The 115,343-nt window shown below is 55.8% G+C and carries 100 protein-coding genes and 1 riboswitch (2 of these 101 cut by a window edge); of the genes, 51 read left to right on the top strand and 49 right to left on the bottom strand.

From position 1 onward, the window contains the following. On the bottom strand, nt 1–1,083 hold the 5' portion of the coding sequence (locus GFR01_RS06715) for an autotransporter strand-loop-strand O-heptosyltransferase (RefSeq protein WP_099181809.1). 252 nt of this gene lie to the left of the window's left edge; 1,083 of the gene's 1,335 nt are visible here — the first part of the coding sequence; its start codon is at nt 1,081–1,083; the stop codon falls past the left edge of the window. Nucleotides 1,084–1,384: 301 nt separating this feature from the next. Here GFR01_RS06715 and guaD point away from each other — a divergent pair, with 301 nt between their 5' ends. Further along, nucleotides 1,385–2,695, top strand: coding sequence for a guanine deaminase (gene guaD / locus GFR01_RS06710; RefSeq protein ID WP_174694675.1), 1,311 nt, complete (start codon nt 1,385–1,387; stop codon nt 2,693–2,695). A 16-nt stretch (nt 2,696–2,711) separates the two neighbouring features. Here the strand turns inward: guaD and GFR01_RS06705 are convergent, their stop codons facing one another. The 5 genes from GFR01_RS06705 to GFR01_RS06685 are packed head-to-tail and all read right to left on the bottom strand — an operon-like array spanning nt 2,712 to nt 7,375. Further along, nucleotides 2,712–4,157 (bottom strand): nucleobase:cation symporter-2 family protein, encoded by a 1,446-nt coding sequence (locus GFR01_RS06705; protein ID WP_099181808.1) that lies wholly within the window; start codon nt 4,155–4,157, stop codon nt 2,712–2,714. Between the two features lie 6 nt (nt 4,158–4,163). Next, nucleotides 4,164–4,496 (bottom strand): hydroxyisourate hydrolase, encoded by a 333-nt coding sequence (gene uraH, locus GFR01_RS06700; RefSeq protein ID WP_099181807.1) that lies wholly within the window; start codon nt 4,494–4,496, stop codon nt 4,164–4,166. Continuing rightward, nucleotides 4,493–5,017 (bottom strand): 2-oxo-4-hydroxy-4-carboxy-5-ureidoimidazoline decarboxylase, encoded by a 525-nt coding sequence (gene uraD / locus GFR01_RS06695; protein ID WP_099181806.1) that lies wholly within the window; start codon nt 5,015–5,017, stop codon nt 4,493–4,495. Before uraD ends, uraH begins: the two co-directional genes overlap by 4 nt. Then, nucleotides 5,014–5,913 carry an allantoinase PuuE gene (puuE, locus tag GFR01_RS06690; protein ID WP_099181805.1) on the bottom strand — a complete coding sequence of 300 codons (900 nt, stop codon included), beginning with the start codon at nt 5,911–5,913 and terminating at the stop codon, nt 5,014–5,016. The genes uraD and puuE overlap by 4 nt, the downstream gene beginning before the upstream one ends. A gap of 16 nt (nt 5,914–5,929) precedes the next feature. Beyond that, the gene (locus GFR01_RS06685; protein WP_099181804.1) at nt 5,930–7,375 is read right to left on the bottom strand and encodes a SidA/IucD/PvdA family monooxygenase; all 1,446 of its coding nucleotides are present in this window, start codon (nt 7,373–7,375) and stop codon (nt 5,930–5,932) included. Between the two features lie 178 nt (nt 7,376–7,553). On the opposite strand from GFR01_RS06685, the gene GFR01_RS06680 reads away from it, so the two are divergent. Continuing rightward, complete coding sequence (locus GFR01_RS06680; RefSeq protein ID WP_063905123.1) at nt 7,554–8,462, top strand: LysR family transcriptional regulator; 909 nt, start codon at nt 7,554–7,556, stop codon at nt 8,460–8,462. An 82-nt stretch (nt 8,463–8,544) separates the two neighbouring features. Then, nucleotides 8,545–9,030: a cupin domain-containing protein gene (locus GFR01_RS06675; RefSeq protein WP_099181803.1), complete on the top strand. Its 486-nt coding sequence runs from the start codon at nt 8,545–8,547 to the stop codon at nt 9,028–9,030. A gap of 65 nt (nt 9,031–9,095) precedes the next feature. On the opposite strand, the gene GFR01_RS06670 is transcribed toward GFR01_RS06675, so the two are convergent. Together GFR01_RS06670 and GFR01_RS06665 are read right to left on the bottom strand one after the other, a co-directional pair. After that, nucleotides 9,096–11,213 carry a protein-disulfide reductase DsbD family protein gene (locus GFR01_RS06670; protein WP_244902217.1) on the bottom strand — a complete coding sequence of 706 codons (2,118 nt, stop codon included), beginning with the start codon at nt 11,211–11,213 and terminating at the stop codon, nt 9,096–9,098. A gap of 124 nt (nt 11,214–11,337) precedes the next feature. After that, complete coding sequence (locus GFR01_RS06665; protein WP_099181801.1) at nt 11,338–12,402, bottom strand: SDR family oxidoreductase; 1,065 nt, start codon at nt 12,400–12,402, stop codon at nt 11,338–11,340. Nucleotides 12,403–12,509: 107 nt separating this feature from the next. Here GFR01_RS06665 and GFR01_RS06660 point away from each other — a divergent pair, with 107 nt between their 5' ends. Further along, a complete protein-coding gene (locus tag GFR01_RS06660) occupies nt 12,510–12,926 on the top strand; it encodes a winged helix-turn-helix transcriptional regulator (RefSeq protein ID WP_099181800.1) in 417 nt (138 codons plus the stop codon). Between the two features lie 195 nt (nt 12,927–13,121). Continuing rightward, the gene (locus tag GFR01_RS06655) at nt 13,122–15,470 is read left to right on the top strand and encodes a mechanosensitive ion channel family protein (protein ID WP_244902192.1); all 2,349 of its coding nucleotides are present in this window, start codon (nt 13,122–13,124) and stop codon (nt 15,468–15,470) included. A 53-nt stretch (nt 15,471–15,523) separates the two neighbouring features. Here the strand turns inward: GFR01_RS06655 and GFR01_RS06650 are convergent, their stop codons facing one another. From GFR01_RS06650 to GFR01_RS06640, 3 genes are all read right to left on the bottom strand, one after another. After that, entirely contained in the window at nt 15,524–15,865 is a 342-nt protein-coding gene (locus GFR01_RS06650) for a hypothetical protein (protein ID WP_063905118.1), read from the bottom strand. A 283-nt stretch (nt 15,866–16,148) separates the two neighbouring features. After that, nucleotides 16,149–17,435, bottom strand: coding sequence for a YVTN family beta-propeller repeat protein (locus GFR01_RS06645; RefSeq protein WP_099181799.1), 1,287 nt, complete (start codon nt 17,433–17,435; stop codon nt 16,149–16,151). Continuing rightward, nucleotides 17,432–18,277: a creatininase family protein gene (locus GFR01_RS06640; RefSeq protein ID WP_099181798.1), complete on the bottom strand. Its 846-nt coding sequence runs from the start codon at nt 18,275–18,277 to the stop codon at nt 17,432–17,434. Before GFR01_RS06640 ends, GFR01_RS06645 begins: the two co-directional genes overlap by 4 nt. A 107-nt stretch (nt 18,278–18,384) precedes the next feature. Between GFR01_RS06640 and GFR01_RS06635 the strand changes: the two genes are divergently transcribed. Further along, on the top strand, nt 18,385–18,888 hold the full coding sequence (locus GFR01_RS06635) for a DUF2721 domain-containing protein (protein WP_099181797.1): 504 nt from the start codon (nt 18,385–18,387) through the stop codon (nt 18,886–18,888). Nucleotides 18,889–19,166: 278 nt separating this feature from the next. Further along, a complete protein-coding gene (locus GFR01_RS15705; RefSeq protein ID WP_016737900.1) occupies nt 19,167–19,307 on the top strand; it encodes a hypothetical protein in 141 nt (46 codons plus the stop codon). A 31-nt stretch (nt 19,308–19,338) separates the two neighbouring features. Here GFR01_RS15705 and GFR01_RS06630 read toward each other — a convergent pair whose 3' ends face one another. Next, nucleotides 19,339–20,583, bottom strand: a complete 1,245-nt coding sequence (locus GFR01_RS06630) for a multidrug effflux MFS transporter (RefSeq protein ID WP_167384225.1) — start codon at nt 20,581–20,583, stop codon at nt 19,339–19,341. Between the two features lie 148 nt (nt 20,584–20,731). After that, nucleotides 20,732–21,748 (bottom strand): phosphate ABC transporter substrate-binding protein PstS, encoded by a 1,017-nt coding sequence (gene pstS / locus GFR01_RS06625; protein WP_063905115.1) that lies wholly within the window; start codon nt 21,746–21,748, stop codon nt 20,732–20,734. A gap of 323 nt (nt 21,749–22,071) precedes the next feature. On the opposite strand from pstS, the gene GFR01_RS06620 reads away from it, so the two are divergent. From GFR01_RS06620 to GFR01_RS06605, 4 genes are all read left to right on the top strand, one after another. Further along, nucleotides 22,072–23,763: an OprO/OprP family phosphate-selective porin gene (locus GFR01_RS06620; RefSeq protein WP_099181795.1), complete on the top strand. Its 1,692-nt coding sequence runs from the start codon at nt 22,072–22,074 to the stop codon at nt 23,761–23,763. A 270-nt stretch (nt 23,764–24,033) separates the two neighbouring features. Next, on the top strand, nt 24,034–25,680 hold the full coding sequence (locus tag GFR01_RS06615) for a porin (protein ID WP_099182119.1): 1,647 nt from the start codon (nt 24,034–24,036) through the stop codon (nt 25,678–25,680). Between the two features lie 123 nt (nt 25,681–25,803). Then, on the top strand, nt 25,804–27,684 hold the full coding sequence (locus GFR01_RS06610) for an AsmA family protein (RefSeq protein WP_099181794.1): 1,881 nt from the start codon (nt 25,804–25,806) through the stop codon (nt 27,682–27,684). Nucleotides 27,685–27,778: 94 nt separating this feature from the next. After that, entirely contained in the window at nt 27,779–29,092 is a 1,314-nt protein-coding gene (locus GFR01_RS06605; RefSeq protein ID WP_099181793.1) for a UDP-glucose dehydrogenase family protein, read from the top strand. Between the two features lie 72 nt (nt 29,093–29,164). Here GFR01_RS06605 and GFR01_RS06600 read toward each other — a convergent pair whose 3' ends face one another. Both GFR01_RS06600 and GFR01_RS06595 read right to left on the bottom strand, forming a co-directional pair. Next, complete coding sequence (locus GFR01_RS06600; RefSeq protein WP_063905139.1) at nt 29,165–30,547, bottom strand: sugar porter family MFS transporter; 1,383 nt, start codon at nt 30,545–30,547, stop codon at nt 29,165–29,167. A 252-nt stretch (nt 30,548–30,799) separates the two neighbouring features. Continuing rightward, nucleotides 30,800–31,204, bottom strand: coding sequence for a MerR family transcriptional regulator (locus GFR01_RS06595; protein WP_099181792.1), 405 nt, complete (start codon nt 31,202–31,204; stop codon nt 30,800–30,802). Between the two features lie 77 nt (nt 31,205–31,281). On the opposite strand from GFR01_RS06595, the gene GFR01_RS06590 reads away from it, so the two are divergent. After that, nucleotides 31,282–32,325 (top strand): SDR family oxidoreductase, encoded by a 1,044-nt coding sequence (locus GFR01_RS06590; protein WP_099181791.1) that lies wholly within the window; start codon nt 31,282–31,284, stop codon nt 32,323–32,325. A gap of 56 nt (nt 32,326–32,381) precedes the next feature. Here GFR01_RS06590 and cysC read toward each other — a convergent pair whose 3' ends face one another. From cysC to pspF, 4 genes are all read right to left on the bottom strand, one after another. Beyond that, complete coding sequence (cysC, locus tag GFR01_RS06585) at nt 32,382–34,262, bottom strand: adenylyl-sulfate kinase (RefSeq protein ID WP_099181790.1); 1,881 nt, start codon at nt 34,260–34,262, stop codon at nt 32,382–32,384. A gap of 1 nt (nt 34,263) precedes the next feature. Beyond that, nucleotides 34,264–35,058, bottom strand: a complete 795-nt coding sequence (cysD, locus tag GFR01_RS06580) for a sulfate adenylyltransferase subunit CysD (RefSeq protein ID WP_035729485.1) — start codon at nt 35,056–35,058, stop codon at nt 34,264–34,266. A 50-nt stretch (nt 35,059–35,108) separates the two neighbouring features. Continuing rightward, entirely contained in the window at nt 35,109–35,789 is a 681-nt protein-coding gene (locus tag GFR01_RS06575; protein ID WP_063905108.1) for a phosphoadenylyl-sulfate reductase, read from the bottom strand. Between the two features lie 283 nt (nt 35,790–36,072). After that, complete coding sequence (pspF, locus tag GFR01_RS06570) at nt 36,073–37,125, bottom strand: phage shock protein operon transcriptional activator (protein ID WP_099181789.1); 1,053 nt, start codon at nt 37,123–37,125, stop codon at nt 36,073–36,075. A 112-nt stretch (nt 37,126–37,237) separates the two neighbouring features. Between pspF and pspA the strand changes: the two genes are divergently transcribed. The 10 genes from pspA (at nt 37,238) to GFR01_RS06520 (ending at nt 47,845) form a co-directional block, all read left to right on the top strand. Then, complete coding sequence (pspA, locus tag GFR01_RS06565; protein ID WP_099181788.1) at nt 37,238–37,921, top strand: phage shock protein PspA; 684 nt, start codon at nt 37,238–37,240, stop codon at nt 37,919–37,921. 25 nt (nt 37,922–37,946) lie between these two features. After that, a complete protein-coding gene (locus GFR01_RS06560) occupies nt 37,947–38,198 on the top strand; it encodes an envelope stress response membrane protein PspB (protein WP_063905104.1) in 252 nt (83 codons plus the stop codon). Beyond that, on the top strand, nt 38,195–39,427 hold the full coding sequence (locus GFR01_RS06555; protein WP_099181787.1) for a hypothetical protein: 1,233 nt from the start codon (nt 38,195–38,197) through the stop codon (nt 39,425–39,427). Before GFR01_RS06560 ends, GFR01_RS06555 begins: the two co-directional genes overlap by 4 nt. 2 nt (nt 39,428–39,429) lie before the next feature. Continuing rightward, nucleotides 39,430–40,827 carry a GIN domain-containing protein gene (locus GFR01_RS06550; protein WP_099181786.1) on the top strand — a complete coding sequence of 466 codons (1,398 nt, stop codon included), beginning with the start codon at nt 39,430–39,432 and terminating at the stop codon, nt 40,825–40,827. Between the two features lie 48 nt (nt 40,828–40,875). After that, nucleotides 40,876–41,661, top strand: a complete 786-nt coding sequence (locus GFR01_RS06545) for an MlaE family ABC transporter permease (RefSeq protein WP_010503089.1) — start codon at nt 40,876–40,878, stop codon at nt 41,659–41,661. Next, nucleotides 41,658–42,446, top strand: a complete 789-nt coding sequence (locus GFR01_RS06540) for an ABC transporter ATP-binding protein (protein ID WP_099181785.1) — start codon at nt 41,658–41,660, stop codon at nt 42,444–42,446. Before GFR01_RS06545 ends, GFR01_RS06540 begins: the two co-directional genes overlap by 4 nt. After that, a complete protein-coding gene (locus GFR01_RS06535; protein WP_099181784.1) occupies nt 42,443–42,646 on the top strand; it encodes a hypothetical protein in 204 nt (67 codons plus the stop codon). The genes GFR01_RS06540 and GFR01_RS06535 overlap by 4 nt, the downstream gene beginning before the upstream one ends. 80 nt (nt 42,647–42,726) lie before the next feature. Next, a complete protein-coding gene (gene radA, locus GFR01_RS06530; protein WP_063905099.1) occupies nt 42,727–44,133 on the top strand; it encodes a DNA repair protein RadA in 1,407 nt (468 codons plus the stop codon). 185 nt (nt 44,134–44,318) lie between these two features. Next, nucleotides 44,319–45,869, top strand: a complete 1,551-nt coding sequence (locus GFR01_RS06525; protein WP_099181783.1) for a Hint domain-containing protein — start codon at nt 44,319–44,321, stop codon at nt 45,867–45,869. Nucleotides 45,870–45,892: 23 nt separating this feature from the next. Continuing rightward, the gene (locus tag GFR01_RS06520; RefSeq protein ID WP_099181782.1) at nt 45,893–47,845 is read left to right on the top strand and encodes a glycosyltransferase family 4 protein; all 1,953 of its coding nucleotides are present in this window, start codon (nt 45,893–45,895) and stop codon (nt 47,843–47,845) included. 8 nt (nt 47,846–47,853) lie between these two features. On the opposite strand, the gene GFR01_RS06515 is transcribed toward GFR01_RS06520, so the two are convergent. Then, the gene (locus tag GFR01_RS06515; RefSeq protein WP_099181781.1) at nt 47,854–49,548 is read right to left on the bottom strand and encodes an alginate export family protein; all 1,695 of its coding nucleotides are present in this window, start codon (nt 49,546–49,548) and stop codon (nt 47,854–47,856) included. Nucleotides 49,549–49,651: 103 nt separating this feature from the next. Further along, nucleotides 49,652–50,248 carry an IMPACT family protein gene (locus GFR01_RS06510; protein WP_099181780.1) on the bottom strand — a complete coding sequence of 199 codons (597 nt, stop codon included), beginning with the start codon at nt 50,246–50,248 and terminating at the stop codon, nt 49,652–49,654. A gap of 71 nt (nt 50,249–50,319) precedes the next feature. Here GFR01_RS06510 and GFR01_RS06505 point away from each other — a divergent pair, with 71 nt between their 5' ends. The 3 genes from GFR01_RS06505 (at nt 50,320) to GFR01_RS06495 (ending at nt 54,069) form a co-directional block, all read left to right on the top strand. After that, complete coding sequence (locus GFR01_RS06505; protein WP_099181779.1) at nt 50,320–52,908, top strand: MMPL family transporter; 2,589 nt, start codon at nt 50,320–50,322, stop codon at nt 52,906–52,908. A 90-nt stretch (nt 52,909–52,998) separates the two neighbouring features. Beyond that, the gene (locus tag GFR01_RS06500) at nt 52,999–53,547 is read left to right on the top strand and encodes a VOC family protein (RefSeq protein WP_063905093.1); all 549 of its coding nucleotides are present in this window, start codon (nt 52,999–53,001) and stop codon (nt 53,545–53,547) included. 3 nt (nt 53,548–53,550) lie between these two features. Then, entirely contained in the window at nt 53,551–54,069 is a 519-nt protein-coding gene (locus tag GFR01_RS06495) for a cupin domain-containing protein (protein WP_099181778.1), read from the top strand. Between the two features lie 97 nt (nt 54,070–54,166). Here GFR01_RS06495 and GFR01_RS06490 read toward each other — a convergent pair whose 3' ends face one another. From GFR01_RS06490 to GFR01_RS06480, 3 genes are read right to left on the bottom strand one after another with little or no spacing between them, the layout of a single operon-like run. Then, nucleotides 54,167–55,402 (bottom strand): NAD(P)/FAD-dependent oxidoreductase, encoded by a 1,236-nt coding sequence (locus tag GFR01_RS06490; protein ID WP_099181777.1) that lies wholly within the window; start codon nt 55,400–55,402, stop codon nt 54,167–54,169. A gap of 41 nt (nt 55,403–55,443) precedes the next feature. Then, complete coding sequence (locus tag GFR01_RS06485) at nt 55,444–56,397, bottom strand: nucleoside hydrolase (RefSeq protein WP_099181776.1); 954 nt, start codon at nt 56,395–56,397, stop codon at nt 55,444–55,446. Then, nucleotides 56,394–56,645, bottom strand: coding sequence for a DUF3297 family protein (locus GFR01_RS06480; RefSeq protein WP_063905090.1), 252 nt, complete (start codon nt 56,643–56,645; stop codon nt 56,394–56,396). The genes GFR01_RS06485 and GFR01_RS06480 overlap by 4 nt, the downstream gene beginning before the upstream one ends. 128 nt (nt 56,646–56,773) lie before the next feature. On the opposite strand from GFR01_RS06480, the gene GFR01_RS06475 reads away from it, so the two are divergent. The 3 genes from GFR01_RS06475 to GFR01_RS06465 all read left to right on the top strand — a co-directional run bounded on the left by GFR01_RS06475 (nt 56,774) and on the right by GFR01_RS06465 (nt 62,143). Beyond that, entirely contained in the window at nt 56,774–57,958 is a 1,185-nt protein-coding gene (locus GFR01_RS06475) for a lipase family protein (RefSeq protein ID WP_099181775.1), read from the top strand. Beyond that, nucleotides 57,955–58,758 (top strand): SDR family NAD(P)-dependent oxidoreductase, encoded by an 804-nt coding sequence (locus tag GFR01_RS06470; protein WP_099181774.1) that lies wholly within the window; start codon nt 57,955–57,957, stop codon nt 58,756–58,758. Before GFR01_RS06475 ends, GFR01_RS06470 begins: the two co-directional genes overlap by 4 nt. 79 nt (nt 58,759–58,837) lie before the next feature. Beyond that, on the top strand, nt 58,838–62,143 hold the full coding sequence (locus tag GFR01_RS06465) for an efflux RND transporter permease subunit (protein ID WP_063905087.1): 3,306 nt from the start codon (nt 58,838–58,840) through the stop codon (nt 62,141–62,143). Between the two features lie 4 nt (nt 62,144–62,147). Here the strand turns inward: GFR01_RS06465 and flgA are convergent, their stop codons facing one another. From flgA to GFR01_RS06435, 6 genes are all read right to left on the bottom strand, one after another. Further along, the gene (gene flgA, locus GFR01_RS06460) at nt 62,148–63,131 is read right to left on the bottom strand and encodes a flagellar basal body P-ring formation chaperone FlgA (protein WP_099181773.1); all 984 of its coding nucleotides are present in this window, start codon (nt 63,129–63,131) and stop codon (nt 62,148–62,150) included. 2 nt (nt 63,132–63,133) lie between these two features. Then, a complete protein-coding gene (gene flgG, locus GFR01_RS06455; protein ID WP_063905085.1) occupies nt 63,134–63,925 on the bottom strand; it encodes a flagellar basal-body rod protein FlgG in 792 nt (263 codons plus the stop codon). Between the two features lie 33 nt (nt 63,926–63,958). Next, nucleotides 63,959–64,699 (bottom strand): flagellar basal-body rod protein FlgF, encoded by a 741-nt coding sequence (gene flgF, locus GFR01_RS06450; protein WP_099181772.1) that lies wholly within the window; start codon nt 64,697–64,699, stop codon nt 63,959–63,961. Nucleotides 64,700–64,774: 75 nt separating this feature from the next. Beyond that, the gene (locus GFR01_RS06445) at nt 64,775–65,947 is read right to left on the bottom strand and encodes a GNAT family N-acetyltransferase (protein WP_099181771.1); all 1,173 of its coding nucleotides are present in this window, start codon (nt 65,945–65,947) and stop codon (nt 64,775–64,777) included. Between the two features lie 117 nt (nt 65,948–66,064). Next, on the bottom strand, nt 66,065–66,532 hold the full coding sequence (locus GFR01_RS06440) for a RidA family protein (RefSeq protein ID WP_010503058.1): 468 nt from the start codon (nt 66,530–66,532) through the stop codon (nt 66,065–66,067). Nucleotides 66,533–66,598: 66 nt separating this feature from the next. Continuing rightward, nucleotides 66,599–68,374, bottom strand: a complete 1,776-nt coding sequence (locus GFR01_RS06435; RefSeq protein WP_099181770.1) for a chloride channel protein — start codon at nt 68,372–68,374, stop codon at nt 66,599–66,601. Between the two features lie 131 nt (nt 68,375–68,505). Between GFR01_RS06435 and GFR01_RS06430 the strand changes: the two genes are divergently transcribed. Beyond that, nucleotides 68,506–69,276 carry an alpha/beta fold hydrolase gene (locus GFR01_RS06430; RefSeq protein ID WP_099181769.1) on the top strand — a complete coding sequence of 257 codons (771 nt, stop codon included), beginning with the start codon at nt 68,506–68,508 and terminating at the stop codon, nt 69,274–69,276. On the opposite strand, the gene GFR01_RS06425 is transcribed toward GFR01_RS06430, so the two are convergent. Beyond that, nucleotides 69,273–69,923, bottom strand: a complete 651-nt coding sequence (locus GFR01_RS06425; protein WP_099181768.1) for a DNA-3-methyladenine glycosylase family protein — start codon at nt 69,921–69,923, stop codon at nt 69,273–69,275. The two genes, GFR01_RS06430 and GFR01_RS06425, sit on opposite strands and share 4 nt — an antisense overlap. A gap of 197 nt (nt 69,924–70,120) precedes the next feature. On the opposite strand from GFR01_RS06425, the gene GFR01_RS06420 reads away from it, so the two are divergent. The 3 genes from GFR01_RS06420 to GFR01_RS06410 all read left to right on the top strand — a co-directional run bounded on the left by GFR01_RS06420 (nt 70,121) and on the right by GFR01_RS06410 (nt 73,231). Continuing rightward, on the top strand, nt 70,121–71,233 hold the full coding sequence (locus GFR01_RS06420; protein ID WP_063905078.1) for an energy transducer TonB: 1,113 nt from the start codon (nt 70,121–70,123) through the stop codon (nt 71,231–71,233). A gap of 70 nt (nt 71,234–71,303) precedes the next feature. Beyond that, on the top strand, nt 71,304–72,218 hold the full coding sequence (locus GFR01_RS06415; RefSeq protein WP_063905077.1) for a hypothetical protein: 915 nt from the start codon (nt 71,304–71,306) through the stop codon (nt 72,216–72,218). An 86-nt stretch (nt 72,219–72,304) separates the two neighbouring features. Continuing rightward, the gene (locus GFR01_RS06410; RefSeq protein ID WP_099181767.1) at nt 72,305–73,231 is read left to right on the top strand and encodes a hypothetical protein; all 927 of its coding nucleotides are present in this window, start codon (nt 72,305–72,307) and stop codon (nt 73,229–73,231) included. 47 nt (nt 73,232–73,278) lie between these two features. Here GFR01_RS06410 and GFR01_RS06405 read toward each other — a convergent pair whose 3' ends face one another. Continuing rightward, complete coding sequence (locus tag GFR01_RS06405; protein WP_099181766.1) at nt 73,279–74,382, bottom strand: glycosyltransferase family 61 protein; 1,104 nt, start codon at nt 74,380–74,382, stop codon at nt 73,279–73,281. Nucleotides 74,383–74,495: 113 nt separating this feature from the next. Here GFR01_RS06405 and GFR01_RS06400 point away from each other — a divergent pair, with 113 nt between their 5' ends. The 4 genes from GFR01_RS06400 to GFR01_RS06385 all read left to right on the top strand — a co-directional run bounded on the left by GFR01_RS06400 (nt 74,496) and on the right by GFR01_RS06385 (nt 79,349). Next, nucleotides 74,496–75,428 (top strand): ribose-phosphate pyrophosphokinase, encoded by a 933-nt coding sequence (locus GFR01_RS06400; protein ID WP_007284050.1) that lies wholly within the window; start codon nt 74,496–74,498, stop codon nt 75,426–75,428. A 27-nt stretch (nt 75,429–75,455) separates the two neighbouring features. Then, complete coding sequence (locus GFR01_RS06395) at nt 75,456–76,058, top strand: histidine phosphatase family protein (protein WP_099181765.1); 603 nt, start codon at nt 75,456–75,458, stop codon at nt 76,056–76,058. Between the two features lie 90 nt (nt 76,059–76,148). After that, a complete protein-coding gene (locus GFR01_RS06390) occupies nt 76,149–77,324 on the top strand; it encodes a hypothetical protein (protein ID WP_099181764.1) in 1,176 nt (391 codons plus the stop codon). A gap of 87 nt (nt 77,325–77,411) precedes the next feature. Beyond that, a complete protein-coding gene (locus GFR01_RS06385) occupies nt 77,412–79,349 on the top strand; it encodes a M61 family metallopeptidase (RefSeq protein WP_099181763.1) in 1,938 nt (645 codons plus the stop codon). Nucleotides 79,350–79,399: 50 nt separating this feature from the next. Here the strand turns inward: GFR01_RS06385 and GFR01_RS06380 are convergent, their stop codons facing one another. From GFR01_RS06380 to GFR01_RS06370, 3 genes are all read right to left on the bottom strand, one after another. Continuing rightward, nucleotides 79,400–81,628: a putative bifunctional diguanylate cyclase/phosphodiesterase gene (locus tag GFR01_RS06380; RefSeq protein ID WP_244902191.1), complete on the bottom strand. Its 2,229-nt coding sequence runs from the start codon at nt 81,626–81,628 to the stop codon at nt 79,400–79,402. Nucleotides 81,629–81,699: 71 nt separating this feature from the next. Then, the gene (locus tag GFR01_RS06375) at nt 81,700–82,245 is read right to left on the bottom strand and encodes a methyltransferase family protein (protein WP_244902190.1); all 546 of its coding nucleotides are present in this window, start codon (nt 82,243–82,245) and stop codon (nt 81,700–81,702) included. Further along, nucleotides 82,245–82,991, bottom strand: a complete 747-nt coding sequence (locus tag GFR01_RS06370) for an N-acyl amino acid synthase FeeM domain-containing protein (protein WP_373317594.1) — start codon at nt 82,989–82,991, stop codon at nt 82,245–82,247. Before GFR01_RS06370 ends, GFR01_RS06375 begins: the two co-directional genes overlap by 1 nt. A gap of 95 nt (nt 82,992–83,086) precedes the next feature. Here GFR01_RS06370 and GFR01_RS06365 point away from each other — a divergent pair, with 95 nt between their 5' ends. Continuing rightward, nucleotides 83,087–83,308: a hypothetical protein gene (locus GFR01_RS06365; protein ID WP_063905070.1), complete on the top strand. Its 222-nt coding sequence runs from the start codon at nt 83,087–83,089 to the stop codon at nt 83,306–83,308. 51 nt (nt 83,309–83,359) lie between these two features. Here GFR01_RS06365 and GFR01_RS06360 read toward each other — a convergent pair whose 3' ends face one another. The 4 genes from GFR01_RS06360 to GFR01_RS06345 all read right to left on the bottom strand — a co-directional run bounded on the left by GFR01_RS06360 (nt 83,360) and on the right by GFR01_RS06345 (nt 90,183). Further along, nucleotides 83,360–84,871: an efflux transporter outer membrane subunit gene (locus GFR01_RS06360; protein ID WP_099181761.1), complete on the bottom strand. Its 1,512-nt coding sequence runs from the start codon at nt 84,869–84,871 to the stop codon at nt 83,360–83,362. Next, nucleotides 84,868–87,978, bottom strand: a complete 3,111-nt coding sequence (locus tag GFR01_RS06355) for an efflux RND transporter permease subunit (RefSeq protein ID WP_099181760.1) — start codon at nt 87,976–87,978, stop codon at nt 84,868–84,870. Before GFR01_RS06355 ends, GFR01_RS06360 begins: the two co-directional genes overlap by 4 nt. Before the next feature lie 18 nt (nt 87,979–87,996). Continuing rightward, the gene (locus tag GFR01_RS06350; protein WP_099181759.1) at nt 87,997–89,136 is read right to left on the bottom strand and encodes an efflux RND transporter periplasmic adaptor subunit; all 1,140 of its coding nucleotides are present in this window, start codon (nt 89,134–89,136) and stop codon (nt 87,997–87,999) included. Nucleotides 89,137–89,409: 273 nt separating this feature from the next. Continuing rightward, nucleotides 89,410–90,183: an OmpW/AlkL family protein gene (locus GFR01_RS06345; protein ID WP_099181758.1), complete on the bottom strand. Its 774-nt coding sequence runs from the start codon at nt 90,181–90,183 to the stop codon at nt 89,410–89,412. Between the two features lie 269 nt (nt 90,184–90,452). Between GFR01_RS06345 and GFR01_RS06340 the strand changes: the two genes are divergently transcribed. Together GFR01_RS06340 and GFR01_RS06335 are read left to right on the top strand one after the other, a co-directional pair. Beyond that, the gene (locus tag GFR01_RS06340; protein WP_174694692.1) at nt 90,453–91,055 is read left to right on the top strand and encodes a Crp/Fnr family transcriptional regulator; all 603 of its coding nucleotides are present in this window, start codon (nt 90,453–90,455) and stop codon (nt 91,053–91,055) included. A gap of 76 nt (nt 91,056–91,131) precedes the next feature. Then, the gene (locus GFR01_RS06335) at nt 91,132–91,584 is read left to right on the top strand and encodes a hypothetical protein (RefSeq protein WP_099181756.1); all 453 of its coding nucleotides are present in this window, start codon (nt 91,132–91,134) and stop codon (nt 91,582–91,584) included. A 45-nt stretch (nt 91,585–91,629) separates the two neighbouring features. Here the strand turns inward: GFR01_RS06335 and GFR01_RS06330 are convergent, their stop codons facing one another. Beyond that, nucleotides 91,630–93,081: a cryptochrome/photolyase family protein gene (locus tag GFR01_RS06330; protein WP_174694674.1), complete on the bottom strand. Its 1,452-nt coding sequence runs from the start codon at nt 93,079–93,081 to the stop codon at nt 91,630–91,632. A 191-nt stretch (nt 93,082–93,272) separates the two neighbouring features. Between GFR01_RS06330 and GFR01_RS06325 the strand changes: the two genes are divergently transcribed. The 7 genes from GFR01_RS06325 to GFR01_RS06295 all read left to right on the top strand — a co-directional run bounded on the left by GFR01_RS06325 (nt 93,273) and on the right by GFR01_RS06295 (nt 100,619). Then, nucleotides 93,273–93,464: an entericidin A/B family lipoprotein gene (locus GFR01_RS06325; RefSeq protein ID WP_063905064.1), complete on the top strand. Its 192-nt coding sequence runs from the start codon at nt 93,273–93,275 to the stop codon at nt 93,462–93,464. A 185-nt stretch (nt 93,465–93,649) separates the two neighbouring features. After that, nucleotides 93,650–93,808: riboswitch (FMN riboswitch) on the top strand. 118 nt (nt 93,809–93,926) lie between these two features. Next, complete coding sequence (gene ribD / locus GFR01_RS06320; RefSeq protein WP_174694673.1) at nt 93,927–94,961, top strand: bifunctional diaminohydroxyphosphoribosylaminopyrimidine deaminase/5-amino-6-(5-phosphoribosylamino)uracil reductase RibD; 1,035 nt, start codon at nt 93,927–93,929, stop codon at nt 94,959–94,961. Further along, nucleotides 94,943–95,581, top strand: coding sequence for a riboflavin synthase (locus GFR01_RS06315; RefSeq protein WP_099181753.1), 639 nt, complete (start codon nt 94,943–94,945; stop codon nt 95,579–95,581). Before ribD ends, GFR01_RS06315 begins: the two co-directional genes overlap by 19 nt. Then, nucleotides 95,578–96,831, top strand: coding sequence for a 3,4-dihydroxy-2-butanone-4-phosphate synthase (gene ribB / locus GFR01_RS06310; RefSeq protein ID WP_099181752.1), 1,254 nt, complete (start codon nt 95,578–95,580; stop codon nt 96,829–96,831). Before GFR01_RS06315 ends, ribB begins: the two co-directional genes overlap by 4 nt. Beyond that, the gene (gene ribH, locus GFR01_RS06305; protein WP_099181751.1) at nt 96,828–97,304 is read left to right on the top strand and encodes a 6,7-dimethyl-8-ribityllumazine synthase; all 477 of its coding nucleotides are present in this window, start codon (nt 96,828–96,830) and stop codon (nt 97,302–97,304) included. The genes ribB and ribH overlap by 4 nt, the downstream gene beginning before the upstream one ends. A 223-nt stretch (nt 97,305–97,527) precedes the next feature. Beyond that, nucleotides 97,528–99,024, top strand: a complete 1,497-nt coding sequence (locus GFR01_RS06300; protein WP_099181750.1) for a glycosyltransferase family 2 protein — start codon at nt 97,528–97,530, stop codon at nt 99,022–99,024. Between the two features lie 182 nt (nt 99,025–99,206). Then, nucleotides 99,207–100,619, top strand: coding sequence for a glycosyltransferase family 61 protein (locus GFR01_RS06295; protein WP_167384224.1), 1,413 nt, complete (start codon nt 99,207–99,209; stop codon nt 100,617–100,619). Nucleotides 100,620–100,677: 58 nt separating this feature from the next. Here GFR01_RS06295 and GFR01_RS06290 read toward each other — a convergent pair whose 3' ends face one another. The 6 genes from GFR01_RS06290 to pqqA form a co-directional block, all read right to left on the bottom strand. Continuing rightward, on the bottom strand, nt 100,678–102,696 hold the full coding sequence (locus GFR01_RS06290) for a hypothetical protein (protein ID WP_244902216.1): 2,019 nt from the start codon (nt 102,694–102,696) through the stop codon (nt 100,678–100,680). A gap of 490 nt (nt 102,697–103,186) precedes the next feature. Then, nucleotides 103,187–104,254 carry a pyrroloquinoline quinone biosynthesis protein PqqE gene (gene pqqE, locus GFR01_RS06285; protein ID WP_099181747.1) on the bottom strand — a complete coding sequence of 356 codons (1,068 nt, stop codon included), beginning with the start codon at nt 104,252–104,254 and terminating at the stop codon, nt 103,187–103,189. Further along, nucleotides 104,251–104,526 carry a pyrroloquinoline quinone biosynthesis peptide chaperone PqqD gene (gene pqqD, locus GFR01_RS06280; protein WP_099181746.1) on the bottom strand — a complete coding sequence of 92 codons (276 nt, stop codon included), beginning with the start codon at nt 104,524–104,526 and terminating at the stop codon, nt 104,251–104,253. The genes pqqE and pqqD overlap by 4 nt, the downstream gene beginning before the upstream one ends. Next, the gene (pqqC, locus tag GFR01_RS06275; RefSeq protein ID WP_099181745.1) at nt 104,523–105,242 is read right to left on the bottom strand and encodes a pyrroloquinoline-quinone synthase PqqC; all 720 of its coding nucleotides are present in this window, start codon (nt 105,240–105,242) and stop codon (nt 104,523–104,525) included. The genes pqqD and pqqC overlap by 4 nt, the downstream gene beginning before the upstream one ends. Then, the gene (pqqB, locus tag GFR01_RS06270) at nt 105,239–106,153 is read right to left on the bottom strand and encodes a pyrroloquinoline quinone biosynthesis protein PqqB (protein WP_099181744.1); all 915 of its coding nucleotides are present in this window, start codon (nt 106,151–106,153) and stop codon (nt 105,239–105,241) included. The genes pqqC and pqqB overlap by 4 nt, the downstream gene beginning before the upstream one ends. Nucleotides 106,154–106,243: 90 nt before the next feature. Then, nucleotides 106,244–106,324 (bottom strand): pyrroloquinoline quinone precursor peptide PqqA, encoded by an 81-nt coding sequence (gene pqqA, locus GFR01_RS06265; RefSeq protein WP_010502998.1) that lies wholly within the window; start codon nt 106,322–106,324, stop codon nt 106,244–106,246. 173 nt (nt 106,325–106,497) lie between these two features. Here pqqA and GFR01_RS06260 point away from each other — a divergent pair, with 173 nt between their 5' ends. The 3 genes from GFR01_RS06260 (at nt 106,498) to GFR01_RS06250 (ending at nt 111,303) form a co-directional block, all read left to right on the top strand. Then, nucleotides 106,498–107,763 (top strand): AI-2E family transporter, encoded by a 1,266-nt coding sequence (locus GFR01_RS06260; protein ID WP_099181743.1) that lies wholly within the window; start codon nt 106,498–106,500, stop codon nt 107,761–107,763. A 95-nt stretch (nt 107,764–107,858) separates the two neighbouring features. Further along, nucleotides 107,859–108,491: a guanylate kinase gene (gmk, locus tag GFR01_RS06255; protein WP_099181742.1), complete on the top strand. Its 633-nt coding sequence runs from the start codon at nt 107,859–107,861 to the stop codon at nt 108,489–108,491. Between the two features lie 190 nt (nt 108,492–108,681). Continuing rightward, nucleotides 108,682–111,303, top strand: coding sequence for a TonB-dependent receptor plug domain-containing protein (locus GFR01_RS06250; protein ID WP_099182117.1), 2,622 nt, complete (start codon nt 108,682–108,684; stop codon nt 111,301–111,303). 138 nt (nt 111,304–111,441) lie between these two features. Here GFR01_RS06250 and GFR01_RS06245 read toward each other — a convergent pair whose 3' ends face one another. Both GFR01_RS06245 and GFR01_RS06240 read right to left on the bottom strand, forming a co-directional pair. Next, nucleotides 111,442–112,242 carry an SPFH domain-containing protein gene (locus GFR01_RS06245; RefSeq protein ID WP_244902188.1) on the bottom strand — a complete coding sequence of 267 codons (801 nt, stop codon included), beginning with the start codon at nt 112,240–112,242 and terminating at the stop codon, nt 111,442–111,444. A gap of 119 nt (nt 112,243–112,361) precedes the next feature. Continuing rightward, nucleotides 112,362–112,805, bottom strand: coding sequence for a GntR family transcriptional regulator (locus GFR01_RS06240; RefSeq protein WP_099181741.1), 444 nt, complete (start codon nt 112,803–112,805; stop codon nt 112,362–112,364). A 118-nt stretch (nt 112,806–112,923) separates the two neighbouring features. Between GFR01_RS06240 and hisG the strand changes: the two genes are divergently transcribed. Both hisG and hisD read left to right on the top strand, forming a co-directional pair. Next, the gene (gene hisG, locus GFR01_RS06235) at nt 112,924–113,628 is read left to right on the top strand and encodes an ATP phosphoribosyltransferase (RefSeq protein ID WP_029495740.1); all 705 of its coding nucleotides are present in this window, start codon (nt 112,924–112,926) and stop codon (nt 113,626–113,628) included. Next, nucleotides 113,625–114,923, top strand: a complete 1,299-nt coding sequence (gene hisD / locus GFR01_RS06230) for a histidinol dehydrogenase (protein WP_099181740.1) — start codon at nt 113,625–113,627, stop codon at nt 114,921–114,923. Before hisG ends, hisD begins: the two co-directional genes overlap by 4 nt. Before the next feature lie 14 nt (nt 114,924–114,937). Here hisD and GFR01_RS06225 read toward each other — a convergent pair whose 3' ends face one another. Further along, nucleotides 114,938–115,343 carry the end of a DUF6311 domain-containing protein gene (locus tag GFR01_RS06225; protein WP_099181739.1) on the bottom strand. It continues 1,184 nt past the right edge of the window, so only the last 406 of its 1,590 coding nucleotides appear in the window; its start codon lies beyond the right edge, outside the window — the gene reads right to left on this strand; the stop codon is at nt 114,938–114,940.

Genomic DNA, 115,343 nt, shown 5'->3' with positions numbered 1-115,343 from the left:
CATCACAACCGGGGTGCCTGCGGCATGAGCCAGCCATGCCAGACCACTGGAGAGGCCAATGAAGAAACTCGCATGCTTCAGCCAGCGCGCGCGCTCCGACAGAGGGCGGTTGCCCGTTTCGTCCTCGGCGCCATGAGGAATATGATTGTACACATACCCCGTTCCATGAAACGTCTTCTGATCAATGCAGATCACACGATACCCTGAAGCCTTCAGGAACGCGATGACCTCCTGCCAGCCTGCCGGGTTGTTCCAGTATTTACACTGCGTACTGGCCTGCGTGGCAATGACAACATACGGCCCCTCTATGGGAGGCGTGTCGCCGTCCTGAATCGTGATGGGCGGTGGACTGTCATCCCAGGGATTGACCCCCAGAATATAGGCGGCCGTCCGGTGCAGGCCAACATGCCGGAAGTCCGTCGGCTGACGCGTGAATTCAGCGTCCGTAAAGAACAGTCCAAGATTGTAGCCCGCATAGAATCCGGCCGTGAAATCCTTCTTCGCCTTGGCTTCATCATGGCCGACAAGTGTGATGTCCGGATTGGCCTCCTTGACCAAGGGCAGGATGACATCCGCCACAGAACACGTCACCTTGGCACCACTTTCCCGTGCAAGCCGCAGAACGGCAGGCAGCCAGGCGATCGTGTCTCCCAGTGTTCCAACGGGAAGCTGGACCAGAACGGGCTTCCCTTCCAAGGATAACTCATGATGCAGCACGTCTTCACGTGTCCCGTCCGGCTTTTCGAGCCAGACATCAATCAGGAACGGGACAAAGAATTTCTTGGTTGAAGCCACCATGCCGCCCTTGAGGCGGGCATCAAACAGAATATTTCCCGTGGCATAATCCGAAAGCCGAACATGCCACTGACCAATCTCAGGCGCGATTTCGGGCACCATGACCCGCGCACCATCATTAAAGTCAAACCTTACGCCCTGACCGCCTTCAACGACGGGAGCCGGAGGAACAACAAGATAGGGGCTCTTCTCGGTTGCCTCCGCTTCCGGAGAGGAACTCTGCACAGCAGAAGGAGCCAATGCCGGCGTCTCCGCAGACTGCACAGACACAGAAGTCACATCAGACATCAGTAACGCCGTCTCCAAATCTCACCACACACCCTACAGAAACAAGCTCGTTTCTCTTGTTGCGGCCTTTAAAACCCCTACAGTTTCGATAACTAAGAAAATATTGTCAAATCTAAACGGAAGACGCCTCGATAAGGATTTATTCATTTGAGCTCGAATACGAAAAACTCTTGTGCATATCAGGAAATATCTTTGAAACGACTGGAATATGCGTTCGACACGTCCAGATCATCTAACAAAATCGCTCTGCTTTCGCACAATCGTTTCCTGATCGGAAATGCTGTGCGATAGGTGAAGCACCATGACTGATCATACTGCCATTCGCGGCCCGTTCCTGACCTTCCACGCAGACCCCTTCACAGTTGATCCCATTGAGGCTGTCACACACCAGCCAGATGGTCTGATCCTGTGCAAGGACGGCATTATTACTGCCGTAGGAGCCTGGGATGACCTGAAAGATCAGATCCCGCAGGGCATCACTGTCGATCATTACCCGAACCACCTGATTTCTGCTGGAATGGTGGACACTCACGTCCATTACCCACAGCTTCCCGTGATTGCTTCCTATGGTGAGCAACTTCTCGAATGGCTGGAAACCTATGTTTTTCCGGCGGAAGCCCGCTACGCCGACATCACCTACGCACGACAGATCGCCCGAACCTTCCTAAACGAGCTGCTCCGCGTAGGAACCACTACAGCCGCCGTGTACTGCACGGTTCACCCAGAATCCGTAGAAGCTTTCTTCGAAGAGTCCGACCGCCTCAATACCTGCATGATTGCGGGCAAAGTTCTGATGGACCGGAACGCCCCGGAGAACCTGCGAGATACGGCACAGTCAGGCTATGACCAGTCCGCCGCCCTGATCGACCGCTGGCATGGTCGCGGCCGTCAACTCTACGCTGTTACGCCGCGTTTTGCGCCTACCAGCACACCCGAGCAGCTTGATCTAGCCGGTTCACTTCTCGCGACACGGCCCGACCTGTTCATGCAGACGCACCTGCTTGAAAACCAATCCGAAATCGAGTGGGTCAAGGAGCTCTTTCCAAACCGCGCTTCCTATCTGGACGTGTACGATAAAGCGGGTCTGCTACGTCCGCGTGCCATTTTAGCGCACGGGGTACATGCACAGGAAGAAGACTTCCAGCGCTGCCATAACACTGGTTGTTCGATCGCTCATTGCCCCGGTTCCAATCAGTTTCTCGGAAGCGGCTCTTTCCCGCTATTCAATGCCCTGAAACCAGAACGCCGTGTCAAAATCGGCATCGGAAGTGACGTTGGGGCAGGCCCATCCCTCTCGCTGCTTCAGGTTCTGTCAGACGGCTACAAGGTCGCACAGGGGCTAGGAACAAAACTCCACCCTGCACAGGGCCTTTGGTTGGCCACAGCCGGTGGCGCACACTCTCTCGGGCTGGAACACCAGATTGGGGCCATCAAGCCCGGACTTCATGCCGATCTCTGCGTATTTGACCCCTCAGCCACGCCGTTGGGAAAAATTCGCACCCAGACGGCGGAAAGCCTGTCCGACATCCTGTTTGCCCTAACCATGCTGGGTGACGACCGAAGCGTTCAGGCCACGTATGTCGCGGGGCGGAAGCTGCACAGCCGGGACTGAAATCCCGGCTGACGTTCTAACCAAACCGCCGTTGAGGCTCAGTTTCTTCGCTTTTCCGAGCCTCAACGGGCAATCCCATCAAAATCCGCTCATCCGGCAAGTCTGCCGGCACAATCTCAGCATCCGGATCGACAGCCAAAGTGCGGCGCACATTGAACAGCAGGTGCAGAAAGATCGCGGACAGAGCCCCAAGCGTAATGCCACTCCCAAAGACAATTTGCGCCCAGGCCGGGAACGTATCCGAAATATGAGGCTGTGCCGTCGCCAGCATTCCAAGCCCGATACTGGTTCCCACAATGATGACGTTACTCTGACGGTTGAAATCCACCCGCGTCAGGGTCTGCACCCCCACTACCGCCACCGTCGCAAACATTGCCAGTGCGGCCCCACCCAGAACGGGTGACGGAACAGCCGCTACGATCGCCCCAAGCTTTGGCAGACACCCAAGCAACATCATGATGACAGCCGCAGACGCCACAACCCAGCGGCTCTTCACGCCCGTCATCCGAACCAGGCCCACATTTTCCGCAAAGCAGGTGTAGGGAAAGGAATTGAAAACCCCGCCCAGCAACGTCGCAATGCCATCAGCCCGCAGGGTACGCGCGATATCCTCGCGTGTGATGGTTTTCCCGACGATTTCGCCAGTCGCATAAACATTCCCGATTGTCTCGACCATGGTGATGATCATGACGATCACCATGGAGAGAATCGGCACCGCATGGAAAACCGGCGTCCCGAAGAAAAACGGCTGCGTGACGGACACAAGCGGCGCAGACGCCACCCCCCCGAAGTGGGTATCGCCCATCAGCCATGCAGCTAGTGTGCCAATGCAAAGTCCGATCAACACGGCAATCGTTGAAATGAAGCCACGAAACAGACGCTGCACGACCAGAATACTCGCCAGTGTCCCCAGCCCGTAGCACAGACTCCGCAACGGAACGCGATCCTGCACCAAGCCGGGCCCGTGGCCGGACACGATGTCATTGGCGGCCACGGGCAAAAGCGCCAGACCAATCACGAGAATGATCGACCCCGTCACAACAGGTGGGAAAAACCGAACCAGCTTCGCAAAATATGGTGCAATGAGCAGACTGACGATCCCCGCCACAATCACCGATCCGTAGATCGACAAAAGCCCCGGCGTTCCACCGCCTACCGCAGACCCAATGGCAATCATCGGGCCAACGGCCGTAAACGTCACACCTTGCAGAAGCGGCAGACGAACACCTACCGGCCCCAAACCGACTGACTGCAACAGGGATGCAATCCCGCAGGTGAACAGATCCGCATCAATCAAATGAATCAGCGTTTCCTGCGGCAGGTGCAAAGCCCCCGCCACAAGGATCGGGACAATCACCGCTGCTGAATAGAACGCAAGGATATGCTGGAAGCCATAAGCCCCCAGACGCCAGAGCGGAAGCTTCTCATCAACCGGATGAACCGCAGAAGTATCGGACGCCATCAGGTCTCAGCTTCCACGGTATGTGGAATATCCATACGGCGCAGCGAGCAGCGGAACATGCGCATGCGTGCCCTCACCCAGACCGAACACAATCGGCACAACATCCAGAAAAGGCGGATCAGACAGCACATGTCCGGCCGCCCGGAAATAAGCACCAATCTCGAATTCCAGACGATAGGTTCCGCGTTCCAGCGGGATCTCCCGCAAGGCAGGACAACGCCCATCGTGGTCCGTCACGCCTTCGAAAAGAACAGCATCTTCCTGAAAAAGCCGGAAAGACACCCCGGCCGCCGGACGGCCCGAGATCGTATCCAGAATATGCGTGGATAATGAGCTCATGATGTCACCAGATCTTTCAGTCTCAGCCCTGCAATCGCATCAATCTGCGAGAGGGCTTCCTTCAGCTCCGCCTCGGGCGTCCCGCCCAGACGACGTTCCATTTCATCCATGATGACCGTCTTGGCCACCTGACCCGGCGCTGCAACTTTGCGCACGCAGATCACAAACGGCATGGAAAAAGCTGTCCCATAGGCCGCATTCAGTGTCTTGAACCGCTCGTATTCCGCAGGCGTCAGACGATCCAGCCCGGCAGAGGCCTGCTCGGATGCGGACTCCGCGGTCAGATCCGGATCAATTCCCGCGCGATGCCCAAGCTCAGGATGAGCCCGAACCAATGCCAACTGAGCCTCCTCGCCCGCATTCCGCACAACGTCAGAAAACGTCGCAAGCATGGCGTCCACATCCGCAAATGGCCGCGCTGCCAGAGCCCCCTCAGCCACCCAGGGCGAATGTTCGTAAAGTCCGCCAAACGTCTGGACGAAAACATCCGGCGTCATGGCATTTACATCAGAAATCTTCATGCGGGGTGCACACTCATCCAGTGCCGGGCGATATCAAGCCGGGACGCGACCCAGACATCCTCGTGGGACGCCACATGCTCCAGAAAACGCTGAAGCGCCAGCGCACGCGCAGGCCTGCCGGCCAGACGGCAATGAAGCCCGATAGACATCATACGCCCACCTTCCGCATACAGCATGTCGAACGCATCCCGCAGATACCGGAAGAACTGCTCGCCCTCGGTAAAGCCGTTGAGCGCGGCAAACTTCATGTCATTGGCATCAAGCGTGTAAGGTACGATCAACTGCGGCTTGCCATGGGAGCGATCGTAATACGGAAGATCATCCGCATAAGAATCAGCATCATAAACAAAGCCGCCTTCTTCGACGACCAGACGGGCCGTATTCGGGCTGGTGCGGCCCTGATACCACCCCAGCGGGCGCTCCCCGACTACTTCCGTATGAAGCGCAATTGCCTCGCGGATATGCTCGCGCTCCATGTCTTCCGGGAAGTCCTGATAATCGATCCAGCGCAGACCGTGCGTGGCAATTTCCCAGCCGCTTTCCTTCATGGCAGCCACGGCATCCGGGTTACGCGCCAAAGCCTTGGCCACACCGAACACGGTTGTGGTCATGCCAGCCTTTTCAAACAGGCGCTGCAAACGCCAGAACCCAGCGCGACTGCCGTACTCATAAAGGCTTTCCATCTGCGCACAGCGCGCACCAATGATGGACTTCGTCCCCACCATTTCAGACAGGAAAGCTTCCGATCCCGCATCTCCATGCAGAACCGAATTTTCCGCGCCTTCTTCATAGTTGATGACGAACTGGACTGCGATCCGCGCCCCACCCGGCCATTTCGGATCAGGCGGCGTGCGGCCATAGCCGATCATGTCACGGGGATAAGTGTTCGTGCTCATCTGGGCTGCCTCCCCCTCAAACCGTTGGCGGATCAAGGCTGATCAGTTCTTCCGTGTCGTAGGACAGCAGACTTTCCAGATGCTTCTCACCATCCTCAACAAACAGATCACGCGCAATACCGCGTGTCAGCTTCTCAACGCCAAAGCGCATACCACTGATGGATGCCCCTGAAAGACCCATGCTGGGCATGGATGCAAACGTGAAATTGTAGATTGCAGCCAGCATCGGTGCTTTCGGATCGGCCGGATCTTTCGGCAAAAACTGGAAACGCTGCCCCAGATACGGATGGCTGGACAGAAGCGTGCTTTCCTCGCCCTCCGGTGGCGTGAAATGATCGCTCCACAACATGACGGAGTCCGCAAAATCCTGCGTTTCCGGACGGTGCTTCAGATCAATCGAGAAACCTGTTCCGATAATGAGGAAGTCAAAGCGCATCTCGCCATTAGGCGTCTCGACCACAACTTCATCGCCATCCATACGTGCAGATGTCCAGGGGGTACCGGGATGGAAAGCGAAATTCTCATGCTTGCGACAGCGCCAGAACGTATCCTGCGGCGGCGGCTGGTTCAGATTGTAGATGCAGCGCATAAAGCGCCAGCGAGTCAGATCCGGAAGCTCCGAGAAATGCGCGAGAAAGCCCGCGTTTTCCATCCAGCGATATGGATTGATGGCTGGAATTTTCGTACGGCGCAGACACAGATCCACACGCCCCACACCGGATTCCAACGCCGTCGCAGCATTATCAAAAGCAGACGCGCCCGCTCCCAGAACACCGATCCGCTTACCCTTCAGGGCTGCGAAATCAATATCTTCGTGCGTGTGGGCATAAACCGACTTCGGAAGGTTCTCCGAAATGAATGGGGGAACGAACCACGCTCCGCCACCATCAATTCCCGTAGCCAGAACCATCCGGCGCGCCCAGCGCTTTGTCTCGACACCAGCAGCATTCCGGAATGTCAGACGCAGCAGCCCGTCCGTCCACTCGACATGAACCAACTCCTGATCGTTGACGACCGGTAATTCCAACGTATCACGCACCCAATCCAGATAAGACTGCCAGTCGTGCCGTGAGATTTTATCGAGCGACTGCCAGGCTTCCTTGCCATACCTGGCTTCATACCAGGACTGCGGCGTCAGATTGGGCACCCCCAGATCTGGCCCCGTCACATGCTTTGGCGTCCGCAGCGTGATCATTCGGGCAAATGTCACCCAAGGGCCTTCCCCGCCCTTCGCAGCGCGCTCAAAAATTTGCGTATTCGTTACGCCCTGACGACGCAGCCCGAAGCAGGCCGTCAGACCACCCTGTCCGCCGCCAATAATGGCAACATCCAGAACCTCTTCACCCTCTTTCTGAACCGGAATGTTCCAGTTCCCGGTCGCGTACCTGATCTTCGCAAGATCCTCATGAACCTGCGCCGAAAGGGTGGCCAGGCCGTCAGTCGGGGAGGGGGAAAGGGTCATGAGTCTCTTATCCTAAAGAACAGGCACAGGATCGTGGTCTTTCGTAAGAAATGACCAGAGTTTCTTCCTATGTCAAAATGACAGGGTTCACCTGCCTCTCTGAAGTGTTTCATAGAGGGGTATTCTCGTATATCTCAGAAAAACGTCCCTGCCGTTCTCGAAAAAAGAGCGTATCTCAATGCCGGCTTTCTCACGCTTCCTCCGTTACTTCCTGTCCGTTGCCCAATACGGCTCGATCCGGAAGGCCTCCGAACATCTCCGGATTGCGGCATCAGCCATCGATCGACAGATCCTTCACGGTGAGGAAGCTCTCGGCACCCCGCTCTTCGAGCGCCTGCCCAGCGGCCTGCGTCTGACAGCGGCCGGAGAGCTTCTGTATACAAACGGCAAGCAGTGGATGCGTGAGATGCAGGAAGTCCGCACACAGCTTGAAGACATGCGCGGATTAAGACGTGGCCAGGTCGATATCGCCCTGCCAGATGCCCTGACCACTGGCTTCCTCCCCCGCATCCTGAAAGACCTGCGCAAAAGCCACCCCGGCATCACAATCTGCACGCATGTTCTGGACAACGCTGTCATTCAACAGGCGCTCATCAGTGGAGAAGTGGACTTCGCACTCCTCCTCAACCCCACACAGGCCCGTGGCCTGCTTGTCCGAACCCATATCGATTACCCGCTCGGCTTCATCTGCCTGCCAGATCATCCGGTCGCTCAACAAAAAAGCGCAAGATTTAGCATCTGTGCAGAATATCCGATGGTCATGCCTCAGCAACCACTCGCTCTGCAAAGACAGATCGAAATTCTGGAAATTGACAGCAATGTCAGCGTTCAGCCGGTCGCCTCTTCCGACAATATCCAGATGATCAAGTCTCTGGTTCTGGAAGGCGTGGGATTGGGCATTCTCAGCATGCTGGATGTCATGAAAGAAGTAACGAGCGGAGAACTGGCGTTCGTTCCCATTTCCAATCGGGATGTCTCCCCCCTGACGCTGGCCCTCTGCGTCGATCAGGCTCGCCAGCTTTCCGGCGCCGCGCGACTGGTCATTGCTGAAGTCGAAAAAACCTTCCTGGCCCCCCTGGAAACATAACACCTCATCCAAATGCTGAACGGCAGGTCGGCCTCCGCGTTAGGAGCGGCAGGCACACGCCAGCATACATGAGGAACAGACAATGTTTTCCTTCAGGACACTCTCTGCCGCAGCCTTGATCTGCACTCTGGCAGGAGGCTCCGCCCTCGCTCAGACGGGCAACGACGTTCGCATTATTTCGGGCGCCGACACTGTAGCCTGGCAGCCAGCGCCCCCCATGTTCCCAAGCGGAACACGCATGTCTTTCCTGTATGGCTCCGCTGACAAAGCCGGACCATTCACACTGCGCGTCATGATTCCGGCAGGATCTGTCATCCCGCCCCATACCCACAATATGGACGAAATGCTGACTGTTCTCGGCGGCAGCATCCACCACTATATCGGCCCGGCCATCACAGCCGATCAGGACAAGGTTCTGACGGCAGGCGGCTTCGTCCACCTGCCCCCCAATGTCCCACACGCACTGAAAGCCGGAACCCAAGGGGCCATCGTACAGGTCTCGGGCACAGGTCCATTCACCATGACCTACGTCAACCCGCAGGACGACCCGCGCCACACCAATCGCTGAAACAAAAAAAGCCCTGCTTCCCCAAGGAAGCAGAGCTTTTTCACTATCCGGCCTGAACAGAACAATCAGTGCCCGATAATATCCAGAACCATGCCCGGCGTCAGGATCTGTGGCAGAACCACTTCCGCGCCATGCTTTGGCGGATAATACACATACAGTGGCACGCCATCTCGCCCATGCTCCTTAAGATAAGCTGAAATACCGGCATCCCGGTTTGTCCAGTCTCCCTTGAGATACGCAACATGCCGTTCGGAAAATGCCTGACGAACGGATGCAGTATCCAGCGCGACACGCTCGTTCACCATGCAGGTAATGCACCAGGACGCGGTCATATCCACGAAGACCGGCTTTCCGTCGGCCCTCAGATCAGCTAGGGTCTTGTCCGAAAACGGCTGGATAAGATTATCCGCAGACGTCATTGTCGTCGAAGCAGCAGACACCGGCTCGGCTAGACTGCGCGCCAAAACGCCACCACAGACAACCATGCACAGCACAGCCACAACACGGCAGAACAGAACCGTTCCGCGCCCACCTTCACGCATCGCCCGATGCTGCCCCATTCCGTAAATCCAGGCGGCGAAGCCCAGCAGCACCAATCCACCGCCAGCCACTACAACGAAATTCGTGCCACGCTCGATCGTCGCAACCCACAGAAGCCAAACACAGGTTGCCAGCAGCGGAAACGCTAGTGCCTGCTTCAAGACGCCCATCCAGGCCCCCGGCTTCGGCATCCGGGAAGCCAACCCGGGAACGCTCGCCACCAAAACATAAGGCGCAGCCAAACCAAGCCCCATGGACAGGAACACCAGAAGCCCCATCAATGGAGGTCCACCCAAGGCACCCGCAATGGCAACACCCATGAATGGTGCGGTGCACGGCGTCGCAACAATCACAGCCAGGAGACCCGTCAGCATATCCCCCGCATGACCTGCGCCATGAGGATGCAACTGCGCCAGACGCCCTGCACTGATTTCAAAAACGCCCAGCAGGTTGAGCGCCATGCCAAACAGCAACCAGCAGACGCCTACCACGAACCCAGCCGACTGAAACTGGAAACCCCACCCGGCCGCAGACCCCGCAATGCGCAGCCCGATCATAACGATTCCAAGAGCCGCAAACGCCCCCGTTACGCCCAGCGTGTAAAAGAAAGCGCTCTGAAGATGCACGCTGCGCCCCACTCCGCCCATTCTGGCCAGAGACAGAGCCTTCATAGCCAGGACTGGGAAAACACAAGGCATGAGGTTCAGGATCAGGCCACCAACAAAAGCAAAAGCCAGAACCCGTAACCAGCCAGCCCCTGTCGGAATGGCATCTGCAGAAACATGCGCGGGTAACGTTGTTGAAGTGGCAGCACCTGCGACCATCTGGCTTGCCGAAATTTCGATCGGGCTTTCCTGCCCCGCTTCATCTTTCAGCACCACCAGCCCCTGAAGCGGATGATCGCGATGCGCCGTTTTCAGGAATTTCAACTGCAACGACAGACGTTCGTCCTTCACCTTGAAAGGCTGAGACGCGATCTGATCGATCATCCCTCCCTCGGCAGGTAGGAACCACGCATCGGAAACCGCCGCAGAAGACAGGCCCTTGCCCTCCAGCGTCAGCAGCCCATCCGCAGAGACTTCCGCCTTGAACGGAGACGGAATTGGCATTTTCGCATCGACAGCCTGAAACAGACCGGCCTGTGCCCCAGCAGGGGCTGCCCCTTCCGCCGCGGGAAGGCTCAACGTGAAGTCACCACTTTCGGGAATGCAGACTTCCGCGCAAACAAGCCATTCAGCATGGGCGTGCAGCGTCGTTGGTCCTGTGCCCTGCAAGGCCAGATCGACTGGCAGCAACACATCCCCAACATAAGCATAGGACATGAGGCCGCCCTCGCTCAGACGCACAGGCATGGGCCAGTGAATCGTGGACGTCTTGCCCGTCGCATTGCCCTGCGCCGTCACATCCAGTGTCGGCGTGTCACCTGCGTCGCCGGGGTTCACCCAATATGTGTGCCATCCGGGTTTGAGCTGAAGTCTCAGCCCAACCCGCAGCTTCTGATCCGGGCCAACAGCATCCCGGTCCGTAACCAGCGTTGCCGTATCATTGGCAGAAGCCACCGCAGGGCTTTCTGCCGCAAAAGACGGCTCACTGGTTCCCAGACCACATATCCCTACCGCTAGCAGGGCCAACAGACTTAACACGCGACGCAAGGCAGTCTCATTCCCTCAGGATAAAACAGGACAGCCTGCATAACACTCTGTGTCAGAGAAAACAGCGCCTTTTCGCAAAACAGGACTAATTAAATCCTGTTTTGCGTCGTCTCTGTCAGGGAATCAGTTTTTCAGCCCGCAAACGCGCGAACAAATCGAAGAATGAGTCCGGTGTGTATTGCCATCCGTCGAAGCCAGCCAGACGACTCTTGGACAGATCCGTCACACACTCAACAGGGCGTCCCAAATCCGCATCCGTGTGCCAAGCGGATGCCAGTCTTTCGATCTGGCTTTCAACCAATCTGTATTTGGTACTGATCTGTTTCCAGAGATCTCCATCCTGAGACAGCGTCGCTTCGAGCGGCGTCTCGTGCCCCGGATAAGGAGCCGCTTCCAGCCCGAACCAAGCCGCCAGACGCGGCCAGAGCCATTTCCAGCGGAAGACATCTCCATTGACGATATTGAACGCCTCATTACGGCCGCCCTCAGACGTTGAAGCCCAAAGAAGCTGTCGCGCCAACTGCCGCGCATCTGTCAGATCCGTCAGGCTGTTCCACTGAACATCCGAGCCAGGGAAGACAAACGGGCGCCCTGTTTCACGGCAGATCGTCGCATACACGGCCAGCGTGCTGCCCATGTTCATCGCATTCCCGACCGCATAGCCGATAATGGTGTGGGGACGGTGCACGCTCCAGGAAAAGCCATACTTCTCCGCAGCCGCATACAGCACGTCTTCCTGATCATAATAGAAATTCGCCATCGGAAGACGTGGCATCTCTTCACGGAAAGGCGTCTGAGGTGGCTCACCTGAAGCATAAGCCTCAAAGGGGCCAAGATAGTGCTTCATGCCCGTCGTCAGCGCTGCATGTTCCAGCTTTTCCGGAGCAGGAAGGGCCTCAAATATATTCCGAACCATCGCTGAATTGACCCGGCAATTCTCTTCTTCCGTCTCTTGCCTGAGCCAGGAGCAGAAAAACACATGCGTAGGCGTCAAAGCCTTCAAAGCAGATTTCAGATTTTGCAGATCCAGCAGATCTGCCGCAATTGGCAGAACACCTGCCATATCATGACGCGGGCGACGGGCCAGCCCATAAACCGTCCAGCCTTCTGCAACGAGACGGGCCGCCAGATTTTGACCGACAATACCTGTCGATCCAACAACAAGAGCAATCCGGGACATCAGGGTCTCCTCTCCGGAAAAGTGGTTCGCCCTCCATTTGACCCCTTGGCGAACAGACTTCCAGACGGCACCGTATTGTGCCCTGGATACCAAAAGGTTCCCATAAAATGACCCGTTCGCTGCCCGCACACTACCGACAGGCCCCCTTCGACGAAAACTGCGCTCCACGGAGAATTTTGAGACTTTTCAGCGGAAAATGGACCACCATGATCCTCCACACGCTGCATCTTCTGGGTGGCTATTCCCGCCCCGGGCAGCTTCAACGCAGCATTCCGGGTCTCTCAAAAAAAATGATGACCCAGACACTGCGCGAACTGGAGGGAAAAGGCCTCATCAACCGACACATCCATCAGATCATGCCGCCAAACGTGGAATACAGCCTGACAGCTCTCGGGAAGGTCTTTGTAGAGCCCATCGAGCAGCTTTACTTCTGGGGGATCGATCATGCCGATGCCCTTGAAGCTCTTGCAACAAACGAGCGACTGACTTGCACCGCACAAAATCCGCTGGAAGTAGCAGAATAAGGCATCACTTTTTGGACAGAAGGCCTCATCCTGTGGCACTCCTGCTGAAAATGGTGCGCGCAGCCGCGACACACCCGTCTCCCTTTCCCCGGTCTATTCCGGCTTCACGGTATACAAGGACATTTCAGAGCGATGTGTTCCCTTTCACGGCCTGCCCCGTCACGGACACCCCCTCGAAGGACCTATCATTCCTTCATGGCCTTCCTGATTTTCCTGACGGCCCTGTTCGCAGCACCGTCTGCTCAGGCGGAGACCTCCACAGCCAAGGCTACGCCACAGACAGCAGCCCCGGCCCCTCTATCCGCACAGGAAGCTCAACAGCTTCTGAATGTTCTGAATGATCCCAAACAGCGTGACGCCTTTACTCACACGCTGTCGCTCATGGCCCGAGGCATCAAGGAAACACCTTCGGCCAGCACGCCCGCGCACGATACCAAAGCATTGCCAGAAGTCTCACCGGAAATCGGCAATGGACTGAACAGCGTCCGGACACAGTTTCTGGGGTATGTTCACAACTTCATGAACCTCTTCAAAGACTTGGGTCTCGTTGGGCACTGGTTTCGGGCGCAGCTTGCCTCTGCTGAAACGCGCGCTCCGATCCTGCATGCTTTCGGAATCGCCTTTATCGTCATAGCCTGCGGTCTTGCCCTGGAACGTGCCGTAGCTCTGATGCTCCGAAATCCGCTGCAGGAAACGACCCGGAAAGCCCAGGCACAGGAAGCGCGTAACGCACGCGAGCCTATTGAGACCGACGCCGAAATTGCGGCCTCAACTGCAACCAGCAACTCCAGCCAGACGCGTGCAGAAGATCAACGCCGACAGGTGGAAACCCTGCGCTTTCTGGCTCGCATCCCCTATTCACTTGCGCACCTGCTGCTAAAAGCCGTCCCCGTTCTGGCTTTTCTGCTGCTGACAGTCCCTTCCATCTGGGTTCTTCCCATCAGTGACCGCACAGCAAACGTCATCCTGACGCTGGCCTATTCCTATGCTGGCGCACGCGGCCTTTATCTTCTGGTTGAAACAGCGTTCACACCACGCTCCCCGACCATTCGCCTCCTTCCCGCCAGCAATCCTACTGCTTTCCTGGTCACACGCTGGTGGAATGTGCTGGTTGCAGCCCCTGCCATCGTCATCTGCCTGTCCGAGCTGGGAGCACAGTTCAATCTCGCTCCGCGTGGCACGGATGCCATGATCCGTGGTGTGGTTCTGGTTGAACACGTCCTGATTGCCGCCTTCATCTGGAGGATCCGTCACATTGTCAGCCGGGCGCTTCAGCCCAGCACCCTTGGCAAAAAGACTGGCATGTGGACAGTCATCGCCGCCATTACCCGCCTATGGTGGGTTCCAGCCATGTTCCTGGACATTTCCCTCTGGATTGTCTGGGCGGCCCATCTTCAGGGTGGCTATGCCTGGATACTTAAGACAACAGGCGCCACCATTGCCGTGCTGGTAGCCTCACGCCTCGGCGCGGTCCTCGCCTATGGCCTTCAGGACCGCTTCTTCAGGGTTAATCCGCAACTCGAAGAACGCTTCCCTGAGCTTCAGAAACGGGCGGACCGCTATTATCCAGCGGCTCGCGCCATCCTGACTGGCGCCATCCTGTTCCTGACACTCGTCGCCATCACGGAAGCCTGGGGGCTACCAACCTTTGGCTTCTTCATCAAGAACGCCCTCGGCCGCCGCCTGATAGATACAGTGGTGACGATGCTGATCGCTGTGACTGTGGCGGCGGCTATCTGGGAAGTCGTCAACATTGTCCTGAACCGCCAACTCACGTCCTTCGAGAACTCTGGCCAGCGTTCACGCGCAACACGCCTGCGGACTGTCCTGCCCATTATGCGTACAGTCCTGCTGGCCATCATCATCATCATCGTTGCCGTCACAACACTGTCCCAGATCGGGATCAACGTGACCCCATTGCTGACAGGTGCGGGTATCTTGGGTGCCGCCATTGCTTTCGGTTCGCAAAGCCTTGTGAAGGACTTCATCACCGGCTTCTTCATGCTGGTGGAAGACGCCATTCAGGTGGGGGACTGGGTGACAACAGGCGGCGTCTCGGGAACCGTGGAAAACCTTTCCATCCGGACCGTAAAGGTCCGCGATATTACGGGTGATCTGCATATCATCCCGTTCTCATCCGTATCCTCGATCGCCAACACGGCACGTGGCTACAACCAGATCGTCATCAAGCAGCAGCTCGATCTGTCCGAGGACCTGCCGCGCGTTTCCGCAATCATGTCCAAAGCCGTCAAGGAAATGCGCGCTGATCCAGTCTTCGGTCCGATGATCCTGTCCGACTACACAGATCTCGGTGTCGATCAGAGCGACAGTGGCGGTGCGACTTTGATCGGCAGCATCCGCACGACGCCGATGATGAAATGGAAAGTCAAGCGCGAGTTCAACCGCATCGTGACCAATCGCTTTGCGGAAGAAGGCGTCAAATTCTATACGCCGACTGCGTACACAACAACGCCCCCGGGCAACGCCATGCAGTTTCATGTCGCCAATGACACGACTCCGCAGCCTGCTCCGGAAGCACACTGAATCCTATGAAGCGGAAATGCCCATGCGTTGGCATTTCCGCTTCAAGGACATACCTAGAAATTCGGAAACAGGGTGACAGAAACCAGCGACAGGTAGAACAGAACAGCCAAAAGAATGTGGCACACATAAAGCGGCGCAATCAGGTAGCCCTTTTTGCGTGCCCAGCTCATGAGAACACCAAACGCCACCACGGCCACTGCCAAAGCGACATTCAGCATAAGTCCCTGTTCGCCATTGATCAGGGCAATAATCATAAAGATTGATCCGATCAGCGCAGCCCCAACATGGACTGGCTTCATCACCCGGAGCGGCCGTCGCCCTTGCAGAACATTGATCCCAAGCCAGGCCCCTGCAATCACCGCGACAGTAAAGCACAATGTTGAAATACCCAGCATAATCAATCCACCTTTTCAGTATGCCTTCTTACAATAGCGGATCCGTGATCAAAATGGACGCAAGTGTTCGTGTTTCCAGGTTATTTAGCGACTATCTGGATATCGCTTGGACGGCCCTGACACTCAGAAGACAGAAAAGACAGCAGGAATACAGCTCCCCTAGGAGGAGTACGTCCATTTCTATTTTTAACGAAAAAAGATCTCTGGATGCTGCATAAAGAAACAGACTGACAAACCAGAGAAAAAAGAGGGAGGCCAAAGCCTCCCTGCAAGAACCGTCAGATCAACGCAGAATACCTGTATGACCCACACTGTAACGGCCCGGCTGCGGCCAGACCGTCAAACCGTGAGGCTCAGCACCAACCGGGATCTTCCGGACAGCGCCAGTACCGGTATCAATGGCATAAACCACATCGTCAAAACGGCCAGACAGCCAGAGCAGCTTCCCGTCAGCACTGACATTGCCCATGTCCGGGCTGCCGCCATCGGGGATCATCCAGGTCTTGATCACCTTGTCGGTCGCAAAGTCGATGATGGACACCCCACCCGGGCCACCACGTTTGCCATGAATACGATGGGAACCACGGTTCGCCACGTACATCACCTTGCCATCACGGCTCGGATACAGACCATGCGTGCCAATACCCGTCGGGATGAAGCCGGTTTCCGTGAAGGAATCACCGTCCACGACAAACACACCATCGGCCATCATGTCGGCAACGTAGAACTTGTGCCCGTCCGGAGCGGTGAGAATGTCCTGCGGCATTCCACCCTTGGACAGCTTCAGCATCCCGATCATCTTCAGGTTCACCGTATCGACCTTGGCAACATAACCGCCAAACTCGCAGGTAAAGATCGCGTACTTGCCATCAATGGAGAAGTCAGCGTGATTGACGCCCTTACACTCTGGCGTCTCCACGGAGCCCTTCAACTCCATCGTGTGCGGATCGCGGAAATCAAGGCGCTTGTGAGCTTCAGCGACCGTGATGGCGTATTTACCGTCCGGCGTGAAATACATGTTGTACGGGTCATCAACAGCCACGTTCGGGCCTGGCTTGGTCGTCGCCGGATCAATCGGCGTCAGAGAACCATCCGGACGGCCTTCACTATTGTTCGTCACCCACAACGTCCGCAGATCCCAGGACGGAACGACATGCTGCGGCGAGCGACCAACAGGATAGGTGTCAACAACCTGAAAGGACACCGGATCAATGACGGAAACACTGTTTCCGCGCAGGTTCGGCACATACACACGAGCCGGATCATGAGCGATAGCCGGCGAGATGTGGGACGGCGTGGTCTCGCTGTAGATGTTGTGCGGATCAATGACCGGCGGCATGCCCGGAATGGTCTGCACAGCATCTGAAGACGCCGGTGCTGACACAGGAGCAGATACAGCAGCAGACGCTGGCGCCGAGACAGGCACCATGGCGGGCGGAGCTGCTGGAGCCGCCGGGGCCGGAGGCACAGGAATCGGTGCACTTGCATCGGCAGGAGCCGTGGTCTGGGCGTGAGCCGCAGAGGCGCCTAGCAGCGTCAGCGCCGCCAGAAGGGGGGTCTTGAAATTCATGGATGGCTCCTGTTGAAGGACTGAAGTGCCGTTACAGCGGTGCGTATCTGCATGTCCGTGCCGATACGTCCCAGTCCGGGCGTTGCCTGGCGCGGATCACCGCCATAGACGCCATCGGTGGCACCGGGTTTCGGTGCGGTTCTCAAGGCATCCTGACGCACAAGTGACGGATCAACCGCCAGCATCAGGGATGTGTCGCTCAGTTCCGCATGTAATCCCACCTCTGCCGCATGGCCCTGCGCTTTCAGGGCCTCGGCATACTGGTGGGGTATGACCTCGTAATAATCGCGCAGATCCAGAACGGCCGCCTGACCTTTCCAGCGCTTGTTCAGTTCCTGCGCGACGTGAGCCATGGAGGCCTGATAGCCGCCATGATCTCCAATCAAGACAATTTTCTGAAAACCCTGAACCCGAAAGCTCTCCGCGGCTCCCCTGAGCAGCCCTTCGAACACAGCCGGAGGAACGGAAATCGTTCCTGCAAAGCGCATATGAGACGTACGCGGGTCCGTTGACCCTTCCGGCACATAGGCCACGACCGGAGCCACAAGAGTATGCCCTACCTGTCGAGCAATCTCATCAGCCAGAACCTGCGCGCGAACATTATGCTTGCCGACGGCCATGTAAGGTCCGCTCTGCTCCGTTCCGCCTATCGGGATGATAACAGTATCCGTTCCGGATCGGACGGCGTGATCAATCTCCGTCCAGGTCTGGCATGCAAATTCAACCTGTCGTGCAGTCCCGGAACAGTGAGCAGCCTCCTGTGCTGAAGCAGACGAGAGAGCAATCATTCCAAACCCAAGCATCGTACAGACCGGGCGAAACAGATGGGCAATGACAGGCATGAAGTGAGCATCTCTGAAAATGACTGTCTTTCCCTACTCCATGTCAGGGGATGTTTTCCAGAGCACCACGTCTTTTCGCTGCCGGAAGATACAGTATAAAAGGCGCCATGCCCTTTCCTGTTTCTTATGATCCGGACGCGGTCGATAGCGCCGCGCATCTGATTCAAATCGCTCTGACGCCTGTTTTCATGCTTTCAGGCATCGGCACTCTGATCAACGTGTTCAATACACGTCTCGCACGCGTGGCTGACCATCTTGAAGATGTGCGCAAAAGGCTGTCGACACCCCCTTCTGACACAGACACGCCAGATCCTTTCTACACGCCCGAACGCCTGGCAGCCCATGAGATCAGACTCCACCGGCGAATCTTCGTTCTGGATGCCGCCATCATGCTGAATGCAATCGGCGGGGCCTCGACCTGCGGTGCTGCAATGGCTCTTTTTGTTGGTTCTCTGCGCGATGCAAGCACATCCACATGGCTGCTAGCCTTTTTCGGCATAGCTCTGGCCTGCACTGTCGGAGCGCTTTTCTTCTTTCTGGCAGACACTTTTCTCAGCTGGCACGGTCTCCGCCGAGACCGGCTTTCTCTCCCGCACCCGAACGCAAAATGAGGTCAGACGCAATTTTATTGCGCAGACACGGTCCTTTTCTGGATTTTGGTGACAAAGAAATCCCAAATAAGCGGAATAGAATACTTTCTGGCCGTTAACGAAATAGTCATTCCTTAAGAACAAACAGCCCATTCTCTCCAAATGTGGAAAAGTTCTGGCAAGGGTTCATGCGTCAAACGCAGAGCAGATCCCGCATCTTCATTTGTTGCCTTGAAGGGTACTTCTGGAGTTTCTCCCGTCCCACGCCATCAACGGCAAGTAAAACGGAGATAACTTCCATGACGTCCATGACCCTGATCCACCTGATCGGCCTTCCAACCAGCCTTCTCGCTGAATTTTCGATGATTGCCTTCGTGCCCGTCATCGGCGCCCTGATGATTGCAACGGTTGCTGCTGACCGCGTTTCTTCCAAAGGCTGATTTCCCAGCCTTTGGTTACCCTCTCCTGAAATCAGTGACGAACTGACAGGTAGGAGTCCGGATCCAGCCTGCGACGCCAGATATCACTGACCCAGCAGCCCAGAATTCCGGTCAGCATCCCCACTGACGTGGACCCGATCCAGTGTGACGGCAACAGCGCCATTAAAACGCCTGCGCTTCCTGCGATGGTCCAGTTCAGTGTTCCAATGAGGGCAGATGCTGCCCCCGCCTGATGCCCATGATGCGTCAGGGCCAGCACACCTGCATTTGGTCCGACAAAGCCAAGACATGTCGTCGTGCAAAAGATCAGGACGCAGAGCGGCCATGGATTCTGTGGGCCAACAAGGCCGAGAGAACAGACCAACACGCCCAGCACCGTGAAAGTCAGTACCGCCATCATGCCGCGCTCCATGACCCTGGTGAACAGGAACCTGTGTGCCAGCCGGGCATTGATCTGCGACCCAATCACGAACCCTACCGCGTTAAGGCCAAAGAACATGGCAAAGAGGCGCGGCGAAAAATGCAGTATCCCCTCAAAAAGAGCTGGGGCATTGGAAAGATAAGCGAACATGGTGAACGTGCCAAAGCTCGCCACCATCGCTGCTGAACAAAAGAGTGGTTCAGTCATTAAATCCCGGTAGCGGGCAATCACGCCCGTAAAAGGAAGCGCAAAACGCTTCTCTGGCGGGAAAGTATCCGGCAGCAGGAACCAGGTTCCCAGAAACAGAAAAACGCCAAATCCGGCGCCCACCCAGAAAATCAGCCGCCACTCTCCAAGATCCAGCAGAAAGCTACCGATGGAGGGTGCCAGCAAAGGCCCCAATCCAAAAATCAGCATCAGCTGGGACATCAGTTTGACGCCAGCGGTGCCAGTCGCCACGTCACGTACCATGGCGCGTGGTGCGACAGACGTCGTTGCCCCGCCCATGGCGGCAATAAACCGCAGAGCGCAGAAAAGATGGAAATTCGTGACAACAGCCAGCAGGGCTGAAGCGATCACATAAACCACCAGCCCAAGCAGCAATGGCAATTTACGCCCGTATCGGTCACAAAGCGGACCAAGCGTGAACTGCCCAATGGCGAGACCCGCCAGCCATGCCGTCAGTGTAAGCTGTGCTGAACCAGCCCCCTGCCCCAGATCATGTTCCAGCATGGGAAATGCTGGCAGATACATATCTGTTGAAACAGGCCCGAGAATAAAAATCAGTCCGATCAGAATTCGGACAGCCGGGGAGAGTGTCCCCACAGGGGTATCAGGCTTGGAGGAAGCGGACAAAATCGCACCATATCTGGGCAAGGCAAAAACAGGAAAACGGGCTTCCCTCAGGTTGAGAAGCCCGCCGCCACACTCAACGCCTTTTTGTCTGACCTGCCTATCCCCAAATTAAGAGAAACGGCAGGTCAGGTAAGGAAAACAGGGAAGATTACTTACCCCATCCTGCCAGAACGGCATCCTTCACATTCTGCGGAAGACCCACATAGTCAAGGCGGGTATTGTCCGCATCGCCGTGCTGGAAACCCCAGGCGAAGAAATCACGAACTGCCTTGGCCGTCGTGGCATCCTTCGGATTGGTCGGAACCAGAACGAACGTGGCTGTCACGATCGGCCATGCGCCCGGGCCAGCCGTGTCCAGCAGGTTCACGGCATAATGGTCTGCATGAGCCCAGTCTGCAGCGTTTGCTGCTTCCACGAAGCTCTTCAGCGTCGGAGAAACAAACGCACCCGTATGATTTTTCATCTGGGCAATGTTGAGATGATTCTGTGCGGCGTAGGAGTATTCAACGTAGCCGATCCCCCCTTCGGTCTGCTTGACCATGGCTGCAATACCATCGTTCCCACGGGCACCTGAACCGCCCGGCCATGCAACGGATGTACCTGCACCCAGCTTCTGCTTCCACTCAGGCGAGACCTGGGACAGATAGGACGTGAAAACGAAGCTCGTGCCAGAACCGTCCGCACGATGAACCGGAGCAACGTCCGTTTCCGGCAGTTTTAGACCGGGATTGAGCGCCTTGATACGGTCATCGTCCCACTCCGTGATTTCACCGTCATACAGCGCAGCCAGGGTCGGGCCATCAAGACGGAGGGTGCCAGGCTCGATTCCCGGGACATTCACGACAACAACGATGCCGCTCATGACAGTCGGGAATTGATACAGATGCTCGGAAGCCAGACGCGCAGCAGCCATCGGCTTGTCCGAAGCGCCAAAATCAACCGTGCGAGCCACAACCTGATCCTGACCAGCGCTGGAGCCAACGCTTTGGTAGTTCACGTTGATGCCAGCCTGATGCTTGGCCCCTTCGCCCCATGCTCCATAGATTGGAGCGGCAAAGCTGGAGCCTGCTCCCGTGATGTCCGCAGCGCGGGCGGATGACAGGGAAACGGACCCCAGGGCTGTCATTGCGACAAAGCCGAAAAGCGCAAGCTTGCTCTTAATCATGATGATCCCTCATCGGGCATTGAAAAACCGGATTATCTACTAGACGCACCCTGCCGAGAGAAACAGGGGCCCACGCATGATAGTTTCATGACAGACACAGGGAAGGTTGATGCAGAAATGACACACCCCTTCTGAAGTCGCATTGACGGAAAAGACGCGTTCACAAACGGCTTTCAAGAAAGATACGTCTTTTCAAAGACATGACACTATTTGTCATAAAAGAGTCTTTTAGTCGTCATCAAACCTTCCCACTCTTCGAAAAAGAGAATCAGATACCTCCGCCGTGGACAACCTGCCATTCACGCAAGGGACGCACCGCGGCAATGACTTTCTCTTTCCGAAGAACAACCGCTCTTCTGGCGACTTCAACCCTGATGTCTCTCGGCGCTCTCACTGGGCATGCGCACGCCGCTGACCAGATGGAAATCATGGAACGTCAGATCCGTGCCATGCAGGCGCAGCTGAACATCATGAAGAAAGAGCATAACGAAGATATCAAACGGGCACGCGCCGTTCTTGCCCACCAGCGTGAAGAGGCAGAAAACAACCCGTACGGACAACGCAACAGCTATATCGGCTCCCATCCACAATCCAACGCCCCTCTGATTACCGTACGGAAGGGAACTGGTGGACCAGACGCCGGTCGCCCGGCTTCCGACCGCGCAGACATCACGACATGGTCTGACTTCCAGCGCGCGACGGCGCAGGATGAGGAAGTGACCGTTGGTGGTGTAAAGATCGGCTTCCCGAAAGGTCGCCCAACCATCCAGTCTTCTGATGGAGCCTATGCCCTCTCCATCGGCCTGGCCTTTCATGAAGACTTTGGCGGGTTCTTCAATTCCGGCCCACGCGCGGGTGAGGCTCGTGGCGCTTTCAATAGCTTCACATCCAACATGCGTCGTCTGCGTATTCCATTCATGTTCCGCTACAAGAACTGGGTCGCAGCAGTTACGCCTGATTTCGGCGCCAATCATAACGATGGGTATGTCGGACTGTACGAAGGCAACCTGAACTATACGGGCTTCCGAAACACGATCCTGACTGCCGGTTACTTCCAGCCACGCGTGACGGAAGAAGATTCCGAAAGCTCCAACGACTTCTTCACCCTGGAACGCCCCAGCATCACCGACATGGTCCGCAACATCGCTGCTGGCGATGCCCGCTTCAGCGTCGGTGGTTTGCACTATGAGAAACGGTGGTGGGTTGCTGGCTATTTCACCGGTCAGGAGTGGGGTCATCGTAATGCTTCTGACAACAGTAGCACCTATTACGGTGGCGGCAGCAGCAGTACCGTTGACAGCCAGACAGGCGGGACCCTCCGTGTTGCGGGCCGTCCGGTTGCCACGAAAGACTGGGACGTCCATGTTGGTGTGTCCGGAATTTCAGCGTTCCGCGTAGCCTGTAACACTGGAACAAGCACGACATCCTGCTCGCGCTCCACGTCTTTCGGTCAGCGTCCCGAGTTTGATATCGGTGAAGCGAACCTTGCCGGAACCGGCACCATCACCAACGCCGCACAGGTCTGGGCTGCCGGTCCGGAACTGGGTGTGCGCTGGAAGCGCCTGGTCGTGAAGGGTGAATACTACCATGTGGGCGTCCAGCGCTCCGGCGCAGGCCTGAAATCTGCCGGCTTCCAGGGCTGGTATGGCTCAGCCGCCTACACGATCCTCGGCGATCCTCGCATGTACAACTACAAGGAAGGCGCTTTTGGTGCCCCTGGCGTCAAGTCTTCCGAAGAGTTTAACCCGGCTCTTAACCAGTGGGGTGCGCTTGAAGTCGTTGGCCACTACAGCGTGATCGACCTCAACAGCAATCTCAATGACCCGAACCCGAGCAATGTCATCCGCGGTGGTCAGCAGACCGTCTGGACCGGCGGCCTGAACTGGTACCCCAACCGTCATTTCCGCCTGATGTTGGACTACAGCCACTTCATCGTGTCCCGCAGCATGCAGGCTACCAACCTATATGGACGTACGGGTAACTCTATCGCAGCCCGTATTCAGGCTGGCTTCTAACACCTTACCCTCTCTATCGGGCGGAAACGGCGCAGGCTGTTTCCGCCTTTTTTATGTCTTACAGAGCATCTCGAGGAGGCGAACAGCACACTCTGTCTGAAGCACACCAGTCCCTAAAAACCGTGTCGCACAATGACACGCACACCATAGTCGTTTGTGGTTAGAGAATAGGTCTCGCTCTATACGGAAGCCCCCGCTTTTTTGAGCGTTCCACTTCCTGACATTTCCCTGTCAGAGTGCCTTGACTGTTTCCAGGACGCTTTTCTGCCCATGCCTAATTCCCTTTCCAGACTGACGCTGCTCGCCACCACGACACTCCTTTTCTCCGGACTGCTGGAAACAGACGCATTCGCCGCAGACCGTCTGGAACTCATGGAAAAACAGATCCGGGCCATGCAGGCCGAAGTTCAGGAACTCAAGAAAGAGCGTGCGGCAGAACGTAAACGCATCAGCGCAGCCTTGGCCAAGCAAAGGGAAGAAACGGAAACCAATCCCTACCAGCAGCGAACCGGTTACCTTCCTCCAGCCTCCCTGAGCCCGGCGGCGGCACCGATTTCTGTTCTCCGAAGAAGTGCAGCATCCCAGGACACGCCACCGTCTGACCGGGGCATCGTATCGTCGTGGAAAGACTTTCAGCAGGCTTCGACACAGGACGAAGAAGTTACCATTGGTGGGATGAAGATCGGTTTTCCCAATGGAAGACCGACCTTCAAAACCGCCGATGGCGCCTATGCTCTCTCCATCGGGCTCGCATTCCAGGAAGACTTCGGAGGCTTTCTGGGTGTTTCCCAACGCAATGGAGAAAGTCGCGGCACGTTCAATTCTTTCACATCAAACAGCCGCCGCCTGCGTATTCCTTTCACTTTCCGGTACAAGGACTGGGTCGCGAACGTCACGCCCGACTTTGGGCATGGCAACTTCGATGGGCAGGTGGGGCTGTATGAAGCCAACATCAACTATGCAGGCCTCCACAACACGGTCCTGACAGTCGGCTATTTCCAGCCACGCGTCACGGAAGAAGACGCAGAAAGCTCCAACGATTTCCTTCTGCTGGAACGCCCGGCGATCGTCGACATGGTGCGCACAATTGCCGCCAACGACGCCCGCTTCAGCATCGGCGGCATGCATTATGCGAACCGCTGGTGGATTGGCGGATACTTTACCGGGCAAAGCTGGGGTAATCGCGCCGAAAACCAGTATTACCTGCCAATCGGCAAAAACGTGACGGACAGTCAGACAGGCGGGACATTCCGTGTTGCTGGCCGCCCCATCGCGACTAAAGACGTAGATCTGCATGTAGGCGTCTCGTCCATTGCCTCCTTCAAGGTCGCCCAAACCGCAGACGGACGCAGCTACACCTTTGCCCAGCGCCCTGAAGTCAATATCGGGGAATCCGTCCTGCAAACCACAGGCGCAATCCAGAACGTCGCTCAGGTCTGGGCCGCCGGTCCGGAATTTGCCCTGCGCTGGAAGCGCCTGATGCTCAAAGCCGAGTACTACCGCATCGGGATCGAACGCTCAGGCGGGCTCCCTTCCCTCGCCTTTCAGGGCTGGTACAGCGCTCTCGGATACACGATCTTCGGAAATCCGCGCCGCTATAGCATCCAGGAAGGCGGTTTTCTGGCTCCCGGTGTTCCGGCAGATGGCGAGTTCGATCCGGCCCGCAATCAGTGGGGCGCACTTGAAATCGCTGCCCGCTACAGTGTAGCCGATCTGAACAGCCGCCTTGATAGGGCAGATGGCGTCCGCGGAGGACAGCAGACCGTCTGGGCGACAGGGCTGAACTGGTACCCCAACCGTCATTTCAAATTCATGGTGGACTACAACCACTTCATCGTCAGCCGCAGCACCACAACCTTCAACCAGAATGGCCGAACAGGAAATGCGGTTGTCGGTCGTGTTCAGGCAGCGTTCTGAATACTCACTCTTTTGTAACCCCCTAGAGCCACGGCGAATATTTTTCCTTTCTGAAACACTCCCCTTCACGGACACTTCAAGTTATTAAGACTCCTCTTCTCTGATCTTTGGAAAGACCAAATCTTGCTTCGCTGGGTTCTTGGATCACTACTTGCGCTTCTTGTCCTACTCTGTGCCACTGTCACTGGCGGATGGTTCTGGGTCCAGCACAAGGACTTCGCTACCCTGGCATCCGCGAAGCTTTCCAGGCTCACCCACAGAGACGTCCATATCGGCCATCTCCATATCCATCCGGGGCAGTGGATGACAATCGACGGCGAAGACCTGCGCGTCGCCAATATTCCCGGAGGCAGCCGAACCGACATGATAACTGCCGGGTCCGTACACGCCAGACTGCGGCTAATGTCCCTTCTGCACGGCCCGATCGAGACCAGCGACGTTACCGTCGATCACTTCGCGGGTCTGTTTGAACGCACACCTGACCGCGTCCCGAATTGGCGATTTGTACCTTTTGAAGATCTGAAGCGTCCACGCCCAGCCAAAACCACCGAGGAAAAGCCAGATCTTCACAGTTTCCCAGGCGTGCGGAACCTGACCGTCAAGAACAGTGACGTCACATACCGATCCGCCAAAGGCGCATCCTATCAGGTCACAATGACGCAGGTGACCATCCAGTCCTCAGACGACGCCTCCCCGGTCAAAATGTCTTTCCAGGGTGGCTATAATGGAACCGCCATCAATCTTGATGCAACCATGCAGCCTCTTTCCGTCCTCCGTCGCGCGCCAGAGCCTTACGGCGCCAAAGCTCACATCACATCAGGAGATCTCACCCTCGATTTCGATGGAACATTGACGGACACTCTGAATTTCGATGGCGTCAAAGGCGAGGTCTTCCTCTCAACACCGACATCCGCGCCTGTTTTCGCCCTTGCCGGCCTGTCCGGCACCCACCCTGTTGTCCCACTTTCGCTCAAGGGGACCTTCAGTCACGCCGGAGACAACTGGGATTTCACCCATGCAAGCGGTGCCCTCAAGGACAGTCAAATCAACGACGGTACCTTTGATCTTGAAGAAGGCGGAAACGGGAAACCCGATGTCATCAACACCGATCTGACATTCGGCCGTGTTGACCTCAACAGCCTGACGAAAGCATTCTCATCCGGGAAATCCGCTGGCCCGACCGACATTCCTCTTGTCGCCCCCGCCGATCCGGACCCTGTGCTACACGTCAAACTGGCTGCAGATGAACTACTTTATAACGCACTGACGTTTTCAAAATTCAGGTTCGATGCCTCCCAGACACCAGGACACATCAACGTCTCTACCCTGACCCTAGAATATCTAGGAGCAAACCTGCAGGCCAGTGGCCAAATTGACGGCAATGGCAACCGTTCCCACGTCAATGCCTCCATTTCCCTATCCCACGGTGACATTGACCGTCTGCGTCGCACGGCAGGACTGGCACCGGTGCCCGTCAAGGGATCACTCTCCATCCGTATCATCGCCAAAGCCAACAATGTCAGCACGCTGAACGAAGCCACACGCAAGGCGGATCTGGTGGCGGCAGTCAGCATGGAGAAAGGCGAAATCGCCCGAGAAATCGTCGAAACGGCCTCCATGGATCTGCGACTGCTGGTCCGTCATGCCAAAGGCACCACGCCCATCACCTGTATGCTGGGTGTTCTGGATATGCATCAGGGGATCGGGACAGTCGCGCCGCTCCGCCTTCGAACAGATGCTGGCATCATTGCCGCCAAAGCGGATGTCGATCTCAACCGGAAATGGCTCGACCTTGTTTTCGCAAGCCGCCCGTTTTCAACCAGCTTCTTTGCACTCGATATTCCGGTACGCGTCAGCGGACGGTTCGACAATCCCGATCTCAGCCTTGCCAGATGGTCCAAACGGGGCCGCGGCCTTCTGGCCGATTCAAACGAACTGACCAGTCTGCCGCCCGCTCTTCGCGCTTTTGCAGCCTCCAACCCGTGTGCTCGCCCGACGAAATAACGAGGCCTCTTTGCGCCGGGCAGATTTGCTCCCGCCCGGCGTGCCGGTTATGCAGTCGGCATAGCGCCAGGAGAGTTCTGTTATGCGTATAGCAATGATCGGTGGTGGTTACGTCGGGCTGGTCTCCGGCGCCTGTTTTGCCGAATTCGGGTCAGACGTCGCCATTGTCGAGCGGGACCCAAAGAAGCTGGCGGCCCTTCGGGATGGCCGGATTCCCATCTACGAGCCGGGGCTGGACGCGATTGTCAGCAAAAACGTCGAGACCGGTCGCCTGACCTTCGGAGACGATCTGGCGACTGCCGTTAATGGTGCAGATGCCGTCTTCATTGCGGTCGGCACCCCGACCCGCCGTGGCGACGGACATGCAGATCTCACCTATGTCTATGCCGCGACAAAAGAAATCGCCCTCGCGGCCAAAAATGGCCTCCTGGTCGTCACCAAATCCACGGTACCAGTCGGCACAGGTCGCGAAGTGGCGCGCATCCTGAAAGAAACACGCCCCGACCTGACGTTTGACGTTGCCTCCAATCCGGAATTTCTGCGCGAAGGCAACGCCATCGGGGACTTCATGCGGCCAGATCGTGTCATCATCGGTATTGATACGTCCGGGCCTGATGAAGGCGAACGCGCCACCAGAATCATGCGTGAGGTCTATCGCCCGATCCACCTGATCGAAGCCCCCATCGTCATTACGGATCTGGAAACCGCTGAACTCACCAAATATGCCGCCAATGCCTTTCTGGCCATGAAGGTGACCTTCATCAACGAAATGGCAGATCTCTGTGAAAAAGTCGGCGGCAATATCCATGACGTTGCGCGTGGGATGGGGCTGGATCAGCGCATCGGGCAACGCTTCCTTCATGCTGGCCCCGGTTATGGCGGCTCCTGCTTTCCCAAGGACACGCGGGCTCTGACGGCAATCGCCCGCGATGCCGGAGCCCCCTCGCGCCTTGTGGAAGCAACCGTTGAGGTCAACGAAAATCGCAAAAGCCGGATGGCGGAACGGATCATTGCGCAGGCTGGTGGAAGCATTCAGGGCAAGACAGTCGGCGTTCTGGGGCTGACATTCAAACCCGATACGGACGACATGCGCGAAGCCGCCTCGCTCCCGATCCTGACACACCTGCATGAGGCAGGCGCTCTTATTCAGGCTTTTGATCCGGAAGGCATGGAACCAGCCCGTGAGCTTCTGCCTACAGACATCACGTATTGTTCAGATGCTCTGGAAGCCGCGACGGACGCGGATATTCTTGTCGTGCTGACAGAATGGAACGTCTTCCGGGCGATTGACCCCGAGCGACTGCGCAATGCCATGCGCGGCAACGCCATTGCGGATCTGCGGAATATCTGGAGCCCGGATACCATGCGCGCCGCTGGTTTCGACTACAGCTCCATCGGGCGACGCTAAGGCTGAATAAAAAAAGCCGGCTCTTCAGGAACCAGCTTTTTCTTGAAACGGGGAGCCAGAGAGCTCCCTTTTTCATGACTTGTGAACAGGAGCAAACGTGCCATTCCGCAAGCTTCTTTCAAGCTGCTCCAGAGACTGACCCTTGGTTTCCGGGACGTAGCGGAGCACGAAAAAGAACGCGAAAGCATTGACGGCGGCAAACAGCCAGAACGTCATATGCGCACCCAGTCCCTGCACCAGAGAAAGCGTCGTCAGGGAGATGATCAGATCTGCCCCCCAATGGCTTCCGGCAACCAGGCTCATTCCCTTGCCACGGCAGGACAGCGGATAGACCTCAGCACCTACCAGCCAGACCGCGACGGACAGGCTTCCCGTGTTACAGATCGTGTAGCCCATGATGGCCAGAACCGTGATCCATGCCCCCATGCCCCCCGTCATGTGGAATGCGAACATCGCTCCCAGAACAATCAGAGAAATGACTGCACCCGGCAGCAGACGCAGGATCAGCGTCCGACGGCCCCAGGTATCAACCGCCCAGCCACCAAAGATCGTTGCACAGACCATGGCCAGACCAACCGCGACGGACGTCAGCAACGCTGATTCCTGACCAAAACCAGCATCCGCAAAGATGGCAGGTGCATAATACAGAACAGCATTGATGCCCGTCAGCTGGCACAGAAGCGCAATGCCGACAGAAGCAATCAGCGCAGGCCGCACCCAAGGCTTTGCAAGCTCAGACCACGGAGCCTGTTCATCATGATTGTCGACAATTCCCTGAAGCTCAGCCTGCGCTGCTTCTTCTGAAGAGCGAACACGGCGCAGGACAGCAAGAGCTTCATCTGTCCTGCCTTTGAGCGCCAGCCAGCGGGGGCTGTTGGGCAGAAATGCCATACCGACGAACAGGATCAGAGCTGGCAGCATGCCAATGCCGAACATGATGCGCCAACTGCTGTTGCGCAGGAAATATCCGGTCAGAAAGGAGATCGTGATGCCGGACACAATCGCAAGCTGGAATCCAACAACCAGTCGTCCACGACGGCTGGGCGGGGAAATCTCAGCAATATAAATCGGCACGATCTGTGACGCCGCACCAATGGCAAGGCCCAGGATCAGGCGTGAGACGATCAGAACCGCAACGCTTTGCGCAGCCGAGGCCAGCGCCGTACCCGCCAGAAAGAGCGCCGCTGCGACCATGACTGTCCGGCGTCGGCCAAACCGATCCGAAATACCACCAGCCCCGAGGCACCCGAAAAGAGCCCCGAGAATGATGGCAGAGGTGACAATTTCAGAGCCAATCGTATCGAGATGAAACTGCTCACGGATCTGCAGCAGAGCTGACGAGATAATTCCCGTGTCATACCCGAAGAGGAGGCCACCTGTAGCGGAAATGGTTGCGATGAAATTCGTCAGCGCGTCTCCGCTGAGCTTTCGTGAAACATCAAGAGACTGCGTCATATGGCCTTCTTCCGCATGTGAGCAGATACGTTTGTAGGGCGTCGTCTTTAACGTTACAGCACCAAAAAGCACATCATAGAAGTGAGTATTTTCATATTTTGATAATATTAATGTTATTTTTCCAGACGATGTGACATTCGATTCTGCAAGCAGATCACATATCGCATGACTCATCTCCATGCAGATTGTTAACAGGGTGAGCCTACTTTCGGTTTGCTTTCTCCGATAAACGCAATTCCGTGAGGCGTCCGACTATCTTCTGTATTCAGCAACGCAGAGAAACGAAGGTTCAGGCTCTCTTTTCCCGGATTGTATCCATTGGCATTTCGCCTGGAGATACTGGGTCAGCATTTCAATTTCAGAAGCCTTTTCGGCAAGACGCTCAATCTGTTTTTGCATGAGCACCACAGCACGTTCATTGGAAAGGCCGTCTTGCAACATCTCATCATTGATCGCTGCCAGCTCTTTCAGACTCATCCCAAGAGACTGCCCAAAACGAATAATCCGGGCCGTCTGCAGGTCCCGCTCCGTAAATTCCTGATAAGGATTCCGTCCCCCGCGCGAACCTGTCAGAGGCCGCAGCAATCCTTTGCGCACATAAAACCGTACCGTGTCCTGACTTAAGCCCGCTCTTTGAGCGAATTCGCCAATTAGCATGACCGTCTCTCTTCCTTGACCATGGACCAAGGTCCAGCCTTATAGACCATGCTCCCTTTCTTGACGGAGCCATTCTCATGACCGCCCCCTCACAGAGCAAAATTACTCCCGCCCCTGTCGCTTTTGTAACAGGGGCCACAGGTCTTCTCGGCAATAATCTGGTTCGCGCACTTCTGACGGAAGGCTTTCAGGTCCGTGGGCTCGCACGATCGGAAGCCAAAGCGCAACAACAGTTCGATGGCCTCCCGATCGAGATCATCACTGGAGACCTTCAATCCATTTCGAGCTTCAGCGCGGCCTTATTTGGCGTAGATGTCCTGTTCCATACGGCAGCATATTTCCGGGATTCCTATACGGGCGGTAACCACAACCAAGATCTGGAAGCAATCAACGTCAAAGCCATGAAAGAGCTTCTGGATACCTCATGGAAAGCAGGGATCCGTCGCATGGTTCATGTGAGTTCCATTGCTGTTTTGAAAGGCGCGAAAGGACAGACCGTAGATGAAACAATGCTTCGGCGCGAAAACGAGGCTGATCCCTATTTCCGAAGCAAGATCCGGTCCGAGAAAGTTCTAAATGATTTTCTGGCTGATTATCCGGAATTCTGGGCCTGCATGGTCCTTCCGGGCTGGATGCACGGCCCAGGTGACCGAGGACCCACCTCTGCTGGCCAAACAGTCCTTGATGTCGCTCGCGGAAAACTTCCGGGAATTCCACCCGGTTCGGTCAGTCTTGTCGATGCGCGGGACGTTGCGCAGGCAATGATTGCCTGTCTTAGCAAAGGTAAGCGCGGGGAACGCTATCTGGCAGCGGGCAGGCACCAGACAATGGCTGACCTCATTCCATTAATTGCCAGACTGACTGGTCGCAAAGCTCCATCACGCCAGATTCCCATGCCGCCGCTCTATGTCATTGCAGCCCTCAGCGAAGTGCAAGCCCGTCTCACACGCAAGCCCGTACTGATGAGCTGGGCAACGGCAAAGGCGCTCGCCTCGGAAAATGACCGCTCCCATTTCAGTGCCCACAGATTTCATCATGATCTCGGACTGACCTTCAGACCTCTTGAAGAAACCCTGACTGACGAAATCAACTGGCTCCGCAAGGCCGGCTTTCTGCCCTGAAACGAAAAACGGCGGCCCAGAGGCCGCCGTCTCTTCCACGTCAGATCATCCCAAACTCAGGGCTGAACAACCCGCAGAACAAACCCAGTCAGTTCACTAACTGTCTCAGATTCCGTCCGATCCGCTCCGAGACGAAGCTCAGGAGACAACGGTGCTTCATAAGGTGCTGAAACACCCGTGAATTCCGGGATCTTTCCAGCGCGTGCCGCCGCATACAATCCCTTCGGGTCACGCTGTTCACAGGTTGCCAGTGATGTATCCACGAACACTTCATGGAAGCCCTCACCAACAATCTGTCGGGCCAGATCACGGTCCGCCTGTAGCGGTGAAACGAGTGCCACGATGACTGCCTGACCGCTCTCGGACAGAATCTTCGCGACATGCGCCGCCCGGCGAATGTTTTCCCGACGATCTTCCGGCGAGAAGCCTAGATCACTGCACAAACCAGCGCGAAGCGTGTCGCCGTCCAGCACGGTCGCTTTCACGTTCTGAGCCGCCAGCGACACTTCCGCCGCCCGCGCCACAGTGCTTTTGCCGGAACCCGGCAGACCCGTCAGCCAGAACACACCGCTCTTATGCCCGCGGGCCTGCGCCTGCTGCCCAGCGGAAATGCGGCTGGCCGTTGGATGGATGGCATGAACGCCCTCTTCCAGATCAGCAGGGCCAATCAGCGGTGCGCCGCCTACAATGCGCTGATGACGATCTACGAGCACGCCTCGGCCATCGCCAAAGCCCGGAGAGAACGGGTCAAACAGCACAGCATGGGAGGCTGCCAACGTGATCTCGGCAAACCCGTCTGGTGGAACCTCATCGCCCTGACGCAGCGTCAGGTCATCAAGATCTACGACAGCATCGATGGATGCCACCGTCACATCATGCTCAGCCGTCGCCAGACGAAGCGTGAAGCTTTCTCCAACCCGCAGCGGTTCACCGCGAAGCCAGAACAGACGGGTGCGAATACGTGCCGAGCGCTCCGGGGCCGCAGCCTTGTCATCCGCCGGGAACAGCAGATCCCCACGATCCGGAACCAGATCCGGCTCCAGACGCAGCGCAATGGATTCACCTGCGCCAGCAACCGGCAGTTCCGGCGCATGCCAGCGGCAGACTTCTGCAACCGTGGCAATCTGGCCCTGCGCACCAATCGTCAGGCGATCACCCGCACGCACCGTGCCACGCTCGATCCGGCCTGCGACATAGCGCACGCCATCGAAGCGATAAACGTCCTGAACCGGCATACGGAACGGCAGCGCCAGACGAGACGCCGGAGGCGGCACATTGGCCAGCGCCTCAATCAGCGTCGGCCCCTTGTACCAGGCAGACCGCTCGGACCGGCTGGCGATATTGTCACCATCACGCGCAGACGCCGGAACAACGGCTTCAACCTCAATTTCCAGACGCCCAAGCAACTGACGTACATCAGACTCGGCCTGAACAATCTTCGACTCATCAAAGCCCAGGACGTCCGACTTGTTCAGCAGCACGATAACGTGCCGGATGCCAATCAGGCGCAACAGCATGGCATGACGCCGCGTCTGTTCCTGTGCCCCTTCCTGAGCATCCACCACCAGAACGGCAGCTTCCGCATCGGCAGCACCCGTAATCATGTTGCGCAGGAACTGACGATGGCCTGGCGCATCCACGATCACAAACTCACGCGAGCCCAGACGGAACGGAATACGCGTGGAATCGACCGTCACACCCTGATCGCGCTCAATCTGAAGGGAGTCGAGCAGGAAGCTCCACTCTACCGCCAGACCACGCTTGCGGCTGCTCTCGACGATCTGCGCGAGCTTGCCGTCCTGAAGACTGTCAGTGTCGTACAGCAGACGACCGATCAGCGTAGATTTACCATGATCAACATGGCCAACAATCACGATGGGCGTAGCCGCAGCACGATGTGCCTCAGAGAGAGTCTGGGTTGCGATATGATCACCCATTTTACAGATACCCCGCCACACGGAGACGCTCGAACGCATCTTCCGACTCATGATCCATGGCACGCCCGGCGCGCTCGGACGTCTTGCTGCTTTCCAGTTCGGCAATCACCTCGGCCACTGTGGCCGCATTGCTCTCGATCGGGCTGGTGATGTCCTGATCGCCCAGCGAGCGATACCGCTTGCCGTCCTTGGCAAAATACAGATCCACAAGGGGGATGCCCTCACGCTCGATGTACCGCCAGATATCGATCTCACGCCAGGCCAGCAACGGATGTACGCGGATATGCATCCCGTCTTCATACGGCGTGGCGTACTGGTCCCAGAATTCGGGCGGCTGATTGCGGACATCCCAGCGATGACCGGCACCACGTGGGCTGAACACGCGTTCCTTGGCACGCGTAGCCTGCTCGTCACGGCGGATACCCGCAATCACACCACGCAGCTTGTGCTTGTCGATCATGGCCGCCAGACCTGCGGTCTTGCGGGCTGCAGATCGCGCGGCAGGCGGCAAGGACGGATCAATCTCTTCAACCGGCGGGCAGTATCCAAGAAGCAGATCCAGATTCCACTTCTTCGTGTACTCATCCCGGAAAGCATACATTTCCGGGAATTTCTTCTCGGTATCGACATGCATGACCGGGAACGGCACGCGCCCCATGAACGCTTTGCGCGCCAGCCAAACCATGACGTTGCTGTCTTTCCCAAGGGACCACAGCAGCGATAGAGGTTTCAGTTTCCGGTAGGCTTCACGCAGGATGAAAATGCTCTGAGCTTCGAGCTGGTCAAGATCATCCATGACGCGCGGTTCCGCCAAGGTGTGTGTCCGCGTCATTGTCCGCTCCATATTCATGCCGGCCGATGAATGCCGCATTCTGTCTTGGTCAGACCGGCCCAACGACCCGCCCGCCCGTCTTCTCCGTCTCCCACGGGCCGTGTGCAAGGCGCACAGCCAATCGAAGTGTATCCTTTTGAAACCAGAGGATGCCGCGGCAAATGCCGACGACGCATTTCGGCTTCAATCTTTTCCGGCCCCCAACCCGCCAGCGGGTTGAGTTTCACGGTTCCATCCGGCTGAGGCTCCACCACCGGAAGAGCCGCCCGCGTAGACGCCTGACTGCGCTTGCGTCCCGTCAGCCAGACATCGAATTCCGGCAATACCAGTTCCAGAGGCTCGACTTTCCGTAAGGCACAGCACGCATCAGGGTCGAAAGCCGCCAGCTGATCCTGCGGATCCCTGTTTTCGAGCTCCCGCGCTGCCGGAGAAATGGTTCGAACGTCCTGTAAGCCCAGCACATCAGAAAGCTCATCACGGTAGGAGAGCGTTTCCGGAAAATGCCGGCGTGTATCCAGAAAGAAAACCGGAACAGACGGATCAATCCGGGCGATCTCATCCAGCAGGATCGCAGATTCCGCACCAAATGAGGAAATGACTGCAACGCGTCCTTTCAGACTCACCAGTGCTTCCTCAAGCGCATGACTCTCCGGCGTCTCCATAAGATGTCGAAGTTCGGATTGTGAGAGAGGCATTTACTGCACCCATATCCATGTTCAGACGCGCCAGAATCACGACGTGAAGGAGACATAGGCGCGCACCGGCTATTATTCAACTATTTTATTTTGTATAACTATATTAAATGGTTTATTTGACGAATTCTCATCATTCGCATTTATCGAACAATTATGGCCAATTTCATCAATTCGTGGCCATTTTCCCCGAAATGCCCTTTTCCTGTTTTATGATTTCAAACCAGAAAAACGCAAAAACTCAATTTGGCACGTTTCATGCATCACTTCAGACATGAACCCGCGTCTATCCCTTTTTGGTCAAAGCCTTCCGCGCTTCCTTGTCTGCAAGACCATGCAGCCGCAGGTGATGCCGGAACTGGTAGTAGGTCAGCCCCAGCAGCTCCGCAGCCTGCCGCTGACTGAACTGCGCCTCACGCAGGGCAGCCTCCAAAAGAGTCCGCTCATGGCTTTTGACAGTCTCGGAAAAATCCAGCGGAAACGTCTGAGGACTTCCCGAAGCCGCATTGGAAATTACGGTCGGCGGAGCAACGACATGTGCGTCCCAGTCGGGCGTCACGAACGGATCAAGGACAATCTCGTCCAGTCGACGCTCCGGCTGCTCCATCCTATAGACACTACGTTCCACCACATTCCGCAGCTCTCGCACATTGCCCGGCCAGTTGTGATCCATCAGACATTGCAACGCCTTCGCGGAGAAGCCAACGAAAAGCTTGCGGCCCAACTCGGCACTCATCTTCGTGGCGAAATGCTCGGCCAGAAGAGGAATGTCCTCTTCCCGCGCTCTCAACGGCGGAACATTGACCACATCGAAAGCCAGTCGATCCAGAAGATCCGGTCGGAAAGTTCCTTCCTGCGCCATAGTGGGCAGATCCGCATTGGTCGCACCGATCAGACGCACATCCACCCGGATCGTCTCACTGCCTCCAACACGCTCGAAACTGCCGTACTCAATAACGCGCAGCAGTTTTTCCTGAACGGCGAGAGAGGCTGTGCCAATTTCATCCAGAAACAGTGTTCCGCCATCTGCACGCTCAAACCGCGACAGACGCCGCTTCTGCGCACCAGTAAACGCGCCAGCCTCATGCCCGAACAGCTCGCTGTCCAGCAGAGCTTCCGGCAAAGCCGCACAGTTCAACTTGATCAGTGGCGCGTCCCAGCGATCCGACAGGAGAGCAAGACGTGCAGCCACCAGTTCCTTGCCTGTCCCACGCTCCCCGATCACCAGAACGGGTCGCTTCAGGGGAGCAAGACGCGAGATCTGATCCAGCATCGCCAGAAATGCCGGAGCCCGCCCGATGGGTGTCGGAACCTCGTCCGCTTGGGTGGATCTCGCCATTTCTGAGCCTCGTTCGCCACTTCAGATTGTCACAACCATAACATCCCCAAAACGAGCCCGCTGACAAGACAGGTCATTGTGCTCTAATCCAGTTCTCAGGAAGGAAAGCGTCATGGGTATTTTTTCTCGGCTCGCCGATATCGTGAACTCCAATCTCAATGCGATTCTCGCCACGGCCGAGGACCCGCAGAAGATGATCCGTCTCGTGATCCAGGAGATGGAAGACACGCTGGTTGAAGTCCGCAGCCAGGCCGTCCGCACCATTGCGGAACGCAAGCAGCTTGAACGCCGCGTGCGCACCATGATGCACGAGGAAGACGAATGGCACCGCAAGGCCGCTCTCGCCATTGAGCGAGACCGCGACGATCTCGCCAAAGCGGCACTCTCCGCACGTCATACGGTCGAACAGTCCCGGGAAGGTCTGGAACGCCAGATTGCACAGGTGACGGAAGGCCTGGAACAGCAGAACGACGATATCGCCAAACTTCAGGCCAAGCTGGCGGATGCGAAATCCCGCGAGAAGACCCTGACCATGCGCGCCCGCACGGCAGAAGGGCGCCTCAAAACGCGTGAAAAGCTCTATGATACCCGCATTGACGATACGCTGGGTCGTTTCGAGCAGGTGGAGCGTGCGCTCGACGAGTTGGAAGGCAAGGCAGAGGCCTATGATCTTGGTCGCAGGTCCGGTCGCCCTTCCCTGCATGATGAATTGGCTGCGCTGGAAACGGACGCTGCAGTAGAAGATGAATTTGAAGCGTTGAAGCGTCGGATTGCTGACAAGAAGCGCGATGCCTGATGAGAGCAGGAAGAAAGTCTGACTTATGAATGAGGACTTTGTTGGCCTTGTCGCCGTCGTCCTGACCCTTGGGTTCATCCCGGCGCTTGTCCTCGGGCCGCGGCTGCTTCGTGCTCGTGCAGGTGGACCTATAAATCAGGGGGTACCCGACCCACATCTTCAGGCCGCCCTGACACAGGCCGAAGCCCATGCTACGCGTCTGGAAGAAAGGATCGACCAGCTCGAACGCATCCTCGACGAGGATATCCCGGGCTGGCGCGCTAGGAGTTCACGATGACGCCCCGCACCGCCCTGCGCATGCTGCTGCTGGCCACGCTGGCAGGGACAGCTTCTGTCCATCCGGCCAATGCCGCACGCGTTTCCATGTCCGGCGAAGATCTGGATCTGGCGATTCCGTGCACAGGTCAGGTGCGGATTGTTGTGGACTCCACCATGAAAGATGGCGCCACGCTCGATAGCAGCAGCGCCACACAGGTCACCATGCGAACAGGCAAGGAAGACGCGGACAGCCGCATTTCCATTGCCACCAAAAGTTGCGCCCCCAATGGCAAGCTGACCATCAGCGTCTCGCCCTATACCGGCGTCTCGATCCATGACAGCCATGACACAAGCTTCGTGATCAAGGGAAAGCTTGCTTCGCTGGATGCCAGTCTCGACTCAACATCCATGGAGATCGAGAACACCCAGTCGCTGGACCTGAGTATGCATGGCTCCTCGAATGTCCATATTGGATCACTTGAAAGAGCCGCCCAGATCGTTGCCTCCGGTACATCGACCTTCACAGCCGACTCCGCGCAGCTTACGGCCCTCTCGGCGCAGTTGACCAATCAGGCCTCGTTCACGATTTCCCAGGGAGACATTGAGGCTCTGACGATTGTCACCGCGGATAACGCATCCGCTACCGTTCTTGGGAATGCCTCCGTCGCCACCGTCACAGCCAATGGCACAGGCGCCGTCAATATTGAGCGCGTTTCTGGCCCGATCGTGCGGTCCGGCAATGGCTCTGTCCGCGTAGGCGCGCAGAACGGCGTAGTCTATCGCCCGACTGAAGCCGCCCCGACATCCGTCATTCAACCGCCCGCTGCGCCTCAAAGTCCAGTTGCATCTCCAGCCGTGCCAGAAAGCGCTCCCACAGCCCCGGCCCCGCGCCCTCCAGCACCCGTTCTGACTCCGGCACCTCAGCCCAGCCAACAAGCTGAGCCACAGGACGTGCCGCCTTTATCAAAAGACCCTGTAGCTCCCCCTTCTCAGTCTATCCCGCAAGCCGTCCCACCTGCGCCAACCGTTGCACCCGAGGCTAAAGCCACCGTTCCTGAAGCAGCAACTCCCCCGGCAAAGCTACCCGCCCAGAGCCAACAGGAGCCTTCTGCACCTCAGTTGGTATCCCCACCCACGACCACAGGCTCTACCATTCCTGAAACGCAGCATGTCGATCCGGCGCCTTCTACCACAGCCCCGACACCCTCAAAGCCAGCCTCCGATGAGGCGAGCAAGCAGGGAGGCTAACGATGACGAGCCCCAAATTTCTGCTGCGTTTTGGCCAAGGATGTGCGGCACTTGTCTTAAGCGCTTCGTTCATGGGCATGGGTCTGGCGCAAACGCTCCCTGCTCCCCCTGAACCACCACCATCTCCCAGCCCGCCAGCACCACCGCCCGGAAATGCTCCCTCATCCGGCCCGTCTCTGGATCTGGCACCCAGTTGCCTGACAGACCTGCATATCCGTAGCGGTCTTACACCGTCCGTTGTGAGCGGAAATGCTGTTCTGATCAGCGAACGCCCGGACAAGCTGGAACTCATCCTCAAGGACCAATCCTGCAATACGGATACAAGCGCGGAAATTCAGGTTCCGACGGGCACGAATATCGGCTTCCGGGGCAACAATACCCACGTCATCGCCACAGGTCTTCTAGGACGCATGAGCGGTTTTACCGCAAATGGTGACGTTGAGATCGAACAGGCGTCCGACATTTTGCTCCGGATAACGGGCAACGGAAACGTTTCGATCGACAGAGTGTTCGGCAACGTTAAAGTCCAGAATTTTTCTAACGGCGATCTGTCAATCGCACAGGCCAATTCACAACGGATCGAACTTGCAGCCACGTCCAGCGGTAATATTCTCATCAAAGACGGCATCGTAAAAGATCTGTCTGTTCGAGATATGGGGTCTTCCAACATCACGGCCCATGTCCGTACCACACAGGCCCATCTCGAACTTTTCGGAAGCGGAGATGTCACGGTCGATCATGTCTCAGGGGCCTTGTCCCAGACACATTACGGCAGCGGTAGCCTCAACGTTCAGACAGATCCTGGCGCACATATCAGCAAGACAAATGAGGTGGATGGAAACGCGATTGCGCGGGACGTTCTGGCCAGCATTGGCAGCAGACTGCCCGGTACGGATATCACTCACGCAACGACAGTTCTGAACACACAGTCGTCTCATCATCACAGCGTCATGAGACTGGTCATCACACTGGTGATCATTGGGCTCATCCTCCGCCGGGCCCGTCGATACCGGAAGCGCACCGGGCAGTCGTTTTTCACAAATCTCTGGACTGATGCTTCAGAAGGTTACGCCTCGTTTGTCCGCAACTGGGAAGCACGGATGCGGGAACGTCGTGGCGAAGACACCCATACAAGCGTCGAGCCCCCCCATATTCATTATACCCGCCGGGCCATAGATCTTTACGAAGAGGTCATCCACACCGCCCGTGAACAGAAGCAGCGTCATGCCCGCCGGGTGCACTCTTCCGCTTCGGATGGCATATCCCTCAGCCCCGCGCTCATCCGCCTGAACGACCGGCTCGCACGCCTCGAACCAAGACTTGCGCGGATGGAACAGTTCGTCACGTCTCCGGATTTCGCTCTGGAACGGCAATTCCGGGACCTGGAACGGTCGGCTTGAACAAGACAGACTTTGACGTAGGCGGTTGGTCAGGGTAGGGGCAGAAGGGTGAATGCCGTTCTTGATCCCATAGCGGCCCTTGGCCGTGCCGTCCTCGGCCTCGTCCGTCAATCGGGCGCTCTTGCCATGTTTGCGCTGGAGGCGCTGTCGCATCTGGTGCGACCGCCGTTCTACTGGCGCATCTTCCTGTCCACGCTGATCGAAACAGGTTTCTTTTCCCTGCCGGTCGTCGCGCTGACGGCCCTGTTCTCGGGAGCGGTCATTGCCCTTCAGTCCTATGTTGGCTTCGGGCAGTACCATGTGCAGAGCGCGATTGCCGGAATTGTGGTGTTGGCAGTCACCCGCGAGCTTGGTCCCGTTCTGGCGGGCCTGATGGTTGCTGGACGCGTTGGCGCGGCCATGTCTGCCCAGATCGGCACAATGCGCGTCACGGATCAGATCGACGCACTCACGACGCTTTCGACCAACCCGATGAAATATCTGGTGACGCCGCGCCTGCTTGCCGGAACAATCGCCCTGCCCTGCCTCGTCATCGTGGCGGACGTTCTGGGTGTTCTGGGCGGCTTTACCGTCTCGGTAGCGAAACTCGGTTTCTCACCCTCCACTTACATTACGGCTACGCTGGATTCCCTGAAAACCATTGATGTCGTGGTCGGGCTGGTCAAAGCCGCTGTCTTCGGTTTTCTGATCGCGCTGCTGGGCTGCTATCATGGCTATAACAGCCGTGGGGGCGCAGAAGGCGTCGGCTCTGCCACAACCGCTGCTGTGGTGGGAGCATCCATCCTGCTTCTGCTTTTTGATTACCTCCTGACAGATCTGTTTTTCTCCCAATGAGCACACCCAAAATCCGCATCCGCGGCCTCTCGAAGGCTTTCGGCTCCAAGGTCGTGCTTGATGGAATTGACCTGGATGTCGAAACCGGCACCTCGATGGTCATCATTGGTGGCTCGGGCTCCGGCAAATCCGTTCTTCTGCGCTGCATCCTTGGCTTAATCCAACCGGATGCCGGCACGATCGAGATCGATGGCGAGAATATCCTCACTGCGTCTCGCAGCCGTCAGGAAGCCATTCGTCGACAGATTGGCATGCTGTTCCAGAATGCCGCCCTGTTCGACAGTATGAGCGTGGCCGACAACATCGCCTTCGGTCTGCGCGCCAAGCACTCAGACCGTGATGGCCCCGTCCCTTCGCGTGCCAAAGCACGGGAACTTGCAGGAAATATTCTTCAGCAGGTAGGGCTGGACCCATCCGTTGGACAACTCAGCCCATCCGAGCTTTCCGGTGGCATGCAGAAGCGCGTCGGGTTGGCGCGCGCCATCGCCGGACAGCCCAATATCCTCTTCTTTGACGAACCAACGACCGGGCTTGATCCGATCATGGGGGCCGTCATTGATGGCCTGATCGTGGATTGCGTGCAGAAGCTAGGCTCGACGGCCATCGCCATCACACATGACATGGCTTCCGCCCAGCGCATCGGGAACAGGGCGGCCATGCTCTATCATGGCAAACTGGTCTGGCAGGGACTGGCTGCGGACCTGATGAATTCTGGTAATGCCATGGTGGACCAGTTCACTCATGGGCGCCGCGAAGGGCCAATCACCATGGAACTGCGGAAGTGAACAAATTCCGCCGTTCACCGATTTCCAAAAAAGTCTGGCAGCGCCTTGGTCTGACCTACCTTATCGCGCTGCCGATGCTGTTCATCCTTTTCATGCATCCGCCTAAGACCCAGAACCTGCTAATCCAGGCACTGATGCTGCTCCTGATCGTCACGGCAGCCCGGATCATGGCACGGCTCATCATCCGTTCGGACGATTGACGCCCTCACTGACTGGATCATAACGGGAACACTCCCTATATCGGGAAGGCATCCCGCCCCCCATCCAGCGAGACATCCCCTTGGCCAAGAAACCTACAGCACGTTTTGTCTGCCAGTCCTGCGGAGCTGTTTACTCCAAGTGGGCCGGGAAGTGCGAAGCCTGCGGGGAATGGAACACGCTGGTTGAAGAGGCCGCTGAACCAACAGCACGCAAAACCGGAAAACTGAGTTCCGGGCGACTTCAGACGGTCAGGCTCGACGGAGAAGCCAAACCGCCGCCGCGCATTACGACAAGCATCGCAGAACTGGACCGCGTTCTGGGCGGCGGCCTCGTGCCTGCATCCGTCGTGCTGGTGGGCGGCGATCCGGGGATCGGCAAATCCACCTTGATGCTCCAAACAACCTGCGCCCTAGCCCGAAGCGGCCACAAGGTTCTGTATGTCTCGGGCGAAGAATCCGTGGATCAGATCCGCATTCGTGCGCAAAGACTGGAGCTGGCCAAAGATAGCAAAACGCTGGACTCACTGGATCTCGCAGCCTCCATCAATGTTGGGGACATTGTGGGCTCGCTGGAGAATGACCGCTCCCACACTGTGGTTGTCATCGATTCCATCCAGACCATGTGGCTTGAGAGCGTGGAAAGCTCCCCCGGCTCTGTCGCGCAGGTTCGGGCCAGCGCTTTTGAACTGATCCGGCTTGCAAAGACGCTTGGTTTTGCCCTGATTCTGATTGGACATGTCACGAAAGAAGGCTCTCTGGCTGGCCCGCGCGTTCTGGAACACATGGTTGATGCGGTCATGTATTTCGAAGGCGATCGCGGGCACCAGTTCCGTATCCTGCGCGCTGCCAAGAACCGTTTTGGCGCAACGGACGAAATCGGCGTCTTCGCCATGACGGACACCGGGCTGACGCAAGTTCCCAATCCTTCTGCCCTGTTTCTTGCAGAACGACGGGGCAATATCGCAGGGTCCGCTGTTTTCGCAGGTCTTGAAGGAACCCGACCGGTTCTTCTGGAAGTCCAGGCGCTCTTGTCTCCCAAAGCAGGTGACGGTGCTCCTCGCCGTGCCGTCGTGGGTTGGGACACGTCCCGGTTGAATATGCTTCTGGCCGTTCTGGATGCACGATGCGGCCTGAAGTTGGCCAATATGGATGTTCACCTGAATGTTGCAGGTGGTCTGCGCGTCAATGAACCCGCAGCGGATATGGCTGTTGCAGCGGCACTGATTTCAGCCGCAACTGGGCAACCGACCTCCTCGACAGCAGCTTATTTTGGTGAGGTCGGACTCTCTGGCGAGATCCGCCAGGTCAGCCAAGCTGACTTGAGACTGAAAGAAGTGGCCAAACTGGGTTTTGGCGAAGCGATTCTTCCAAGGCGGGTATCTACTGCCTCGGCACGCGTGAAACCCCCTGCAGGCCTCCAGTTGTGTGAGATTGGACATCTGACAGATCTTGTTGGGATTTTTGCACCATCAAAAGATAAGACCTGATCACGAATTTTTCGATACCAAAAAAAGTTCCATAAAAAACCAAAATGAAATTTCAATATTAACGAATTATTACCGACGTTTTTGTAAAGCAATTCATTAAGTACAATGAGGAAATATTAATCATTCATTTATGGAGCATGCTCCGCTCCTAAAACATATTCCGATTCATTCGGGAGAGAGAGTTTATGAGTGCTTCCTCAACTTATACGTCTCCAGAAACCGGAAAAACATATACCGTCGTATCTGGTGGCGTAGTATCGGGTAATGATCTTAACGGGACAGTTCAAACAATTCAGAGCGGAACGGCTGTGTCAGGCACACAGGTATTCGCTGGTGGGGCGGTACAATTTATGGTGCCGCCTGCAAATATAAGAGAACAAGTTGGTTTTCCTGTTTCACAGGTAGTCACCTCAGATGCGGCATCCATTGATAGTGTCATTTCAGGAATAACAACGTTAGTTGGCCCTTCCACGATGAGCGACGACACATGGACGCCAATTCCCGCAACCCAAATTATTGAATCTGGCGGATTTGCAAGCAATACATATTTAGGCCCCGCTACCACATCCATCATCAATAATGGCGGCATATCAGATAATGTGACTATTATGGGTGCGTCTTTACGGTCTGGCGACCCGATGATGATACCCGGCTTTAATACACTATTCTCAGCCACACAAATTGTCTCCAGCGGTGGCATACTCCACACAGCAACCCTCGGAAGCAGCGGAACGCTCATTCTGAACGGAGGAAGCGCAGATCATATAACCGTCGGCACAGGCACGGTTCTGCAAAAAACCGGAACACTATCAGATGTTCTTGTGAATCAGGGCGGTGTCCTTTCAGTCAGTGCTGATCAAAGCGTTGAAAACGTCGTCACAAGTGGTGGCGTTATCATCCTTGATCGCAATGCCAATCTCACCGGCACTTTTCAAGAGATGTACCAGACAACAATCAGTTTGACTGATCTTGGCAATAATCCGTCTGCCGTCAGTGGCGTTATAGTAAAAGATAACACTACCGCCGGTTCTGTCCTGGAAGTCGTATCCAGCGGTGCAATCATGAACCGCATTTCAGTCAAAGACGGCTTTTCTTCACCATATTATTTTAAAAGCGCCCCTTCCGGCCAAGGTATCGATCTGATGATCGGAACCCCCTGCTACTGCCCGGGAACCCTAATCGCCACACCGGATGGCGAGCGCCCGGTAGAAAAGCTGATGATCGGCGACAATGTTCTGACTGCTACCGGCGAAACAAGGCCGATCCGCTGGATCGGTCGCCGATCATACGATCCGATGTTTGCCTATGGAAACCGCGATATTTTACCCATCGTTTTCCAGAAAGGGTCATTGGGCAATCAACTGCCTCGCAGGGATCTTACTGTTTCCCCCCTCCACGCCATGTTTGTAGATGGCTACCTCATTCCCGCGCTTCATCTGGTCAATGGGCTGTCCATCATCCAGATCGAAAAACCCAGCCATATCAGTTACATTCATATTGAGCTGGAAACCCACGATATTCTCTTGGCTGAAGGTGCGCCTTCCGAAAGTTTTCTGGATGACAGTTCGCGCGGGATGTTTCACAACGCTCACGAATACAGCGAACTCTACCCGGATGCCCCCGTTGTGCCTGTGCAGTATTGCGCACCGCGTCTGGAGGATGGGGAAGAATTGGCCCGCATTCATCAACGCCTGAAGGACTACGCCCAGCAGGCTCTCTCTGAGAAAGCCGCCTGAAGAACAAAGGATAAGCTGGAACTGTGCCGAAGCCTCTGGTCGGTTACATTGATGTTTGTGACCGAGAACGCGTCGCGGGATGGGTTGTCGACCTGGAAGCAGCAGACCACCCCGTGCGTCTTCGTATCCTGATGGACGGACGGCTTGTTGATGACATTGACGCAGATACGTTCCGTGCCGATCTGACTGGCCTTCCGAGAAAGGGCAAGTGCGCTTTCGAATGTGTATGGCCGGAGCCACTGCCCCATGAAGGATGCCTGATAGAAATTCTGGATTCCCTTCTTGATCGGCCAGTCAACGGATCGCCGTTTTATATTGAACCACTCCCCAGTGTTCTTTCGGGATCCGTAGACAAAGCCGATCGGTTGCACATCGCGGGCTGGGTGCGTGATGAACTCAACACGGAACGTACAGTCTGGCTAACAGCCCTCATTGATGGACACCCCATCCCCCGTTTCCCAGCCAATCAGTTTCGGCGGGATCTACGAGAAGCCGGCCTGGGGTCAGGACGCTACGGCTTCGACTATGTTTTCAGTGGTCCACTGGACCCACTCAAAGACCACGATATTCAACTGTTTCATGGTCAGGAACGGTTTGGCGATCCGCTCCATATTCCCCGATCCCAAGTTCTGGATGACTCCTTCAAACGTCATTTCTCCGCACTGATGCAGAGCCTCACAACGGATCAGGCCCGCAGTGACGCCTTGTCTTTTCTCACATCCACGGCTGACGCACTCCGCAGTGAAAGCGGGGCTGATATTGTCAGCCTCAAAGAGAGAGACCTGAAACAACGGGCTATACGTCGTCAGGAAACGGCCAGACCTGTCGCACCCTGTGCCCTTTTCGTTGATGACCGCGTCCCTGATCCGACATTTGATGCAGGGTCTGTCGCGTTGCTGTCTCATATTCGGGCAGCGCAGGCTCTGGGCTATGACTGTAGCTTCATAGCCTCTCGGTTGCCTCCCTCAGAACAGGATCAGGCCCGATTGGCAGCATTGGGCATTACCTGCCTCATGCCGCCTGTCTTCACTGGCCCGGAAGAAGCTCTCAAACGCCTCGGGACAGGCTTGGAAGTCGTCTACCTTCACCGGCTAAACAATGCCGAGAGCTACGCAGCCCTGACACGCGCCTTTGCACCGACAGCCACACTGATCTGGAGCATCGCAGACCTGGCCTCACTGCGCCTGCACCGACAAGCCAATGTTGAGCGTCGACCGGAGCTTGATCGGGCTGCCACACATATCGAAGTGCGCGAAAACATGTGTGCCTGGATTTCAGATCATGTTCTGACCCATTCACCCGTTGAAGCCGAGTTGCTGGAGCGGGTCGTGCCCACCGCAGATGTGAATGTCGTTCCCTGGGCGGTCCCCGTCAGGCCTCGTCCTCGCCAGAAAACCCAGAAACCGATCATCGCATTCGTCGCGCATTTCGGTCATGCGCCCAATACGGATGCTGCCAAATGGCTGATTCTGGATATTTTCCCGCTCCTGAAAAAGCGAGTTCCCGATCTTGTCTGCCGCCTGATTGGAAGCGCCATGCCACACGCTGTTCATATGCTGGCTGAAGAAGGCGTAGAAATTGTCGGGCATGTTCCCAACCTTGAAAAGGCTCTCGCAGACGTCTCTCTTTGCGTGGCTCCCCTTCGCTATGGCGCCGGCATCAAGGGAAAGGTGCTTGAGGCGTGGTCTGCGGGTCTGCCGATAGTCATGACGACCATAGCCGCCGAAGGTCTGCTCGACAGAGATGATCCCATATGGCGGAAAGCCGTCGCCGATACGGCCGAGGATTTCGCGCAGAAAGCCGTGGCCCTTCTGAAACCAACTGCAACTCGGGCGCAGGTCACAGCCGCCAGAAAGCTGCTACGCGAACGTTTTTCAGACGCTGCCATTCAGAACCAGCTGAAAGATATTTTCCCTCCTGTCATGGAGGATATGATTCCCTTGCCAGAAGACACTTCCGCACCCGTTCTGAACTAACGTTTCTTCTAAAATCTGAACGTCACATTGGACTGCGCATAACTCCCGCTCTGCGCACCCGCAGCCCGCAGACTTTTCGAAGCCATGAACCGCGCACCGTAGATCTGCCAGGTCAGATGATGGTCCAGCTGTAATGTCAGGGAAGCCTGCGGCACAACGCCCACATAGCCACCCCGATAAGACCGGGCGAATGTGTAAGGGCCAGACGAACTCCAGATCGCTCCATTCGCGTTCTGGCGCCACATGAAAGGCGCTTTCAGCCGCAGGGACGCAAAGCCCTTCCACGGGGTAATGCTTACAACAGGCGAAAGACTGATCAGATTGGACGGCGAAATATAGGTCGTGGTGTCCAGATAGTTCGTCTGTGGATTGAACGGCGCCATATAGGTATGAATTGTGCCATTCTGACCGTCCGATCCGCCGGAATACACATCGGCCTGTACACCGAGAAAGGGATGCAGCGGTGACGGCGTATGACGATATCCTACGATCGCATTAACCGCCCAGGCTCGCACGCTGCTTTTGCGCTGAGTGCCCGCATACTGGAATGCGCCGCCCTGATAGAGCGCGCCCACGGAATACTCGACCGAAGCCGATGTGCCGTACCACCGAAAGCCCAGATTTCCTCGGGACGACGTCCCCTTGAGAACACGAGAGGCCGTCGGCACGGCGGAAAGACCGCTGCTATAGCGATACCGAATATAAAACAAATCCAGAAATGAATGCACCTTCTCCCCGGCAACCGTAAAAGCTGGAACAATCATAGTGGTATTCCCACCGTAGAGACGTGTTCCGTAATCCTCGGTATTGTGGAACATCAGATAACTGTCCGTCTTGGTCTGGACGAAATCGTAAGCATTCACGCGAATACGGGGCCAGAGCGCATAGAACCGACCACCATTCCATGACAATGGGACGTTCGGCGTTTCACGATTATACAGCATGTAGGACGGAGCATCGAGAAACTGCTGGCGACCAAACATGAACCCCGTCTGCGCTCCAGCGACCTTGCCCTTCAGCTCGATAAAGCCCTGTTGCAGATCCAGCCTCTTCCGATAGGTCGAGCTGTAACCATACCCCCGCCAGCCTCCAGCATCTGCATTGATGAGTTGCCCGAAAAGCCGCACGTGCTCGCCCAGATGGAGGTCTGCTCCCAGAAGGTTACGGACGCCAAAACGGCCTGACTGCGCCTTGCCGCTTCTGCCCAGAAATGGCGCTTCCTCGTACCAATTTCTCAAACGCGACTCTCCAGAGAGAGTCAGCCAGATGGTTTGACTGTTATTCAGTGCAATGAATTTCAGTGGATCGAAAAAATCTGTGCGTTTGCTCTTGTCCCGCAGGTAACTCCAGTCCTCTGCCCAGGCCGCCGCACCATAGCGGCCAACCGGGCCAAAGCCTGCCGCTTCACCGTTCCCATAATTGAAATCGCCCCAAGGACCCTGATGACCGTTTGGTGCGCGATTCTGCTTGGCCGTGATCCGCCGGGGCTGCCCCACGACACCAGCATGAGGATAATCCTGGATGATTGGCCGTTCGGTTGATGGAACCTTGATCCATTCTTCATCGGCAGGCGGCTGCTCCAATGGGTTGGTTTTCAGGATAGCAGTCTGAGCGTGTGCCTGACCCCCAAGACCTGCGACCAGAACGAACAGGCCGGCAGAAAGACGCCTTTCCTGACGGTAACGGGGAACAGAAAAGACCATTGAGACCCACGGATTGGCAAAAATGAACCAGAACCGTGAGTGAGCCTTATATTACACACTATGTAAAGTATGATTTTATTTATAACTTTTAAATATAGTTGTATTATTCTGGTCGACTGATGACCATCTGGCCGCGCGTCAGGTCACGGAGATAATCCGTTACCGCATCTGCATCCTCAACCGGAACGGCAAGCGTTAGCCAGGCTCCTTCCGCATCGAAATCGCAAAGGGTTTTTTCAGCACGCCATCCGGGCAGTTTGGCTTCAACCTGAGCATAGACCGAGAAAGGGCAATGAAACCGTAAAGGCAGCGTTTCAATGCGTTCGATTTTAGCTGCTTCACGCAGGCAGGCAGCAGCAGCCCCACCGTAAGCCCGGACAAGTCCACCGGCCCCAAGTTTCACACCCCCGAACCAGCGCGTCACAACGACCATCACATTATCGAAATCCTGCCCTTCGATAGCAGACAGGATCGGACGTCCTGCCGTGCCGGAAGGTTCTCCATCATCGCTCGTGCGATAACGCTGGCCCGTCCGGAAAGCCCAGCAGTTGTGTGTCGCATCCGGCACCGCAACGTCGTTGAAGAACGCCAGAGCGGCTGTTTCGTCCGGCACAGGGGCAGCACGCGCAAGGAAAGTGCTTCCCTTGATCACACTTTCATGTTCAGCCATGCCATCGAGAGTCCACGTCATGGCTTCCATTGTGCCCCATGATGGCGGAAATGTCAGGTTGGGGTAGGGAAATGCTGCCCGTTCTGTTAAGGGTAGGCCCCATGTTTTCGGATCTGATCGGCCGGCTGAATGCCGCCTGTGCACGTCGTGCGCCACTGGTGGTGGTTCTGTTTGCGCTTCTCTGTGCGGGATGTGTCGCACTGAGTATTACGCGCCTCAGTGTGACAACTGACACGGGCAAGATGTTTGCCAGCAGTTTGCCCTGGAAACAGCGGACCGACGAAATGAATCGTCTCTTCCCGCAGGATGATAATCAGCTGGTTGCCATCATCGACAGCCAGATTCCGGAACAGGGTCGGGCAACGGCTCGCGCGCTCGCAGCAAAGCTGAGTCAGGATCATGACCATTTCGAGATGGTCAGCCTGCCGGGCGACAACCCCTTTTTCAACAGCCATGGCTTCCTGTTCCTCGACAAGAAAGACCTTGAGCCACTACTGGACTCCATCGTCTCTGCCCAGCCGTTCCTCGGAACTCTGGCCGCAGATCCTTCTGCCCGTGGCCTGTTTGGTGCTCTGGGTCTGATCGGCGACGGCATCAAGGCTGGCCAAGGCATTCCAAGCGGCTTCAATGGCGCGCTGGACGGATTTGCAGACTCCCTGACGAAAGCTGCAGCAGGCCACCCTCAGGACCTGTCATGGCAGAATCTTTTGGTCGGACGGTTGGCCGAACTGGGAAGCCGCTATGAGTTTGTCGTTACGAAACCGAAGCTCGATTACAGCTCCCTTCAGCCAGGCCAGGGCGCAACCATCGCAATGCGTCAGGCAATCGACAGCCTTGAGTTTGTGAAGTCCGGTCAGGCTTCCGGAGCCATCACAGGCGAAGTCAAACTGAACGACGAGGAATTCTCAACCGTCGCGCACGGTATGGTTCTGGGGCTGGTGATTTCGCTGGTTCTGGTTGCGTTATGGCTCGTACTTGCCGTTCATTCGATCCGCGTCATCGTTCCCATTCTGCTTACGCTGATTTCCGGACTTTTCCTCACAACAGGTTTTGCAGCTCTGACGGTGAAGGAACTGAACCTCATCTCCGTTGCCTTCGCGATCCTGTTCGTTGGCATTGCCGTGGATTTTGCCATTCAGTACAGCGTGCGTTTCCGCGGCCAGCGTCATGACGACGGCACCATGCCAACTCTCCATGACGCCATTGTGCTGACCGGTCGGGAAAGCGGTGCGCAGATCCTCGTAGCGTCCCTTGCGACTGCTGCTGGCTTCCTGGCTTTCACGCCGACAAGCTTCATTGGTGTTGCGCAGCTCGGCCTGATCGCCGGGTTCGGCATGCTGATCGCATTCTTCTGCACCATGACGCTCCTCCCAGCGCTTCTTTCCCTCTTCAGGGCAAGACTTGGCTCTGGTGAGCCGGGCTTCACGTTCATGGCGCCCGTCGATCATCTGTTGCGCCACAAGCGAAAGAAGGTCGTCGGGGTCTTTGCGCTTCTTGGTGTTGTGGGCGTCGCTCTCATGCCGCTGCTGAAGTTCGACGCAGACCCTCTACACACCAAAAACCCGAATACAGAAGGAATGCGCGCGCTTCATCTTCTGGAAGACAACCCGATCACTACACCCTATTTCGCACAGCTTCTGGTTCCGAATGTCCCGGATGCCGCGAAAAATGCGGCAGCATTCTCGAAGCTTTCAAGTGTCCATGATGTGCTGTGGCTCGGCGCTCTGGTTCCAGACGACCAGACCGACAAGCTGGCAATGATCGAGGATACGGCCTCAATCCTGTTGCCAACCATCACGGTTCAAAACCCTGCTGCTGAACCAGACGCTGCTGCCATTCGCGCTGCTGCCGTAGCTGCCGCGACCAAACTGAATGACGTCAAGACACAGCTTCCCGCCCCTCTGGAAAAGATCCGTCAGGCCCTCACGGCACTTTCAACAGCGCCGGACGCCACACTGATCAATGCCAGCCACGCCCTGACGCGCTTTCTGCCAGACCAGCTTTCCATGCTTCGGACGGCGTTGCAGCCTCAGGCCATCACGATGGATAATATTCCTGACTACGTTCGCAGGGATTACGCCCTTCCTGATGGGCGCCAGCGCCTGACCATTCACCCGAAAGGTCAGATTTCCGAAACGCCTGTCATGCATCAGTTCGTGTCACAGCTACGCTCGGTCAATCCGGATATTAGTGGTCCGGCCATGGAGATCACGGAGAGCGCCAACACGATCGTTCACGCGTTCACGGTTGCTGCAATTTCCGCACTCATCATGATCAGCATCATCCTACTGGTTGTGCTGCGTCGCATTCTTGATGCCGCCCTCGTCATGGCACCGCTTCTGCTCTCCGCGCTGCTGACAGTCATCCTGATTGTCACGGTCCCTGAGACGCTGAACTACGCCAATATTATTGCCCTGCCGCTACTGCTGGGCGTGGGCGTCTCGTTCAACATCTACTTCGTGATGAACTGGCGTGAAGGCATTAAAGGTCCGCTGACGTCCCCAACAGCGCGCGCCGTCCTGTTCTCAGCCTTGACCACCGCAACAGCGTTCGGCTCTCTGGCAACTTCGGCCCACCCGGGTACGGCCAGTATGGGCCGGTTGCTGCTGATGTCTCTGGGCTGCACCCTGATCTGCACTCTCTTCTTCGTGCCCGCCCTGCTGCCCAAGCGCCCCATCGACGACGTCTGAACAGCAATACTCCGTCATAAACTCACGAGGGTCATGGAAACCTTGACCCTCGTCCGTCTGTTGAGACCTTCATCAGTGAAGGATCTCTCCATGACCCCAGACCATTCGGGACTTCCACGCGGCATAGATCACGTGGGCGTCACCGTCCCGGACATTAACCTTGCCATCACATTTCTAGAGACGGCTCTTGGTGCGGTTGCGCTCTATCGCAATGTGACCCATGCCTCTCCTCAACAAGGCTTACAGACAGAAGCAATCCTTGGTCTGCCGCAAGGAACTGTGGTCTGGGAAATGTGCATGATGTCGGTCGGTCACGGTCCGGGGATTGAACTCTTCGAAATGCATGGCCCCGATCAACGGAACCCCCTTCGTGCCAGCGATTTCGGCCTCCAGCATTTCGCGGTTTACGTCGATGACATTCACGCTGCCTGTGCTCGTTTTACAAAAGCTGGCGGCGAACTACTGACTGAGCCACAAGGTCAACCTTCCCTCGAAGCCGGCCCTGGAAACATGTTCTGCTACGGTCGTACCCCGTGGGGAATGATCATCGAACTTCTCTCTACCCCCAGCCGGGAACGCTTCGACGACATCGCACCGACCAAACGGTACCAACCACCCCCACGCCATGAGGAGGCATAAGCCATGCGTCGCATCCTGCTTTCCCTTACCGTCATGTCTGCACTTGCCACCTTTGGCCAGGGGGCGTTAGCGGCGGACCCAACACCCCCGACAGTCTATTACTGGCACAACTGGACGGACCATAACGGCATCAGTCACATGACCCGCTGCCCTTTCCACAATTACGTCCTGAAAACCATGTCCAAACCTGCTGGCCCACAATGGCAGGACCGCCTCAAGGAAGGACAGGCTCAGGTCATTTCCACAGTACAGCCACCTCATTGGGATGGCAGTTGGCATCCAGATCCGAAAGTCCAATGGATCGTTCCACTCAAGGGAACCTGGTATGTTACGTCCATGGATGGAACGCGGGTTGAGATGGGACCGGGAGATGTTTCCCTCGGGGAGGACCAGATGAGCCGCAAGGACTCAAAAGGCCATTTCGGACATTTCGCCGGGAATGTCGGAGACGATGCCGTCACCCTGATGGTCATTCAGACTGATGAGCAGCCCACTGTCGATCAGCCGTGCAGGTTTAAATAGAACCGTGACAACAAGTCTATCGTTGCAAATCACAACGCTCTCCACAAAAAAGCCGGGAAATTTTCCCGGCTTCGTCGTTTTTTAAACGCCTGTAACGTCAGGCGCTTTCCTTAACCTTGTGCTTGACCTTCACATCATACCCCTTAAGCATTCCCATCCAATAGAGCCGAGGAAAGACTTCGGTTTTCAGCAACCAAGCAAAACGGCTTGGCTTGCGTTGGTCGTATGGGAAACTGGGAGCGACCTTCCCACCATACAGGAACTCTGCAAGCACAACCTTGCCGTAAGATACCGTCAGCGGGCAGGCACCATAACCATCGTAGGCACCCGTCTGCGGTCGACCATCCAGCGAAGCAAGGAGGTTCGTCACGACAACTGGTGCCTGCTCACGGGCTGCGGCCGCCGTCTTGGCATTGCTTGTACCCAGAACATCTCCGGCCCCGAACACCGTGTCATATTTCACATGGCGCAGGCTTGAAGGATCGACATCCAGCCAGCCGCCCGCATTGGCCAACGGGCTTTTCTTTACAAAGTCCGGGGCGCTCTGTGGCGGGACGACGTGCAGCATGTCGAACTTACGGACAACGGTCTCCTCCGTTCCAACGATCTGGAAGGTCGCTTCCCGCTTCTCGCCATCCACCTTGATGAGATTTTCCTTCTTGTGAAGGTTGATCCCGTAAAAATCGATCTGGCGCTGAAGAGACGGGACAAAATAGCTCACCCCGAACAGAGCGTCTCCCGCAATAGAGAAATCAACTTCCGTACGGTGGAGTGACCCTTCCTTACGCCAGTGGTCGCTGGCAAGGTACACGATCTTCTGGGGAGCGCCTGCGCATTTGATCGGCATCGGAGGCTGGGTGAACAGAGCTTTTCCGCCATCCAGGTGACGAATACACTCCCAGGTGTAAGCAGCGGTTTCGCGGGAATAATTGGACGTCACGCCATTGCGGCCAAGCGTTTCGGGAAGACCTTCGATCTTGTCCCAATCCAGTTGCAGGCCGGGGCAGACGACAAGGCGGCGATATTCAACAACACGCCCGCTTGCCAGCGTGACGGTGTTGGCATCCGGCTCAAATGAAACGGCACTATCCCGAAGCCAGGTAACGTCTTTCGGGATCAGGCCACCTTCCTGACGCAACGTTTCCGCCAGCGTCATGACGCCTGCACCAACAAGCGTCCAGCCTGGCTGGTAGGCATGCGTCGTTGAGGGTTCAATGATCGCCACCGAAAGATTCGGTCTCTGGCGCTTCAGCTGTGCAGCAATCGTGATACCAGCGGCACCGCCGCCGACGATGACAACGGAGAAGCGATCCTGTGGGGTCGGGTCTGCCATGTTCGATGCTCCAAAGTCACGGGACTGACAATGAGGAAACCCTAGTTCAGACGGGCCAGTCTTTCCGTCAGACGGGTATAGAACGCGTCGGAATCAATATGATCAATCCATAACGCATTGGCAGGGCGATCGGTTACTTTCCAGAGATCAACCACGCTCTGTCCAAGGCAAAGAGGTGCCTCGACCTCAATCTCAACATTGCACTCCCGACCACTGAACAGGTCTGGCCACAGCAGCCAGCCAATCGTCAGTGGATCATGCAGAGCACCGCCTTCCCAGCCGTATTTCATCTTCTCGAAGCGGTCTTCCGCTCCCAGCATCCGAACAACCATATCGCCGACCGGCGTTTTTAAGTCTGCAATTGGTGCAAGCCTGCGTGGTGTGGCGATAGCGCGATGAGTGACGTCCAGCGGCAGAAGCGTAGTAGGAATGCCCGCAGCTATCACGATTTTCGCGGCATGAGGGTCAACGAAGAAATTAAACTCGGCGGTTGGCGTAATATTGCCGCCTTCCCGCTGCGCACCGCCCATCGCGACAAGACGGGCAATTTTTGGCGCGATATCGGGGGCATGCGTCAAGGCATGAGCCAGATTGGTCATCGGCCCCAGGCAGACAAGCGTGATGCTGTCTGCTGGCTCTTTCCGTAGCATATCCACAAGATGGGTAGCCGCATCAATGCCCTGCGCACGAAGGTGAGGTTCAGGCAGGTTTGCACCACCCATCCCCGTTTCGCCATGCACATGCTCGGCGCTGATGGGCGCCTTGTGAAGCGGACGGGCCGCTCCAGCATACACAGGGACCTCCTCGCGTCCTGCCAGTTCAAGCAGGGCACAGGCGTTCTTGGTCGTCTGGGAAAGCGGCACATTACCGGCAACGGTCATGATCGCTTCCACATGCAGTTCTGGCGAGGCCAGCGCCAGCAGAATCGCCACGGCATCGTCCTGTCCCGGATCCGTGTCGATGATGATCCGGCGGGGGCTGACCTGCGTCATCATGCGTCTTTCGCGTCGTCCTTGAACCAGGCTTCAACCGGGCCAGTGACCTTCAGCGTCATCGGGCGGCCCTTGCGATCCACGGCCTTGCCGACGGACAGACGAGCCCAGCCTTCGCTGATGCAATATTCTTCAACATTGGTCTTCTCTTCGCCCTTGAGACGAACGCCAACGCCGCGCGTCAGCACGTCTTCATTGTAGTATGGGCTGTCCGGGCTGGCGCACAGACGATCGGGAGGGGTATCGCTCATGGTTTATCCTTTTCTTACTGTGCCTCTTCTGTAGCGCCGGATTGCCGGTCCTCCAAGTCGGGAAGGCTCCCCGACGGACTTCTACACTGCTATGGTGTTCGTTCCTGCGCTGGAGATCACAAGCAGCCATGACTCTGACCCGACTTTGCACGACACTCGGTACGACCGCTCTTTTCGGACTGTCCCTCGCCCTTCTCTCAGGCTGCGCGTCTCAGGACGATGGGGATTCCTACTCGCTGAGCGCTCCAGTCGCCGCCGGACAGGCCATTCAGATCGATCACATGATCTCCCACATGCCTGGACAGGCATGGCGTCTGACTTACCGGAGTTCGGATGCGCGAAACCCGAAACAGCTTGTGCGCGTGTCTGCTGAAGTCCTGATCCCGCGTGGCACACCTCCTGCTGGCGGCTGGCCTGTTCTGGCCTGGGGGCACGGAGAAAGCGGCCTTCACCTGACCTGTGCCCCCTCTGTTATGGGTCTGGGAACCGTGCAGGAGCATTTCTATGCGCCATGGCTGCAACAGGGCTTCGCGATCGTGGCGACGGATTATCCAGGCCTCGGAGAACCGGGGGATGCCCTGCTGCTCAATGCACGCTCTGAAGGCATGAGCATGCTGGACTCCGTTCGCGCCGCCCATGCCCGTTTTCCAGATATTTCTCTGACAACCGTTCTCAGCGGCCATTCGCAAGGGGCGCAGGCTGCTCTTGCAGCTTCCGCCATGGCTGCAACTTACGCGCCGCAACTGCATATCGTCGGGACTGTAGCCGTCGCTCCGCCTTATCTCGACGCACAGGGCGTGCAGGGTCTCCTCCATCCACGCAATCCGCACAGTTTCTCGCCAGCCGTGCCCGAACTTCTGTCCTTGGGTGCTTCCCTCTCGCAGGCCGACCCATCTTTTGATCCAAACGCTGTATTCACGACGCGGGCACTGGCGCTCATGCACGACGCTGCCACAACATGCAGTTCAGACTTCTTTCCCATGGCGCACCGCTCGGGCCTGACACCAGCCACAACCCTGCGTCCCGGGGCGGAAGCTGCTTTGGTACCTGCACTGAAATGGGCTGAATATCCGTCCCTGTCACTTTCCACACCCGTCATGATCGCGACAGGTATGCAGGATCTTCATTCCTCACCCAACGAGCAGAAGCGTCTGGTCTCCGCACTCTGTGCTGCCGGTACACCCGTCACCCATCATACCTATGGCGGTGCAAGCCATAACGGGACGCTCAGGTCCGTCACGACAGATGCGCATTCGTTTGTCCGCAGCCTCATGTCTGGTCAGTCCCCTGGCAATAGCTGTCTGACACGGTGAAAATTCTCATCACAGGCGCAGCGTCCGGCATTGGCCAAGGGCTGGCGATCCGTCTGGCGCGGCCAGGTCAGGACCTTGTATTGGGAGACTGTTGTTCTGAAGGTCTGGATGCGACGCGGCGACTTTGCGAGGCACAGGGTGCCACCGTCAGAAGTCGCGTCATTGATACCCGCGACCGACAGGGTATGGCCGAATGGATCCACGAAGAAAGCAGCGTCAGGCTGGACATGGTCTTCGCCTGCGCTGGCATCACAGGAGGCCTTCCTCCAGCCGGAGCGGCAGTTCCCACTCCGGAACGCGAAGATCATGCCCGTCTCATGATTGAGACCAATCTTCTTGGCTCCTTGAACACACTCTTCCCGGCCATAGACGTTATGAAAAAGCAGGCACGCGATCAGAATGGGCGACGCGGGCAGATCTGCATGATGGCATCGGTCGCCGGCTTTGTGTCCTATCCCGGCACCCCGTCCTATTCAGCGTCCAAGGCGGCTCTTGACCGCTTCACGGTGGCGACTGCCCCAACACTGGAAAAATCAGGCATCACCCTGACCAGCGTCTGCTGTGGTTTTATTGATACTCCCATGGTCAAAAGGAATCGTTTTCCCATGCCAGGGCTCGTCTCGACAGAAGACGCAGTGCGCCAGATACTCCGGGGAACACTGCGCGGCAGACGACGTGTGACTTTCCCAAAATGGCTTGTTTTGGGCGCACGGCTGGCGGACCTTCTGCCACCACGGCTTACAGAACTCTATTACTGTCGGCAGCCCTCCGCCCAGCCGGCGGGAATGCCCGATTACTGACCATATTCATCCAATGAAATGACTTTTCGTGTCCTAATGGTAATGACCAAAAGACTATAATCGAGGATAAGCTGTCGGCATGAATTTCTGCCGCCTGTTCATTGATCGCCCCGTTGCAACGACACTGATGTCCATCGCCATCTTCATGGCGGGCATCATCTGCTATCCTTTACTTCCCGTTGCAACGATGCCGGATGCCACGACAACAAACATCATGGTTGTCGCCACCCAACCGGGCGCTGATCCGCAACAGATGGCCACCTCCGTCACAACGCCTCTAGAACGCCGTCTCGGCTCGATTGCTGATCTCCAGCACATTGAGTCCGATACCAGTCAGGGGCAGGCGCAGATCTTTCTGGAGTTCTCATCTTCCCGAAATATCGATGGTGCCTTGCGCGACGTTCAGGCCGCGCTCAGAGCGGCACGGAGTGACCTCCCTTCCGGCACTCTGGATGACGATCCACAGGCGTTCAAACTCGATGGAAGCGGCTTTCCAGTTTACCTGCTCAGCGTCACAACCGATCAGCTGACCCAGGCTGAGCTGTATGATGTGGCAAATATTCAGGTCAAACCCTACCTCGCTCAGGTCAAAGGCGTTGGACGTGTAGAGGTTGTGGGATCTTCAAATCCTGCAGTCCGCGTGGAGCTCAACCCTGGCCCCCTCTACAAATGGGGTATCGGATTTGAAGACATTCGGACTGCTCTCGCCTCTGCCAACGCCTTCACACCAAAGGGCTTCATCGACAGTCACGGCAAACGGATGCTGCTGTCTACCAACGATCAGGCCGTTAAGGCAGACCAGTATCAGGACCTGATCGTCGGATATCGAAACAGCTTTTATCCGGTTCGCCTTAAAGACGTCGCCAAGGTGTATGACGGCGTTCAGGACGTGTACCAGACCAGTTACATCAACGGCCATCGTGCCCTCACAATGGTTGTTTCTGCGCAGCCTCACGCCAATACAGTGGCAATCGTCAACGGGATCAACGCCAATCTGGACAAGCTGAGGGCCGGACTACCGGGCAGTGTCAAACTTATTGTCGGCCTTGACACGTCCCGGTCTGTCCGGGCGGCTCTTCAGGATGCCAAGGAAGCTCTCGTGGTTTCCGTCATTCTGGTGGTCCTGGTCATCCTGTTGTTCTTCCGGAAAGTGATGACGACCGTCATTCCTGCTGTCACTGTGCCGATCGCCCTGTCAGGCACACTGGCGGCAATGGCGTATTTCAACTTCACGCTGGACGTGCTGTCCCTGATGTCCCTGACCATTGCCGTTGGCTTTGTCGTAGACGATGCGATCGTGGTTCTGGAAAATATTGCCCGCCACATGGAAAACGGCATGGACCGTTATGAAGCCAGTATTCTTGGCTCATCCGAGATTGGTTTCACGGTTCTGTCCATCAGTGCTTCCCTCGTGGCCGTCTTCATTCCGCTTCTTTTCCTTCCGGGAACGGCAGGCTCGATCATGTTCGAGTTCTGCATGACCATGATTTCCGCCATCGTAATCTCGATGTGGCTCTCTCTCACACTGACGCCCATGATGTGTGCGCGCATGCTGGAGATTGATCACGGCACAGGGCCGCGCACTGGCCTGAGCGGGGCGATTATCCGTATCACGGAGGCAGGGTTGGATGGCATGGTGCGCCTGTATGCGCGCTCCATGCACTGGTGCCTTCGCCATACGATCCTGATGGGTCTGACACTTCCCCTCAGCTTCGTTCTGTTAGTCGGGTCCGTCATCATCATGCCAAAGGAATTTATTCCCGAGCAGGACATTTCCCTGATTGGCGGCCGTATCAAAGGGGATGCCACCATGTCCTTTGATGAAATTGATCGCCGGCTACGGGCCGTAGGCGCGATCGTCCAGAAAGATCCGGATGTCACATCCACGACCATTTTCAGCGACGACAAGAACTCTGGCGAACTCTATCTGCACCTGAAGGAAAAGAGTGAGCGTGCTCCGGTTGCGACGGTTCTGGCCCGTATCCGTAAAGCGGTGCCAGTTCAGCCGGGCGCAGATGTCATGTTCTGGAATGTCGGCGGCAACAGTCAGGGCGGGAGCAGCCAGAAGAACACCGGTGCTTACCGTTATGTTTTGCGTAGCGAAGATATTGCCAGCCTGACCAACTACCTGCCGAAGATGCTCGGCGCTCTGCGGGCTTCCGGAAAGATGATCAATGTCTCATCGGCAACGGAAAGCCAGTCTGTCGCGGCTTACATTACCGTGCGGCGGGATACGGAAGCGCGCTACGGGGTGACGCCCCAGCTTATCCAGAACGTGCTGTATGATTCCTATGGTCAGGCCATTGTTTCAACCATCCACCTACCACTCACAACACACCGTGTCGTCATGGTTCTGGATCCAAAATACCGCACAGACCCGAACATGCTGCACCAGATCTGGATCTCCACATCTGCCGGGACGGCGGCGGGCGGCGTAGCCTCGAATCTTATTCGGGCCAAAGCCTCTACAAGTGCGACGGAAAGTACATTCGCTTCTCTTGCATCGTCATCCATCCAGAACTCACTCGCCAACCAGATTTCCGGCAATAAATCGAGTGGTTCAGCCGTGTCGTCTTCGACAGAAACCATGATCCCGCTAGATAATGTGGCCTCCATTCTGTGGAAGCAGCAGCCGCTCGATGTCACCCATCGTTCAGGCTATTATTCAACAGCCATCTCCTTCGATCTGGCTCAGGGCGTGACCTATGCCCAAGGTGTCAAACTGATTCAGGACACCATGAAGGAAACGCACGCCCCTGACGGTATTCTGGGTGAATTTACAGGCACAGCAGGCGATACCACCAAGGTCATGATCAACGCTCTGATCGCTTTCGCAGCTGCGATTGCTGTCATGTATATCGTGCTGGGTATTCTCTATGAGAGCCTGATCCATCCCATCACCATTCTCTCAACGTTGCCATCCGCTGGCATTGGAGCCGTCATGGGATTGTGGTGTTTCGGACTGCCGTTCAGCGTCGTGGCGGTGATCGGTATCATTCTTCTGACGGGTATCGTGAAAAAGAATGCCATTCTGGTCATCGACTTCGCGATTCACGCCGAACGATTTGAAGGACTGTCGCCAAAAGACGCTATTTTCAAGGCTTCGATCACCCGTTTCCGCCCTATCCTCATGACGTCCCTGGCTGCCGCGCTCGGTGCCGTGCCCCTGATCATCGGGCATGGTTATGGCAGCGAAATGCGCGCACCTCTTGGTGTTTCTGTTCTGGGCGGAATGATCGTAAGCCAGCTTCTGACGCTCTATACGACGCCAATCGTCTATCTCTGGATGGATGCAATCGGGAAATGGATGCGCCGGCTGAGTGCAAAAATCATACAGCGCATTCACCGGCTGGGCCGTTCCAGCTCTCAACCGGAGAAAGCCTGACGTGTCAGAGCGTCGGCAGGCTGACCGCCTCGGGGCGGTTTCGACTGTCAGCAGAAAGGGGCGTAATCCCGGGAATGACTTCCACTTCCGTCCTGCCAATAACGCGCCCCGTCAGAACCATGCGACTGCCTGCATTATAAACATGCACCATGTCGCCCTTCCCTCCTGCTTCCATGACCGTGCCGGATACAGTCAGGTGGAGACTAGACTGGGAGTAGGACAGAACGACTGGTGATCCTCGTCTGACAAGCTGCGGATGAACAAGCTGCGAAGAGGCCAACACCTGCCCGGCAGACAGGCTGCTTCTTGTTTCCAGCCCCACAGCATCATCCACTGATTGCAACGCATCATCCGGAACATCCGAGGATCTGACCAGCACTACACTGACATCCTCAGGCAGGATGGGCTGCCCCGGCCGAAGGGAATGCCGGAGAGCAACAGCCTTAACTTCCATCGTGACAGTGCCGGTAACAGAAAATGCTGTCCCTTTTCCACCCACACGGGAAGGGATTTCCATGCGGGCACTGAAATGCCCTCCCCCATGGGGCGGGCGATCAAGATGCAAAATAGTCGGAGCAGCTGTCTCCTGAGCAGGGACAGCCACCGGTTTAAAACCGGCCAAGGTCATTTCAACATGCGCATCTTCCGGGAAGTCGAAGCTTTGCCTTAACACGGGCAGCACATCGTCTTCTTCAATCATTCGGGTTGCACGCGTTACGGTTGTGGAAACAAGAGGCGATGCATCCGGCCAGTCCACCCCGAATTGAGCGGCAATCGCCGTCAGCTGAGGGCCGCCGACAACGTAGTTGCTCCCCAACGCCGGAGCATCGCCAATGTCGGCATCCTGCCCGGCGGTTAAACCAGAAAACAGATCAGACAGTCTAACCCGCGGATGGTCGACGCTGATATTGGTTCGCAGGGTTGCTGCATGCAAAGTCCCAGATGCGAGCAGCGCCAACAGGGATAGGCACAACAGCCCACGCGCCATGATTAACGGCCACCCAGATTGGTCAGCGTCTGCATCATGTCGTCGGCGGAGGTAATGACCTTGCTGTTCATCTCATACGCACGTTGCGCCGTAATAAGATCAGTGATCTCCGTCACGACATTGACGTTTGAATTCTCAACATACCCCTGCATGACACTGCCATAGCCGGTCGTGTTTGGTGTTCCCAGCATCGCGTCCCCAGACGCAGTAGTTGGCGTGAACAGGTTCTGACCCATAGCATCCAGACCGTTCTCGTTGGTGAAAGTCGCAAGCTGGATCTGACCAACCACCGTGGAGTTATTCTGCCCGGCAACCGTTACACTCACCTGCCCGGACTGGTCGATGCTGACACTCTGGGCGTTATTTGGAATCGTGATGGTCGGGCTCAGCTGATAACCATCCGCTGTAACGAGGGAACCGGTGTTGTCCATCGAGAATGTGCCGTCACGAGTATAGGCAAGCTGTCCTGATGGAAGCTGGATCTGGAAATAGCCTTTTCCCTGCACGGCAAGATCCAGGGAATTGCTGGTCTGCTCCAGACTGCCCTGATCATTGATACGGTAAATCGCTGCCGTTTTTACACCGAGACCGACCTGTGCACCGGACGGAACCGTCGTGCCCGTATCGGAAGAGCTTGTGCCGACACGGCGGATGTTCTGGTAAATCAGATCCTGAAATTCGGCACGTGAGCGCTTGTAGCCCGTGGTGCTCATGTTCGCGATATTGTTGGAAATGGTTTCAACGTTGGTCTGCTGGGCCTGCATGCCCGTTCCGGCGATGTCGAGTGCGCGCATGTGGAATGTATCCTTGTCCCGTCAGGAAAACTGTCAGGCTGAAACCTGAACGATTTTGTCGATTGCGTTCTGCTGGCGGGTCGCTTCGGCATTCACGAACTGCGCCATGAAATCAAAATTGCGCTGGATATCCATCATCTTGGTAACTTCGGACATCATCTGCACATTGCTGCCTTCGAGCATCCCCTGCATGACCTGCGGGCGATCAACAGCATTCGTCGGCTGGTCGGAGCGCAGAAGATGGCTGCCTTCTGCCTGAAGCGTATTGTTGTCGCGTGCCGTCACAATTCCGATCTGCCCGGCCTCGCCGGTTTCAGTTGAAATCACACCGTCAGATGAAATCGTCAGTCGATGATCAGTTGTTGGCAGGACGATGGGCTGCCCTTCGCGGTCCAGAAGTGCATTACCGGCTTCATCGACGACCGTCCCGTCCTGCTGTTTTTCGAAGCGCCCGGCACGCGTCAGTCGCACACCGTTGGCCGTCTGCACCTGAAAGTAGCCTTCTCCGCCCAAGGCAAGGTCAAGCGGGTTTCCGGTCTGTTGCAGATCGCCCTGCTGGAAATCCCGATAGGTTGCGCGGTCCTGGGTATAAGCCTGCGTCTCAGACCCAGTTGGCTGACCGGCAGCATGCTGTTTGGATAAATAATCGCTGAACAGAACGCTTTCGCGCTTATAGCCAACCGTCGAAGCGTTCGACATGTTGTCCGCAACGACCGACATGGCGCGCTGCTGGGCGTCCATGCGCGAAAGGGCAATATAGGTACTGTTCTCCACGACTGAAGCTCCGGCATCCCGCTGTCAGGACAGAGCTTACCCGTCAGACCCTTTCCCAATCGTTAACCGGCACGATCAGGACGAGTCGTCCTGACGATATGGAGAATAAGCGGCAAGGGCTTCTGCTTCGTCGCGAATGGCCGCCCGCTCTTCGTCCAGAAAAGCAGCCACAGCATTGCGCAGGCCGGGATCGACAATGGCATGAGCGGAATGCGTCAAGGCTGGCAGATAGCCGCGCTGGATCTTGTGCTCCCCCTGCGCGCCCGCTTCCACGCGGCTCAAACCATGAGCAATCGCGAAGTCGATGGCCTGATAGTAACAGAGCTCGAAATGCAGGAAGGGCCAGTCTCCCTCACATCCCCAGTTCCGCCCAAAAAGCGCATCCCGACCCATCAGGTTCAGCGCCCCGGCCACAGGCTTGCCCTCATGCTCAGCCACCATCAGAACCACACGGTCCCCCAATCGCTCCGAAAGCATCGGGAAAAACTCTTCCGAGAGGTAAGCGCTCCCCCATTTCCGGTCGATGGTGGATTGATAGAAGCGATAGAACGCGGACCAGTCAGCAGACGTAATGTCCTGCCCGCGCCGCGTCACGAATGTCAGTCCACAGGACTGCGCGGCTTTCCGTTCCTTGCGCAAGGCCTTGCGTTTGCGGGAGGACAGCGCGTTCAGGAAGTCTTCGAAACTGCCATATCCCTGATTGTGCCAATGATACTGTACGCCAAGCCGTGTCAGGTATCCCGCGCTTTCGAAAGCCACCATGGACTGTTGGTTACAGAAGGTCGCATGAACGGAAGACAGACCTAATTGCGACCCCGCCTGCACCAGCCCTGCGGCAAGAGCGTGCCCGACCGCATCTGGGTCTGGAAGGTTTTTCCGAAGCAGCAGACGTGGGCCAGGGACCGGCGAAAAAGGAACGGCGCACTGGAATTTCGGATAATATCGGCCCCCGGCGGCTTCGTAGGCCTGCGCCCAGGACTGATCGAAGACATACTCGCCCCTGGAATGGGCTTTTCCATACAGTGGGGCTAACGCCAGAATTGTGCCATCCGGGGCACGGAGAGCAGCGTGACGCACGAGCCAGCCTGTTCGATCCACAACGGAGCCACTGTCTTCGAGCGCAGACAAAAATCCGAACGAGACGAAGGGGTTCTCATCCCCCGCACAGGCATCCCACTCCGCGGACCCAATGTCGTGAATGGACGCGTGCAGCGTCAGAGACCACTCCGGCTCAGAAGAGTTATTCATGAGGGCCGATCCTGCAAATCTGTCTGACGCATCTGGACAAAGGTGTGACTTAGATGAGGAAAAACAACCTCAACTCGTCAAAGCAGGAAGCCTTAAAGGCCTCCCGCATATTCGAACTCAGACAACTTCGAACAGAGCTTCCACTTCGACCGGTGCATTCACCGGCAGGCTTGGAACACCAATCGTCGAACGGGCATGACGGCCTGCATCGCCGAAGACTTCAACAGCCAGATCAGACGCACCGTTCATGACAACAGCGTGCTCGGTGAATTCCGGCGTGCAGGCAATGAAGCCACCGAGACGCACAACGCGCTTGATGCGGGAAAGATCACCGCCCAGCGCAGCCTTTGCCTGGGAAATGACATTGATCAGGCAGGCGCGGGCACAGGCCACACCAGCATGGTTAGACACTTCATCGCCCAGCTTGCCTGTGATGAGCAGCTTGCCGTCCACCAGCGGAAGCTGGCCGGACACGACAAGCAGGTTCCCCGTAAGAACGGTTGTCACATAATTGGCGACGGGTGCAGCAGCTTCTGGCAGGGTGATTTCGAGAGCGGCGAGACGATCTTCAGGCGTGTTGGACATGGATATTTCTCCTGTGAACAGACTGTTATGGTGAAGCGCATGGACGTTCATGCCAAGGGCCAACCGTCATGAAACAGCACCTTCTTCCCCGGCAAGCGTCCGACGGCTGCGTTCCAGTTCTTCGGCATAGCGGCGCAGGGCATGCTGTTCCGTGAGCATACCCACCACCTGTCGGGACTGGAGATCTTCTACGACGACGAGCGCATCAGCTTCCGCACGTTCGAACAGTTCCACCGCTTCCCGGACATTGAGCAGAGGGGTCAGCATGGCATTCTCGAAATGCGCCAGCGAAGCTACGGGCGTTGCGGCTGGGGACACAGCCTGAAGTTCTGCGACGTTGACCATTCCGGCATAACGTCCATCCCGATCCAGCAGAACAATTCGCTGGGCTGAACCAAGCGGGAAAAGAGCCTGTGCCCGGTTGAGAGGCGTGTCAGACGGGATTGTCCGCACCTGCCCGCGCATCATCCGGCGCACGTTCAGGGACCGCATCCAGCCAATATCAACGGCGGAACGGATGGATTCCCCCCGCAGATGGAAGCGCCAGGTCGCAAAGCTGTATCCAAACAGGCGCCGGACGGTCAGGAGAGATAGGACGGCCGCCACGAATGTTGCCCCACTCATGGAAATACTGCCCGTCAGTTCCAGCAGCAGGCACACCATGGTCATGGGGCTGCCGATGATAGCCACGGCCATAGCGGTCATGCCGATCAAAGCACAGGCCGTTAAGGAAACGGGCGCCAGACCCAGCCATTGCATCAGGGCGCCGTAAACGGTTCCGGCCAGCGTCCCCAAGTAGAGGGACGCGAAAAACAGTCCTCCGCGAAAGCCGGACCCGATTGAAATACAGGAGGCCAGAGCCTTGAGCACGAGCAGGCCCAGAGCCATCCAAGGGGTGATCCATCCGGCGAACACCACGCGCATGGCATCATGTCCCGCTGACAGGACGGAAGGGTGAATAACGGCCAGACCACCAACCAGCAATCCGCCGACAGTGGGCTTCAGCCAGCCCGGGCCCGGAAGAAGACGAAACAGGGTTTCCGTCCGGGTGACGCAATGCATGACGCCAATTGCCGTCAAAGCAGAGAGGATGCTGATGATAACGACGCTGAAACTACCATTCCATGTCAGCGCGCCGGGATCTGCAATCATGACCGCTGCCGGAACATGCCCGAAAAGATGCGCAACTCCGACACCAGCGAGAGCCGCAATCGCCACAGGCGGCAGGCTAACAAGGGAATAGGAGCCAATCACGAGTTCGAAGGCGTAGAATGCCCCTGCGACCGGTGCATTAAACGCGGCTCCAATGGCTGCGCCGGCAGCAGCCCCGACCAGAACGCGCAGATCTTCGCGTCTGACGCGAAAGGATTGTCCGATCCGCGAAGCCAGGGCGGAAGCAATCTGGGTAAAGCCCGCTTCAAGGCCGATGGACCCGCCAATGCCATTGGACAGAACGGTCTGTAACGCGACAATGAGACTGTCTCGCACAGACATGCGACCGCCATGCAGGGCATTGGCCTCGATCGGATCGACAGGCCGACGGGGCATGATCCTGCTGGTGAAAATTCCAAACAGCCCGAGGGCGAGACCGCCCAGCGTCAGAACCGTCAGAACACGCCATGGGGGCAACCATGTCAGGCCGGACAGATGCCCGTTCAGGGTGTTTCCGCTCCCGAACAGAACACTGTGCAAAGACAGCGTCACGGTTGTTATCAACACCACACAAAGGCCTGACAAAGCCCCCACGACTGCGGCGAGCACCGTGAGCCAGATTTCGTCGGCGCGGACCATCGCTCGCAACGTCACAGGGGCCTGAGCCGGATGACGCAGGAGCGAGCGCATTTGACGCTTCAGGCGAAAACGCAATTCGTTACGGGCGGGACTGGTGGACAAGTGGTCTCCCCGACGGCAGGTGTAATCCTGTTTGGCCGCAACGCTGTTTTCAATCAACTGCTGTCACGGAAGGATCATGCATGAAACTCAACGCCATCGAACGTGGGGATGGACCGGAGACAGTTGTTTTCCTGCATGGTCTGTTCGGAAGAGCCCGCAATCTCGGGTTTCTCCAGCGGGAAGCCTCCCAGACGTTCCGGACGATTGCCCTGGATCTCCGCAACCATGGAGAAAGCCCGCATGGCCCCGTGAGCTACCCCGCTATGGCACAGGATGTTCTGGAAACGCTTGACGATCTTAGGGTCAAGCATTTTGCCGTCGTTGGTCATTCGATGGGCGGTAAAGTCGCCATGATGCTGGCACTCGCTGATCCTGATCGCGTGACCCGCCTGATGGTGGCGGATATGGCCCCGGCACCGACCCAGCAGGGGCATAGGGACATGATTGCAAAGCTGGATGCCATCACGTTTCCGTCGGAGCTCACACGGAGTGAAACGCTGGATCTTCTGGAGCCGATCACAGGCAGTCGGGCCGTCGCCGAACTGATGGCACAGAACGTTTCTCTGAATGACGTTCCGGGATGGGCGATCGGCTTTGACGAGATTACACAGGGGATCAGCCTGATTGAGGGCTGGCCCGATCTTCAGGTTGCTCCTTATGACGGTCCAGCCCTGTTCCTGCGAGGCGGCAACTCAAGCTATGTCAGGCCTGAACATCACCCGCTCATCCATGCCCTGTTCCCTCACGCCCGGATTCGAACGCTGGAAGGTGCCGGGCACTGGCTCCATGCGGAACAGCCATGCCCTTTCATTACTGAAATGATGGCGTTCCTGACTGGACAGTCCCTTTAGCCGGTCAATGTGTTAGGGGCCGTCTTCTTTCCCTCTTCCGCGACCCGCCAGCAATACCAGGCAAGGGCGGACCTGTGCGGAGAGAAACGGAGTGTTTCGGTCTTGAGGTCTTTGGGTCTGGGGGCAGTATCCAGTCTCTTGATGCGTCGCCAGCCTTCGCGGACGCCGAAATCATCAACTGGCATGACATCCGGGCGGCCAAGCGTAAACATCAAAATCATTTCTACAGTCCATCGACCAACACCGCGAAGGGTGATCAGACGCTGGATCAGATCTTCATCCTCCAGCCTCGATGCCTCCAGACGCGTAGGCACAAGCCCCTCCAGCCGCGCCTGCGCCACGCCCCGCATGGCAGCCTGCTTGCTGGCAGACAAACCACAGGCTCTCAACGCATCTTCAGGAAAAGCCAGAAGAGCTTCTGGAACGGGAGGCGGTCCGTCTTCGGAAGACGCAGGCCCCAGAAGGCACAGACGACCGAAAATCCGTCGGGCAGCCGCACCGTGAAGCTGCTGCCCGGCAATGGCCCGTAACAGCGCGTCATAAGGTTCCTGCCCATCATCCCCCCGGAGACGGCAGGGCCCAATCCGTTCGACGGCGGCGGCAACGTCCGGATCAACAGAAAGACACGATATGAGACTGTCTGTCATGCAGTTGTCTTTCCTGTGGATTACGAGGCGCTTTGTCTCTTTCGTGAAAGGTCCATTACTGCCATGATGGTCCCTGACGCAACGCCCACCCCCAGACCGGATACCAGCCTGCCGGATGACAAACCCGCCCGCCCTGGTGCACAAAGCCTGGCGATGACTTGCCGCCACCTTTCCTCTTCCGGGCACAGCCGCGACGTATGAGCGGGACGATGCCAACTTCCAGCGGTAAGGCTGAACGCCGCGAACCCAAGCTGTTCGCGGGAAGATCACGCACGCCTGTAGGTCCGGTTCACACACCAGCCGGGCTACGATCCAGGCTCCGGGACTATGTTCCGGCCGCTACGGCTGTTCGTCCTGTTCTGACGCCTATGATGCGTCCGCAGACCATTGTAGAGCCAGGGCCTACCGTTCCGTTCTGCATTTCTGCGGGTATTCATGCCGCTGTTCTGGCGCTTCTGCTCACGCAGCATCATGGCATGCATGGCTCTCCCGCCGGGAATGAACCCCAGGTCGAGATGGTGTTCGATCAACCGCCATCCAAAAGCAGCATGCAGGGGCCCCGTGCCCAGGAGGAAGGCGGCGCACCTCCTCCACCATCCCCGCAAAGCCAGCAGGAGACCGAACAGGAACAGCAGCAGCCAGAGCAACAGCAATCTGCTCCCACACCTGCCGTTCCCACACCTGAGGCCCCTTCGGCTCCGCCTGTGCCGCAGGAGCCGTCCGCCGAACTTCCCAAGACAGTGCCAAGTCCGGCCCCTGTCACGCCTGGCAGTGCGCCAAGTCAGCGCAGCCAGCAGACAACACCTCACAGCCACAGGGCACATCGCTCCGTTCGACCGAACAACAGCAATCCACTGTCTCATCCAATGGATTATTCGTTCGGTGAACAGCCTTCTCCGTACCGCCATCGCCGAGGTCGCCCCGCCGGTTCAGGTGGCCCGATTGACATGTCTCTTGGACCACTGAGCCTGAATGGCGCCATCAATGCGCCTTACCAGACACGCACCAGCGTCAAGGGCGTCAGCGAGGATTATGGCGGCGAGATCGACCGCTGGATCCGCTCGCATATGTACTATCCGGAAGATGCGGCCCGTGCTGGCGAGGATGGCCCCTCTTCCGTGCATGTCGTGCTGGATCGATCCGGCCATGTGAAATCCGTTCGTCTGACAGGGCAGTCTGGCTCATACTCTTTGGATGCGGCCACGACCGGCATGTTCCAAGGCGCGCATCTGCCGCCTGTTCCGCCTGATATGAAGGGCGACCACTTCGATATCGATGTGACGATCAATTACATCCTGATCCGCCGCTGATCCTCCATTTCGACATCATGAGGGTGTTCCCTTAAACTCCATGATGTCCCTTCACTACCCCGGAGCACCAATGCGTCGTTTCCTGCCTGTTCTGCTGCCCCTCTGTCTGGCTGGGTGTTTTGACATGCCCCATCCATTTTCGGATCCCGGCCAGCGTGCCCGGCAACTGGCAACGGCGAATCTTCCCCCAGCACGCCTGGCTGTTCCGACACCTGCGGACTCCCTGCTCTCTGATGATGCCGCCCAGCTTTGGGCGCACGCACTGGCGGAAGCCATGGTAGCGCAGTCTGTTCCGGCAATCGCCCAACCCAAAAAGCCGGGGGACTGGTGGGTGAAGATGAGCGCCCGCACACACAATGCCAGTGTGATTCCGCATTACGTCATTATGACGCCAGAAGGGAAAGCCCGGGCAGAAAGCGACGGTCCTGCTGTTGATATGGCGGGGTGGAGTGCGGGGGATGCCCTGGCGCTCAAGGGCGCAGCAACACAGGAAGCCCCGGAACTGGCCAATCTGCTCACCGGTATTCAGGCTGACATGATGCAGCAGGATCAGCACAGCCTGATGCACCGAGCAGCCCGGATCTATTTTTCTGGCGTGACGGGTGCGCCGGGTGATGGTGACAACTCTCTGGCCCGCGCGTTTTATGCGTCCCTGCCCGATGCGACGAACTCGGTTCAAACACAGTCCAAGGGCGCAGATTTTACTGTTCGCGGTGTCGTTAAACTGGCTGATGGCGGCTCTCTCGATGGCAAGCCGTCACAGCATATCGAAATCGCATGGCATGTTCTGACGCCTGACGGCAAGGAAGCTGGTGCCGCCACGCAGCTTCACGATATTCCGGCACATTCCCTTGATGGGGCATGGGGCGACACCGCAAGCATGGCTGCCGAAGAAGCTGCAGGCGCGGTCCGAACAATCGTCACGAATTATTCCGGCCGTGAGCATACACCTCTGCCTGTGACAAATCCGACAAAGAGCAAATAAATCGTCAGTGCTGTCGGGGAGCCATTATTGTTTCATTGAGTAACAGAATATAGGGTCCAGACCCTCTTCTATTCTGGAGCTCCCGCATGCGTCTGCGTCTGCGTCCAACATTATTGGGCATTCTGGGTCTAGCCGGTTTCTCGATTCCGTCTGCTTTTGCAGAAACGGCCCCCGTCGTTGCGGTGAACAGAGAAATCGGGCTTTCGATTACAGGGTCTTTTCAGGACGCTCTCTCCTCAACGACGACCTCCCTGTCCGGTACCGAATCTATAGGGAGAGGGAGAACACGCGCCTATGAAGACGTGTGGAGCAGCGAGAACAGGCGCATTGGGTGGACGCCGGGGTTCCGCGCCGACAGTTCTGTCATGTTCAATGCTTTTGGAATCAGCAATCTTTACGCCTCTGCCCAGTTCGGACTGCAGGACGGACAGCGGAACAACAAATATCGATTTGTTTCACGCAGTACAGGAAACTCTCCCTACACGTTCCGTTTTGGGGGCAATGACGATGCAAAGGCGACTTCAACGCGCGGAGAGATCGGCAAGGGCTTCCTGCTGTTTTCCCAGTCGCTGCTTCTGACGCCTTTTGCTCAGGGCGGCTATCTGTCAACCGGCTATGACAGCTTCGATGATTTGGGAAATTTCTTCGTTGGAGCAGGAATCAAGGCAGATTATGCCCTTACATCCAGACTGGTTTTGCGGGGTCGCTTTGGCTGGGCTGCGGTCCTGAGCGACGATAAAGGCTATACCTACTCCCAGTCCTCATCGACACATTCTCTCTGGCAGGGCGGACTTGGGGCGGACTACCGCATGACACGCCACCTGCATCTGACGGCTGGCGGAGATTATTCCTACACCCACATCGGACACGCCGATGCCAGTAACACCTATTATTCAAACACCTTTGGCAGCGTTGGAATTTTCGGAACGGAAAGCTTCTCCCGTCTTCGTAGTCACTCCACCAGTCTGTCAAACGACCTGACACTGCATGCAGGTCTCGCCTATCAGTTCTGAGCCAATCACGGCGCATACAGCTAACCTGTGCGCCGTGTTTTTCGACACTAGCCCAGCGCGAACTCCACCAACTCGCTCGCGAGCTCCTCTGGATCAGGGATACGGTAATTCATGTGGAAGCCATGGCCGGCACCCACTGGTTCCAGACCAGCCGTGTCATGGAGATATCGCGCATCATTGCCATTTGCCATGTCCACCAGGCACTGATTGACCCACATATCAGATCCATGCGCCAAGGTAATCACCCGACGTTGCGGGAAGAAAATACTAGTGTGCAGGCAAGCATCATTATAAGCGATGACCAGCGGATTTGAGGCCCAGAGCTTGAGTTGGTCCCGGAAAGTCATCTGATGAGGATGAATGATTCCAACGCCGCGTTCACGCAGTGCCGCAGTCAGCACAGCCTCGTTTTCGACGCGGACATTTCCCTGTTTCAGCGTTTCCTGTGAAAAAAACAGAACACGCCCTGGTTGAACCTGCGCTCCTTCAGGGAGAACCTGACGACCAACATGATGGGCCAGATCGGCAAACACAGTATGAATCAGCGAAAGCTCTTCAAAAGCTGCTGCTGCTACCCTGATCCTGGGGAAACGAAGAGGTGCAACAACCTGCAGGAAATTCTGCTCCGACAGCCCCAGGGCTGTCACAATGAGTCGGAAGTAATCCTGTTGCATCAACTGTGCGATGGAGTGCGAGCTACTGAAAACGACCCTGAGTCCGCTTCTGCGGTAGGCCGGCAGACTCCAAAGCCTCGAAAAAGAGTTCGCCAGAAAGTAAGCGTAAGACGGGTCCAGATTTCCGACAAACACGTAGTCGAACGCATCACTGGCCACCGGACATTCCGGAAGGGTCTGCGTTGTTCGCGAGCAAAGCGGTGTATGGAGGCCTCCAGCGCCAGTGTAGACCATGGCTTCCGGAACACTGCGGCCTGAAGGGTCAAAAAGTCCCCATTCCGGGCCATTTCCTGGCGGAATGAATACAGCATTTCTGGCTTCCCGCTCATTGGGAAGGTCCTGAATCAGAAGTCTTCTGCCAACAAAACCCGTACAGTCTTTCAGGGGCATGTTCTGACCTTTCCGAAGCGTGAAGCGACCTTTGAAAGGGGCCGCAAAGACAGTCTTCTGATGTGTTTCGCCTGCATCCTCTGCCACATCAAGTCTGACTCCATTCTCAAAGAATGTCGCAGAACAGATGACAGCGGGAAGGTCCGCTGTTAGAAAGCGCGCAATTCTCCCCCTGACGGATACCGGACGAGGCCGTTTTCATGAAGATCGTTGCCTGCAACAGTAATCTGCCGCTGGCCCGTGCGGTGGCGAACGAACTGCGGATGCCCCTGTGCAAAACAGTCGTCAAACGCTTTGCCGATGGTGAAGTGTTTGTCGAAATTCAGGAGAACGTCCGCGGTGAGGACGTTTTCGTCGTGCAGAGCACCTGCATGCCGACAAACGATCATCTCATGGAGCTGCTGGTGATGCTGGACGCCCTGCGTCGCGGCTCTGCCAAGCGCGTCACGGCCGTCATGCCCTATTTTGGATATGCCCGTCAGGACCGTAAGTCCGGCCCGCGTACGCCCATCAGCGCCAAGCTGGTGGCGAACCTTCTGACGGAAGCTGGCGCCAACCGTATCCTGACGATGGATCTGCACGCGATGCAGATCCAGGGGTTCTTCGACATCCCAACGGATAACCTTTACGCAGCACCGCTCTTTGTCCGCGATCTCAAAACGCGTTTGCCGGACCGTGAGCTGATGATCGTTTCCCCGGATGTGGGTGGTGTGGTCCGTGCCCGTCAGCTCGCACAGCGTCTGAATGTTGATCTGGCCATCATTGACAAGCGTCGTGAGCGCGCAGGTGTTTCGGAAGTCATGAACGTGATCGGGGATGTTTCCGGCCGCTACTGCGTACTGGTCGATGACATCGTGGACAGTGGCGGATCCCTCTGCAACGCTGCCAATGCCCTCATGAGCCGTGGCGCAGAAGGCGTTGAGGCCTATGTCACTCACGGCGTTCTGACTGGCAATGCGTGCGAACGCGTGAAAAACAGTCCTTTGAACATGCTGACCCTGACGGACAGCATCCCTGCCACACAAGCGCTGCTCGACACGCCAAACATTCGCCAGATTACGACTGCCAATCTTCTGGCTCGCGCCATGAGCGCTGTCGCAGACGAAAGCTCGGTCTCTTCTCTCTTCGACTGAGTTTTCCCCAACTCCGAAGGTTTCACTATGCCGAAGATCATTACCAAGCCTTACTGGTATCTGCGTCATGGTGAAACTGACTGGAATCTTCGGGGCCTTTCTCAAGGCCGGACTGATATTCCTCTGAATGCCACCGGGCTGGCGCAGGCAAGTCGGGCTGGACGGATTCTTGCGGATCTGTTCCGGAACGGGGAGACCCCGTTTGATCGGATCATTGCCTCTCCACTCTCCCGCGCGCTCATTACAGCCGAATATACCCGTGACGCCATTCGCCATAGCGGGGGACCAGACCTTCCTCTGATTGTCGACCCCGAACTTAAGGAAGTCTGCTTTGGCATACAGGAAGGCCACCCCATGGGAGAATGGTACGATCCATGGATTGAGGATGGCTACACCCCTGAAGGTGCGGAAAGCTTCGCAACGCTTCAGGCCCGCGCAGTGAATGCCGTCAACAGAACGCTGGAAGACGCAGGGACGCCCCTTTTTGTGGCACATGGTGCTCTGTTCAGGAGCCTTCGGGCAGGCATGAGCCTACCCGTGAATGTTCGCTTGCCCAATGCTGTCCCGCTGTATTTAACACCATCAGAGAACGGATGGTCCATTCTACCCTGTATTCCGGAAAACGTCTGAACTCACTGATGACGTCCAGCAGGGGCCAGCAATGGACCCCTGTTTCAGTGGGTGATATGGTTGCACCAAACTACAACCGGATTGCAGACCATGAAAGATCTTACAATAAAAGTATCGCTGCACGGCAATACCGGAAACATCATGATGATGTATCTGTCTGCTTTGAAACTGCAGTCAGATCTGGGTTATGGCACTGTCTGCAATGTAAGAATTCCGCTTTTTAACATTTCAATTCCTGACATTGATACCAGTCGAAGTTTTGGAATTCATGATCGGGAATATATCAACTCCCGTGTTCATGGTCGTCTTTCCAACGATGGCTATCGCCACATTCTTCCAAATTCAAATGCGGCATTTATCAGTCTCGAAGGCTACAGCCAGCATGTTGAGAACTTCCCTGATCGGAGAACCGCAGGATACGAAAAGCTTTTCCCCTTTTGTTCAGACAATGATCAGTATGGTGGTCCGGACGACCTTGTCATCAATATTCGCGGCGGTGAAATCCTGACTGGGCTGCACCCCGACTACACCGTGCTCCCTCCTGAATTTTATGAACACCTCATCCAGAAAACAGGCAAGAAGCCGATTTTCTATGGCCAATTGACGCCCTCTCCCTATCTGGACGAACTAAAACAGCGTTTCCCCGGTGCGCGCTTTATTGCGTCACGTGGGGAAGCGCTGGACTTCGATTACATTCGCCGGTCACACTACATTGTACCTGCATTAAGTACTTTTTCATGGCTTGCCGCATGGCTTTCGGACGCGAAGAAAATCTTTTTTCCAGTTGCTGGCGTCCTTTCTCCAAAGCAACATCGCTCGTCAATGCTGCTACCATTTGATGATCCTCGCTATGAATTCTATGTTTTCCCGATTTATCACTCGCGCGATGTTTCACATTATCGGGAATATCTCGACCCTGTACGGACCGCCTGGCAGTACGTGCCCACAGAAGAGTTAAGGCAAGCATGCGCTTGCCCCAACAAACCCACCCTCAATGATGCATTGAGCGTTTTCAGCGTAACGGATTATCTCAATACCTATGGAGATATCAGTTCCTTCCATAGCACTTATGGAGCCGTTGGTCTGATCAATCATTTCTGCAGTGATGGCTTCTGGGAAGGAAAACATCCTGTCCAGTTCGACGATAAATACTATGCGAACGCCTATCCTTCTGCGGCGATGGACGTTGCCATGGGGCGATATGATACGCTCCTCGATCATTACATGATCGTTGGACATAAGATGGGCTACAAGCCACGCGCCTAAGTGTTATCGAATTCATTGCCTCTTGTGTGCATCGCCTGAGGCAATTAGGGCAGGAAGGACTTTGATTTACAAACCGGAACCTGTCCTATGATGCGCTTACGCCTCCTGGTTGCACTGACGGCTTTCAGTGGGCTGGTCTCTCCAGCTCTCGCCCAACCACAGCCGGCACCATTACCGCTGCCTCCGGTCGTCCCCGATCCACAGGACAAGCCTTTCCCCGGCACTCTCTCAGTTTCAGTTGATGCGACTGACACCGCACACCACATCATGTCCATTCATGAAACGGTTCCGGTTCCGAAAGAGGCCATGCAGAAGGGCGAGATGATCCTTCTGTATCCCATGTGGATCCCAGGTGACCATTCCCCGACCGGCGTCATTGAGCAGCTTGCCAGCCTGAAGGTTCAGTCTGGTGGAAAAACCGTTTCCTGGAAGCGGGACAACGTCAATGTTGCCGCCTTCCACATTCCGGTTTCCGCGACCACGCCGACGCTGGATCTGCATTTCCAGCTTCTGTCACCAGTCACCCCGGAGCAGGGCCGCGTCGTCATGACGCCTTCGATCGTGAATGTGCAGTGGGATCAGGTTTCGCTTTATCCGGCTGGCTATTTCACGCGCGACATTACGGTAAAGCCGAGCGTTCTGGTTCCACATGGCTGGCAGATTGGCTCGGCTCTCCGCGCCACCGCTTACGGCGATGAGACGCATTTTAACGCCACGACCTATAACACTCTGGTCGACTCCCCGATCTACGCGGGCCGTTATTTCCGGAAAATCGATCTGACCGGTCCGGACCATGTGCCGGTGGCCCTGAATGTGGTCGCAGACGACCCTGACTCCCTGAATGCCACCCCGGCCCAGATTGAAGCTCATCGTAATCTTGTTCGTCAGGCGACGACGCTCTTTGGCTCTCATCATTACGATCATTACGACTTCCTGCTCGCCCTGACGGAAGAGTTGGGCATGATCGGTCTTGAGCATCATCAGTCCAGCGAAAATGCAGCAGCTCCGGGTTATTTCACGGAATGGGACAAGACCTTCCCGGAACGCGACCTTCTGGCGCATGAGTACACCCATTCCTGGAACGGCAAATATCGCCGCCCGGCTGATATGTGGGCACCGAACTTCAATGTTCCGCAGCGTGGGTCCCTACTGTGGGTTTACGAGGGACAGACCCAGTACTGGGGAAATGTGCTGGCCGCGCGTTCAGGGCTGGTCACAAAGGATCAGGGCTTTGAAGCACTGGCCTACATGGCGGCGACTTATGACAATCAGTCCGGCCGTCTCTGGCGCCCGCTTGAAGACACCACCAATGATCCAGTCATTGCCCAGCGTGCCCCCCTGTCATGGCGCGACTGGCAGCGTTCGGAAGATTACTACGTCGAAGGCCAACTGGTCTGGCTGGATGCCGATACGCTGATCCGCAAGCTGTCGAACGGGCAGAAATCTCTCGACGATTTTGCCAAAGCCTTCTTCGGCACGAATAACGGCAGCTTCATTGTCAGCCCCTATCAGTTCGATGAAGTTGCGGCGACGCTGAACAGCGTACAGCCCTATGACTGGGCGAAGTTCCTGCATGACCGTCTGGACACCATCCAGCCACACGCCCCTCTGGATGGCCTGAAGAACGGCGGGTACAAGCTGGTTTACACGGACAAGCCAACATCTTTCATCAAAGCCATGGAAGGTATGCGGCACAGCCTGGATCTGACATTCTCGCTAGGAATGACCGTGACCAGCTCCGGCAAGACCGCTCGGGTTCATTGGATGAGCCCAGCCTTCAAGGCCGGTCTGACGTCGGGAGAAACCATTCTTGCCGTTAATGACATGTCATACACCAGTGATCGTCTGCGCCATGCGATTACGGATGCCCAGAAAGATCCGAAGCAGACTATCCGTCTGGTTGTGAAGTCAGGAGAGCATATCAATACGGTTTCCATCCCCTATCATGAGGGTCTGCGCTACCCCCATCTGGAACGTGTTGATGGTACCACCGATTACCTGAGCGCTATTTACACGCCGCGCTGAGCACACAGTCGGGGTGGTTTCAGCCACCCCGACTTTCAAGATGGACCGCGTCAGGAAGCGAGAAGAGACTGCAATTTTTCGGGACTCTGCGGACGCCCCAGCAGGTAGCCCTGAGCAAAAGCGATGCCGTTCTGCTCCAGCCAGTTCAGTTGCTCGTCCGTCTCAACCCCTTCAGCAACCACATAGACATTCATGTCACAAGCCAAACGCGCAATCGTGCGAACGATGGCTGCGACTTTCCGGGACTGGACGATATCTCTTGTAAAAGAGGCATCAACCTTAATTCCATCCACATCAAAACCACGCAGATAAGTCAGGGATGAATAACCCGTTCCGAAATCATCAAGCACCAGCCGAACGCCTAAGGCCCGGATCGCTGCGAGTTGCATGAGGGTTCGGGCTGTTTCAGCCAGAAAGACGCTTTCAGTCACTTCCAGAACAAGCCGCTCCGCCGGAAGGGACGTCCGGAAAAGGCAGTCCTGAACAATAACCGGCAGCCTCCCCGAGCGAAGTTGTTTCGGAGAAATATTGACGGCGACCGGAAGAGGCGTTGACCAGTTCATCGCCTCACTACAGGCTGCGTGCAGCACATAGGCGCCGAGCTCTTCAATCAGATCGCAGCTTTCTGCTGTCGCAATAAAATGGTTGGGTCCGACCACGCCATCCGTCGGGTGCTGCCAGCGCACAAGTGCTTCCACGGAAACAGGTCTACGCGTGAAGGTATCAAAGATCGGCTGGTAATCCAGAAAGAACTCGTTTCTTTCCAGAGCATTCATCAGGTCAGCTCTCAGCCTGATCCGGTTGAAATAGCTGACTTCCATGCTCTCTTCGAAAAGACAGCAGATATTGCGACGCTCTTTGGCAGCATACAGAGCGAGATCTGATCTTCGAAACAGAAGGTCCGTCGTTTCTCCATGAACAGGCGCGACCGCAATACCGATGCTGACGCTGGGCGCCAGCGTAACCTTCCCTGCGCTTAACTCTCCATTCAGAATTCGAACAATATCCTGACTGCGTGCAACAGCTTCCCGTTCGTTAGCATCGTGCAGAAGTACGGCGAATTCGTCACCTCCCAGCCTCCCAATCAGATGATCAGGGCCAATGACGCTTCGAATACGTTCAGACAGGGCCTTGAGCATGCTGTCTCCCACTGCGTGGCCGAATTCGTCATTGATAGGTTTGAAATGATCCAGATCGACCTGCAGAAGCGCAAAGGGATGCTGCATTGCACAACATTCGTGCATGGCTTCCAGAAATGCCGTTCGGCTCAATGCACCCGTCAGGTCATCATGCATCGCCAGATAACGTATACGCTTCTGGGCTTTCCATTGTTCCGTAACATCTGATGCAACACCACGGAATCCCAGGAAGCTGCCATTCCGACCATGCACCGGATATCCTGTAAATTTCAGGTAGCGTTCCACGCTCTCCTGACGAAGAATAACCGATAAATCCCTGAAAGCTTTACGTTGACGAATATGATAATCGATACCCAGATCTGATGAATGCTCAGTCTGCACCCCCAATGCCCCTAGAGTGCGGCCTTCGATTTCGCCGGGAAAGGATTGAAAAAACTGCCGCATCCGTGCGGTAACGTTCCGCAGACAGCCATTTTCATCTGTTTCCCATAACCAGTCTGATACGACCTGCTCGTATTCCCGTAGAAACACCTGCAGAGTTTCGTGCTGCTTTTGTAAATTCAAACGGCCGATAGAACGTTCCAGAAACGTCTTGTTCATGTAGACGATGCCGATAAAGGCAAAGGCCAGAAAGCCCAGGAACGACAGCAATGCAACGTTTTCGACTGGTTGAAGCGTTACCAAGGCTGCAATGGTACAAAACAGACTGATAGGAAAGAAGAAGGCCAGCGCGGCACGGATTGGCACACCCAGCATGGGCGTTGAGACCAATCCCATGATGAGCCCGAAAACAGCCCCTTCTTCACCGGGATGCTCGACCATCATGGCAAATATATTGACCAAACCACCCCATACGATCCCCAGAACGAAAAGAATTCGAATTGACGTCCGAATAAGGGCGTCATGGTTCTGGTCACGCCGCCAGCGAAGGCTAGCGGCGATCAATAAAAGATAAAGACAGACGATCGAAATATAGAAAGTAGAAACCAGCAGCCGAAAACCGTTACCAAATCGGAGAGTAAAAAGTGTACTGCTGCTGATTCCCAGGATGGAAAACAACCATATGACGTGCGATAGAACCGATGCCTGCTCATGACGAAGTGAGGACGCGTTTTCGTCATGCTGACTAATCTGGAACATTTTCCAGATATTTGTCAGATATTCCAAAAACGGAATTTGTATCGATTTACTATCGCCCGCCATTATTTTCTTTATTTTAACCAGGGTACTGGGAACAGCATCCAGGATTTTCTCTGATAATCCGCATAAATATCACCAAGATCCGACTGAATAAAACGACGTTCTTCCTGATAAGCCAACAAACCATACCAAACGGTAAACAGAATCGCGCCCAGCCACTGCCACGCACCAGCGCTCACGGCCGTCCCAATCCAGAACAGGAGATAAGCCAAGTAGAAAGGGTGCCGGACTATACGATAGGGGCCATTGCAGTAAAGCTGATGCGGAGCAGCTTCATGATGTGCAACATCTGGCCGATTCCTGCGGGTTGTAGCGATGGTCCACCAAAAAAGAGCCAGCGCGGAAACAAAAAGAAATGTCGTCCCTGCCAAGACCCAAGAGTCCAGATGCGCAGATTTCATTGAAATCAGGAATATCCCATAGAAAACGAGGCTACATGCGGACAGAACCTTCATTGGGAAAGGCATTCCATTTCCCATCTGGAAGTGACCGCGCACCCCCCAGCTGAATGAGAGAAAGTTGAGGGCGGAAAGAACAAAAATAAGAAAAATGGACATTACGCGGCTCCTCGCAGCCAAAGGGCGACACTGCCGCCAGAAAGAAGATTTTCGAGACCATCGGTGGCACTCGTGAAGGGATCGATCAGAGGAAAAGAGGCCCGGATCTCGTCATACCGTTGCCGGTTCGATGACATGAGCTGCATGGGGCAATTCAGCCCAGGATAGGGGCGCAGGTCCGTCTCGGGCTGGTAACCAAGTCGCTTGTAAAACGACACATGGTTCTTCCGGACGCACGCAAAACCCACCTGCGCATGAGCCATCATGCCCAGATAACCGGCTACTCGGTACAGCAGGAAAACAAGTCCCTGATTGTTCTGCGCTGCCGGGCTACGAACCAGTCGCGTGAGTTCCAGCCCTCGCCCAGGCCCGCTTGCAGAAAGAGGAATCGCCGTCAGAAGTCTTTCCACTGTTTCAGGAAAGGTATCGGCCCCCGGGGAGCGCAGATTCGTTCCGGCAACGAGTAAGGATACCCGGACAGACGCCAGTGGAACATCGTTCCGGTAGATGACGACGGTGCGGCTGTTGGCCATTGGGTCATAGTCATCAACAAACCGGCCGGTCGCGTTTGGTTCTATGTACCCGGAAGTAAGATAACTTTCATACCTTAGGCGGTATGCGTCTTCGCATGTCTGAGGATCAATCGCGAGCTTCGCGGTATAATCCGGGGCGCTCAGCCGAGGATGCTGGGGTAATCGGGTTTGAACCGATGCACCCTGGAGGAATGGGGTAGTTTTGAGAGACATCTCTTGTGTGCTCCATGTTGTGGGACACACCAAGAGTATTTGCTGGCCGGCCTGCGGTCAGGCATCTTGCAGTCGTTATTGTATGAGGAACGAAAATGGCCGAGTTCGAGCCGGTCAGAACGATACCCGAATTCCGGAAACTGGATGATGCCGACATTCTGGAAGGCTATCTGGATGGCTTCCATGGAATGACGGAACCAGGGTCTGACAAATCTCCGTCCTACTGCCACGGCTGGCTGAATGGACAAGTCGATGCTGGCTTCAGAGATCCATCAGATGCTCAGAAAGAGCTTGCACAGGCTTTTCAAAACCTCTGAGAAACGCAGTCCGTGATCTTTACTTCGCGAAACTGCTTTTCTTCCGTGTCTTCACCAGGGAACGAGGGACTTTCCGAGCGCCTTCTGCGCTGCCGGGGTCATTCCCAGATCGTTGCGATTCCACCAGCCCCCCCCGAGTGACTGGAACAGGGCAACGCTATCCGAATAGCGTGCACCCTGTGCCTGTACGAGCGCGAGCCGCGCCTGGGCATTGGCCTGCTGGGCCTGCAGCACCATGAGTTGGCTGGCATCCCCGAGCCGAAGCTGCGCGTGAGCGATTTTCAGGCTTTGAGCTGTTGCATCATAAGTGCTCTGGTTTGCCTGCAAGGCATCTGCGTCAAAATCCAGTGCATGCAGGCTGTCAGCCACATCCTGAATGGCTGTCAGCACAGTTGCCTTATAGGTCTCGTTCGCCTGCAGCAAGTTGTCGCGTGCCTGCCGCTCTGCATGCAGGAGGGAACCGCCCTGGAAAATTGGCTGCATCACAGTGGCGGCGATCGTCCAGTTCCCATATCCCGGCTTAAAGAAATCGCTCATCGTACCAACCGCCTGCCCGGGCAGCGCACTAAGCTGCACATTGGGCAGACGGTTGGCAATGGCAACGCCGACCTGTGCACTTGCAGACTGGATCTGAGCCTGGGCAGCCCGGACGTCAGGCCGCTGGTTCAGGAGATCAGAAGGCAATGAAACGGGAAGCGTCTGAGGCAAGGTGAACTGTTCGAGCCGGAATTCCGGCAAAGGTGAGTTGGGCGCCACACCGACCAGAACGGCCATCTGATCCCGTGTCTGTGCCAGTTGCAGCTTCAAAGTTGGAAGTGTGGCTTCAAGCTGCGCAACGGAGGCAAGCTGGGCCACCATATCCTGCTGGGACGCATCGCCTAGCTTCTGACGCTTCGTAATCAGGGTCAGCGTAGATTTCTGAGACGTAATGAGGTCCTGCGTCGCCGAAATTTGCGCCCGAAGAGACGCTTCCTCGATCGTTGCATTGACCAGATCGGAGATCATCGTCAGGGCAGTGGCTTCAAGCTGGAACTTCTGGATATCCGCCTGTGCTCCAGCAGCTTCAATGGCACGCCGCGTTCCGCCCCACAGGTCAGGTACATAACCGACGGTCAGCTGAGCCGTATGGACGTTGTAGAGCCAGCTATTGTTGTTCGGAACCGGTGAGTAGACGCGGGAGGTTTTGTTCCGTGTCGGATTGAACGAAGCCGAGAGCGTTGGATACAGACCCGCCCCTTCAATCCGGCGTTGTTCCCACGCAGATTTCAGGCCTGTCTGCATGGCTTTCAGGGACTGGTTATTAGTGAGGGCCTGTTCCACCAGCGCGTTAAGCGAGGGGTTCTGGAAGATTTCCCACCACTTGCCTGGAATATCCACGCCACTCTGGAACGTCTGGGACACACCAGATCCCGTTACGCCATGGCCAGCCGTGGGCGTGCGTGGAGCAGACTGATAGTCCATGCCTTTTGGGAGATCAGGGCGATGAAAGTCCGGACCGACCGCACAGGCTGACAGAACCAGCAGACCCAGAAGGGTTGTCGAACCGTTCAGAAGCCGCTTCATGACTGGGCTCCGCTTTCTTCCACAGGCTTGGCACGACGGACATTCCGGCGCTCCACCCACATTTCGAGTTCACTGAAATAGACTGGCAAAGCAAAGAGCGTAAGAAGCGTGGCGATACCAAGCCCCCCAACCACCACAGTAGCCAGACCGCGCTGTACGTCCGTTCCAACACCAGTTGCCATGGCCGCCGGAAGCATACCGGCACTGGCAACCGTGGCGGTCATGAGAACCGGGCGGAACCGTTCGGCAGCCCCCATAATCGTCGCCGAACGGACCGGATGACCTTCCGCGCGATGGCGGTTGATGCTGGAAATCATGATGATGCCGTTCTGCACCGCGACCCCGAACAGAGCGATAAATCCAACGGCTGTGGCGATATTGAGGGTTTCACCGCGCACATGCAGGGCAATCAGACCGCCCAGCGTGGCTAGAGGCACCACGCTCAGAATGAGCAGGGCATGGCGGATCTTGCCGAACTCGATGAACAGCAGGACCAGCATCATGGCGAACATGATGGCCAGCGCGATGGTCAGACGCTTTTGCGCACGCTCCTGTTGCTGGAAGGTTCCAGCCCATTCAAGCGTGTACTTTTCCTTGTCGTAGTGGACGGACTTTTCGATCTGCGCCTGTGCATCTGCCAGATACTGCGACAGGGGACGCTGACCATTATCCACTCGGATCGTGATCTGGCGATGGCTCAGCTCATGGGCAATGTTGCTCTCCCCCATGCGTACACCCACATGCGCCACCTGTGACAGAGGAATGTAGGCCCCCTCTGCGTCCAGCAGGGGAAGCTGGGCAAGGCTCTGGAGATCCTGTGCATCCTTGCGCGGGATACGGAGCGTTGCGTTGTAGAAGCGGTCATCCTCATAGACGGTAGAGATCGGCGCATCACCGATGGCGTAGGACACCATGTCGGAAATATCGGAGACGCTGATTCCATAACGGGCCGCAGCAAGACGATCTGCCGTAACGGCGATCTGCGGGATACGGGGCTCCTGAAAGATCGAGGCTTCTGCCGTTCCGGGAACCTGATGCAGAACGTCCACGATCTGCTGGCCGATCCGACGCAGTTCCTGAAAATCATTTCCGTAGACACGCAGGACGAGCGGGCTATGAGCACCGCCCACCAGATCGCTCATGTTATCCTGAATCGGCTGGCTGATGCCAAAATCAATCCCCGGCACCTTGGCCAGTCTGGCGCGCAGACGTTGCACGAACTGCGCCTTGTTCTCACCTGAAGGCCACTGATCGTAAGGCTTGAGACCAACCGGCATTTCAATATGGGACGGGGTCCAGGGATCCGTACCGTCATCCGAGCGACCAAGCTGCGTAATCGCATAGGACGTTTCCGGGAATTCCCGCACGGCATCACGCAGTTCATTGGCGATCTGCTCCCCTTTCTCCAGGGAAATACCCGTGGGCATCTGAACCTGAATCCAGAGAGCGCCTTCATCCAGATCCGGCAGGAATTCCCGGCCGATGGTCATGCCAAGGAATACGACTGCGACGAGTGCGCCAACACCCCCGATATAGGCGATAAACGGACGGTCAATGAAATGACCGAGCCAGTGGGTATAACGTCCGTGCAACCATTCAAGCGGGCGGTTGTGCCAGATATGGCGTGGTTTGCGGAGAGCCAGAAAACTCAAGGACGGAATCAGCGCCAGAGCGCAGAGCAATGCGCCAAGAAGGGCAAAGCTGACCGTGTAGGCCATTGGGCGGAACAGCTTGCCCTCGCTGCCTTCAAAGGCAAAGAGCGGGCTATAAGCAAGAATAATGACAAGCGTGGACGAGAAGATCGCATGTCCAGCGCGCTTGGCGACGGTCAAAACATCCTCGGCATTCAGGGCCTCGGTCGGACGCTCCTCGCGAATGCGAAGGATGGTCTCCATGATGACGATGGCGCCATCTACGATCACGCCGAAATCAACCGCACCAAGCGAGAACAGGTTTGCCGCCATGCCGAAGAAGTGCATGAGGGTGAAGACGACGGACAAGGCGAGCGGAATGGTTACCGCCGTAACGATGGCGCTGCGCGGACTGCCAAGGAAGAGCGTCAGGATGACGCCGACCAGCAGAATGCCCTCAATCATCGTTTCCGTGACCTTGTGGGTCGTGGAAAGAACGAGGTTGTCACGGTCCATGTAGGGAACGAGGCGAATATGCTGGGGCGCAAGCTGCTTCTGGAGCTTGGCGACCGTCTGGTGCAGGTCTTCGAGCACGACGGACGGGTTCGCCCCGCTTAGCATGGTCACGACCCCTTCGACGGTGTCGGGGTTATGATCCTTGCCAAGAATGCCTTCACGGACCTGATGTCCGAACTGTACCGTTCCCAGATCACGGATCAGAACCGGTACACCGTGGCGCTGGGCGACAACGATATTGCCCATGTCTGCCAGAGAATGAATCATCCCTACACCGCGAACGATATAGGACTGTTCGCCACGGGAGACGCGACCGCCGCCAGCATTGATATTGTTGTTCTTGATGGCGCTCAGAACGTCTTCAAGGCCAACCGAATACCGCATCAGGGAGGAAGGGTTCAGGATCAGCTGATATTCGCGGGTAAAGCCCCCGAAATTATCGACACTGACAACACCCGGCACATGCAGCATCGCAGGAATAACCGTCCATTTCTGCGAGTCCGAAAGCTGCATCAGGTTCTTGTCATCGGATTCCAGCGTATAGCGATAGATCTCGCCTGTCGGGCCGGAAATCGGACCAAGCGTTGGCTGTGCACCATTTGGCAGCGTATTGCTGGCCAGAATGGTTTCCACCTGCTGGCGGGCCCAGAAAACGTCTGTGCCATCCCGAAAAATCAATGTGATCAGGGAGAGGCCGAACGTACTGGTCGAGCGACTGTCTGCCACGCCCGGCACACTGGCCAGCATCCGCTCCAGAGGAATGGTAACCTGCTGTTCCATTTCCTCGGCCGCAAGACCGGACTGCTGCGTCGTAACCAAAACGCTGACGGCGCCCAGATCAGGGTAAGCCTCAACAGGAAGAATACGCCACGCAAAGCTCCCCATAAGGGCCAGCAGAACCGCAGCGAAGAAAACGATGTTCCGGCGCACGAAGCACCAGGCGATAAAACGTTCGATCATTATGGCTGGCCTGTCCGGTCAGTCGTCGTTCAACAGGATGGCGCCGCTTGTCACGACCCGCTCACCCGCTGAAAGACCAGACTGCACGCGAACATCATCGCCTTCATCATAGATAATCGTCACGACGCGTCTTTGGAAAACACGCGGAGACGTCTCAATGAAGACGGATACCTGATCGTTGTTCATCAACAGTGCAGATTTCGGTACCAAAATGGAGACTTCCGCGGGAATATTCAGCTTTGCCGAGGCAAAAAGGCCGGGCCGCAGAGTGCCATCCGAATTAGGGCAAACCACATAGGCGTTCACCCGCCGCGTATCTGGCTTGACGAGGGGGTCAAGGGTCGCCATCGGCCCCGCGCAGTGCCTTCCCGGCATTGCAGGGAAGGTTATATCCAGCGTGACATTACCCGCCAGATCATCAGTGCGATCTTCTGGTACTGCTGCCGCAACCCATACAGACGAAAGGTCCAGCAGGGTCATCTGAACAGCCGTTGAGTCAGTAATGTTTTCCCCGACAGCCATATTTGTTGTGGAGACGACACCATCAACAGGAGAAACCAACGGCACCTGTCCCTGAGCAGCGTAATCGGAACGTGCACCCAGAACCTGAAGCCGCTGATGTGTCCGCTGAGACTCTGCTTCTGCCTGCGCAAGATCATTTCGCGCAGATTCCAGGTCTTTTACCGCGTTCCCACCGGCTGCCAGAACGCCCCGGGCACGGTCATAGGCACGTTTGGCAAAGTCGAGTGCAGCCCGGGCGCGGCGATCGTCCGCCCAGGCCTGATCCAGATCGCTGGCAGCAATGGTTGCGAGAACCTGTCCACGGGAAACATGCTGACCAAGCTGAACGGCAACACTCATGATGCGGCCCGTGGCAGGGGCCAGCACATTCACCTGATGATCGGGAATGGGCACAACCTGAGCGGGCAGCACCATGGCAGTCGTATCGCGGGCCGATACAACGGGGGTTACAACCAGGCGCTTCTGAAGAGGGCTGCCATCCCTGACAACAATACTTCCGTTCTGTCGGGTCATCATGGGTGCATCAGGTGCAGCCACATGCGCTGGAGCAAACAGATGAGTTCTCAGAAAGAAACCAAGAAGAAGGACAAGAATCAGCAGGCCAACGGCCAGAGCGCTGACGCGCGCAACACGCATACTTTTTGAAAACCCCGTATCTGCTGGACAGCCTTTGCCGCGACGGCGGCAAAGGCGGAAAGCGCCCTGCTATTCCTGAACCCCGACGATTTCATGGCAGGAACAACATCCTACCACAGTCAGTCGGAACCACTAGAAGCTGAAAACTCGGATTTTCTAAAGCCTCTCCGCCACGTATTGCAAAAATTTTATGCTTCTGACTTAAAAATTACATGAAAAAAGCGGCTCATCCAAAGAATGAGCCGCTTTTTCATTCAATCTGAAAGCCTCAGATCAGAAACGATATTCGATACCTGCTGCAACCGTCGTCGGGTTCAGGCTGTCACGTGCGTGGATGTAGGGACCCGAAGCTCCGCCGCGCTCGTTGACGAAAGCAGGAACGGAGAGCCACATCTGCTTTGCATCGAAGTTGAAAAACCAGTTGCCGACGAGCTGATAGTCGAAGCCGATATTCGCGGCCGGCCCAACGGTCGTGCGAAGGTCAAGTTTCTGGACAGCGCCACCAGCCGGGCTGATGTTATGGAAGAACGCCAGCGTCAGGCCGACACCTGCATACGGGTTGAAACGCTTGTGCGGACGGAAATGCCAGGCGAGCGTCAGCGTTGGCGGCAGAACCCATGTGCTACCCAGATCAACCTTGCCCAGAGCTGTGTCTTCAGCGGCCAGTTCATGACGGGTGCTGGCTGCGATCAGATCAAGAGAGATATGATCCGTAAAGAAATACTCGAACGTGAATTCGGGAGCGACCTGATTGGTGGCTTTCACCCGCCCCCCGATCACCTTCACGCGAGAAGACGTGTCTTCAGGGATCACACCCAGAGCCGACAGACGGATCAGGAAGTCACCCTTGCCCAAACCGATCTTCGTGTTCGCGCAGGTTTCAAACAGGCCGCAATGACCCGAAGCTGGGGGCACGATATTAACCTGCGGAACGGGAGCCGTGGTCATCGGAGCAGAAACAGTGGCCTGCGGGGCTGTTGTCTGTGCAAAAGCAGGAGCAGCTACCAGACCCAGGGCAGCGACCAGCGCAAAAGCGGACGTCTTCATACGGGAGGTTCCATCAACAATAGTTGACCTCAGAAAGCACTCCTCCCCCCACCTCACCTTGACCTGGATCAAGTCTGGGGAATTATGTGTTATAGGTGTGGCTGCCAGAGGAAATGTTTCATGCCGGGAGAGAACAAACAGTCATGACATCGTCACGCATCCCGGAAGAAATTCATGACCGTTGCTCACACTGCATCGGGCGTGAACACAGTATCTGCCGTGCGATCGAAGACTGTGATCTGGCTATCCTCGCAAGCGAGTCTTCAAAAATGACCGTCCCGAATGGTCGATCATTTATAGAAGAAGGCTCTCCGGCTCATGATTTCTTTGTTGTAACCGGGGGACGTGTCAAAATTTTCACACTTCTTCCTGATGGACGCCGCCAAATTACCGGCTTTGCTGAAGGTGGCGATTTTCTGGGGCTGGCAGCCTCGAAAAGCTATGCATTTGGTGCAGAGGCGCTCGGCACTGCGGTTCTATGTCGCTTTCCCCATGCATCCATGCAGAGACTCACGGACCGCTTTCCCAATCTGGAGCATCGACTCAGACAGGAAGCGTCTCGGGAGCTGACTTTGATGCAGGCACGGATGACCCTCCTGGGTCGCAAGACAGCCCGGGAACGCCTTGCCACCTTCCTTATGGAACGTATCAAGCTTCTGGGGCCTATGTGTCAGGGCACTCCGCATCAGATCGAACTCGACCTCCCAATGTCCCGTACGGATATTGCCGATTATTTAGGACTCACTATTGAGACAGTCAGTCGAGTGTTGAGCGCCTTCAAACGTGAAGGCCTCATAGGCATTCGCGGCATTACACACATTACAATCATGCAACCTGAACGTGTTTCTGCCATCGCGGAAGGTCTCGAATAGTCCTGTCATCTCTGCAGGGCCACATTCCCGCCATGATGAACTGTTGTCTTCCTGCCAGACATTTACAGGAGACTTCATGAAATCCCGTTTTTTCTTCCGTTCCATGCTCGCCTTCAGTCTTCTGACGGGCTCCGCTGCTGTCATCTCTCAAGCCCATGCGGCTGACCCGGCTGCCGCCACGCAGAGCAGCACCAGCCAGAATGATTTCCTGGGAAATCTAACGCAGAAGGAAGATCGCGCCAATACGCGGCTTCAGAACTATCAGGCACAGTCCAAGGCTGCACAGGAACAGCGTACCCAGAAGATCCAGTCTCTGAAGGATCAGTACACGAATGCTCCGGCCAATCAGAAGGCGAGCATTCAGAAGCAGATCAACAATGAGCGTGACAAGCTGAACACGACGCGTACGGAACAGACCCAAAGACTTCAGACGCTGAAGAATGCGCCTCAGGAACAGAAGAACCGCCTGAACGCCCTCGGCAAGAAGAGCCGCAGCGACGCGAGCAATTTCCTGAACGGCGGTCTCTGAGACTTTCGTTGTCAGCCGGGCATTCTCCCGGCTGACAGTTCCAGCTTACAGACTTCTGAAAGCACCCATGGCCCGATCCCGGCCGTCTTTCAGATCCACGATCGGTCTTGGATACGTTCTCCCGAGCCTTACCCCTGCTCTCTCCAGTTCGTCCTCTTTCGCATTCCAAGGTTCGAACAGATCTTTGCCAGACAGTTTCTTAAGCTCCGGGACCCATTGGCGAATGTAATCCCCATCCGGATCAAATTTAACACCTTGGCGTGTCGGATTGAAAATGCGGAAAAATGGGGATGCGTCTATGCCTGTTCCAGCGACCCACTGCCAGTTCATGGCATTGCTCGCCCAATCTGCGTCCACAAGCGTATCGCGAAACCACGCTTCGCCCTGACGCCAGTCAATTAGCAGATGCTTCGTCAGGAACGATCCCACGATCATCCGGGCACGATTGTGCATCCACCCCGTCTTCCACAACTGACGCATTCCAGCATCCACGACCGGGACCCCCGTTCGCCCCTGTTGCCAGGCGATCAGATCCTTTTCGCTTGTTCGCCACGCCATCTTTCCGAATTTCTGACCTAGACTGACGTCAGGCAGACGCGGCTGATGAAAAAGCGTATATTTCGCAAACTCTCGCCATCCGATTTCAGACAGGAAGATACTCGCTCCTTCATCATGTACGCCTTTCTTCTGAATGGCTTCCCACACCTGACGGGGAGAAATGGCGCCAGAGGCAAGATAGGGCGACAGACGGGACGTTCCTTCCCGGCCCATTTCATCGCGGCCTTTACCGTACCGGACGCAATCATGCCGGAGGAAGTCTTCGAGATGCTCGTGTGCTTCCTTTTCCCCAGGCTCCCAAGTGGCGCGCAAACCAGATGCCCAGTCCGGGTGGGCGGGGAGAAGAGTTGCCTCATCAAGACGGTATTTGCTCAGGAGGTCATCGGGCAGAGGGGAGAACGACAGATGCGCAGGAGGATCAAGAGGTTCCGGCACATCCTGTTTCTGAAAGGCTTTCCAGAACGCCGTGAAGACCTGGTAAAATCGTCCTTCCTTTGTTTGCACCAGCGTTGGATCAAGCAGAACTGTTCCCCAGAATGCGTCTGAAGGGGTGCCTTGTTTATTCAAAGTGGATGCGATCCGCTCATCCTGCTCGCGCTCTTTCTGGTGTAGCCGATGATGCCAGTAGACGCCTTCTGCACCTGTGTCTTTAGCCAGTTGTGGAATCAGCTTTTCTGCCGACCCTTTGAGCGTCAGAAGTGTGCCGTGATGTCGATTTAGAGTGTTTCTCAGTTCTGACAGCGCCCCATGCAGCCACCATCGCGAGGCACTGCCAAGGGCATGGAGAGCAGGCGTCTCATCGTCCAGAACATAAACGCAAATCAAAGGGCGTCCTGTGGCGGTAGCTGCCTGGAGTGCTGGATGATCACTGAACCGCAGGTCCTCCCGGAACCAGACAATGACAGGTGAAGCGGAAGTTTGGTGACCTTTGGCAGACATCTGGCCCTCGTTGCTATGATATGAAGGAAATAGCGTCTGACAGACCGATTTGTTCATAAGCTTATGATTCTGACCCGAAATTTATGTTTCATTTTGAAACATTTCAGTCATACAAAATCCTTACCCTCAATGAACTTTCCACTCAGGATAGCGTTTCGATACCGAACGCTCTTTCGAAGGAGTTATACCTAATGTCCATCAAGTCCATCGCCCGTGTTGCACTGTCCCTGACGCTGCTGTCCGGTGCTGCCGTTTCGCTTTCGGCCTGCAACACTGTTCATGGTGCTGGCCAGGACGTGAGTGCTGTGGGTCACAACGTGTCCCGCGGTGCTAACGCAACGCAGGATGCTATCCAGCGTCACACGGATACATCCACGCACTGATCTTCTTTCGTTCAGACGAACAGATCGATGGATCAACCGCCGGGGAGCTTTCTCCGGCGGTTTTTTCATGCCTGAAATCCGCACCAACAAGATCACAAAATGTGAGGCTTGAGGGGTTTTTAACCCATCTTGGTGTGATTCCACTTGTAATCTGTAATTTCCCGGTCTCATATCCCAGTCTGAACAGACGTTCTCGGGGCGGGGTGAAACTCCCCACCGGCGGTATTGATAGGTTTTAATCTATTTGAGCCCGCGAGCGCCTTCTTCCTTCCCGGAAGGAGGGTCAAGCAGATCTGGTGAGACTCCAGAGCCGACGGTCATAGTCCGGATGAGAGAGAACGCAGCACTTGCCCGATGTCGGGTAGGGAGAAGTGTGCATTGTACACTGTCCCTGCGCTCATCATCGGTTAAGGGCAGCGTGCGCCCTGCGGACGTCCCTGATTGGGACCGAAGACCGCAGCCTTGTTGAAACAGACCGCCTTTTCCGCATCTTCAAATCTTGCTCCGATCCGGGACGGCTTTCGTGTGATCATTGCTCACGCGGTAGACACGCTCGGGGCGACCTCACCCAATCCTTCTGTTGGTTGTGCGTTGCTGGATGGCGAAGGCCGTATCCTGACGGTTGGCGTTCATCCGAAAGCTGGCCAGCCACATGCCGAAGCCATGGCGCTTGCGCAGGCGCGGGATGCCGGCGTGCTCAACCAGGTCCGAACGGCGCTTGTGACGCTGGAGCCCTGCAACCACACGGGCCGGACACCGCCATGCAGCGAGGCCCTGCGCAATAGCCCCGTTGAACATGTCTGGATCGGAGTTGCAGATCCTACCCCCCAGGCCGCCGGGGGAGCTGCACGTCTTCAGGAAATGCCGGGAGGATGTGATGTCACGTTTCTGGAGGATGTTCCGGAACTGGCCGATCTTCATCGCGATTGTCGTGCGCTACTGGCCCCGTTCCAGAGCCGCGTAATGCGTCATCGGCCCTGGATCAGCGTGAAGCAGGCTTTGGATCATAACGGCTCCATGATCCCCCCGGTCGGTCAGACAACTTTTACGTCCGAGGCATCCCTGACACTAGCGCACAGACTTCGTCGCGCAACGGACGCCATCATCACGGGTGTTGGCACCGTTCTTGCGGACAAGCCACGCTTCACCGTGCGTCGGGTTCCAGACCATGCCAATCGCGCCAGACGCCTGCTGGTGGTGTGCGACCGTCACGGACGCCTTCCGGCGGACTGGAAAGCCGAAATGGAACAGTCAGGGTTCGATGTTCTGACGAGCACGGACCTTCTGGCTGTCTCGTCCATGCTGGCAGATCGCGGCGTGAACTGGGCCATGGTGGAAGCTGGACCGGCTCTTCTGAAAACTGTGTCGAATGCTGGTCTCTGGGATGACTGGCTGACCATTCGCAAGGATGGCGACACCGATCACATCACACTTCAATCGCGGGACGAGAGCCCGCTTAGACTGCTGAGGGAAAACGCATGTTCTCTGGAATCGTAGAGCGTCTGGGCACTGTCCGTTCCGTCTCCCTCCGGGACAAGGCCATGGATCTGACCATCGAGACGGGCTTTCCGGATCTGGAACTCGGCGAAAGCGTCGCGATCAATGGTGTTTGCCTGACAGTCGAGACGTTCGATGCCACCGGTCTAGCGACGTTCCACCTGAGTGGCGAAACGTTATCCCGTACGCCGCTGGATCAGCTCAAGGCCGGTTCGAAGGTCAATCTCGAGCGTGCCGTTGCAGCCAGCACACGCCTTTCCGGGCATATCGTGCAGGGACATGTTGATAATGTCGCGACCCTCGCCAGTGTTCAGAGAGCTGGCGATTCCTATGCCCTACGCGTCTTTGTCCCGCAGGATCTGCGCCAGTACGTCGTGGAGAAAGGGTCCATCACCTTTGATGGTATCAGCCTGACGGTCAACGAACTGCATGACGGAATTATTCGGGGAAACCAGACGGGGTTCGAGGTGGGTCTGACCATCATCCCCCATACCTGGGATCACACAAACCTCTCTTCCCTGGAGATCGACACCCGGATGAACGTGGAGGTCGATGTGCTGTCCAAGTACGTCGAAAACCTGCTGCGCTTCTCCCCTACGCTTGGAAAGGTTGCATCATGAAGCCATCGCTGAAAGCCGCCATTGAGGCCATCCGCGCAGGCGGAATGGTCGTCATGGTCGATGACGAAAACCGCGAAAATGAGGGTGATCTGGTCATGGCGGCACAGTTCGCCACGCCGGAAGCCATCAACTTCATGGTGCGCGAAGCCCGGGGACTGGTCTGCCTTCCACTGGAAGCCGAGCAGGTTGATCGTCTGGGTTTACCCCCTATGGTCAGCAAAAACCGGGACCCGCGCGGCACGGCGTTCACGGTTTCCATCGAGGCCGCCACAGGCGTCACGACAGGCATTTCCGCCGCGGATCGTGCACGGACAATCGTGGTTGCTGCCAATGCGAATGCGACAGCTGAAGATGTGATTTCTCCCGGTCACATCTTTCCCCTCCGCGCTCACCCCGAAGGTGTGGTTGCACGCAATGGGCACACGGAAGGCTCGATCGACATCGCGCGCCTTGCGGGGCTCGAACCAGCCGGCGTGATCTGTGAAATCATGGCAGATGACGGCAGCATGATGCGCCTGCCGGAATTGCGCCGGTATGCAGCAAAACATGGTCTGCCGATTGTCAGCATCGCGGATCTTCAGGAATGGTGCCGTGAGCATGGTCGTGGTGCCGTCAACGATGCCCAGCTGATCAGCACTCCCATTCCCGCTACTGGGGAAATGATTGCGGCTTCGGCTCTGCCAAGCATTTTTGGCGGCCATGATCTGCGCATTCATGCTTTCCGGGCCGTTGATGGCGTGGAGCATGTGGCGCTCGTGAAGGGTGATCCGTCCAAAGGGGTGCCGCTTGTCCGTCTGCATTCTGAATGCGTGACGGGTGATGCACTTGGCTCATTGCGTTGCGACTGCGGCGCACAGCTTCGGGAAGCATTGGAACGTATTTCTGCTGCGGAGTCCGGCGTGCTGGTCTATCTGCGGGGCCATGAGGGCCGAGGCATCGGCTTGGCCAACAAGATCCGCGCCTACGAATTACAGGATGCCGGCATGGACACCGTTGAAGCCAACGAAGCTCTCGGTCTGCCTGCCGACGCGCGGGAATGGGATGCCGCCGCCGATCTGCTCCGGCATCTGGGCGTGACCTCCCTGCGCCTTCTGACAAACAACCCGGACAAGGAATCGAACCTCGTCCGCTTCGGTTTTGATGTTCAGTCCCGCGAACGGCTGGAAATCGAAGCCAACCCTTTCAACAGAGCCTATCTTGCCACCAAGCGGACGCGGATGGGTCATTTTCTTCAGGAACAGCCCGCATGAGCAAGCATATCCCCGTCGCCCCGGACCTGCGTCTTTCGCCGGCACCGAAAATGGCCATCGTTGTCAGCCGCTTCAACACGGAGATTACAGGCGGTCTGAAGAATGGCGCGCTTGAGTGGATGGAAGAGCGTGGCATTACGGATGTGGACGTTTACGACGCTCCTGGCGCGTTCGAACTGCCACTTCTGGCGCAAAAGCTGGCGAAGTCCGGTAAGTACGAAGGTGTGATCTGCCTTGGCTGCGTCATCAAGGGAGACACGGCGCATTTCGAGTTCATTTCCTTAGGTGCGACCATCGGCATCATGCAGGCCCAGCTTGCAACAGAAGTGCCGATCGCTTTTGGTATCCTGACAACTTACACGGAATCTCAAGCTATAGCACGCTCACGTGAAGATGCGGAAAACAAAGGGCGAGAAGCTGCAGCTGCGTGCATAGAAAGCATTGATTTCTTACGGAAAATTTCAAATAATTAGCGCATGAAGAAGACCATAGATGCGACTGTATTTGTGGTCTTTTTTAGTTTTATTTTATTTGGATTTATTGGGGTAGAATTTTTTTTGTTATTTCATTTTCTAAAAAATCGTAAACGCTCGCCGGATTGCAGTGAGAAAAAAACCATATTATTGTAAGCGAACCCGAAGGTATTGCCGTAGTGAAACTGCCAAAAGCTTCACTATGGATCAAGGAAGTTAAGCAATGTCAGAACGCCTAGCCCTCGCTGTATTTGTCAAAAACGAAGAGCGAGATATCGCATGGTGGTTAGGATGGCACATCGCCCTTGGGTTCACGACGATCTGCGTTTACGATGACGACTCAACGGACAGAACGGCCGACATTGTCAAAGCGGCGGCCAAGTCATTTGACGTCCGGCTTGAAACATCTGAAAAATCCATCCGCTTCAATCACCGTCAGAAATTCACTTACGAAAAAGCTATTTCAGACGCCAAAAATAAGTTCGATTGGTTGATGTTCTTGGATTCTGACGAATACCTAGACCTAGGCGAAGAGCAGGATCTGTCGGCTTTTCTCAAAAAATTTCCCGAGGCTTCTGCTATTGCCATAAACTGGTGCTGTTTCGGAAGCAGCGGTTATATAACCCGGCCGCCCAATTCATCTCCTTTTGAATCCTATATCCGCGGGTCCCATCCTGATTCTCTCGACGCGAACAAGATTGTAAAATCCATTTTCCGGCTCGACAGAACAAGCAGTCGCTACATCAACCCACATCACTTTGATGTTGAGGGTTTATATGTTTCTTCAGATGGCACGGAAATGCAGTGGGATGCTGTTCATCCGGAAAGAACGCAGAGCTACCCCTCTTGGGCGAACGCGCGTGTTCGCCATTATGCCTGCCGAAGTCTGGCAGACTTTCTCGACAAAGTAGAGCGACGGAGCGACATTCGAGACGCGCCAACTCCGATGAATTATTTTAAAGATTTTGACATCAACGAAACGCTGGATCCGCCAGCAGATGATTTCCTGCTCCGTGTCAGAAAAATTGTTCGTCAGATTCGCCAGAATTACGAACTTTCAATCTATTCCGAAATAAAGAAAAAACAGCCTTGGAAGCCTTATGCTGGTACGGTTGACTTTCAGGTGTATGAGATAAGGTCCATTCACTCTTCAAAAGCCAGCCTAGATCGAAAAAGTGGTAATCTGGTCAGTATAACTGAAGAGGCAGACAGTGAACGCTATACGCCTGTTTATGGTATTATCGTGGAAGATGACCCGACAACGCTTTATCTGACATGCGTCTCACAAAGCGACTTTATTCACATTCCATTTGACGACCGCTTCGGGACAATTATTCCTTTGAAGATTGAAGCCGCAGAGGGCGACAATTTTAATGTGGGGTTACGCAATCCTCATTCAGGACGCTCAATCTGCTGGTTCGCTCCCGATTCCCAAACGCAGTGTGGAGAAGTGCAGTGTAATCGTCAGTGGATTCATGCTTGGGAACAAATTCATTTTCATCGCCTAGATGTATTCCCCGAAGAAATTAACGAAACTGTTGCAAAGCTAACCAGATTTTCTCAGCCACAATCCTATTCAGAACACATTCAAGCAGAAGAAAGTGATGCAGCATTCGCATTTCTCTCTTCCCGATCCCAAGAAGAACAAATTACATGGGCGAAGGAATTTAATATAACACTTCCAAAATGGATGGAAAATTCTCCAAAAATTACTCTCTAAACCATCAATTTGGTTCCACATAAATAGTGTTGTATCAAAAATTATTGCTCCAGATGCAGCGCTATTTATGTTTGTAAATATACAAATTTTGATAGCCATATTCTTTATATGTAATATAATTTGTCCAACATAAACTTTCTCATAGAGAAAATTCAAAGGGAATGACTATGTTCTCGGAAGCCATGAAATGCAAAAGTAACTCTAAGGACAACCAAGATTACACAATTGAAGGTCTTCCGGATATTAGAGTGGTTCCAAATGCCTTATATTTACCCAAAAATCCTCACCGGGACCAAGGGTATTTCGGCATATTTGATAGATACGGAAGATTGGTCAACGAATGCTCAATGTTCTGGCATAAAGACAATATTCTCAGCTCTCACCCCAGAGAAACAAAAATTTCTCAACTTTGGGATTATCATGAAATAGATTCTGCTGTTTATTGTGGATACATTGGCCTACATTACGGACACGTTCTTTTAGATTTTGTATCAAGATTGTGGTTTATAAAACAAAACCTTCTACTTCCCAAAAAATACTTAATCCATTCACACTATACAAAAGAAGAAATACTATCAAAAAGTTGGTTTTGTGAGCTTATAGCCCTTATTGGAATAGATCCAAACGATATCATCTTATTTGATATTCCAATAAAAATAAAAACTCTATATGCTCCTAATCCTGGATGTGAAGCTGACAGCTATGTCTACACAGGATTTACAGATTTCTGTAACCAAGTGGGAGATGATGCAATCCAAGGAATAGATAAAATAGATTATCCTGTTTATCTTTCCAGAAGAAAACTTTCTTATGGGTCTCTATGCCTCGATAACGAAGATTACATTGTCGATTATCTTATCCAGCGTGGTGTAAAAGAAATATTTCCAGAACGACTTTCGATTCGTGAGCAGATATCCATATTTTCTGGAAAATATCCTGTATTAGGAATTTCTGGATCAGCCTTTCATACAAGTGTTTTCAGTCGAAAACCCAAAGCAGTTGGAATACATTTCGGCCCTGCACTTACAGAAACTTTTTTTGCTATTGATCGGGCCAATCACGCTGACATCGATTATTTTTATGCGAAACACATGCATTCCGTCGAACCAAGCAGGCCAGGTTTCCCAAGAACTATAAAAATAGAAAATCCAGAAAAATTTATGTCCGAGGTTTTTGAATGCTGGGAAATAAAGGTAAAAAATATTCCCGTCTCCAGTGAGAAAAAATCTTCCCTACAAGGGGACGAATTTTTTATACAAGACCATGCTGCTAAGTGGATCAAAATCATGAAGCATAATGGTGAAATTGTGTCGGATTCTTCATTTGGGGAAGACCGCATAAGTTGTATGGCAAAAATCATTCAGAATGAGAACGGTGCATTTATCATGGCCGATCACTCAATTGGCTTTCCTATATTTGCTGCCGATAAAGCTGATGGACAGCGCTCTATCGCAGTCAAAATCGACGGTGCCCATATTATGCTAGATGATGGTAGGTACCTGAGAAGCCCTGCAATTGGGGACTATACGCCCGTTGATTTCACGGGAAATTCTCCTTCATCTTGGGAAAAATTCACACTCCATCCTACAAAATAAATGATCCCGTAACACAATCGAGGGGATGTAATTTATCCCCTCGATTTAAACCTCTGAATTAATTTACTAGTACTCCGTTCTGACTATCAGTCCATTTAGATGCTGAAGCATGCCAATAAGCCAAAACACCCGAAATTCCATTTAGTTTACAATCAGCACACCAAACCTGAGCACCATCAGTAGAACCGCTAGAAGGAAGAGAATCGAGATTGTACGTACCAACATTTAGTCTTCCATTAGTCACTGTATCTCCCGTAACTTTTAGACTTTCTAATATCGTATTCGCATCGACGTAATATGTACCGTTAAATCCGTTTTTGGGCGAAACAACAGTGTGAATTTCCGCACCGGATGAAGTACTCGCATTTACAAGATATTCATAGCCAATCAAAGCACCTTGGTTATCTTGGAATCCAAATGCCTTATTGGGTCCAACAACAATATTATTATCTGCAAGGATACCCCCTTCAACATGAAGGGTTTGCGCTCCTTGCGCACCTGAATTAATTTCAGACGTACCGGAAGGTAAATTAAACGCAACATTCATTTGATAACTGTTATTTGCGAACATATATGCAGCACGAGAACCATTTTCGTCTGTTGTGTATAAGGACTTTCCGGTGCCAGGAATAATGTCTCCGCCCGCTATTATCTGACCGTTCGCATCAAAGTAGGAACATGTATTATATCCGCATAATCCAATTCCGTTTTTTGCACTCTGCGGATTAAGTTCGATATGTTCCTGAATGGTGCCTAATTCGCCACGTTTGCCTCCCACAGAAACACCGTAAGAGACAGTTTCATTCCGAAAATCTGTCCCCGAACCATCTGACGCGAACCGTGATGTCCAGATCGTCGGGCGGATATACATATATGGCCCGAACGTATTTGATCCCGTATTGGTCGATTGAGCAAAAGACGCCATCACGGCCGTCGTATTGCCGCCACTAACATCCAGAGAAGGCCCTGCTAAAGGTGCAACATACAGCGGATCGGATTGGACAGCTGTTGTATACCACTCAGGAGCCATCACAATCTCATTTGCCGTCCCCCCCGCAAGACTAAGGTTGTAGCTTCCATTTGCGGGTCGCGCGCCCCCGTAGGTGATTGTCAGCCCATTAATAGCGCGTCGAGCAGCATCATTTCCTCCCCACAAATCAATTTCGTTACCCTCACACTGGCGAGACAGCGTATCCTCTTCCGTAGTGAGGCAAGCAACAGTCTGATTCATATTGAATTTTTTATTAGCTAATCCAATAAAAACTGCCGGATTCTTATAAGTCCAAGTGGGGCTATCAGAAGCTGAGTCAATAATATCGCCAGTATTTGTTCCTGGAGCTGTAGCGACTGTCTCTGAACTACTCTCTGTTCTCCATCCAGACTGCCGAGAAAAAGGATCGCTAACAACACTTAAAACTGTAGATGTTGAAGAGCTGGACCATGATTGGATGTAACCATAATACAAATTAGGAATGAAAACCGACCCTTTATCGATATCTCCATTCCAGTTTTTCCAGAAACTCCCGCCGTTTGCATTCCCGCCTGGCGCGTCATAATTGGCATACACGCGCATCCATTGGCGAAGCAATCTAATTTGCGCAGCGTTCAAAGCAGGCGTCACAGTAATGGATGTTCCGCTCAACTGAACGGTTCGAGCAAGTCCATCCCCCCCTGCGAGACTGTCTACAATGTCCTGTCCCAAGCGAAGGCGCGGGGGCGAAATCTGTGTACCCACAAAAAGGGAAATTGCATCATCATTCCCCGCACCGTTTCGTGCCGTTCCTTGATCACCTACGGTATCATAAATTGCAGCAAGGGCGCCCCCCGCATCACTCATGGACCAAGGAGAGCCTGTGACTTTCAGATAACCATCATCATGATCTTCATGACCGCCAATCAGCGTTACATTGGGATAGACAAAAGGATCCCCGTTATTCCATCCGGACGAAAAGCTGGGCCGAGCAGTATAGTTCTGCCAAGCCGACAGCCATCCCGCACCAATATAAGAATGCGCAATTACGGAGCTAACTGTATTGATTGGGGCAACAACGCTGCCATTTGCATCCAAGCCAGCCACACCGTTTGCAACATTTGTCTGGGCCGTTGAAAGAAAATTACATGCAAGTGGTGCTCCGAGATCTGTGGTACCACATGTTTCAGCCACTACCGTCGTAGGCACCCATTGCCCGTTAGCGTTTTTGTAGCTTTCGACCAGGGGCTTGTTCTGACTATTCAGAGCACTCGTCACAAGTACGGACCTAACAACTCCCGTAGAACTCTTATAAGTCGCTGGGATATCCCCTGCGAGGCTACAAGCTGGCCACGAAACCAAAGCAGCAAGTGTAATTTGCGAAATATATTTCAAGATAGGAAACTCCCAGCTCCTGAACGTGTCCGCCCATAAAAAAAACCGTCACAAGTGACGGTTTTCAATCTAGAACAGACCTCGGAAATACGCAGGATTTTTATTAAATTTCATGTGCATTTAAGCATAATTAGAATGCTAGCATGATAGTTAAAGTGCTTACCAAAAAGAGCGACCAAAAGCAATCCGGATGTCCTTTTTGTTACATTCTTCGGTAAACAAAGTCTTCTACAGTATTTGTATAAAGCGCCTGCTCCACCTTCTCATGAAAAGGAGATCGGCTGCATACCGGATCCATATTGGCGGCATCCCCTGTTAGGGCCAGAGCCTGACAACGGCATCCACCCCAATCGATTTCCCGGCGGTCACACGCCCTGCAGGCTTCCGGCATCCACTCTGTTCCCCGAAACATGTTGAACAGACGAGAGTTGTTCCAGATTTCTGCCAGAGATTCATCCCGGACATTCGGAAACGTCACGTTCGGAATGATTTCTGCTGCATGGCACGGTAGAACCCGGCCAGATGGCGAGATATTCACGAACCTCTGGCCCCACCCTCCCATGCAGGGCTTGGGCCTGTCTGCGTGATAATCAGGCGTCACATAATCAATGGCCAGACCACCTTTGGCGCGCTCGGCCTCAACGGCCCGCGTAGATTCTTCAAGCTGCTCGCGGCTAGGTAAAAGAGCATCGCGGTTCTTCAGGCCCCAGCCATAATATTGGGTATGCGCAATTTCGACACGGCCAGCTTTCAGCTCACGGGCCAGCTCAAACATCTGCGGAATCCGGGCCACATTTTCCCGATGGACGACGAAGTTCAACGTCATCGGAATACCGGAAGCCTGAATCAGTCGGGCCGCCTTCAATTTGCGCTCCTGCGCCCCTTTCAGGCCGCCGATGCGCTCAGCGCCTTCTTCCGTGACATCCTGAAATGAAAGCTGGATATGATCCAGACCCGCTTTATCCAGAGCATCCAGTTTGTTGGCATCCAGCAGAACACCGGATGTGATGAGATTGGTGTAAAGGTTCAGCTTCCTCGCCAACGTAACCAGTTCAACCAGATCCGGCCGCGCCATTGGCTCTCCACCGGAAAAATGGACTTGCAGAACGCCCATCTCCGCTGCCTGTTCAAGCACCCGCCGCCATCCAGCCGTATCGAGTTCCGCCGATTTGCGTTCAAGATCCAGAGGATTAGAGCAATAGGGGCACGCAAGCGGGCAACGATGGGTCAGCTCGGCCAGAAGGCTCATCGGAGGCTGGGGCAGGGTCATGCGCGAAGAACGCCCTTTTCCGTCAAATCAGAAAGAAGCGCGAGAACATCCGCGGAGATGACCTCACGCGGGGCGGAGAACTGTCCTGTCAGCGTCTCAATGATACTGCTAACAGTCCGTTCCCCGTCCACGAGACCCAGGATATGTGGGGCGGCACCTTCGATAATAAAAGCCTTCTCGGGAGCCTGGACGAGCCAGAGATCCCGGACGAGGTCCTGTTGAAGGCGATGACCGCGCGCAAAAGACAGCACGGTGTCTTCCGTCACACTCATGGGACAAAAGCGCCCGGCGGAATATGGTCTTCCACATACGCATAATCCAGCGCATCCAGCATGGACCACAGAACGGAACACTTGAACTCCAGAGCGCCCAGAACTTCACGCTGCTGTTCCGGTGTACGGGCATTTTCCCGAACATAAGCCAGTGCAAAATCGGAATCTCGAGGAGCCTGCGTGAGACGCGGCGTGAAATAGGCCAGCGTTTCTTCAGAAATGAAGTCGTAGTGACGCAGCATCCCCGAGACACGTTCGCTGATGATCGTTGGGGAAAACAGCTCGGTCAGGGACGAGGCAATGGCAGCCAGAATGGACTGGTCGCGCACAAAATTCACATACGCATCCACGGCAAAGCGCGTCGCGGGCAACAAGCCATCGGTGCTCTCCACATAGTCCCGATCAAGACCCAGACCATCCGTGAGTACGAGCCAGCGCGCGACACCACCTGTTCCCGGCTCCGTACCGTCATGATCCTCGATACGGCGACGCCATTCGCGACGCAGTTCGGCGGTCGGTAGGCGAGCAAGGAGCGTGGCGTCCTTGGCCGGGATCTTGGCCTGATAATAGTAGCGATTCAGCGCCCAGGCCTGAACCTGCTGCTTCGTCAGCAGACCGTCATGCAGCTTGCGGTGGAATGGATGACGGTTGTGATAGCGCTCAGCCCCGATCTGGCGGAGGCGGCCTTCGAGCTGGTCAGGAGTCAGAAGTGTCATGGTGTTTCCAGTCTGAAAGTCATGCCGTCTTCGGACACGGTCCACCCCGCGTTCTCGACGTCTTTGCGTTCCGGACTGTCTTCCATCAGAACCGGGTTCGAGTTGTTGATGTGAATCAAGACCTTACGCGGTTTTGAACAGGACGCGAAACACTCGACGGGTCCACCACTGTCCCGTACCGAAACATGCCCCATACGCTGACCCGTTTTCGGACTCAGGCCCGCACGGATCATTTCATCGTCGCGCCAGAGTGTTCCATCGAAAAACAGCAAATCCGCCTGAGAGGCACGTTCGATGATGTCTGGTGTGATGTGGGCACAGCCGGGGATGAAAAGAACCGTTTGCGTTCCATCCGTGATCGAGACACCCAGCGTTTCATCAGGGCGCGAACCTTCAGATTCAGCATAGAGCGGGGCTTTCCCCGGAACCGCGAAGGCCGTCAGCGTCAGGCCAGACGGGGTGCCATCTTTCAGATTCAGGGCTGTCGGCGTGTCCAGCTTCAGAGCCACACGCGGGACAATCGCAGGGTCAAGCGCGCCGAAGATGGGATTGGCAGCCAGTTGGTCAAGTGTGGACTCGCTGCCCATTACCGTGAAAGGCTCACGCTCGCGCAGGGTTAGCAGGCCCGTGATGGCGTCAATTTCGCCGCAGGTCAGGATGACGCTCTGGATCGGCGTGCCACGAAGACTGCCCTGATGGTGCAGGGCTGGCGTCTCGATGATCTGCTGTCGCAGGTCCGGGGAGGCGTTGAGAACAAACCAATGTTCTCCATCAGCACTTACGGCAATGGAGGCCTGAGTACGAGGGCGTGCGCCCTGTCGCGTGCGGGCGGCAACACACCCGGGCGCTGCGGAGTTCCATTGAGGGAATCCACCGCCGGCCGCGGAGCCGAGCACGATGACATCAATCATTTTTCAGAAAACCGTCTGGTAGGCGTCAACAGAAAAACGGCCGCCCCTGTGGGAGGCGGCCGCCATTTTTCCCGAGAAGGGAAAAGATGATTACTTCTTCTCGCCGCAGACGTACGAGTTGATTTCTGCGCCCAGCGGAATTTCGGTAACTTTCGGCGTGTTCCAAGCCATGGCTGTTCTCCTAGCTCCAGGTTCGCCAGCAGGGCAGACCCCTACCAGCTCTGATCATTATTTAGTGACCTGTTCCCACTGGAGTTCAAGAGGGTTTTTAGGCAGAACACGCAACTGTGTCCTTTGTCAGGACTTCTCACCTGACATCATCTCCTCCGATTCAGGCACCAAACATGTCCGGCCTTTCGACTGAGCCTTCCGCAACTCCCGCCCAGAAAGGCTCCCTTCCGCCGGATGAGGACGCTTCCTGCCCAATCTCTGAGCTTGCAAAAGAAGACGAGGACCTGCCCGATCCCACGCTGGATCGTAACATATTGCGTCAACATCTGAACGTCCGGGATATCTGCGTTCTGATTCTGACGATTCTGGCCATCTTCTATTCGCTGTATTTCACAGCCCCCATTCTTCTGCCTTTCGTCTTCGCCCTGGTGGTCAATCTGATGATGATTGCCCCGATGCGTTTCCTTCGACAGACACTGCGCCTGCCCAAACATCTGGCCGCCCTGCTTCTGATCGTCGCGATGTTTGGCGTGGTGGGGGGTATTGCCACGACAATTTCTGTGCCCGCAGCGGGCTGGATCTCCCGTGCCCCCCAGACCCTTCCGGCACTTCAGAGCAAACTGGCCGTTCTGCGTGGCCCTATCGAGATGATGCAGCGAGACTATCAACGGCTGTCCGGAATGTTTGGCGGGTACCGGCCATCAGGCTCTCATGCCGTAGCCGCGCCTATTGGTGGAGAGACAGCGTTAAGCAAACTGGGCACCTCTGTACTCGCCGGAACAAGGGAAGTTGCTGGAGGATTTTTCTCTATGCTGCTAATGCTGTTTTTCCTCATGACAGAGGGAGACACACTTCTTCGGCGCATTGTAGAAATCATGCCGACTTTTCGGAAGAAACGCCGGCTGGTTCAGATCACAACCCAGATTGAGCGGAACGTGTCGCTTTATCTGGCTACCATCACCATGATGAACTTTCTGGTCGGTCTGGCCAACATGGTCCAGTGCTGGGCGACAGGTATGCCTAACCCGCTACTCTGGGGTGTCCTGGCGTTTCTACTCAACTATATCCCGATCATTGGCCCCCTTACCGGCGTGGTGGTGTATTTTGTCGTAGGCCTCTTCACCTTTCCCTCCCTGCTTTACGCACTCGTCCCCCCTTCCATCTACCTGCTGATCCATGTGCTGGAAGGCGAGACCATTACGCCAATGCTTCTGGCCCGCCGCTTCACGCTCAATCCCGTTTTCGTCATGGGGTCACTGCTGTTCTGGGACTGGATGTGGGGTATTTCCGGCGCATTTCTCTCCGTCCCCATGCTCGCCGTCTTCAAGATCGTCTGTGACCACATCGAAGTCCTGGCCCCGCTCGGGCACATTCTGGGCGGGTCACGCAGACGATCTCTCAGCAGCGCCATCACGGCACAGCTTCAGTCTGAACCCTGAGAGGGTTGATTTGAGGAACATCTGGTCAGACAGGTGGTTTTCGGGGTAGAGGCTGCGGCATTGTCCGGCACAGGAACCATCTCAAGGAGACCTCCATGACCCAACAGTCCCGACGTGGCGTCTGTCTGGTGATCTCAGCCCCCTCCGGTGCGGGCAAGTCTACGATCGCCAATGCCCTGCGTGCTTCGGAGCCCTCTCTCCGACACTCCGTCTCTGTGACAACGCGTAGTCCGCGTCCTGGAGAAGTAGAGGGTATTCACTACCATTTCCGCGATATCGACGCCTTCCGCACGATGGCGGAGGCAGGGGAACTTCTGGAATGGGCAGAAGTGTTTGGTCGCGGGTACGGAACACCGCGATCTCCCGTCGAGGCTGCCTTGGATGCCGGTCATGACATGGTCTTCGACATTGACTGGCAGGGACATCGTCAGTTGAGAGCGGCCCTTCCGGACGATGTTGTGAGCCTGTTCGTGCTGCCCCCTTCGCTGGAAGAACTGGAACGTCGGCTCCATAAGCGTGCCTCTGACGACCCGACTGAAATTGAAAAGCGCATGAATGCCGCACTCAATGAAATTTCTCATTGGGCAGAGTTCGATCATACGATCATCAACTCTGATCTTGATACCGCCATCTCGCAGGCACGATCTGTTCTGACGGCGGCACGCCTGACAACCCGTCGCCAGCGGAACCTTGTGAATGTCGTTGCGGGATTTAATCCTCCTCGTTGATCGACTTAATCTTCACACAAACTCCTTGTAGGGCTGCCACCATCTGATGGCAGCCTTTTTTATGACCTGACGTTTCGGAATGACAAAACATTTCGAACATACAATTACTATAGCGAACCGTAACGGTTTCGTTATGAGTGATTGGGGCAGCATCGTGCTGCATCAGATCGTAATTCCGGGAGTCGCCAGTATGTCATCAAGACGTCTCTTTTTTCTTGCAACAACATCCCTACTGGCGTCTTCCGTAGAAACACAGGCTCTTGCTGCGACAGATCCAACCGTTACGGGAGCAACTGTTCACGCGGCCCCTCACCGAACATCCAGCCACATTGGCAAGACACCTGCCACCACAAAACAGCAGGTTGTTCGTCATCGTGCCGCCCCAGCTGGTGGGAACGAAACCATGATTGTTACTGGCACCCATGCCAGCAACAAGCATGCACGCGAAAGTACGAGCCCGGTCACCGTCGTCACGGCTGCAACTCTTCGCCGTTCCGGGCAGATGAATTTGGCCGATGCCCTGACCCGGACCTATGCCTCCATCAACGTTTCAGCAAAAGGCAGTGATACGGCTGCCCTTACGTCTTCCATCCGGATGCGCGGCCTGAACCCGAACCAGGTACTGATCCTGATTGATGGCAAGCGCCGGCATGTCACGGCCAATATCGTACAGAACGCTGGCCCCCAGTTTGGTTCGACCCCCGTGGATCTGAACATGATCCCGGCCAACATGATCGACCATATCGAAGTTCTCGAAGATGGTGCAGCGGCCATGTATGGGTCTGATGCGATTGCGGGCGTGGTGAACATTATCACCAAAAAGCAGGATCACGGCCTGAACATGTCTGCCCAGACTGGTGCCAATGCCTATAACGGTGACGGCTGGCAGTACCAGCTCAACGCAGATGGCGGTTTCAAACTCGGCCACGACGGCTTCATGCACATCAGCGGACAGGTCTATCACACGGATCATTTCGTTGCGGGAGCAAAAGATCATCGTCTTCTTGGTTACTGGCCCGCGGGCGCTAACACCAATGGCTATTACAATGGGATTGTAGCCAATGCCCGGAATGTCCCCAAAGATTCCAATAAAATCATGAGCACGCCCGAAGAGACGCGTGAAAATCTGGGCATTGATTTCGGTAAACCCGTCACGGAGAAAATCGATTTCTACGGCCAGGTTACCTACGCCCACCGTCATGCCGAAGCCATTCAGAATTATCGTGTCCCGAGCATTGCACCGACACTTTATCCCTCCGGTTTCTCGCCACTCGAAGTCATTGATGAAGACGATTACGCTGGCGAGCTCGGTCTCAAGGGCCATGATTTCTATGGCTTCGACTGGGATCTGAGTACGGTTTATGGCGCGGATCAGGACAAGATTTCCAACAAGAATACCGCCAATACCGGCTTGTTGGGATCCACCTGCAACAATGGCAACGTAGCCAATTACTCCTCCATTGGCTGCGGCTGGTCTCCCACAACAGTTCGAGCCCTGAACTACCGAAACGCCCAATGGACCAACAATCTGGATTTCCGACGCAAGATCAACATTTTCAATACTGTCCCGATGGTTCTTGCTTTTGGTGGCGAACATCGTCTGGAAATGTATGACATCGTTGCAGGTGAGCCAGCATCCTATGAAGTGGGTGGCACGCAGGGCTATGCTGGCCTGCGTCCACAAAACGCTGGGTCATGGAGCCGAAACATCTGGGCCGCCTATATTGATGGCGACTTCCACCCCCTGAAGCATTGGGACCTCGATTTCGCCGGTCGTTTTGAACATTATACTGATGTTGGCAATGCGCAGAATGGCAAGGTCTCGACACGTTATGATGCCACTCCCTGGCTGGCATTCCGCGGGACGATCAGCACCGGCTTCCGCGCACCAACACTCGCTGAACAGCATTACAGCACCATGAGTGTCGGTCCGACCAGCGCCAGCGGTCTGCTTCCTGTCAGCTCCAGCGCCGCAAGCATTCTTGGTGCCAGCCCACTCAAGCCGGAATATTCGGTCAGTTCCAGCGGCGGCGTTGTTGTTGAACCCGTAAAAGGGTTCCACGTGGAAGCTGACGTCTACCAGATCAATCTCCGTAACCGCATTTCTCAGGGTGGAACCACCAAGGGTCAGGCGGCGGTCGATGCCATTCAGGCAATGGGGTACGCCCTGCCAGTCAATTCGTTTGATGTTGAAAACGTTTCTGCATATTATTTCGCAAACGTAGCAAGTACGCGAACCCAGGGTTTGGATATCAAGGCGGATTACACATTCCATCTGCATCGCTATGGCAATCTTGCGCTCAGCATGGCATTGGATCTGAACCGCACCCGGATGCATCATGTCGCGACCGATACAAACGGAAATTCTCTTCTGAATGCCCAGACCATCAGCTACCTGACGACTGGCTATCCGCGCAGCAAGATCATCCTCAACGCGTATTATACAATCGGAAAATGGGACCTGAACGTCCGGCAGACACGTTATGGAGAAACAACCTCCATGATGACGTACCAGGACTGGACACCCACATCCGCTACCTGCGCGGCCGCAGGCGGAGCAGCCCTGCGTTACTCCAACACCTGCTTTGCCCAGTTCAAGAATACGCCACGTTGGCTGACAGATCTTGAAGTTGGCTATCGCTTCAATGAGCACTGGCATGTGGCTGTTGGCGGAAACAACGTTTTCAACATCCGCCCACGCAAACTGCCCGAGGAACTAAGCTCCTACGGCGCCGCTGTTTATGACTCCAACTCGGCACAGGTTCCCATTAACGGCGGCTACTATTACGGCCGTATCAACGCAACGTTCTGAACTCAAACAAAAGCTGGTGAGGATATCCTCACCAGCTTTTGTTTATTACTTGCTCATATAACCACAGACATCATGATCACAACGTTTGTGGAGCGGTTGAAGCTTCCCCTCAAACGTCATGTGCTTCCGGGCTGATCTTTACTCCGCTAGAGTATCGGAGCCCGTTTGGGTAGCGGCCTGAACAGCCGCAGCGAAAGCCGTGGCATTGCCCATCGCATCCGCCATCGTCGTCGGCATCAGGATGGTCGTACCGCGGTTCTTGTTCATTTCGAAGACGCGATTGATCTGAAGGATCTGGAGCGCGATTGGCGATGCTTCATACGTTTTGGCTGCGGCGGCCAATTCTACGGCCACCTGCCGCTCCGCACTTGCCAGGGTCACCCGAGCAGCACGTTCACGTTCGGCTTGTGCCTGTCGGCTCATGGCGTCCTGCAAATTATCAGGCAACTGGACATCGCGGATTTCCACGGCTTGGACCGTAACGCCCCATTCCCGGGTCTTGACCTCGATCAGATCACGCAATTCATCATCAATGCGTCTGCGGTCTTCCAATAGAACGGCCAGATCCGAACTGCTGACCACTTCACGCAAGGTCGTCAGCGCCACCATGGAGACTGAGCCTTCGTAGTCATCCAGTTCTGTAATGGCCCGCAACGGATCATGCACCATCCAGAACACCACCGCATCCACATCAACAGGTGTCGTATCGCGCGTCAGGGTCTGCCGCGTGTGGACAGGCACCGTTCGGATACGCTGGTCGACCACTTCACTGACCTGATCGACAAAAGGAATAATCAGGAACAGCCCTGGCCCACGAAGTCCCTGGATCTTGCCTGCCCGCAAAACCAGTGCCCTCTGCCAGGAATTACACATCTTCAGAGACAGAAGAATAAATGCCCCGATGACTATGCCCGCAACGAGAAAGCCGATCTGGCGCATGAAGACCTGAAGTGCCAGCCCTACAAGACAACACAGGATGGCCAGTGCCGCCGCGAGCCCATTGAAGGGTAGCCCGTTGCCTCAACGGGATGAGGACGGCGGAAATGTTGGATACTGAATCATGACTGTACCTTTCCGGCGCCCGACACTGGCGCGATAGAGGACGAAGACTCCAGAAGTGTTTTCATCGCCTGAAGAACACGGTCTGGCTCAAGCCCCAGAGCATGGCTTCGGGCAATCGTCGAAGCTGCGAGATCCATGACCTCGCGCTGCTTCAAACCCGGATCAGGGTGTGGTGGATGGTTGCTGACAAAGCTGCCACGCGCCCGAAACGTCTCGATGGCTCCAAGTCGCTCCAGTTCTGCGTAAGCACGCTGAACTGTATTGAGATCGATCTGAAGATGGACAGAGAGTGCCCGCATTGTAGGCAACCGGTCTCCAGGCTGGAGCAGCCCGGAACCGATGGCCGTCAGAATACGCTCCCGCATCTGAACACGCAGGGGAAGACCTCCAGTGAGCAGAAGCGGCGTGGGAAACAATAATGTTTCTATGTTTGCAGACATACATACAAGATAGTCATCATCGCAATCTTTCCGTCAAGAAATTTTGGAAGACCGCCGCTTCGTGATATGCGCTGCTGTTCTCATTTCATTGGCTGCGGACAGCAAGGACAGACGCCTCATGACAGCGCCTCAGACCGGAACGGACACTTCTGACCGAAGCGGCTCTCCGATGATCCTCGCCCTTCCAAAAGGGCGGATTCTCAAGGCGTTGGCCCCTGTTCTGAAACGAACCGGCATCGAGCCGGATGCGGATTGCCTTGAAGAAAGCAGCCGCCGTCTGCGGTTCGGAACGTCCTACCCTAATCTGGATGTCGTCCGCGTCCGCTCTTTTGACGTTGCGACTTTCGTGGCTTATGGCGGCGCGCACATTGGCGTCTGCGGGGCTGATGTTCTCATGGAATTCGATTATCCGGACATCTATGCGCCGCTGGATCTCGGTATCGGCGGCTGCCGTATCTCCGTCGCACGCCCCAAAAATGTGACCGAAGATCCGGCCGCATCGCAGTCCCGCCTGCGTGTCGCCACGAAATATCCAACCATTGCCCGCCGTCACTTCGCCTCCCGCGCCATCAATGCCGAAATTGTGCATCTGAACGGTGCCATGGAACTTGCGCCGACACTCGATTTGGCCAGCGTCATCGTGGATCTCGTGGATACCGGTTCCACCCTCCGCGCCAATGGTCTGATGGAGACGGAGACCATTGCGAACGTCACAAGCCGTCTGATCGTCAACCGTGTGGCCCTCAAGACACGCCCAGAAGAGATCGGCCTTCTGATCGAACGGTTCCGGGCCGCCCTGAGCGAGGAAGCAGCAGCGAAATGAAACGTCTCAATACCCTCAATCCCGGTTTTGAAAACGATTTCGCCAACCTGATGGCTGATCGCAGCAGTGAGGAACGGAGCGTTGCCGAGCCGGTCCGCGCCATTCTGGCAGATGTCCGTACCCGTGGGGACGAGGCGCTGTGTGACTATACGGCCCGCTTCGATCGCCTGACGCTCCCGGCAGACAAGCTGCGAATCAGCGCTGAAGAAATTGCCCGCGAAGCAGATCGCGTACCGTCAGAACTGATGGATGCGCTTAAAACGGCTGCCCGCCGCATTGAAGCCTTCCATGCTGCCCAGATGCCCAAGGATCTGGATTTCACTGACGAAGAGGGCATCCGTCTGGGTATGCGCTGGACGGCTCTGGATGCAGTCGGTCTGTACGTTCCCGGCGGGAAAGCGGCTTATCCGTCTTCCGTTCTGATGAATGCTCTGCCCGCACGTGTTGCAGGTGTGAAGCGGGTAGCCATGTGCGTTCCGTCCCCTGATGGGGTGCTGAACCCACTGGTTCTGGCTGCGGCACGCCTCTGCGGTGTGGAGGAAATCTACCGGATTGGTGGCGCGCAGGCTGTGGGGGCCATGGCGTATGGCACGGAGCGTATTGCGCCGGTTGATCGTATTGTCGGGCCCGGCAATGCCTTCGTGGCCGAAGCCAAGCGTCAGGTGTTCGGGCATGTCGGGATCGACAGTATCGCCGGGCCGTCAGAGGTCGTCGTAGTCGCCGATGGCAACAACGATCCACGCCTTGCCGCCATCGATCTTCTGGCGCAGGCTGAACATGATGAACAAGCCCAGGCCATCCTCATCACTACGGATGCGACCTTTGCAGAAGCCGTTAGTCAGGCCGTTCTGACCGAACTTCAGACCCTTCCTCGCACAGCCATCGCCGCGAAAAGCTGGGCTGACCACGGTGCAGTCATCGTCGTCAAGGATCTTGAAGAAGCCGCACGGATCGTGAACCAACTGGCTCCGGAACATCTGGAAGTTCTACTGGATGAACCGCGCGCTTTCAGTGCCCGCATCCGCCACGCTGGTGCTATCTTTATGGGCCGTTATTGCCCGGAAGCTGTCGGCGACTATGTCGGCGGTCCCAACCATGTCCTGCCAACCAGCCGCACAGCGCGCTTCGCATCTGGCCTGTCAGTCTTCGACTTTATCAAGCGCACGACAACTATTGAAGCTGATGAAGCCGGCCTGGAAAAAATTGGCCCAGCCGGCGTTGCTCTTGCACAAGCAGAAGGTCTGGATGCACATGCTCTGAGCCTTTCCTTGCGCCTGGACCAGATCAAACGCTGACCTGTTTGCCTGTCTTACTCAGACGGGCAAACCTTCAATTGGTTCACATCACGGCAATGACGCCCCGCCAAAGGCTGTGACTCACCCACATAAATCTCAAGAGTTCCTGGCTTCTGCTCAATCGGTGGCATTTCGTGGTCACACGAGAACTCTTTGGGTGAGCGGGACAAGTAAAATGTGTTGATAGGCCTGCTCTGCTCAGCGGATAGACGAAAGACTGTCATGATCCGATCAGTATCCGGGCCATAAAGATCCAGCCCACAACCCGCCACGGGATAAAGGGCTACCTGGCGCGCTGATGCAATCAGCCCAATCAGTGCCTGTGTATCAGATGTGCGGGGGAAATCCGCTTTCCAGAGATCATGCGCCTGCCCTCGCAGAGATCGCGTATCCAGAAACTGCAACAGGGCACATAGGATC

It is taken from the genome of Gluconobacter frateurii, assembly GCF_002723955.1.
GTDB lineage: Bacteria > Pseudomonadota > Alphaproteobacteria > Acetobacterales > Acetobacteraceae > Gluconobacter > Gluconobacter frateurii.
Note: the sequence above shows the minus strand (reverse complement) of the source record. Positions and strands in the feature narration are given on the sequence as shown.

What these genes read in the sequence shown, in the direction of transcription:
- GFR01_RS06485 (WP_099181776.1), bottom strand. Translation starts at nt 56,397, where the DNA reads ATGATGACGCAGGTCAGCCCCCGCCGGATCATCATCGACACGGATCCG.
- GFR01_RS06350 (WP_099181759.1), bottom strand. Translation starts at nt 89,136, where the DNA reads ATGCGTGTTGCGCGCGTCAGCGCTCTGGCCGTTGGCCTGCTGATTCTT.
- cysC (WP_099181790.1), bottom strand. Translation starts at nt 34,262, where the DNA reads ATGGGTGATCATATCGCAACCCAGACTCTCTCTGAGGCACATCGTGCT.
- pqqB (WP_099181744.1), bottom strand. Translation starts at nt 106,153, where the DNA reads ATGATTGATGTCATCGTGCTCGGCTCCGCGGCCGGCGGTGGATTCCCT.
- ribH (WP_099181751.1), top strand. Translation starts at nt 96,828, where the DNA reads ATGAGCAAGCATATCCCCGTCGCCCCGGACCTGCGTCTTTCGCCGGCA.
- GFR01_RS06250 (WP_099182117.1), top strand. Translation starts at nt 108,682, where the DNA reads ATGTCATCAAGACGTCTCTTTTTTCTTGCAACAACATCCCTACTGGCG.
- GFR01_RS06595 (WP_099181792.1), bottom strand. Translation starts at nt 31,204, where the DNA reads ATGCTAATTGGCGAATTCGCTCAAAGAGCGGGCTTAAGTCAGGACACG.
- gmk (WP_099181742.1), top strand. Translation starts at nt 107,859, where the DNA reads ATGACCCAACAGTCCCGACGTGGCGTCTGTCTGGTGATCTCAGCCCCC.
- GFR01_RS06590 (WP_099181791.1), top strand. Translation starts at nt 31,282, where the DNA reads ATGACCGCCCCCTCACAGAGCAAAATTACTCCCGCCCCTGTCGCTTTT.
- GFR01_RS06360 (WP_099181761.1), bottom strand. Translation starts at nt 84,871, where the DNA reads ATGAAGCGGCTTCTGAACGGTTCGACAACCCTTCTGGGTCTGCTGGTT.
- GFR01_RS06500 (WP_063905093.1), top strand. Translation starts at nt 52,999, where the DNA reads ATGACCCCAGACCATTCGGGACTTCCACGCGGCATAGATCACGTGGGC.
- GFR01_RS06600 (WP_063905139.1), bottom strand. Translation starts at nt 30,547, where the DNA reads ATGACGCAGTCTCTTGATGTTTCACGAAAGCTCAGCGGAGACGCGCTG.
- ribB (WP_099181752.1), top strand. Translation starts at nt 95,578, where the DNA reads ATGAAGCCATCGCTGAAAGCCGCCATTGAGGCCATCCGCGCAGGCGGA.
- uraH (WP_099181807.1), bottom strand. Translation starts at nt 4,496, where the DNA reads ATGAGCTCATTATCCACGCATATTCTGGATACGATCTCGGGCCGTCCG.
- GFR01_RS06655 (WP_244902192.1), top strand. Translation starts at nt 13,122, where the DNA reads ATGGCCTTCCTGATTTTCCTGACGGCCCTGTTCGCAGCACCGTCTGCT.
- pstS (WP_063905115.1), bottom strand. Translation starts at nt 21,748, where the DNA reads ATGATTAAGAGCAAGCTTGCGCTTTTCGGCTTTGTCGCAATGACAGCC.
- GFR01_RS06355 (WP_099181760.1), bottom strand. Translation starts at nt 87,978, where the DNA reads ATGATCGAACGTTTTATCGCCTGGTGCTTCGTGCGCCGGAACATCGTT.
- GFR01_RS06475 (WP_099181775.1), top strand. Translation starts at nt 56,774, where the DNA reads ATGACTCTGACCCGACTTTGCACGACACTCGGTACGACCGCTCTTTTC.
- GFR01_RS06340 (WP_174694692.1), top strand. Translation starts at nt 90,453, where the DNA reads ATGACCGTCCCGAATGGTCGATCATTTATAGAAGAAGGCTCTCCGGCT.
- GFR01_RS06560 (WP_063905104.1), top strand. Translation starts at nt 37,947, where the DNA reads ATGAATGAGGACTTTGTTGGCCTTGTCGCCGTCGTCCTGACCCTTGGG.
- GFR01_RS06345 (WP_099181758.1), bottom strand. Translation starts at nt 90,183, where the DNA reads ATGAAGACGTCCGCTTTTGCGCTGGTCGCTGCCCTGGGTCTGGTAGCT.
- GFR01_RS06390 (WP_099181764.1), top strand. Translation starts at nt 76,149, where the DNA reads ATGAAAGATCTTACAATAAAAGTATCGCTGCACGGCAATACCGGAAAC.
- GFR01_RS06435 (WP_099181770.1), bottom strand. Translation starts at nt 68,374, where the DNA reads ATGCGCTCGCTCCTGCGTCATCCGGCTCAGGCCCCTGTGACGTTGCGA.
- GFR01_RS06550 (WP_099181786.1), top strand. Translation starts at nt 39,430, where the DNA reads ATGACGAGCCCCAAATTTCTGCTGCGTTTTGGCCAAGGATGTGCGGCA.
- GFR01_RS06385 (WP_099181763.1), top strand. Translation starts at nt 77,412, where the DNA reads ATGATGCGCTTACGCCTCCTGGTTGCACTGACGGCTTTCAGTGGGCTG.
- GFR01_RS06380 (WP_244902191.1), bottom strand. Translation starts at nt 81,628, where the DNA reads ATGTTCCAGATTAGTCAGCATGACGAAAACGCGTCCTCACTTCGTCAT.
- cysD (WP_035729485.1), bottom strand. Translation starts at nt 35,058, where the DNA reads ATGGATGATCTTGACCAGCTCGAAGCTCAGAGCATTTTCATCCTGCGT.
- pqqC (WP_099181745.1), bottom strand. Translation starts at nt 105,242, where the DNA reads ATGACACTTCTGACTCCTGACCAGCTCGAAGGCCGCCTCCGCCAGATC.
- GFR01_RS06665 (WP_099181801.1), bottom strand. Translation starts at nt 12,402, where the DNA reads ATGTCCCGGATTGCTCTTGTTGTTGGATCGACAGGTATTGTCGGTCAA.
- GFR01_RS06395 (WP_099181765.1), top strand. Translation starts at nt 75,456, where the DNA reads ATGCCGAAGATCATTACCAAGCCTTACTGGTATCTGCGTCATGGTGAA.
- GFR01_RS06245 (WP_244902188.1), bottom strand. Translation starts at nt 112,242, where the DNA reads ATGCGCCAGATCGGCTTTCTCGTTGCGGGCATAGTCATCGGGGCATTT.
- GFR01_RS06365 (WP_063905070.1), top strand. Translation starts at nt 83,087, where the DNA reads ATGGCCGAGTTCGAGCCGGTCAGAACGATACCCGAATTCCGGAAACTG.
- pspA (WP_099181788.1), top strand. Translation starts at nt 37,238, where the DNA reads ATGGGTATTTTTTCTCGGCTCGCCGATATCGTGAACTCCAATCTCAAT.
- GFR01_RS06510 (WP_099181780.1), bottom strand. Translation starts at nt 50,248, where the DNA reads ATGGAAGCCATGACGTGGACTCTCGATGGCATGGCTGAACATGAAAGT.
- GFR01_RS06620 (WP_099181795.1), top strand. Translation starts at nt 22,072, where the DNA reads ATGACTTTCTCTTTCCGAAGAACAACCGCTCTTCTGGCGACTTCAACC.
- GFR01_RS06330 (WP_174694674.1), bottom strand. Translation starts at nt 93,081, where the DNA reads ATGTCTGCCAAAGGTCACCAAACTTCCGCTTCACCTGTCATTGTCTGG.
- GFR01_RS06505 (WP_099181779.1), top strand. Translation starts at nt 50,320, where the DNA reads ATGTTTTCGGATCTGATCGGCCGGCTGAATGCCGCCTGTGCACGTCGT.
- GFR01_RS06660 (WP_099181800.1), top strand. Translation starts at nt 12,510, where the DNA reads ATGACCCGTTCGCTGCCCGCACACTACCGACAGGCCCCCTTCGACGAA.
- GFR01_RS06260 (WP_099181743.1), top strand. Translation starts at nt 106,498, where the DNA reads ATGTCCGGCCTTTCGACTGAGCCTTCCGCAACTCCCGCCCAGAAAGGC.
- pqqE (WP_099181747.1), bottom strand. Translation starts at nt 104,254, where the DNA reads ATGACCCTGCCCCAGCCTCCGATGAGCCTTCTGGCCGAGCTGACCCAT.
- GFR01_RS06240 (WP_099181741.1), bottom strand. Translation starts at nt 112,805, where the DNA reads ATGTCTGCAAACATAGAAACATTATTGTTTCCCACGCCGCTTCTGCTC.
- hisD (WP_099181740.1), top strand. Translation starts at nt 113,625, where the DNA reads ATGAAACGTCTCAATACCCTCAATCCCGGTTTTGAAAACGATTTCGCC.
- pspF (WP_099181789.1), bottom strand. Translation starts at nt 37,125, where the DNA reads ATGGCGAGATCCACCCAAGCGGACGAGGTTCCGACACCCATCGGGCGG.
- GFR01_RS06480 (WP_063905090.1), bottom strand. Translation starts at nt 56,645, where the DNA reads ATGAGCGATACCCCTCCCGATCGTCTGTGCGCCAGCCCGGACAGCCCA.
- GFR01_RS06465 (WP_063905087.1), top strand. Translation starts at nt 58,838, where the DNA reads ATGAATTTCTGCCGCCTGTTCATTGATCGCCCCGTTGCAACGACACTG.
- GFR01_RS15705 (WP_016737900.1), top strand. Translation starts at nt 19,167, where the DNA reads ATGACGTCCATGACCCTGATCCACCTGATCGGCCTTCCAACCAGCCTT.
- GFR01_RS06680 (WP_063905123.1), top strand. Translation starts at nt 7,554, where the DNA reads ATGCCGGCTTTCTCACGCTTCCTCCGTTACTTCCTGTCCGTTGCCCAA.
- GFR01_RS06640 (WP_099181798.1), bottom strand. Translation starts at nt 18,277, where the DNA reads ATGCCTGTCATTGCCCATCTGTTTCGCCCGGTCTGTACGATGCTTGGG.
- GFR01_RS06430 (WP_099181769.1), top strand. Translation starts at nt 68,506, where the DNA reads ATGAAACTCAACGCCATCGAACGTGGGGATGGACCGGAGACAGTTGTT.
- guaD (WP_174694675.1), top strand. Translation starts at nt 1,385, where the DNA reads ATGACTGATCATACTGCCATTCGCGGCCCGTTCCTGACCTTCCACGCA.
- GFR01_RS06650 (WP_063905118.1), bottom strand. Translation starts at nt 15,865, where the DNA reads ATGCTGGGTATTTCAACATTGTGCTTTACTGTCGCGGTGATTGCAGGG.
- GFR01_RS06705 (WP_099181808.1), bottom strand. Translation starts at nt 4,157, where the DNA reads ATGGCGTCCGATACTTCTGCGGTTCATCCGGTTGATGAGAAGCTTCCG.
- GFR01_RS06410 (WP_099181767.1), top strand. Translation starts at nt 72,305, where the DNA reads ATGCGTCTGCGTCTGCGTCCAACATTATTGGGCATTCTGGGTCTAGCC.
- GFR01_RS06315 (WP_099181753.1), top strand. Translation starts at nt 94,943, where the DNA reads ATGTTCTCTGGAATCGTAGAGCGTCTGGGCACTGTCCGTTCCGTCTCC.
- GFR01_RS06440 (WP_010503058.1), bottom strand. Translation starts at nt 66,532, where the DNA reads ATGTCCAACACGCCTGAAGATCGTCTCGCCGCTCTCGAAATCACCCTG.
- GFR01_RS06555 (WP_099181787.1), top strand. Translation starts at nt 38,195, where the DNA reads ATGACGCCCCGCACCGCCCTGCGCATGCTGCTGCTGGCCACGCTGGCA.
- GFR01_RS06515 (WP_099181781.1), bottom strand. Translation starts at nt 49,548, where the DNA reads ATGGTCTTTTCTGTTCCCCGTTACCGTCAGGAAAGGCGTCTTTCTGCC.
- GFR01_RS06675 (WP_099181803.1), top strand. Translation starts at nt 8,545, where the DNA reads ATGTTTTCCTTCAGGACACTCTCTGCCGCAGCCTTGATCTGCACTCTG.
- flgA (WP_099181773.1), bottom strand. Translation starts at nt 63,131, where the DNA reads ATGGCGCGTGGGCTGTTGTGCCTATCCCTGTTGGCGCTGCTCGCATCT.
- GFR01_RS06495 (WP_099181778.1), top strand. Translation starts at nt 53,551, where the DNA reads ATGCGTCGCATCCTGCTTTCCCTTACCGTCATGTCTGCACTTGCCACC.
- pqqD (WP_099181746.1), bottom strand. Translation starts at nt 104,526, where the DNA reads ATGAGTGTGACGGAAGACACCGTGCTGTCTTTTGCGCGCGGTCATCGC.
- GFR01_RS06615 (WP_099182119.1), top strand. Translation starts at nt 24,034, where the DNA reads ATGCCTAATTCCCTTTCCAGACTGACGCTGCTCGCCACCACGACACTC.
- GFR01_RS06445 (WP_099181771.1), bottom strand. Translation starts at nt 65,947, where the DNA reads ATGAATAACTCTTCTGAGCCGGAGTGGTCTCTGACGCTGCACGCGTCC.
- hisG (WP_029495740.1), top strand. Translation starts at nt 112,924, where the DNA reads ATGACAGCGCCTCAGACCGGAACGGACACTTCTGACCGAAGCGGCTCT.
- GFR01_RS06370 (WP_373317594.1), bottom strand. Translation starts at nt 82,991, where the DNA reads ATGTCTCTCAAAACTACCCCATTCCTCCAGGGTGCATCGGTTCAAACC.
- GFR01_RS06575 (WP_063905108.1), bottom strand. Translation starts at nt 35,789, where the DNA reads ATGCCTCTCTCACAATCCGAACTTCGACATCTTATGGAGACGCCGGAG.
- GFR01_RS06335 (WP_099181756.1), top strand. Translation starts at nt 91,132, where the DNA reads ATGAAATCCCGTTTTTTCTTCCGTTCCATGCTCGCCTTCAGTCTTCTG.
- GFR01_RS06490 (WP_099181777.1), bottom strand. Translation starts at nt 55,402, where the DNA reads ATGGCAGACCCGACCCCACAGGATCGCTTCTCCGTTGTCATCGTCGGC.
- GFR01_RS06605 (WP_099181793.1), top strand. Translation starts at nt 27,779, where the DNA reads ATGATCGGTGGTGGTTACGTCGGGCTGGTCTCCGGCGCCTGTTTTGCC.
- GFR01_RS06375 (WP_244902190.1), bottom strand. Translation starts at nt 82,245, where the DNA reads ATGTCCATTTTTCTTATTTTTGTTCTTTCCGCCCTCAACTTTCTCTCA.
- GFR01_RS06400 (WP_007284050.1), top strand. Translation starts at nt 74,496, where the DNA reads ATGAAGATCGTTGCCTGCAACAGTAATCTGCCGCTGGCCCGTGCGGTG.
- GFR01_RS06540 (WP_099181785.1), top strand. Translation starts at nt 41,658, where the DNA reads ATGAGCACACCCAAAATCCGCATCCGCGGCCTCTCGAAGGCTTTCGGC.
- GFR01_RS06635 (WP_099181797.1), top strand. Translation starts at nt 18,385, where the DNA reads ATGCCCTTTCCTGTTTCTTATGATCCGGACGCGGTCGATAGCGCCGCG.
- GFR01_RS06645 (WP_099181799.1), bottom strand. Translation starts at nt 17,435, where the DNA reads ATGAATTTCAAGACCCCCCTTCTGGCGGCGCTGACGCTGCTAGGCGCC.
- flgG (WP_063905085.1), bottom strand. Translation starts at nt 63,925, where the DNA reads ATGCGCGCACTCGACATCGCCGGAACGGGCATGCAGGCCCAGCAGACC.
- GFR01_RS06295 (WP_167384224.1), top strand. Translation starts at nt 99,207, where the DNA reads ATGAAATGCAAAAGTAACTCTAAGGACAACCAAGATTACACAATTGAA.
- GFR01_RS06525 (WP_099181783.1), top strand. Translation starts at nt 44,319, where the DNA reads ATGAGTGCTTCCTCAACTTATACGTCTCCAGAAACCGGAAAAACATAT.
- GFR01_RS06685 (WP_099181804.1), bottom strand. Translation starts at nt 7,375, where the DNA reads ATGACCCTTTCCCCCTCCCCGACTGACGGCCTGGCCACCCTTTCGGCG.
- GFR01_RS06415 (WP_063905077.1), top strand. Translation starts at nt 71,304, where the DNA reads ATGCGTCGTTTCCTGCCTGTTCTGCTGCCCCTCTGTCTGGCTGGGTGT.
- GFR01_RS06300 (WP_099181750.1), top strand. Translation starts at nt 97,528, where the DNA reads ATGTCAGAACGCCTAGCCCTCGCTGTATTTGTCAAAAACGAAGAGCGA.
- GFR01_RS06420 (WP_063905078.1), top strand. Translation starts at nt 70,121, where the DNA reads ATGAGCGGGACGATGCCAACTTCCAGCGGTAAGGCTGAACGCCGCGAA.
- pqqA (WP_010502998.1), bottom strand. Translation starts at nt 106,324, where the DNA reads ATGGCTTGGAACACGCCGAAAGTTACCGAAATTCCGCTGGGCGCAGAA.
- GFR01_RS06325 (WP_063905064.1), top strand. Translation starts at nt 93,273, where the DNA reads ATGTCCATCAAGTCCATCGCCCGTGTTGCACTGTCCCTGACGCTGCTG.
- puuE (WP_099181805.1), bottom strand. Translation starts at nt 5,913, where the DNA reads ATGAGCACGAACACTTATCCCCGTGACATGATCGGCTATGGCCGCACG.
- uraD (WP_099181806.1), bottom strand. Translation starts at nt 5,017, where the DNA reads ATGAAGATTTCTGATGTAAATGCCATGACGCCGGATGTTTTCGTCCAG.
- GFR01_RS06425 (WP_099181768.1), bottom strand. Translation starts at nt 69,923, where the DNA reads ATGACAGACAGTCTCATATCGTGTCTTTCTGTTGATCCGGACGTTGCC.